This window comes from 'Catharanthus roseus' aster yellows phytoplasma, from assembly GCF_004214875.1.
In the GTDB taxonomy this organism is placed as follows: domain Bacteria; phylum Bacillota_I; class Bacilli_A; order Acholeplasmatales; family Acholeplasmataceae; genus Phytoplasma; species Phytoplasma asteris.
The window spans coordinates 57,672-173,014 of sequence record NZ_CP035949.1; the positions used below are offsets into that span (position 1 = coordinate 57,672).

The following is a 115,343-nucleotide window of genomic DNA, read 5'->3' on the forward strand; positions in this document are numbered from 1 at the left end:
TCATTCTTGCAATAAAGCTAAAACCACAGGTAAAAAGTTTTATCGTTTTGAACAATCCAAATACGCTGATGGTAGTTATTTTGACAATCGCGGTGAAATTTTACCCAAAACTGCCAAAATCAAAAAAATGTTCCAAAACATCACCTTGCCCACGCAAAACGATTGGCACCAACTCAAACAAGATGTTATGCAATTTGGGCTCTACAATTCTCATCGCCTCGCAGTGGCTCCAAACGGCTCAATTGGATACATTATGGGAGCAACTCCTTCTTTGACTCCTGTAAAACAATTAGTAGAGGAACGAACCTATGGCAACTCCAAAACTTACTGTCCAATGCCTGCCTTAAAACAAGCTTCCTTTATGTACACCACTGCTTATAAAATGAACAAATACGACCTCATTGATGTTATTGCCATTGCCCAAAAGCACGTTGATCAAGGTATTTCGTTTGAACTTGGTATTACATCTGATATTACTACGCGTGAATTACAAAAATACTATCTTTATGCTCATCATAAAAAGATAAAAACCCTTTATTACACACGAACCCAAAAGCTAAAAATTGATGAATGTGAGGCTTGTGGTGTTTAAAAACACCCTATAAAACCGAATAAAAAATAATTAATGGAATAAAACTTTCATTAATACACTATATTTATAAATCTCAGGCAAGTTTGATTGCTTCTCGTACTTGGTTTTTTGTGATTTTGTTTTTTCTAAAATAAGGCTATCAAATGGATAGTCTTTTTTTATTCTTAACAAAGATTATTTCTTGCCTCAACCTCTTTTATATCAAAATAAATACCTTCATTATTTTCCAAATTACAATCCCAAATCACAACCCTTTCAATTTTATCCCAATTAATTTATACTGAAAAATTCAAAAACCCTAAAAGAAAAAAGGAGCAAATCAATGAAAACCAAAAATTCACAACCCCACCCAACTTCTAAAAGACCTTTTCAAGGAGCTAACTGGAATGTGTTAGAAGACAAATATACCCATTTTTTTTATGAACAAAATTTAAGCCAATTTTGGCGTCCTGAAGATATCAGTTTGCAAGGTGATCTTGCTGCTTGGAGTGAACTTACCTTAGAAGAAAAAACTGCTTATTCCCGCAATCTTTTAGTTCTTACTTTTTTAGATACTTATCAAGGTGATTTGGGTATGCCTGTTATTGCTCGTTCGTTAGAAGAACATGAACACCAAAAAAAAGCTACCCTTAATTTTATGGGAGCTATGGAAAATGCAGTACATGCTAAAAGTTATTCTAATATTTTTATGAGTTATTTAACTAACAAAGAAATTAATCAACTTTTTTTGTGGGGCAACCAGCAAACAAGCCTTCAAACTATGATGCAAGTAATTGTAAAAGTTTATGAGGCTTTGGAAGACCAAATTTATTTGAAAAAACAATCCTCCTTACAATTTAGTGAATTGGAATTTAAAAAAACTCAGTGGCAAGCTATGGCAGTATCGGTTTTTTTAGAAACTTGGTTGTTTTACAGTGGTTTTTACTATTCTTTATATTTTTATGGTCAAGGTAAATTAATGCAATCAGGAGAAATTATTAATTTAATTATTCGTGATGAAAGTATTCATGGTGTTTATGTGGGGCGTCTTGCAACTGAAATTTATCAACTGTTTGATAAGCCTACCCAACAAACTTTAAAAACATGGTTAGATGATTTGATGCAACAACTCTATCAAACCCAAACTTCCTTAGTTCATGCCATTTATCATAAACTAAATTTAGAAGATGATGTTAATAAATTTGTGCGTTATAATGCCAATAAAGCTTTAATGAATTTGGGATTTGATGCTTTTTTTCCATCCGAAAATGTAAATCCTGTTATCATTAATGGACTTAATACTGAGACTAAAACTATGGATAACTTTTCTATGAAGGGAAATGGTTATCAAAAAATGCGCTCTGAGGCGTTGCAAGATGAAGATTTTTATTTTTAAGACACAATCAACAATAAACAAAAAGACTAGTTTTTAAACTAGCTTTTTTTTGTTTTTAAAAACATTTATTTTTATCATAATTCCTTTCTTTTTATACTAAAATAAGTATTTTTGTGTTGAAACTTTATTTTTAGTGGTAAAATAAAATTAATTCATTGGCGTTTTTTTGGGAAGAAAAAAACATATCAATGAGGGAAAGATTAAAAAGGAGGTTATAAAACATGTTACAAAAAAATAAAACATGTGAATGTACTTAATAATTTGCTGTTTTTTTTGTTTCTTGCGTGTTTTATAATTTTGCAATTTATCATTTCTAACAAAAAATTAATTCATAATTTATTATATTTATTGTTATAAATATTTATCATTATTCTTATCCTTTATTTTGTTGCACTAATCTATACCAAAGAAAATAACTTATTTTATTCCAAATATATAACTTTCAAATCAAACCCAAAACTAAATCATTTTCGCCATAAATTATTTTAGAAAACAAACAACTTATAAATTCTAAAAAAGAGGTATTTAATATGGGTTTTGAACACTTAATTAATCCTTCTAAAAGAGTAAAAAAATATTAAAACCACGTAATCCTGATGACGATATTACTTTTTTAGTACAAGAAAAAATTGAAGAAATTAAAAATCAAAAAAAATTACCAATTAAGTAAAAAAATCAAATTAGTAACTCATAATACTGTTTTTATTAATTTTTTTATTTTATTATGTGTTTTTGTATTTGGTGGCTTATCTGTTTATCTTTTTTTCAAAACCGAATCTAATATTTATAAATATTTAGAATTTATTAAATCTTTAAAATTAAAAATTTATATTATTGATATCTCTGCATTTTGTCAATTTGCTATTGATGATTTATTAAAAGTAAATAATATAGATGCTAAAATAAAACTTTATTTTGGTATCTTAATGGTGCCCTGGGGTTTGATTTTTAGCAATTTCATCATTTCTTGTAGGCATTGGGTTTTATCTTTTCAATCCTTTATTAAAATTTGGGATTTCATTATTTGCTTTAGTTTCAGGTTTTATTTTTATAGGTTTTGTCCCTACTCTCTTGGAATTAAATAATGATCCTTTTTTAAAATCTTTGTCTTTGGTTTTGATAATAATCCCTATTATAGCAACTTCCTTAATTGTTGCTTTTGCCACTTATTTATATAATATTAAAAAAACTCAATTTCGTTTGCAAACCAAAATCCTTTTTATGGTTTCTTTTTTTTGGTACAATATTATTAGCTTTATTTGGTTTGGGTATCAATTTACAAAATCCATGGACTATTTTTTGCTTCTTTATTGTGGTCTTTTTTTAATTTAATTATAGGTATTTTAATGTGGACTATTACTTTAGAAAATCTCGATCTTTTTGTAAAAGAACAAATTCCTAAAAAATATGAATGGTTTATTATATATCTTTTGTTTGGTAGTTTTTTTCAAATTTTTCTTTCTGTTTTTAAAATTTTAACATGCTTTGCATTTTTATTTAAAGAAAAATAACTTTTGCCACTAAAATTAAATATTTTATATTATTAAATATTTATATAAATACACTATAAACATGATATAATAAAAATAATTCATTACGATAATGTATAAAGAAATTATGGACGATTATATTATGTGTTGTGAACTAGATAATTATTTGATATTGATTTATATATTTTTATTAAATTCAATAAAATGGTGGTGTTTTATATGAAAGTAATCAATCTTTTTTAATTAATATTTTAATTATGCTAAATATAAAATACATAATAAAATAAAATTTAAAAAGAGGTTATATTGTTTTTATTAAAAAAACTTTATTTTAAGAAATTACAATTATTTAGTTTTTTATTTTTAATATTATTTTATTCATTTACAAGTTCTAAAGTTATGGCTTTTAATCCTGATGATTATGAACCAGATTATTCTCAAAAACATAATGTACTTGATTGGCGTCATTCCGATGGGCATACTTTTTCAGATAATGCTAGAGTTTTTTATGGTCTTTCAGGAATCAAACCCATTCCTTTTCATTCATATAAAGAATTTGTAAATGCAAATCATTTAATAAAAAATACTGCTTTAATAGCAAGTAATTTTATCCCAATTCCTGGTTTTAAAAAAGTAGTTAGCTTTGGGTTTGATGCTAAAGATGAATTTTTGCCAAGTTCTAAAATTGCTATGTTTAACGATATGCTAGATTATCATTTGAATTAAAATGTAGAACAAGGTTTTTTCTTTTTTGATCTTTCTCAATTAGACGAAATTAAACAAGTAGAACTTACTTTTTTTGATTGTCCTACAGATTCTACCCTTTTAAAAATAGCTAAAGATTTTTTTGAAGGAATAATAGATAACAATTTCGAAGCAACCCCTCAACAAATTGAGAAATTTGGCAAAGATATTGTTAAAACATTGCCACATTCTATAAAAACAGAAATAGTTAAAAAAAGAATTAAAGAATATATTAAGAAAAAGATTAATCAAAAAGTATGACATGCTATTGCTAAAACAACTTTGAAAAAAAGTACTAAAAAAGCAGTAGGTAGTTTTTGGGGCAAAGTATTTTTTCCTGAGGTTTTTGAAGCAGCTGAGGCAGCAGAAAGAAAATACAAATCTTATGCGTATATAAATAAAAAAATTATTTTTGATATAACAAATAATTATTATAAAAAAACAATTCGATTTTCAGTTCATTTTCCTTCTGAAGATGTTATATAAGTTTATGAATTATTTTTAGATAATAACAAAAGATCTTATAGGTTAGTCCAAAAAAGTGAAATTTCTAATTCTTCGCATGTTTTAATTAATATTTTAAAACCTAAACACGGGTTCGGTCCTCAATATTTAAATATTTATTGTGGTAAAAGAACAAACTAAAATTATAAGGAGGATTGATAAATATGAAGTTCTTAGATTTCATTTTTGATAATCCTGAGTATTTTAATAAATTGTTAAAAAAATCTCATAATCATAAAAATCAAAAAATAAATAAATTAATGCAAAAACATGTTTCTAATAAAACTGATAAAATAGTTTCTTATAAGATGGTTTTTATAAAATTTTTTTATCCTTAATTTATTTTGTTTATTATCAGGATTAATTATTTATCAGTTATTAAGCCACTATCACAGTACATTATATTCTTTTTTACAAACCAAAATAACAAATATAAAGGAATTGATTTTATTTTTAATTGGCTTTAAATTAATCATTATTTTGATATGTTGTTTTTATAAATTAAGTCTTTATTATTGGAATTGTTTTTTGCCGATAGCTCTTCATTTGATGGTTGTTATATTAGTAGGTTTTTGTATGCTGCTTTATTTTGCTTTTACCGCTTTTATGGGAAATAATATTTGGACTTCCCCCATTTTATTCAACGTTTAATTCCTTTAGTTCCTTTAATATCTTTGTTAATTACTATTTTGATTTTAGTTTTTATTACTGTTTTATATAAAATAAATAAAATTAAAGTTTATCCTGGATTCATTAAAGTTTTAAAAATATTTTTTCTTATTAGTTTTATTGGTGAAATTATTTGTTTTTCTTTATACTGCTATCATAATTATTTTTCTAACTTCTTTTTTCTTATTATCCTTATATTTTTTATCCTTAATAACTTTTATCATAGGTATTTTAAGATGGGTTTATGTTTTACATCAATTAGATAACTTTGCTAAAAATAAAGTGCTTGCCAAAGAATGTGAATGGATTTTAGTTAATTTTTTATGGCTTTCTAGTATAGAAGTATTTTGTATTATATTTGAACCTTTTATATATGTTATTACTTATTTAGGTAATATAAAAAATGATAAAAGATAAAAATTTAAGTATTTATATTAAATTGGAAAGAGGTATTTAATATTATTATAATTATTTTTTCGTTTATTTAAGGGTAAAAAATAAATTCATTAACTACAAATAAAACATAATTCATAATTATAACCTCAAACTATTTACTTAGTTTGAGGTTTTTATATTTTGCAATAATTATTAAAAAACAAACTTATGTTTTACAATCAATTAATAGTTTAAAGAAATGTTTGAAAGAAACCCAAAAACAAGAACAAAAGGGAAAAAGATTAATTGAAATTCAAATTTTTGAATGGTCTAGATTAGTTGGCAGCATTTCTTATTTGTTTGCTCTTTTTTTATTTTATTATGGTATAAATAAAGAATTAGGTTAATTATATAAAATATTTAATATTGTGTGTTTCTTTCCTTTTTTAATATCTAGTTTATTAATAGATTATAGAACTTTTAATATTTTTTTAATATTTTAGTTAATTTTGTTTATAATATAAAGAACAAAAGAAAAAACCTCACTGAACCCCAAACACTTATAATTAAATATTTTTTAGATATTTTGCTATTTTTATAATTAAAAAATGTTATAATACAAATGTAAAAAACCCTTTTATTTAAAGTGTTAAAAGTTGGTTTTTTATTGGTTGGTCTTTTGATTTTAAAGTATTGTTTTGCGTTTTTCTTTTTGAGTTTTGCAATAATTTAATTTCAACCCATTTAAAAAAACATCCCATTTTTGATTTTTCAAATTATTTTTTCATATTTGTTATTTATTAAAATTGTTTTATAAAAATATTAAAATCTAAAATTTTAAAGAGTTTTGAATCCTTTTTTTGACTTTTGTTATTCCTTTATTTTGATACAATAACTAAAATAATTACAAAACCTATCTTTAATTTTTTATTAAAAAGGAGTTTTTAAATGATAGAAAATTATAATTTTACCTCTAAATCTTTGAAATTTGCTAAAGGTTTTAAAGCTTTTATTGCTCGTGGTAATGTCATTAATTTAGCTGTTGCAGTTGTAATAGGACAACTTTTTGCCAAAATTGTAAGTTCTTTGGTAGCAGATATTATTATGCCTCTTTTTTCTTTGTTGTTTAATTATACTGGGGCTTTAAAAGATTTGCAATTGGAAATTAAAGCTAATACTTATCTTGGTTATGGTAATTTTTTGCAAACTATTTTAGAGTTTTTGTTGCTTTCTTTTATTATTTATACTATTTTAACTTTAATGTCATGGAAAAATCCTTTGCAAAAGGATAAAGTCGATAAGAATATGTTACTTTTACAACAAAGTCTTGATAAAGAAATTGCTTTATTAGAAGAAATTAAAGATATTTTGAAATCAAATAAGTAATTGCAAGTTAGTATTAACAATAAATATTATTTAGTTGTTATTAAAATAATTATAAGGGACTATTTTTAATAGTCTTTTTTTATTACGTTTTATTATTTTTATTTTAATTTATATTTTCACCCTTTTTATCCTTATTTTTAACCATTATTACTTGAAAGAAATTGCAACAAAAAAATTAACCATATAAACAAAGGAATTGTGAGTTTAGACTAATGAAAATTATTTGGAAATATTTATTCAAATACAAAATGTTGCTGTTATTAAATTTAATTGCTGTTTTGTTTGTTTGTTGTAGTGAATTGGGAATTCCTTTTATAATTGGTAAATTTATTATTGATTATAATAAAAATCAAATTGATCCTTTCGCACTTTTAGGGCTTTTAGCTTTATGTGCTTGTTGTGGTTTTATAGGAAATCTAATTCTTAATTATTGTGCTTCCAAAGTATCATCCTTGCTTTTTCAAGATTTAAGCGTCGATATTTTTAAAAAAGTACAAACTTTTTCGCCCACTGAGATGAAACAATTAGGGATTTCTTCTATCCTTAACTATACTACTTTGGATGTTTTTCAAATAATGAATTTCATTTCTGTTTTTTACCGTACTGCTGTTGTGTCTCCTATTATGCTTGTAGTTAGTGTTGTTGCTATTTTTTATGTAGCTTCTTTTTTGCTTTTAGGAATCCTTTTTGTTGCTCCTTTTTTAGTTTTAACCTTATTTATTATTCTTAAAAAATCTTATATTTTATCACAGCAACAACAAAAAAAATTAGATGAATTAAATGTTATTACTCGCGAAAATTTAATTGGGATTAAATCTATTCGTGCTTTTCGCCAAAGTCAATATGAAACTTCTCGTTTTTCTAAAGTAAATCATAAATATAGTTTTTTTTCTATTAAATTATTTAATTTTATGGTTTCTATTGATCCTATCTTTTATTTGTTTTTAAATTGTTCTATTTTGATTAATGTTGGAGTAGGAGTATATTATTTAACTCAAAGTCATCCTGATTTTACTACGGGAAAACTTCTTTCATGTATTGATTATCAATTTCATGTTTTATTTGCTATTTTAGATTTTTTATTACTCTTTATGATGTTTCCTAAAACTTTGGTATCTGTTAGAAGAATTGAAAATGTTTTAAATATTACCCCTAAAATTAAAAATGTTTGTAAACCTTTAAAACCGCAAATGCCTTTTCAAACTTTGTCTTTTGAAAATGTCACTTTTACTTATCCTGATGCTACACAACCCGTGTTAGAAAAGATTAATTTTAGTATGAAACAAGGACAAATTGTAGCTTTTGTAGGTGCTACTGGTTCAGGAAAATCAACCCTAATAGGGCTTATTCCTCGCCTTTATGATGTGTGCGAAGGTGCTATTAAAATTAATGATATTGATATTAAAGAATATGATCTTAATTATTTGCGTAATAAAATTAGTTTTATTTCTCAAAAAAATGTTTTATTTAAAGGAACTATTAGAAGTAATTTAGCTTTTGGCAAACAAAATCCTCAAGAAAATCAAATGACAGAAGCATTGCAACTTGCTCAAGCTTATCAAATTGTACAAAATAAAAATCATAAATTTAATGAAAGAGTAAGTGAATTAGGTACTAATTTTTCAGGGGGTCAAAAACAAAGGCTTTCTATGGCAAGAGGATTTCTTAAAAAACCTGATATCTATATTTTTGATGATTCTTTTTCAGCTCTTGATTATAAAACTGAATATGAAATTAGAAAAGCTTTTTTTGAAATGAAAGATCAAGCCTTAGTGTTAATTGTTGCTCAAAGACTCACTTCTGTTATTAATGCTGATAAAATTATTGTTTTAGAAGAAGGAAAAATGAAAGCTATAGGAACTCATCAAGAATTAATGAAAAATTGTCTTCTTTATCAAGAAATTGCCAAATCCCAAAATTTAGAGGTTGTTGTATGAAAAGAATTTTGAGATATTTAAAACCTTTTAAAAAACAAATTAATTTAGGGCTTTTCTTAATTTTTGTAGCTTCCCTTTTTAATGTTTTTTTGTTTTATTTTGAAGGTAGATTTATTACTGATAAAATTCAAAATTATTATAAAGATAAAAATTCCTTTTCTGTTCCTTTTTTTGGCAATGATATTATGTCTTATATTATCTTTATTTTATGTATTAATTTATTTTTATATTTTGTTGTTGTTATGTGTCGTGTCTTTTTTAATAAAATGTTAATTTCATCTATTCATCAAGGGATGAGAGATTTGCGTCAAGATGTGCAAAAAAAAATTCACCTTTTACCTATTAAATACTTTGATTCTAATACTTTAGGAAATATTATGAGTCGGATGACAAATGATATTGAAGTTATTTCTAATGCCTTGCAACAATCTTTTTCTATTATGTTAGCTGCTTTTTTAATGATTGTAATGATTGTTTTTTTTATGTTTGTTTTACATCTTTTTTTAGGTATTATTGTCTTTATGATGATTCCTTTTTCCTTTTATGCTATTTATAAAGTGTTTACTAAATCACAGAAAATCTTTATTCAAAGGTTTGATGCATCAGGGAATCATCATGGTTTTTTACAAGAAAAATATACTGGATATAAAGAAATTATTTTATATAATCAACAAAATACAGTTATTGAAGAGTTTAGTTATCAAAGTAAGTATTTAGAAAAGTTAGTTTTGAAATCTAATTTTTTGTCTGGATTAACTTCGCCAATTGTATGTTTGTTTACTCATTTTACTTTAATTGCAGTTAGTATGATGGGATTTTTTTTGATTGAAGGACATAATATACCTCTTTTTTTAACTAAATTAGGAGTAGGAGTTATTGGAATAGGACTTTTTAGATGTTTTTTACAATTTGTGTGGCGTTTAGGAAATCCCATTATTGAAATAGGTCATATGTCAGTTTTATTACAATCTGCTAATGCTGCTTCTAGAAGAGTATTTGCTTTTTTAAATGAAATTGAAGAAGCTCCTGAAGTGCTAAAACCTCAAGTTATTGCCAATCCTCAAGGAGAAGTTGTTTTTGAAAATGTCTCTTTTGGTTATAATAAAAGAGATATGTTATTAAGGAATATTAATTTTGTTGCCAAGCCAGGACAAACCATAGCTATTGTAGGTCCTACAGGTTCAGGTAAATCTACTTTAATTAATCTTTTAATGCGTTTTTATGATATTAATGCAGGGTCTATTAAAGTTGATGGAGTTGATATTCGCGAGTTAAAGAAAGATAATTTAAGAACTATTTTTGGAATGGTATTACAAGATACTTGGTTTTTTAAAGATACTATTTGGCAAAATATTAAATATGGTAAACAAGATGCAACTGATGAAGAAATAATACAAGCAGCCAAACAAGCTCAAGTTAATTATTTTATTAATACTAAGCCTAATGGTTATCAGATGCAAATTAATGAAGAAGCAGATAACTTATCACAAGGAGAAAAACAATTAATTACTATTGCAAGGACTATTTTAAGTAATCCTAAAATATTAATTTTGGATGAGGCTACTTCTAATGTAGATACTAGAATTGAAATTTTGTTACAACAAGCCATTCAAAAGTTAATTCAAAATAAAACTGCTTTTGTTATTGCTCATAGATTATCTACTATTGTTAATGCTGATAAGATATTAGTGCTTCATAGAGGGGCTATTATTGAACAAGGAACACATCAAGAATTATTAAATTATAAAGGATTTTATTATAAACTATATCAAAGTCAATTTCAAAAATAAGATATAATATTAATATTAAATATAAAGACCAACTATAAAAATAGTTGGTCTTTTCCTTATTTGTAAGTTATTATTTTATTATTTAAAGATTGTTTATTGTTGTTGTTGGTTTTAGGTGATATGTTATAATAAGAATAATCAATTGCGATAATGTATAAAAAAATTATGGGAGATTATATTTGTGTTGTAAACTGGATAATTATTTGATTGATTTATTTTCAAAACTATAAATTATTATAGAGTGAATATTTTGAGATCATAACCGAATTTAAAAAGGAGTAAAAAAATGAAACAAATTAAATCTTCATATATTATATATACTTTTGTTATAATTATTTTTATTGCCATAATTACTTTTCTTTTTATTCGTGAATATAATAAAAGAAATCAAAAAACAGGTTATCATGATGCAAATGAAATTGCTGATTTTGATCCTTTAGCTAAAATGAGTGGACAAATTCATAAAAATGATAAGGGACAAATATATAAAATAACTTACCCTAAAGGCGGCTATGTTGAATATAATCCAGAAACCAAAAAAGAAAAAAGTTTTAGAAACATATGAGGATTCTCGTATTCCTTCTAATTATATTGAACAACTTTTACTTTTTAATGAAGATGGTAAAATATATAAGATGATTTCAGAAGGAACTATTGATGAAATAGAACCCATAAATCCGCCCTTAACTAACAAAAAAATAATGATTAATAAAAGGATTTTGCGAAATCAAAAAATTATTTTGAATTGCACAAACAATCTCCTTAAGCAAGAAATCCTACGTATAAACAACTCTGATTACCCTGGACTAAATCAAGCCCAAAAAATAACCAATGAAAAAAATCAAATTACACATATTATTTTTCCTAATGGAGCTATTGAGGAATACAACCCCGAAAATAAAATGCTTATCCGAACTGTTTACCACAAAGAAGGTATAACAATTCTTAATAGTTTATTTACAATAAAAGTAGATAAAGAATATAATCATTCCACAAATATACCTAATTGCCAAAAAAATATTTCATTATTATCTTTTGAAGATACAAATTTTTCCTCAAACTCCCAAGATATCACAAAATATGTTGAATCAAAATTAAATAAACAAGAAATAACAAAAACATTTTCAAATGGCAAACCTAATAAAATAATTACTACTTATTATTATAGCGGCAACGAATGTAAAAATGAATACGATGAAAATGAAAAATTAATTTCAAAAACTATGAAATTTGACCCAGATAGAATAATAAAATATTTAGATAATGAAGTAGATCAAGTTAAAATAGAAATAATTTAAAAACAAAGCGAGAAAAAAATGATAAACCTACAGAAACATATCCATATGAAGGAAAATGCCAATATTGCACTCAAATCCTTAAACCTGATGACAAAATTTTATTAATTAAATGAAAAAATATTATATTAAATTTGTGATGTTTTTTAGTAACTTAAAACGTTCCAATAATTCGCCCCCAGTAAAGAATGCATATTTTATCCCCAAAATATTTAATTAGTTTGGGTTTTTTTGCATTCCAACGAAAAACAAAATAAAAATTATTAAAAAATAATTTCAATATTTTTAATTATTTATTGAATTGCAATTTATTAATTTTTTTGCGTAAAAAACGTCAAAAATAATGTCATTATTGAATTTTTTTATTATTTTATTAGTATATTTTTGATAAATATAGGGTTATTATAGAGTTATTTTTAAGATTTAGAGTATTAAATTGTTATTAAATTAATAAAGTTTGAGCTTCAAAAACCCACCCTTATTTTTTTTATGTTATAATAGACATGGTTGTTATAATATTTTATAACAAGAATCTTTAAAATTTATTTAATATTTTTTTAAAAAAAGAAAACACAAAACAATAATAAATTATTTATTATTTCTTTCTAAAAACTTTTTTTCATTTTTAAATTAATTTATTTTTTAATAACAATAATTACAATGATCCCTCTTTTGTTAGTGTTTGCAAAAAATTTATTATGTTTTAAAATATTATTGTTTTAAGAAAGGGTTACTTTTTGTGAAAAAAGCCAAAATTATAAATCAAAAAAAATATCTTTCAAATATTTTTAGGTACTTTTTTTTAATTATAGTAGTTACTTTTTTTTGTAGTACCAATGGATCTAGTTTTAGGAGATCCATCGTTTTTAACTAAATCTATTTGGAAAATATCAGTCCAGAAGGAAGTAAAAGATTCCGACGTTAAAAACTATATTTATGCTTTTCAAATATTTACCTTTATTTTAGGTATTTTATTTATGGGCGTGATTTTTTTATTAAAGCTATCTTTGCAACTGTTTTATTTATTTTAGGTGTTAAGTTGTTTGATAACTTTTGTACCAAAGACCAATTAAAATGGATAGTTACTTTCATTAATAAACAACCTTACGCCTTGAAAGTGTTTTTAAAATACTTTTTAGTTCCTTGTATTTTGAGTTTATGCCAAAGTATAGGAATTACTTTAATTATGAAAAATAATGCTACTATTGGTGGGAATAATGTTATTCAGCTTATTTTAAAAAACAAATTAAAAGTTCCTTTTATCTCTACTTTATTGTTAACAGATGGATTGATTATTTTACTTTGTTTTATTTTGGAATTTTTTCAACCCGAAGTAATAAAACTTACACCAGAAAAAATTTATTTAAAATATCTTAATTCCATTATTACTTTTTTGATGATTATCTTTTTAATTTATAAATTGTCATCTAAAATGCCAATTCCACCAAGTAAGAACAACAAATCTAAGAAAACTAACAAACCTTATAAAGCTAAAATAAAAAAAGTAAAAAAAACGTAATTATAATAAGAATAAAAATGTTAGGTTTAATAATATAGAGTATCAAAATAGAAACATTTTAATTAAACACACACACATGTTAAATCCTAAAGATAGTTTTTTGAATAGATTAGCAAATGTGAGGTATACAGCCAATAAAAGCAATACATGTTTTTCTTTGTGTGCCTTTTTAACATTTGTCCTTATAAGCTCATATTTGTTTGTATATATTTATAATTTGTATTTTAATCCTTGCATTTATCATGACAGACCTTTCTTTTTGGGTTTTGTTTTTGCCCTAGCTATTGCATCTTTGATGGCAGTAGTTAGTTTTCCTTTGTTGTTGGTGCCTAATCACTCATTTATTTTTATTAATTAAACATAAAGATAGTTATTGACCAAAAGTCTATAATTTAAATTTATATTTACATTCCAAAATCTAGAACCAAAACAAAAAGAATCGCCCCATATTTAATATTTTTTTTGCAATTACAACATTAATTATATTCTTTATAATTGTCATCTATATTTAAGTAATGAATCCAATCAATCAGCAATCAATTTTATCATTTTAAAGATTAAATAGTTATTTAATTAATATCATTATCAAATAGAATGTAGTGCTTCTGCATCTAAAATTAAAATATTGCGTAAAGATAAATTAGGTAATAATGTTGCTGTTTTAGATGCTGATTTGATGAATAAAAAATTTGTTATTGTTGAAAATGATAAACAAATATTTAGTAATTAATTATAATATATAAGTTAATATTATAATAAGAAAAGACCTCTATTTTATTATAGAGGTCTTTATTGTTTTAAGGTTGATTGGGGTAGTTTGCTAGTTCTTGTTCTTTTTGTGCAAGGAGTTCTTTGTTGTCGGAAAGGGTGGATTGGATCAAATCTTTCATATCTTTTACAAAAAGTGCGGTTTTGTCGTCTTGATTGATGAGACTTAATGTTTTGAGGTCATCAGGGTCAAATTTGGTACCTTCCATTAAATAACGTGATAAATGGGAAGCTTTGAGGAGCATAACCTAATTTAAAATGTTTTATTATGTCATTGTCAAATCCTCTTTTTTCTAAATAATTGAGGACTTGCTTGTTGTGTTTTAATTGATGGGAATAAAAATCTGCTGCTTCTTGCATGATGTTGTAGAATTTTTGGTATTGATGGGTGCTTTGTTGGGGGAGTTGGCAGCTTCTTCTTTATTTTCTGTGTAAGTTCCTTTATTGGGGGTATAGTTAGGTTTTGTAAGAGGTTGCGGTTTGTATTTGTTCTTCTTGGGGCTCTTTTGTGTTTTTAAATGCTACTGCAACAACTACACAAACAACTCCAGTAGAAATAAAAATAAGTAATAAAATAGTCCATAAAGTATAATTAGGTTGTTTTTTATTTTGATACATTTTTGTCTCCTTTGGGTTTAATAGGGCACAAAAAAATCTCCCTTACCTTTTTTTACTATTTTTTTTTGAGTAAAAAACGTTAAAAAATAATGTAATTATTGATTTTTTTGTTATTTTTTTAATGTATTAAATTTAAATATTTAAATAAATGTTAAAAAAGTAAAAAAAATATTAATTATTTTATTAAATAAGGTATAAAATATAGACGGATGATTATTTTTGGTAATAATTTCAAGATCAAATCACCCTTCAAATATAAATATATATAAAATACATAAAGAAATATAAAAGGAGATTTTCAGTTAAATGAACATCAAAGAAAAAGCATTAGAAATACATGAAAAAAATAAAGGTAAAGTAGGTATTGTAAGTAAAGTAAAAGTACAAAACTTAGATGATTTAGCATTAGCTTATACTCCAGGAGTAGCAGAGCCTTGTTTAAAAATTAAGGAAAATCCTAGTGATGTTTATCGTTATACTATGAAAGGTAATATGGTAGGTGTTGTTACAAATGGGACTGCAGTTTTAGGATTGGGTAATATTGGTCCGAAAGCTTCTTTGCCAGTAATGGAAGGAAAAGCTATTTTGTTTAAGGAATTAGCAGGGATTGATTCTTTTCCTATTTGTATTGATTCTACTGATTCTCAAGAAATAGTAAATATTGTTTCTAAAATTTCAACTGTTTTTGGAGCAATTAATTTAGAAGATATTAAGTCGCCTCAATGTATTGAAGTTGAAGATGCTCTTGAAGCTAAACTTGATATTCCTGTTTTTCATGATGATCAACATGGTACTGCTATTGTAGTTGCTGCAGGAATTCTAAATGCTTTAAAAGTAGTTAAAAAATCTATTGAAGATGTTCAAGTAGTTATTAATGGAGCAGGTTCTGCAGGGATGGCAATTGCTAAAATGTTGTTGTTATTAAAAGTTAACAATATTGTTTTAGTTGATAAAACAGGAGCTTTATATAAAGGAGTAGCCAATCTTAATGAGCCGCAAAAAAAATTAGTTGAAGTAACTAATAAATACCAAGAAAAAGGAACTTTGAAAGAAGTACTTAAAGGAAAAGATATTTTTGTTGGTGTATCTGCTCCTGGTATTGTTACAGCTGAAATGGTATCTACTATGGCAAAAGATGCAATTGTTTTTGCTCTAGCTAATCCAGTACCAGAAATTATGCCAGATGAAGCTAAAAAAGGTGGGGCTAGAATTGTTGCTACTGGGAGATCTGATTTTCCTAATCAAGTAAATAATTGTCTTGCTTTTCCAGGTGTTTTCCGTGGGGCATTAGATGCTAAAGCAACTAAAATTACCGAAGAGATGAAAAAAGCTGCTATTTATGCTCTAAAAAACATCATTAAAGAACAAGATTTAAATGAAAATAATATTTTACCAACTGCCTTTAATAAAGAAGTAGTTAAACAAATTGCTTTGGCAGTTTGTAAAGTAGCTAAAGAAACTGGAGTAGTAAGAAAATGAGTATAGAACAGGAACAAAGTTCCCCAGATAATAAAGAAAATAATAATAAAGATAATAAAGACTCTAAAAAAGTTAATAGTATTTTTGTTCCTCAAAAAACTATTTTAGGGTTTAGTGTACCTCTTTTTTGTTTGATGAGTTTAGTAGTTTTTGTGCAAGTTTTTGTTTTGGGATTTGTAAGTTTTCAAACTACTAAGAAATTTAATCCTGCATTTCATCCATTAATTACCCCTTTATTAATAGCTATGCTTTTAGCTGCTGTTTTACAAAAAATAGGTGCTAAAACTCCCCTCTTAAAAGATATTGGAGGTGGTTCTATTTTATGTATTTTAGTACCTTCTATTTTGTTTACTTATCCTTTTTTTAAAGATGATTCTATCTTTTTTCAAATGCAAAAGTTTATGCAAAGTATTATGAAACATTTAAATGCTGAGTCTATAATAATAAAAGAAACTCAATATACTTATAAAGCTATTGGTTTTGCTAATTTTTTCGTTTCTGCTTTGATTATTGGTAGTTTTTTAAGTATGGATAAAAAGTTATTAAAAAGTTCTTTTAAAAAATTTATTCCTTTAATATTAGTATCTTTGCTTACTGGTGCTTTAGTTGTAGGAACTTTGGGGGCTTTATTAAATCCTATTGGAGGTTTAGAAAATGCCTCTCAAACTTCTAAAGGGGGCTTTTTAGATGCTGTCTTTTATATTTTTGCTCCTTTAGCAAGTGGTGGTATGTCATCTGGAGTTACTCCTTTAAAAAATGCTTATGCTGGGCAGAATCTAGATTGGCAAGAACCTTTTATGTCTCATATGACTCCTGCTTTATTAGTAGGAGGAATCTTTAGTATTTTTGCTTCTGGGATTATTAAGAAATTTTTGAAAACTACTAAATATAGTGGTTATGGTAAATTGGAAGTTAAAGAAACTCCAAAAAATCCAGATAAAAATACTTCTAAATCAGTTCCTGAAAAATTAAGTTATCCTCAAGTAACTACAGGTTTAATTGCTATTTTTACTTTATATTTATTTAGTGTTTTAATAAAGGAATCCTTAATTTTATTATTACCAAATATTAAAAAATACCTACCAGAATATATTGTTTTTTTAGTGTTTGTAGTTGTTTTGATGAAATTATTTAATGTAGTATCTGATTATTATAATAATTGTATTAATCAAGCTTCTAAATTTGTTACTACTAATTTTACATCTGCTTTTTTAGTAATTTTAGGTTCTAGTATTCCAATGGAAGTTATGTTAAAACAATTAAATGTTAAATTTGTCTTTACATGTATAATGTGTGTATTATCAGTTGCTTTAGTAGCAGGGTATTTAGGCAAAAAGTTAGGTTATTATCCAGTAGAATCATCAATTACTGCAGGGCTTTGTACCAATAGTATTGGAGGTGCTGGTAATGTTGCTATTTTATCAGCTTCTGATTTGATGGGATTAATGCCTTTTGCTCAAATAGCTACTCGTATTGGTGGAGCTTTAGTAGTAGTAGTAGCTAGTATTTCTTATCCTTTGTTATATTAATTATATTTTATATATATAAATATGAAAAATATTTATCATAAGTATTTATGATTATTTAATATTATTTTAGTATTTTATTATTAGTTGATTTGATTGAAATTATTGCAATGCAAAATAGCTAACATATTTATATCAAAATTATAAAACATTTTTAACTATTGCGGTGCCCTTCGATTTGTTTATGCTAATAGTTGGGTGCCGTGAGATTTTTAAACACAAAAAACTATATAAAACATTTTGCTAATTTATTTGTATTATAAATATTTAAAAATTAAGTTAAATATGTTTTCTTTATACAAAATTTATTTATAAATGTAGAACAAATTTAATTTACTTTTTAAATGTAGATAAATGTAGAGTTTTTGTAATGTATCTTTTAATTGTAATAATTACTCAAAATAATAACAATTATGTTAATGTATATAAAAACACTTACTAAAAACATTTATCAATAATGTTATAATAATAGTATATAAGAGTTTTTGAAAATCTTATTTTTTTTCCTTAAACATTTACTATTTTTATTTTTTGATATTCAAATAAATGATTTGTCTTTTTCAACCATATTTAATTAAACAAAAATATGAGTTTTTTTACAAAATTACTACAGGAGTAATGTATGTTTCCTTTGTTGGCTAATTTAATTACTGTTTTTAGGATTGTTTTAGTGTTTGTGCTTTTGCCTTTGATGTGTGTAAGTGAAAGTGAGCCTGAATTTGCTAATGTTTTGACTTTTCAAATTATCTTTATAGTGGCTGCTATTACTGATTATTTGGATGGTTATATAGCTAAAAAATATCAACAACAAACTGTTTTTGGTAAGTTTTTTGATCCTATTGCCGATAAATTATTAGTTATTATCACACTTTTTTATATTTGTCAATGTCGTTTGTCTGCTACGCAAGGAACTTTTTTATTTGCAGATACTCAAATGCCTAAAAAATTTTTTACTGCTGTTATTATGATTATAGTGATTAGAGAATTTTTAGTAACAGGAATAAGATTGGTAGCTTCTAATAAAGAAGGAGTTGTTATTAGTGCATCTTTTTGGGGCAAAGCCAAAACCGTTTTTACATTCGTTGCCATCATTTGCCTTTTTTTTGGGTTGTATACTTCTTCTACTTTTGCTTGTGATGCAAATTTAAAAAAATGGTTTGGATATCTAAGTAATATAGGTGATATTTGCCTGCTTGTTTCAGTTGTTTTAACTATTTTTTCTGGTTTTGATTATTTTTTTAAAAATTATAAAATTATTCGTAAAAATTTTGCTCCTGAGTAATTCATTTTTTTGATCCTCACTGTACCCTATTTTTTTAAAACATTTATTGTCTAGTTTTTGGGGTTCAGTGATATCTTTATTTTGTTACTGTTGTTTTTATTATATTTTAAAATCTGTCTTTTATATATGTTTCTAAATTTTTACATTTATCTTTAATAATTATTTTCATCTTACTCTTTTATCTTTATTATTTTACTTACAATATTTAAAAATTATATTTCATCAAAACTAAAATAAAAAACCAAAGGAAAATTATTTATGCAAAATACACAAAACAAAAACGATTTATAAGACACTATTAAGGATATTGAAAAAAAGTTTGGTAAAGGTAGCATTATGCAATTCAACTCCAAAACTCATAAAGGAATTGAATCTATTTCTACTGGTTCTTTGTCGTTGGATATTGCCTTAGAAATTGTTGTTTATGCTAAAGGAAGAATTATTGAAATTTATGGTCCTGAAAGTTCAGGCAAAACTACTTTAACTTTGCATGCCATTTCAGAGGCTCAAAAAAAGGGAGGTAATGTTGCTTTTATTGATACAGAACATGCCTTAGACCCAGGTTATGCAAAGGCCTATTGGAGTAAATCTTGATAAACTTTTAATCTCACAACCTGATTCAGGTGAAAAAACTTTAGATATTGCTTGTAGATTAATTGCAAGTGGCAAAATTAGTCTTTTGGTAGTTGATTCTGTAGTAGCATTAGTTCCTGAGGCAGAATTAGTAGGCAATATGGTTAATATGGCTATGGGTTTGCAAGCACGAATGATGGGGCAAGCCATGCGTAAACAGTCAGGAATCATTAATAAAACTGATACAGTTTTTATCTATATTAATCAACTTAGAGAAAAAACAGGGATGGTTTTTGGTAATCCTGAAGTAACTCCAGGTGGTAAAGCCTTAAAATTTTTTGCTTCTTTGCGTTTAGACATTAAAAGAGCAGAAACCCTTAAACAAGGGTACCAAGTTATAGGGATTCGTTCCAAAGTAAAAGTAGTTAAATCCAAACTTTCATCTCCTCTTAAAACTGCTACTATTGATATTATTTATGGTAAAGGTATTGCTAAAATGATAGAAGTAATTGATTTAACAACTAACCTTAATTTGATTTAAAAAAGTGGTTCTTGGTATAGTTTTAAAGATGAAAAAATTGGTCAAGGAACAGAAAATGTTAAAAAATATTTAACTAATAATCCTAAAATTTATAATCATTTGGTTGCTGAAATTAAAAAAAGATATAATATTAGCAATTAATCTAAATTATTAATTGAAATTAATTGATTTTTTATTTTTATTTTAAATTATGCAAATATAAGAAAAAGCTAGCTTGTTGAAGCTAGCTTTTTTGTTATTATTAAATTATTATTTTGTTAATTTATTAGTTTTTAATCTTTTTTGTTAAGAATTAAAGTTTTGTTTTGGAAACGAATATTAGTTTTGCTTTTCATTTGATTCCAAAAACGACTTGCTACTTCAAAAATAGTTTCGTGAGTTAAGTGTTTGATATTGCCAATATTTTTGCCATAAATTTGGAAATGGTCTTTTAATAATTTTAATAATATTGGAGGATTAATATTGTCTTTTTTGCCTAAATTAATAACTACTTCTATAAAGTTGCTATTTGCTCTTTGGTAAGAGTTATTGCCGTAAGAGTTGTTAGAACTATAAGAACCAAATCTAGATTCGCCACCAAAACGTGATCTGGTAAAAGAATTGTTAGTAGTCATTTTTGGAGGAAGGATGTCAGTGTAATTTCTTTCTTTTGGTAAAAAGTTTTTCAATAATCCTTGGATAATTTGTTCAGAAGAAAAAGTTTCTAATAACTTTTGTGCTAATGGATTTGGAGTAGCGTCTTTGTTGTTTTTTTCAATGATGTTTAATAGCTTTTTTTCTAAATCTTTGGCATTTTGTAATTTTATGCTTTGAACAGAAGGAATATCTAGTAAAGTAATTTTTTCTTTTAAGTAGTATTCTAATTTTTTAAGTTGGCTTACTTTTCTTGGGCTAATTAAACTGTAAGCTAAACCTTTTTTGCCAGCTCTTCCAGTTCTTCCGATACGGTGAACATAAACTTCGTCTTCGTGTGGTAAGTCATAATTAATTACCATTTTGATGTCAGAAATGTCAAGTCCTCTTGCAGCTACATCAGTTGCAATTAAGATTTTGATTTTGCCTTTACGGAAATTATTCATTACATATTGTCTTTGATTTTGTTTTAAATCGCCGTGAACTGCATCAGCTAAAAAGCCTTTGTCTTGAAGGTAGGTTGTAATTTCGTCAACATCTTTTTTAGTGTTTGCAAATAAGATAGCTGAATAATCTTTTTTTAAGTCTAGTAAACGTACTAATAATTTAGCTTTGTCAACTTCTTTTACTAAAAAGTAATTTTGTTCGATTGCATTAACTGCAATGTTTTTAACAGGAACTTGTAGGATTTTAGTGTCTTTTTGGTATTTGCTTGCTATTTTTTTAATAAATGGAGGTAGAGTTGCTGAGAATAAAACAGTTTGTCTTTCTTCTGGAATCTTTTTTAAGATTGTTTCTAAGGCTTCTTGGAATCCCATTTTTAACATTTCATCTGCTTCGTCAAGAGTTAGAATTTTTAGTGCTGAGAGGTCGATTTTACCTCTTTCTAGATGGTCAATTGCACGTCCAGGAGTAGCAATAATTAAATGAGGTTTAGCTTCTAGGGCTCTAAATTGTTTGGTGTAAGATTCACCACCATAAACAACAGCGATTCTTATTTCTTGATAAAATCTTAGTAATTTTTTTAATTCTTCGTATACTTGGAGAGTTAATTCTCTAGTAGGGCATAAAATTAAACTTTGAGTTTTTTGGATTTTTGGTTCAATTTTTTCGATAATGGGAATACCAAAAGCAAAAGTTTTTCCTGTTCCTGTTTGAGCTTGTCCAATTACGTCATGTCCTTTTATAATTTCTGGAATTACTAAGGCCTGAATTGGAGTAGCATCAATAAAATTGAGTTCTTTTAAAGCTTTTTTAGTTTGCTCTAAAATAGGTAATTGTTCGAATAAAGTATTCATAAATTCCTCATCTTTCTTTTTAATTTAAAAATTAAATTATACAGATATAAATATAAAATGTTTGCTAAGTGCACAAAAACACTAAACCCTTTTTATAAGATATTTTTAAACCCTTTATAATTTCAAGTTATTGTTTGGAGTTGCTAAATAATTAATAATCTTGAAAAAAAAGAATCATTTTAAAAACTATCAACTGTTTATTTGCTGTCATTTTTACTTTAAGTAAAAAAAGTTGTAAGACTTAATATTTTTAGTTAAGACCCCAATAAAAAGTATTTTGGTATTTTGCTTTTATAACAATTATGGTTGGAGTAATAATTTTATTTGTGAAATAAAGTTAAATAATTGTTCAAAAGTAAAAAGTTACACTAATTTATAATAGTTTTTTGATTTGTAACATTTAATAATTTTTTACTGCATCTTTAATATTATACTTTATTATACTTGTAAATTAATAAAAAAACAACTATGTTGGAATTAAAAGTGTTCTTTTGTTGCTTTTATTATGTATTTGTTGAAATATTGGAGGTAATAAATAAAAATAAGACTCTCATTTATTGAGAGTCTTATTTAGTATATTTGATTATAAAAGTTTATCTATTTCTTCTTTAGTGATTGTTTCTTGTTCTAATGATAAATTAGTAATTTGATCTAATAAGTCTTTATTTTGTGAAATAATTTCTTTTGCTTTAGTATAACATTTTGCAATAATTTTTTTGATTTCTAAATCTATTGCTGTTTTATAGGAAAACTCAGAATCCTGGCTCACTCCTAAACTACTAATACTATATTTAGTAACCATTAAACGAGCTATTTTTGTTACTTGTCTAAAATCATCATAAGCCCCATTAGAAACTTCATTAAAAATTATTTCTTCAGCTACACGTCCGCCCAAATAAGATTTAATTTGAGCTAGCATTTTTTTATCAGAAGTAAAAAAAGTTTCTTTTTCTGGCATTATTAAATTATAGCCACCAGAAGAGCCTCGAGGAATAATAGTTATTTTTTGTACCTTTTGTGCGTATTTAAGTTTTAATCCAATAACGGCATGTCCTGCTTCATGATAAGCTACCATTTTTCGTTCTTCTTCGTTGTATTTGATTGATTTTTTGGCAGGACCCATCAAAACCGGTCAATTGCTTCTTCTAATTCTTCTAAAGTAATTACATTTTTTTTATTTCTTACAGACAAAATTGAAGCCTCATTTAGAACAGCTCCAAGTTGTGCTCCTGACATGCCTGGAGTTTGTTTAGCAATAGAAGTAAAATCAATGTTAACATCAATTTTTTTATTTCTGGCGTGAACTTGTAAAATTGCTTTTCTTGCTTTTACATCATGAAGACCTACAATAAATTGTCTTTCAAATCTTCCTGGACGAAGTAAGGTAGAATCTAGCATATCAGCTCTATTAGTTGCAGCCACCACAATAATACCTTGTGATTTAGTAAACCCATCCATCTCATTTAATAATTGGTTGAGAGTTTGATCTTTTTCTTGCCCTCCTCTAGAATCATGACCCCTTTTGCCTCCTAAAACATCTATTTCATCAATAAATAAAACACAAGGAGCATTATATTTAGCTTCTTTAAATAATTCTCTTACACGAGAAGCCCAATTCCTACATATCTTTCTACAAATTCAGAACCAGATACTGCATAAAATGGTACTCCTGCTTCTCCTGCAAGAGCTTTTGCAAGTAAGGCTTTGCCAGTACCAAGAGGACCCGATAATAATACTCCTTTAGGAATGCAAACTCCCATAACAGCATATTTTTGGGGTTGTTTTAAAAAATCAATCAATTCTTTCATTTCTTCTTTTTCTTCTTCATTTCCTGCAACATCTTTAAAACTAAATAAAGATTTTTGTGAAGAAGAAATTTTAGACTTAGATTTTAATTTTCCAGAATTTCTACGTAGTCCATGAATAATATAAAATATAAAAATCATAGAATGTAGATATACTATAGGACCAAATAAAACCCTTAATAAATTAGTTTTTTGTAGTATTCAAAAGGGATTTTAATTTTGTTTTCTTCTAAAAAATCTTTCTTTTTGTTAAAAAAACGGTCATCTGTAATTAAATAATAAGTGTCATTTTGTTTTATAATTTCTATTTTATAAATAGGTTCTGAATGAATAAAATCATTTTCTTTTTTGATAAAATTAATTTTACTAATTTCATTGTTTTTTATTTTTTTGTATTTTTATCTGTTATTTTTTCTAAAATAATTAAATTTGCTTTTGATAATTCATTGGATTGTGGATTTACAGAAAAGCTTATATTTGAATCTAAAGCAGTTTGAAGATTTTTTTTATCTTCTTGCGATATATCGCTATTTTCAATGATTTGCAATAAATTTTCTTTTTCAGAAAAATTAATTTGTTTTTTGGTTTTAAGTTTGGTTAATGCTTCTTGCACCATTTTATAGCTTTTTAAATTTTGTATTTCTTCATCAATGTATTCATCTATAGTATTATGACTTATCTTAGTTCCTGAACTTTTAAAAACAACATCACTTAAAAAAACAGGAGCAATTGATAATAAAAGAAATATAAACCAAATGCTACAAAACATAATTACTATAAGTAATGTTTTTTTAGTATTAAATTTTTTCAAAATGTTCATATTATTATTTATCCTTGATTATGTTTTTTTGATTTGGTCTATATCATTAAAAGTTTGAAATAAGATTGAAAAAAATTAGTTTCTAATTTATTAGAAGGGTTTTGATAATTTTTTATTTTTTTAAAATTCATTAACATATTTTCTAAAGTGTTTATAGATTCTTGTTCATTACAATTGTCTATATGGAATCCACTATTAAAACCATTATATGTTTCTTTAAAAGTTGCAAATATATCTAAAATATTATTTGAAGGTAAAGCTTCAGGAACTATATAATAAGGATTAAAAATTGATTCTAAATTATTTAATTTTCCTTTGATTAAATTTATAAATTGCTCTTTGCTCATTGCATTTTGTGTTTGATTTGGGTTGATTGGCTCAGGAATTAATATAATTTCTTTTTTATTATTTTGCAAAAAACTATTTATTTTATCTAATAAAAGTTGGAATTTTAATTTTATTGTGTTTTTATTGAATGCGAATTGAGCTTCTCTTTTGATAGGCAAATTTGAGCAAACATCTTTGAATTCATTACAATCTTTAATTGCGTTAATACTTTTATAAAGGTTTGACAAGAAAACATTATAATGTAAACTTTGATTTGTTAACAATGAGTCAAATAATTCTTTAATGTTTTGTGCTCCTTTTTTAACTTCATCATTATTATCTTGTTCTTTTTCTATTATTTTTTGGGGTGGTGTATTGTTAATTCTAAATGTTTCAAATTAATTAAATCATTAATTAATTTTATTTGTTCTTCTTTGTGGAATAAGTTTGCACAATCAATGTTATTGGTATAAATTGTTTCCCAAGTGGAAGGCATTTCAGCTTTTAAGTCTTCTGTAATTTGTTTATTTTTTATAAAATCCAGGATTAAAAAATTGAGTATTTGATTTTAGGGTTTCTGTTATTTCAAAAGGATTTTATGCATCTGTTAAAGAAAGTGATAAACTTTCAAATAAATCTTTAAGTTTATTAATTAAATTAATTTCTACTTGATTTGGGTAATTTGATTCTTCAGATTGTATTCTTGGATTTGTGTTTTGTGTTTTTGCTTCTTTTATTTGGGGATCGTTTTCAGAAATAAAAATATTAATTTTAGAAATAATATTTTTTATTTTTTGATGTGGTTTGCTAAGTTCTTTATATTTTGTTGTTTGGGGTGTTTTTTGGTTTTGGGTTTCATTTTTATTTAAGTCTTTATTTAAATGTTTGTATGTAAAATAAAAAGCAAAACCAGTTAATAAAGATAATATTAAAATAAATAATATAATTTTAATTTGTTGTTTAGAAAAATTCATATAGTATAAAATAACCTTTCATATTTTTTTTGATTCATAAATTTATTTTTTTAAAATATATTGAAATTTATTCTTATATGACATATTTATTTTCAGGGTCTACAATATTATTTGTTAAATTATAGATAATAAAAGTTCGGATATCATATTTTTTATCCTCTTTAGGGATATTTAATTTTTTCATAAAATTAATAAAATCATTTTGGTTGTATTTAAAATTTAAATAAGGAACTTTTTATTCGTAGCATTTTAAATCTATATCAAAAATGGGCATATTATTATTTTGTGCCCTAGTAAGTCTATCTTTGGCTCTTGTTATAAATTCTTTTGTTCTTTCGGTGTACCATTGGTGCCCTTCTTGCTTTTGTTTTATTTTTTCTTGAGCTTTGATTGCATTTTCTTGGGATTGTAATGTTTTTTCTTGAGTTTGGGAAGTAAATTGAAGTTCATCTTTAAATGTTTCACAAATTAATCTTAACCAATCAAAATTAATTTCTAAATTTTTAGTTATAAAGCGTATATAAGGTGTTTTAGAATATATATTGCTATTTTTCAATATTTTTTTATATCAATATTATTGACTGTGTTTATAAAAGAATATTTTTCATTATAGTAATTATCATTATTGTTACAATTTGTATTTAATAATTCATCAGTGGCATCTGGTTTGCTAGTTTGTATTAATGAATAGTCAGCTTTAGAAATTTGACAACCATATTTTTCTTTAGGTTTTGCATTTTTTTATTCTAAATTATATAAATTATTTTTACCTTCAGTCCAAATGATATAATATGATGGCAAAATTTTACTTAATGTTTCAAAATCTTTTTTTCAAAGAAATTTATTTTTCCATTAATATCTTTTTGAGTGGGATTCATTCCTTCAAAAAAACAATACTCTCTTATGATATTGTTTTATAAATCTGGATAAATTAAATAAAGGGCAACAGTTATTTTATTAATATTATATTTTTTTAATTGGGATGGATTTTGTTTCGGCATTTCGAAATTTATAATTTGTTCTTTTATATTTGGAGGTTTTTCAAAAAAAAGAATTAAATGCAAGTTCATTTTTATTTTCTAATTTTTGATTTTCTTCTTTGATTTTTATTTTGTGTTTTGCGTCCAAATATGTCCAAATAATTATTAAAATAGATAAAAAAGTAATTATGGATATTGTAATAGTAATATTTTTTTATTTAGTTTTTTTCATTTTTTAGTTACCTTTCATTATAAATTTACCTTCTTACCTTTATTTTACTCTTTTTTTTGCGTAAAAATCGCTCAAAAACAGTTAAAAAAGTGAAAAAAAAGATACTTTTTGCCATATTAAAGGAGGTGATTTCAATTATATAATAAAAAAAAAGACTCTCATTTATTGAGAGTCTTATTGATTTGGATTAATTTTTAATATTGTATATTTCTTTTAAAGCATTTTGGTAAGGTTGGATGTCTATTTGACTAAATTTATTTTTAGTTTGTAAATTTTGAAATAAATCGTTATGCCTTGTAATTGCTAAAGTTTGATCTTTTTCTAATTGTTTGTTTTGTTGACTTAATTGTTGTAATGTATCACCAATACGATTAGTTTTATCTTTTATTTTTTGTTTTTCTTGTTCGTTTGCTGCTTCGTATTGTCTTTCTAAAACTTTTACATCTTTATTTATTTTTTTTGTGCTCAATGATATGTCATCAATTTTGCTATTTATTTTTAAAATATTTTCGTATGATTTTTTTTCGTCTTTAGACATGAAAGACATTTGTTGTTGTTGGTATTGTTTGCGTAGTTCTTTTTCTTTTTCTTTTATAGGTAGAATTTGTGGTAGTTCTTTAAGTTCATTATTGGTAATATATTTTAGTCTTTTGTTAAAATTTTCTTGTGAGACTTCTATTTTATTATTTATTTCAGTTTTGTTGTTATTTTGTGATGAGGTTTTTAATAACATCGCATCAGAAGTGAATAATTGAGGTGTTACAAAGAAATAAAAAATTGTAATTCCAATTAAAATTAAAAAGATAGTTGTAATAAGTATATATTTTTTGTTGCGGGTCATTTAGTTTGCTTTCTATTTTAAAAAGTGCTATTGTGTTAATTTTGGTTCTTAATTTTATTTTATCATTTTTTTATTATTTTAATAATTTATTATTTTAAAAGTTTTTTTATATTATAAAGTTTTTCGGGTTGTAAAAAGATGAGTTAATGTTTTAAAATATGGGTTTGTCAGTAATTAAATAAATGTCTGATAATTGTAAATTTAGTATAAAATTTAGTTCTTTGGTGTGTATTTCTAACATTTTTTCTTGAAATTGTTGAGTATAATGGATTTTATCTATTGTGTGTTTTTGATTTTTTTGGATATTTAAATAACTATTATAAATAGAGCCTAATCCTTGTTTTTCAAAAAGTGGAGTTGTAGGATGATTACTATATTTGCTTTTACAATCTTTCCAAGTTTTAGTTAATAAATCATGGAGTATTTCATTTTTTATTAAGTCATAATTGTTTCTTGTTGTCTTTATTAAAATATTAGAATTTATTTGAGGATGATATTTTAGTTCTTTTTCTTTGGATAGTTGTAAATTGAGTTTTTTGGGTTCTTCTTGGTTTATTTCTAATGTTATTTCTTGTTGTATATGTGGATATAGAATTAAACCTAATAACAATATACTTATAATTACTAAGAATAATAAAACTTTAATATTTATTTTCAAATTATTTATTTCCAAATTATTTATTTTCTTTTATATATTGAAGGGACAAGTGTTTCCCCACATTTATATTATAACTATTATTATGTAAAAAGTCATTATATAAACAAAAAAAGACTATCATTTAAGATAATCTTAATATTTTTTAAGTAATTTTTTGTTAGTTTGGTATGGGGGATTGTGTTTAAATTCATTGTTATACCTCCTTTCTTTTATATTTTAGGTATATTGGTTGGTTGGGGGGTGGGTTTTATGCCTAAAATATGTTGGGAGGGTAAAATATTTTGGGTATGTTTTAGTTTTTGAGTAGTTCGTTTATTTTGGATAGTTTGTTTTGGTAGTCGGAAAGGGATTTTGGAGACGATCTATTGTTCTATTAAATTGTGTTTCAAACATTTCAACTGATTTAATTTGCCCATCTAATATACCAATTTCGCGCTCTAAACTTTCAATTTCAATTTTGGATTCGGCAAGTTGTAATTCAATTGCCATTTTTTGTTCGGGGGTTAGGTTTGGTTTGCTTTTTTGTGTTTGTTAGTTTGGTTTTATGTTCTTTTAAATGTGTTGTTTTTTCATCTCTTTGTTGTTGTGGTTTTATTTGGGTGTTTTTTTCTTTTTCAGTTTGATAATTTTTAATTGAATATTGGGTGGTTTTAATACTTGCTTCAATAGTGGTTTTAAAGTTAAGGACCATTTCTAAATCATAAAGTTCTCCTTCGTATTCGTATTTCTTTTCGTTTGTTGTTTGTGGTTGTGATGTGGGTGTAAATGTTTGAGAAGGTAAGTAAGGATTTTGGTTGATTTGACTTCCTGTATAAATTCCTTCGTTATTACTGTAATCAGGTTTGTAAGATTGTGTGGGTTTTGGGGGATGTTGGTGTGTCATCAGGTTTAGTTTTTTGATTAAATAAAACTAAAACTTACCCCCATTTAAGGATGTTTTTTTCTTTTTTATATTATTATTATTAATTATTTATAATCACATTAAAATTAATACAAAATACATAATTATTAATATAAAATTAATAAAAATATAACAAAATGAAAATATAGGGTTGACATTCAACAAAAAAAGTAATACAATATTATTGGCAATCGTTAATGTGAGTGCCAAGAGGTGATGAATATGCTTTCAGATAGAAAAAAATTAATCTTAAAGGCTGTAGTGGAAAACTATTCACAAAAAGGACAACCTGTAGGTTCTAAACTGCTTACCCATTTGCCTTATCTTAAATTTGCAAGTGCTACTATTCGTTATGATATGGTGCAATTGGAAAAAGAAGGGTTTTTACAAAAAAATCATACTTCTAGTGGTAGAGTGCCTTCTTTTAAGGGCTATACTTACTATCTAAACCATTTATTAACACGTGATCATGATGTTGCTTGTATGTTTGAAAGCATTGACAAAGTGATTCAAAAAAAGCGTTTTTGTAAAGGACAAGTAATTAAAGAAGCTCTTAATTTGTTAAATAATTTAACTAATTATACTGCTATGGCAATTGGTTCTGATATTTTTAATAATAGTAAAATTACTAAAATTGATTTTATTCCTTTAAATAGTACTCAAGCTGTTATTTTGATTATTACTGATAAAGGAAATGTACAACATCAAAATATTTCTTTGGATCAAACAAAAGAAATTAGCATTTATGACCTTAAAGATGTAGTGCAAGTAGCAAATGATTTGTTGACAGATAAGTTTTTATCAGAAGCAGCCAATATTATTCAAAGTGATTTTTTTAAACAAACTATTGCTAAATATATTTGTTTTCAAGAACAATTAATTGCTTTGTTTATGGAAGCTTTTAGTAGTTTTGCCTCAGAGAATCTTTATTTTTCGGGGGTTTCTAAAATGCTTGAAAAACCTGAATTAAGTAATCCTGAAATTATTAAAAAATTTATGGGTCTTTTAGAGCGTAAAGAATTATTAAAAATTATGTTAAATCAAGATAGTTTGTCTTTTAAATTTTCTGATGGCTTGCAACTTACCCCTTTAAAAGATTGTATGATTCTTTCTATTCCTTTTGATGTAAATCCTAATGAGAAAGGAAGAATTGCAGTTGTAGGACCTTCGTGGATGAAATATCCTAAAGTTATTCCTATTTTGGAATATTTGGCAGTTCATTTATCTAAATTAAACGATCAAGAATAACAAATAAAAGAATAAATAATACAATAAATAATTGTAAGATAAAATATAAGCAATAATTACAATTACAACAAATAACAAATAATAATTAATAAGTAATAATGAAATAATTTATAATTTATTAAAAAAATAACTAAACAGGCTGCCAAAATACTTGTAAGTAACGTAATAAAAACATAATTATATCAAGAAAAGAGGTTTTAAGATGTTTTTAGAAAAAGACCAAGATAACTTAGATAATTTAGAAACACAAGCAAAAGAATTGCATAAAGATTGTAAAGAATGCAAAAATTGTCAAAAAGAAGAAACTAAAACAACAAATAAAGACAACCAAAAGGAAGATGAAACTGTTAAAAATCAATCAAATAAATCAAATCAAACTAAACAAACAAATACCAAACAACAAAAACATCAATCAAAAGAAAACAGTCATCTGCAAATTACTAAATTACAAACTCAAATTAAAGAATTACAACAACAACTTACCCAACAAAAAAAAGCCTTTGATGAAGAGTTGTTAAAAAATCAAGCAGAATTGATTAACTTTAAGAAAAGAGCCCAAACTCAAAAAGCAAATGAATTAAAATATGCATCAAGTAATTTTATTACCAATTTATTAATGCCCTTGGAACAATTAGAAAAAGTCATTGATATGCCTACACAAAATGAATTGTTGCAAAAATATTTATTAGGATTTAAGTTGTTACAACAACAAATAAAAAAAGTGTTGCAAGATGAAGGAGTAGAAGAAATTGAGGCTCTTAATAAGCCTTTTGATCCCGCTTTGCACCATGCTTTAGAAACAGTGTGCGACCCTAAAAAACCTGATAAAACTAATTTAGCAGTTTTACAAAAAGGTTATTTATATAAAAAAAGAATTTTAAGACCAACATTGGTTAAAGTAAATGAATGGAGTGATAAAAATGACAAAAACGAATAAAATTATAGGTATTGATTTAGGAACAACTAACTCTTGTGTTGCTGTAATGGAAGGTGGCGAGGCAAAAGTTATTCCTAATGCTGAAGGTGGAAGAACAACTCCGTCTGTAGTTTCTTTTAAAGGTGATGAAATTATGGTAGGAGAAATTGCCAAACGTCAAGTAATTACTAATCCTAATACTATTAGTTCTATCAAAAGACACATGGGAGAAGCTAATTATACTGTTAATGTGGGTGGTAAAAAATACACTCCGCAAGAAATTAGTGCAATGATTTTGGCAAATTTGAAAAAAACTGCTGAAGATTATTTAGGAGCTCAAGTAAGTGAGGCAGTAATTACTGTTCCTGCTTATTTTAATGACGCTCAAAGACAAGCTACCAAAGATGCAGGTAAAATTGCAGGCTTAAATGTTAAACGTATTATTAATGAACCAACTGCAGCTGCTCTTTCTTATGGCGTTGACAAAGGTGATAAAGAACAGACCATTTTAGTGTTTGACTTAGGAGGAGGAACTTTTGATGTTTCTATTCTAACTTTGGTTGATGGTACTTTTGAAGTGCTTTCTACTTCTGGAGACAATGCTTTGGGAGGCGATGATTTTGACTTACGTATAGTAGATTTCTTAGTGCAAGAATTCAAAAAAGAAAATAGTGTTGATCTTTCCAAAGATAAAATGGCAATGCAAAGATTAAAAGATGCTGCTGAAAAAGCTAAAAAAGAATTAAGTGGTGTTACTTCTTCACAAATTTCTTTGCCTTTCTTAACAATGAGTGAAGCAGGTCCACTTCATTTAGAATACAATATGACTCGTGCTAAATTCAATGAACTTACTAAAGATTTAATTGATCGTTGTTTGGCTCCTGTAAAACGTGCTTTAAGTGATGCCAAATTAGATATTGAAAAAATTGATCAAGTGCTTTTAGTGGGTGGTTCTACTCGTATTCCTGCAGTACAAGATTTAGTTAAAAATGAATTGAAAAAAACTCCTAATAAGAGTATTAATCCTGATGAAGTAGTTGCTATTGGAGCTGCTATTCAAGGAGGAATTCTATCAGGAGACGTTAAAGATATTTTACTGTTAGACGTAACTCCGCTTTCTTTAGGAATTGAGACTTTGGGTAATGTCTTTACTAAATTAATTGAAAGAAACACTACCATTCCAACTTCCAAAAAACAAGTTTTTTCAACTGCTGCAGATAATCAACCAGCAGTAGATATTCATGTTTTACAAGGAGAACGCCCTTTAGCAGCTGATAATAAAACTTTGGGAAGATTCCAATTAACAGATATTCCACCAGCACCGCGCGGAATTCCTCAAATTGAAGTTACTTTTGACCTTGATGCAAACGGAATTGTATCAGTTAAAGCCAAAGATTTAGGTACTAACAAAGAACAAAAAATTACTATTTCAGGAAGTGGTGCCCTTAAAGAAGAAGAAATTCAAAGAATGATTAGAGAAGCTGAAGAAAATGCTGAGGTAGATCGTGTTAAAAAAGAAAGTATTGATGCGCGTAATGAAGCAGAAAATATGATTTTCCACACTAAAAAATCTTTAGAAGATCTAAAAGCTGACGTTAAACCAGAAGAAAAAGACAAAGTTGAGACTCAAATTAAAGAATTAGAAGAAGCTCTAAAAGGAGACGATACTGCTTTAATTAAAGAAAAAACTGCAAACCTTACTAAAGAATCTCAAGAAATTGCAATGAAAGCTTACCAAAAAGCTCAAGAAAAACAAGCACAAGAAAAAGGTACGCAAGAAAACACTACTGCTAAAAATGAAAAACCTCAAGACGAAGTAGTAGACGCTGATTTTGAAGAACAAAAATAATCAATAATAAAAACAAAACTAAACAAAAACAACCATAAAAACAAACAAAAAATATACAAAAAAATATACAAATACAAAAACAACCACAAAAAACAAACTATAAAGAATAATGAAATCAAAGAAACCCCCCCTTAGTTTTATTATTAGGAGAAGTTAGCTAAAATGACAAAAAAAGATTATTATCATATTTTGGGTCTAGATAAAGACGCAAGTCCTGAGGACATCAAAAAAGCTTATCGTAGTCTTGCTAAAAAATATCATCCTGATATTTCCAAAGAAGCTAACGCCGAGAGCAAATTTAAAGAAATTCAAGAAGCTTATAGTGTTTTAGGAGATGCTTCTAAAAAAAGTAATTATGATCGTTTTGGTGATGCTTCTGATAACGGTTTTTCTGGTTTTGGTGGCGGTGGTTTTGATGGTTTTGATTCTTTTGGAGATTCTTTTTTTAGTTCCTTTGGAGATATTTTTGGTAATCAACAAACTAAAAAAACTTCTTATGATAAAAAAGTAGAAATGACTATAAGTTTTATGGATGCTGTTTTAGGAGCTAACAAAACTATTGAAATTACTGTAGAAGCTGATTGTAGAGTTTGTCATGGTAAAGGAGCAGTTTCCAATCAAGATGTTATTACTTGTAAACGTTGTGGCGGAACTGGACAAATTATTACTGAGCAAAGAACTTTTTTAGGTAATATTCGTTCTCGTCAAGTTTGTCCTAATTGTAGTGGTAAAGGACAAGAAATTAAAAATAAATGTTATGCTTGTCACGGACAAAAACGTCAAAAAGTTAAGCAATCAGCTACCTTTAATATTCCTGCAGGGATTCAAGAAGGAATGTCTTTGCAAGTTCCTGGGAAAGGAAATTTTATTCCTTTAAGTAATAATCAAAAAGCAGGAGATCTATATATTACTTTTAAAGTGCGTCCTCATGAATCTTTTGTAAGACGTGAATATGATATTATTTTAGAAATCTTTATTACTTTTCCAGAAGCTGTTTTAGGAACTAATATTTTGATTCCTACTATTTATGGTGAAGTAGCTTTAAAAATTCCTGCAGGGATTCAATCAGGCAATAAATTAAGAATGAAAAATAAAGGAGTTGCACATCTTAATTCTTCTTATCGTAAAGGTGATCAGTATGTTGTTGTTCATATTAAAACTCCTAACCAATTAAGTTTAGAAGAAAAAAGATTATATCAAAAATTATTAGATTTGCAATATCGTAGTTAATATAAGTAATAATATAAGTAAATAAATATTAATACAAATAATACAATATTAATAGTAAATAATAAAATAATAAAGAGACCAACTTAAAAGTTGGTTTTTTTGTTATGTAGCAATTTAATGTTTAAGTTTTTAGAGTTTTACATAGTTAATTTTAATTGTATTATGATGAATAATAAATTAATATTTTTTAATATAAATGTTGAATTGTAATATAGTTTTTATGTTATATTATAACTAATAGTAGATAAATAGTTTTGTTATTTGCTATTTTATTAATATTTATCATATTAAATTAACTACTCATTAAATATTTGAGTTATAATAAAGGCATAAAGTCTTTTATTATATTTAAGTTAGAGGCTTTAGAACTTTAACAAATTTAATTTGATAATTCAATTTAATAAAGAGGTGAAATAACATGTTTTTATTAGATAATCTTAAAGAAAAAATTAAAGATAATAAAAAATTAAGTTCGGTTGCGGTTTATCGTAGAGTAAACCATAAAAGAGTTATTCAAAAAACTTTATTATGGATTAGTTTAATGCTTTTATTTTTGGCACTTTCTTATGCAGTTGTATGGCATGAATTAGCTTTTTGCCCAAATTTAGGTGAAATAAAAAAACAATTATTTTTAAATATTTGTATCTGCCTGCTATTATAAGTATTATTGCTTTTGTATTTACTTGTTTTTCTTTAAGTATAGCACGATTAACAGCTCCTGTTTGTCTTATTGCTTTGGGGATATTTTTAGGGATGTTTATGGGTTATTTATATGTTCTTTTGAATATATCACATACATTCGATTTGACTAATAAATTACTAATACATAAACATTTATGCCTAACTATGTTGCTTTCGTTTATTTTTATTTTGATGAGTAATTTTGCAATTACTATTTTACTTTATTATAAAAAGTTTAAAAAAACAAAACGACCAAAAATTAATTCATAAATTTGCTTTTGTATTTTTTAATTTCTTTGTAATTACTATGTTTTATGTTGTTTTATTTTATGGGTTGATTTCCTTTGGTTGGCATCAGTTTCGCAATTAAGTCAAATTTCATCCTTATTTGACCCTTATTTTATGTTAGGGCTCCTATTTATAAGTCTATTTATTTCATGGGATTCTGTTTATATTGCAGGAGCTTTAGTTGTCTTTAATTATATTATTGAAAAACAAGTAGATAAAAAATATGAAGCATCTAATGGCTTTTGCTTTATGTCTGTTAGTTTTTTGGCCTCTTATTAAAGCTTTATGGAACTTTTGTAAAAAGGAGGATTAATAATTAATATTATTTATAAATTTAGAACAGGAATTAATTTTTAATTTCTGTTTTTTTGTTTTTATGAAGTATTTATTATTTATAATATTGTAATTAGTCAATTTTGGAATTTGAAATAAAATTTGTTAATTGGGGTTATAATAAAATTCTTTTTATTGTTTGTTTTGGTTTTTTTAATTTATCCTTAAATATTTTATGATAACAAAATCCCCAAACCCTAAAAAACTCAATCAAAAAGCAAGTATTTTAGTTATAATAATTGGGTATAAGTTTTTTATTTTGATACCTTAATTACTTTCAAAAAGGAGAGTTTATAAATGTTTAAATGGTTGAAAAGTAAATTTTTTAAAAATAAAAATAATGATAAATATCAACTAGGTCTTAAAAAAACCAAAGCTAGTTTTCTAGATTTTCAAACTCTTTTGAAACAATCTAACAATATCGAAAAAACCCTATTACAAGCATTAGAAAGTTTGTTAATTCAAGCTGATTTTGGTACTAAAACCACTCTTTTTTTGATGCAAGCTATCAAAGATGAAATTAATCAATTTCAAATTAAAAATCCTCAAAAGCTTCCTTCTGTTGTTGTTTCTAAAATGTTTGATTTGTATCAAAATATGAAAGGTATGAAAGGCATATTAGAAAGTCCGCAAGAACAAGAAAAAGAACAAGAAAAACAAAATCAAGATTCCAATCCAACAAATCCCAAAGACACTTTTCAATCTCAAAATAACTTGCCTCAAATGTATTTGTTTACAGGAGTTAACGGAGTAGGAAAAACAACTACTATTGGAAAAATTGCTGAAGCATTGAAAAAAGAAGGCAAAAAAGTATTATTGATTGCTGCTGATACTTTTCGTGCAGGTGCAGTAGAACAACTCCAAATTTGGGCAAAAAGAGTAGGTGTTGAAGTTTTTTGCAAGCCTCTGCCAGCTCATCCTGCAAGTGTTATTTTTGAAGGCATCGAACTTGCTAAAAGTCAAAATTATGATATTATTTTGTGTGATACTGCTGGAAGATTACAAAACAAAACTAATTTAATGCAAGAATTAGCAAAAATTAATCGTGTTATTTGCAAACATTTGCCCGCCTCCAATTTACAAACTTTTTTAGTTTTGGATGCTACTACAGGGCAAAATGCTATTAATCAAGTTGATTTGTTCAATCAAGCAACTCCACTTTCAGGAGCCATTTTAACCAAGCTTGACGGCACTTCCAAAGGAGGGATTGTTTTTGCAATTAAATATTTATACAATTTGCCCACTAAATATATTGGTGTAGGCGAAAAATCCCAAGATTTAATTACTTTTGATGTTAAAAATTATCTTTTTAATTTATTTGAAGGTTTTTTTACTTCTGAAGATATTTTATAATTGCTAATTATAAAGAAAAAAAACAAATAACAAATAACGAAAAACAAACACAAAAAAACATAAAAATTATTATATCAAAAATAAAGAATTCAAAAATATTTAAAAAACATTGCCCCAACAAAAAATTAAACCCCACAAAAACAAATTTCACAACATCAAAAAGGAGATAAAAATATGAGTATATTAGGTGAAGGCTTACAAAAAGTTATTAACAAAATTAGAGGAAAAAAAATCCTAGAACAACAAGACATTCAAAACATTATGCAAGATATTAAAGTTTCTTTGGTAGAAGCTGATGTTCATTTGCAAGTTATTGATAAGTTTAATGAAATTATTGAAAAAAAGACTTTGAAACAAGAAGTTTTAAAAGGACTGAACCCCAAAGAACATATTATTAAAATCGTAAACGAAACCCTAATTCAAATTTTGGGTTCTACTCGTGCAGATCTTACTTTTAAGCCTAATTGTAATTTGGATACTTTAATGTTAATTGGGTTGCAAGGAAGCGGTAAAACGACTACTGTAGGAAAATTAGCTCTTTGGTTGCGTAAAAAAAATAGTAAAAAAGTTTTACTTGTAGCTTGTGATATTTATCGTCCAGGAGCAGTAGAACAATTAAAAGTTATTGGTAAACAAATCAATATTGATGTTTTTTCTAAACCTGACACTGCTGTTTTAGATATTGTAGATGCAGGATTAAAACATGCTTTGCAAGAAGGATATGATGCAGTAATTATTGATACTGCGGGGCGCCTTGATATTGATGAGACAATGATGCAAGAATTGCAACAAATTAAAGCCAAAGCCAATCCTTCAGAAATTTTGTTAGTTGTGGATTGTCTTTCAGGACAACAATCTGCTAATACTGCTCAGTCGTTTCATAATCAAGTAGGAGTAACTGGAGTTATTTTGACCAAAATGGATGCAGATACTAAAGGAGGAGCTGCTTTATCAGTAAGAGCAATGACAGATCTGCCTTTAAAATTTGTTTCTTCTTCAGAGACAATTGACAGTTTAGAGCCCTTTAATCCTGATAGAATGGCATCTCGTCTTTTAGGAATGGGAGATATTTTAACTTTAATTGAGACAGTTACCGATAAAATTGATCCTCATCAAAGTAAACAAATGATGGAAAAATTATTTGATGATAGTTATAATTATTATGATTTTCAAAAACAATTAAAAACATTAAAAAAAATGGGTTCTTTCAGCAAATTATTAAGTTTTATTCCTGGATTAGGTGGTAAGATGAAACAATTTTCTGCCAGTTTAGGTGATGATGGATTTAATAAATTTGAAGTTTTAATTCAAAGTATGACTAAACAAGAAAAGAAAAATCCTCAATTAATTGCTTTGAGCAGTAGACGTAGACAAAGAATTGCCAAAGGTTCTGGTAATCAATTAAGTGATGTTAACAAGCTAATTACCCTTTTAGAAAAACAAAAAAAATTAGCTAAGCAAATGCAACATTTTGATGATCAAGATCTTGATAAATTACAAAATGATCCGATGGCTTTTTTTCGTGATATGTATGAATAATAAATAATTAAAATTATAAAATCTTTTTATTAAGTATTTTTGTATCCTTTAATATTTTTATAAAATCAACTTTAATTTATCATTAATTAAAACAAAATGAATAATTATTTGTGTTATATTAAATAATAAATAAATTACATTTTTTATTAAAAATTGCTGCATTTTTATAAAATCCAAAAGGAATACAAATATAAACCTATTAACTTAAAAGTAAAGAAAACTTTTTTAAAATTTTTATTGGCACTTTATTATTTATTTTAACAACCACTTTAACAATTTATTTTTCATATAACTTATATCATCAATACAAACAACAAAAATTTAAAGAATATCAAAAACAAATGGAACAATATGATGCCAATAAACCTCTTACTAAATTTAGCGCACATCCTTTAGTATCCCAACGTTGTAAAGAAACAAATGATGATATAGTAAACAATATAAGTTTTGCAAACATAATTGGCATGGAAACTGAAAAAGAAACTTGTAATCGCATTTTAGCAATGGTATCTCATCCTGAATGGTTCCAAAAAGCAGGAAAAATCAATAAACCCAAAAGACTCCTACTACACGGAGTCCCAGGAACAGGTAAAACATTATTAGCAATAGCATTTATGTCACAAGCAAGACAAACCTCCCCTTCCACCGATGCAGGCTGTTTTGAATTTACCCCCTCCGACTTTATCACCAAAACCCGCGAATAAAGAATCGAAATTATAAGAGCGATGTTTGATTTCATTAGAGCTTAATGGCATCTAAACAAAAATAATGGTATGGGAGTAATTTTCATCGATGAATGCGACCAAGTACGAAAAAATCGAACTTATCAACCAAGAAGACCAAAAAATGAAAGACATCTTAAACACCTTCAAAGCCGAAATTACTTCATTAAGAAACCACTGCCCCCACAACCCTGATTCTTTTATTTTCGTAATTGGAGCTACTAATCACTTAGATCAAATAGACGATGCCATCAAATCGCGCCTCAACTACCACATAGAAGTTAAATCCTTAGATACAAATGGTAGAAAAAAATTCTTAGAATTCTTAATTGAAAAAAGAAAAACACCAATCACCTCAACTGCAAAAGAATATTTATTAACAACAATTAATGATGCATTGGAAAAATTAACTGATAAATCCAAAACAGGATAACGCACTATGGAATATCTTTTAGATGATGCAATTATCAATTCTCGCTACGAAACCCAAGGGCAAAGTGACATTAGAATTGAAGACTTAAAAAAATCTTTTAAAGTTATTTATGGATTTGATTTGCCTTAAAGATTTCATTAAAAAACTCATTATAATTAAAATTATAAAATCTTTTTATAAACGCAATAAAATAAAAACCCAAACAAAACCTTGTATTCTAAGAAAGTTTTTACAAACTTTCTTTTTTTAATATTATATTAATTATTTTCCTTTTGTACCTTATAAATAAAACAATCATTATTAACTTATAATCCAATTTTGGCTATTAGCTAAACGATAAAATAAATAGGAGAAACAATGAAACATTTAGTTTTAGTTGATGGCAATTCGCTTTTATTTCGAGCATATCACGCAACTGCAAGCAAATATAAACCCCTTTTGCAAAATAAAAAAGGGATCTACACTAATGCTCTTTTGTCTTTTATTAGAATGTTTGAAAAAATTTTAGAAGAAACGAAAGGTTATATTTTAGTAGCTTTTGATACTCATAAACCTACCAAAAGACACCAATTATACGATGCTTACAAACAAGGAAGACCAGAAACACCTTCTGCATTGATTAGTCAAATTCCTTTGATTAAACAATATTTAGACCTAATCGGCGTTAAATATCATGTCCAAGACGAATACGAAGCCGATGATATTATAGGTACTTTAGCCAAAGAAGCAAGCAATCAAAATAAGACAGTATCTATTTATTCAAGTGATAAGGATTTATTGCAATTAGTAGATGAAAAAATTACTGTTTGTTTGCTTAAAAAAGGATTGCGTGAAATTAAATGCTATACACCTCTTACTTTGTTTGAAGAATACGGTCTTAAAGAATATCAAATGATTGATTATAAAAGTTTAATTGGTGATCCTTCTGATAACATTAAAGGAGTATTGGGAATAGGACCTAAAACTGCTCAAAAGTTATTACAAGAATACGATTCCCTAGATAATTTGATGCAAAATTTAGACAACATTAAACCTATTTTAAAAACCAAAATCCAAAATTCCCAAGCTGATTTAGAACTTAGCAAAATACTTACCGCAATTGACCTTAAAGTTCCCTTGCCCTTTGATTGTATGCAAACAGAAATACAAATACGTTTGGCGCAAAACCTTAAAAATTTTTATGAAGAAATGGATTTTAGACGCTTAGCTATTACCAAATATGCAAGAATTGAAAAAGAACCAAATACCACAAATACAAATGCAAATTATAATAAGGAAGCATCCCCCAAATCCAAAGAAGTGCAAGAAGTAGAAAAAGATAGCAATTTAGAAAATGATAATAATTTAAACCAAACAAATCCAAACAGACCTATCAACAACAACACCACTAAAAATAATGACAATAACGCTCCAAAAGTTCAAGAACAAGGCGCCAACCCACCTCAAAACAATTTTCATTTTCAAATTATCAAAGACCAAAACTCTCTAAATGCTTTTTTGGCTCAAATCCAACCACACCAAATTTGGGCTTGTTTTTTTGAGTTAGAAAAAGAAAATGATTCAAATACTTTTTTGCAAGGAATTGGTTTTTCCAATGAAAATACACATTTTTTTATAGATGCTAATTTGGCTTTTGATAATAATAACTTTTGCAATTATCTAAAAGATGCTAATTTTTATAAAATTGTTTTTCACAATCAAGCAACACAACTTTTTTTAAAAACAAAACATCAAGAACTCAACGGAGTTATCTTTGATTTAGTTTGTGCTTCTTATCTTTTATTTCCTTTGAAAAATCTTGAATTTATTCATATTATAGCCAAAATAGATATTTTGAATAACACAAATTATGTAAGCCAATTATCTCAAAACATTTTTATTTTAGAGCAAAAAGTAGCTTTTAAAGCTTTTTTATTACACGCCATCAAAAATAGCGTTTTGCATCATTTAAAAGCTCAAAACCAATTATTTTTGTTTCAAGAAATAGAACTTCCCTTATCAAATATTTTAGCCCAATTAGAATATGAAACTAATTTAGTACAACAAAAACAAATAATAGAAGCACAGCCAATAGAAAAAAATACGGATGAAAAAATAGAGACACAACAAGAAAAAATACCAAAAACAAATCAAGGGCAAGAACAAGAACAAGAAAAAGATGCAGATCAAAACCAAGACACAAACATAAAGCTCAAAAATAATCAAGAACAAGAACAAGAAACTCACATCAACCAATTAAAATCATTCAAAGATGTTTTTGGGTATCAAAATAGTTGTTTTTTAAATATAATAAACAATAAAAAATCTTATAATTATTTAATTAATGATAATTTTTTTTGCTTTTCGTTAAAAATTTTAGCTACTTTAGGAAATATTCAAAAAATTAAAAATTACTTTAAAATTGAAAACAATCATCTTTTAAATGATGAACAAACCTTACAATTTTTTGTAAATGCGCCCAAATCAGAAATCAAAAAGGACTCTCAAAAACTTTCTGAAACAACGAATTTTGATGTGGATGTGTGGATAAAAGCAATTATCCCTGAATTAAATATTTCTTCGAATTGTGCCCAAGATTTTATCCATCAATATTTAAGTTTGGATGATGAAATTATAAATTATTATCAAAGTTTATTACAACAAATCAAAGAAAAAAAATATGCATTAACTTTATTGAAAAGAAAAGTTTTTTTTGGTAATCAAAAATTAACTCCGAATTTTGATTTAGAAACATTATATGTTTTTTTACAAGAAAATATTTTAGATATGAAAAAAATTGTCATATTGCAATTATTGCGCCATTTAGAACGAAACAATGAAACTGCCAAAATTACTTATTTTGCTTTAAATGATTATTTGCAACAAAACATAGATTTAATTTCTAAACATTTGAATTATTTTTTTATTTTAGATAATGGTAATATTTAATTGGACAAATCTTATTATTTATAATTTATTTATAAAATAGAAATGTTAAATATCCAAACCAATAAAAAAGCAAAAGAAAAAACATAAGAACAATTGCAATCCAAAAACAAAGATAAAAAAGGAGCAAATGCATGCCAGAATTACCTGAAGTCCAAATTATTGTAGATTTTTTAAAAACACAGTTAATAGGAAAAAAAATTATTGCAACTAAGGTATTTTATGAGCCTGCTGTTAAAAATACCAAAGAATTTCAAAAAATTGAACAAACTACCATTTTGGATATTCAAAGAAAAGGTAAATTTTTATTATTTTTTTTAACTCAAGAATTAGTTTTAATAGGGCATTTAAGAATGGAAGGAAAATTATTTATCAAACCTTGCGATGAGCCTAAACACAAATACGAACATTTTGCAATTATTTTGGAGGATAAAAGTTCTTTAAGATATTATGATTTTAGGAAATTTGGTAGATTTGAAGTTAAGAATCAGAACATTTTTTTAACCCAAACTACCTTGCATCAACTAGCCTTAGATCCTTTTGAAATCAATCCAGTTGTTTTGTATCAAAAAATATTAAAGACCAAAAGCGCTTTGAAAAAAGTTTTATTAAATCAAAAAATAATTTCTGGATTAGGCAATATTTATGTTAATGAAGTTTTGTTTTTAGTAAAATTGCATCCTGAAACTAAAGCTTGCGAACTGTCTTTGGAACAAGTGCAAGAAATTGTAACAATTTCCCAAAAAGTACTTACCAAAGCCATTAAACTGGGGGGAACTACTGTAAGTACTTTTGAATCTCAGCCAGGCATTATAGGCTATTTTCAAAACAAATTACAAGTGCATGGCAAAGTTAATAAGCCTTGTATTAACTGTCAAACTAAAATTATCAAAATCAAAGTTGGCGGCAGAGGTACTTATCTTTGTCCTGTTTGTCAAAATCATAATCCTAATAAAGAATTATAATTGATTTATTTTCAACTATAAAATAGATCAATATTTTTAAAAAAGAGGTTTTTATGCTTAGTCATCTAAATTTATTTCAAATTAAAAATTCAGTTTTTTTGTCGCTTGAAGACCATCAAAGCCTAAGTTTGCTTTATCAACCACTAATAGGCACTCATGCGCTTGGTATTTATCATATTTTAGCAACTCTAAAACCTAATATTTTTTATCAACATCAATTTTTATTTGATTTGAGTGCGGTTTCAAAAAATGATTTTTTAGAAGCACAAGAAAAATTAGAAGCTCTTAATTTGCTCCAAACTTTTTGCAATTCCGAAACCCAAGAAAGAATTTATTGGCTTAATTTGCCATGCAGATCTCAAGAGTTTTTTAAAGACCCTCTTTTTAGTAATTTTTTATTAAGTGAAGTGGGAGAGGCTACTTTTTTGAGTTTGCAAAATCATTTTAGTAAAGAAGTTTCCACTAAAAAAAATAATTGGGACGCTTTTCAAGACATTAGTAAAAAATTTGATGATTTGTTTCAAGTGCAAAAAATGGATTTACCAACTGATTTTACTTGTCCCAATAACCAAACAAATTCTTCTCCAAGACAGTTTTTAAATAACGCTTTTGATTATAAATTATTTTTGCAAAAATTGCCCCAACGTTTCAAAAAACCATCTTTAACTTGCAATCAAACAAGTGATTTTATTCAAAAATTAAGCTTAGTTTATAATTTAGATGAAGCTACACTTTCGGAAATATATCAAAAAACTTTTCCAAAGCCCAGCGAAATCGAATTATCCAAATTAAGCCTAGGTGTAAAAAGATATTATCAGATGCATACTCAAAATCAAAATTTGGTTTTTGCGAAAAAAACGCAATATAATGAACAAGATACGATTGCTTTGCTCAAACGTAAAGATTCTACTCAAAGAATTATTATAAATCATTGTCCTAAAAATATGCAAGCCACTGCGGCTGATACTGTTTTTCAATTTATGGAAAGAAACAATTTAGAACCGGGGCTAGTCAATGTGCTTTTAACTTATATTTTGGAACGAAAAGGCTTTGTGCCCTCGGTGGTTTATTTGGAAAAAATCTTAAAATCTTGGGAGCAAAAAGGGATTTTTGATACTGAAACAGCATATGATTTTTATATGGAACAAGAAAAAAACCAATCTCAAACTAAGTTTAGATCTAATTTAAAAAAACCACAAATTTCTCCTAAATGGTTAGAAGATTTTAAAAAGAAAAAACAGTCATAATTTTTTGGATGATTTATTATTACAAGGAATCAATTCAATTTGATAACATTTTACAAAAGCAAAAGAGGTGAAAAATTAATTTATGGAATTTTCAGATATAAAAATAAAAATTAGGAAAATGATTGCACAGTGCGAAGAAACCAAAAATTTAGATATCTCTGATGATGAACTGCCAGTTATTTATCATTATTTGCTCACCAAAGATCAAGAAAATGAATATGGGAATCGCCAAGAAATAAAAACCAATCCTTTAAGAGTTGTTTGGGTTCCTACTGTTAAATCTCAAGCTCTTTATTTTAAGGAACATTGGCAATCGCAAAATGAATTGTTTGATAGTAGCATTAATTTTGATGCTCATTTAGTGAGGCAATTTGTAGTGGATAATGATTCTAAGCAAAAAGCGTTAAAAGAGATGAAACAAATTATTAAACATTTTGAAAAATCTACCAAAGGTTTTTATTTGTCGGGTTCTTTTAATACTGGAAAAACTATTTTTTTGAAAAAAATAGCTTATGAATTAATTCAAAAACAAATTTCTGTTATTTTTCTTTTTATGCCTGATATAACTAGAAAATTTAGAAATTTTTTGTATAATAATACTTTAGAAACAAGGTTGCAACAATTAAAAAATGTTAAGTGTTTGATTTTGGATGACCTAGGTTCAGAAAATATGACACCTTGGTTTCGTGATGAAATTTTGCTTCCTTTGTTGTATGATAGAGCTGAAAAAAAGTTGCCCCTTTTTATTAGTAGTAATTTGCCCTTTAATGAACTGCACAATTATTTATTGCATTTGCATGGAGCTGAAAATGCTAATAGTGAAGTTAAGGTATACAAAATTATTGAAAAAATTCGTATCCTTACTCACTTTTATGATTTTTCCGAAAAACAAGATTCCTAATAAGACAGTTTTAACTTGGTCAAGGATTAAAAATATTCTTTTTTGGAAAAACGTAATAATACAAGCAAATAATTTATAATTTATTTTGGTGGAGATGATGGGAGTCGAACCCATGTACAAAATCACTTTAATTTATATATTCTACATATTTAGTTTATTTTGTAAGTTCGCAATTTATGAAAAAACAAACAAAATCCATAAATTACTAGTCTTTTTGATATTTGCTAAAAGAGCAAAGACAAACCCAATTAGCAAAACTTACCTTATTGCCTTCCTTAAATCGTAAGTTAATTTAAGTGCGGGTTTTGCTTATTTATTTAAGCAAAAGCTAATTGTGAAGAAAAACTGTTTGCAAAATTCATTTGATAAACTGGAGTTTGTCCAGCAAAATCTTGTGTATTTGTTACAGTTTGTTTGTTATTTCCGGTTATTATAACCTCGACGTTTTTACTTGCGTAACCAAGATATGCTATATAAATTTCGTTGACCTTGGCAAATCCAAAACATCCCCATATTTTTATTTTAACTCAAAAAACCTTTTTTAAATCAAGTTATTTTTAGATTTGTTATTTGTGTTTTGGAATGGATCATATTTTGATTAATTTATTCTTTTTGCCTACTCAAAAATTATAACCAATAAATTTAAAATTTTGTAAAAGCGCCAAAGATAAAATTATCTAAATTAAACTAAACTCAAATCAAAATTACACAAGCAAACAAAAAGCTCAATATCAATATATATAACAAAAAAGGGATTTGCATCCCTTCCTTTGTTCGATTATTAATGAAATTATTCGTTAACTACAACAACATCTACAGCTTGAGCTCCGAGGTCGCCTTCTTTAACAGTGAATTCAACCTTGTCGTTTTCATTAAGTGTTTTTCTTCCAAAGACTTCAGTTTGAATAGAACTGTAATGTACGAAAATATCTTTCCCATCAGCTGAAACGATAAATCCGTAGCCTTTGTCTTTAGAAAACCATCTACATGTTCCCTGTTGTTTTTTGTCTTGCATTATTAATAATACTCCTTCTTTTAAATTATTTCGGTTTCATAACCTATTATCTATTATAACTCATTTATTTTTAGAGTCAAACATTTTTACACACTTTTTTTTATTTTTTTTACTTTTTTGACGTTTTTTGGTAAAATTTTCATTTTTTTCGTCAAAAATTTGCATTTTGATATTTTTTTTGATATAATAAAATATGTTAAGCCCTTATAGTTTAACGGCAGAACGTAGCAATGGTAATGCTGAAATACAAGTTCAATTCTTGTTAAGGGCACCAAAACCAAAATTAAGATGATGTGGGCGTCGTATAGTGGTTATTATACGTGCTTGCCAAGCATGAGACGGGGGTTCGATTCCCCTCGCCCGCTCCATACATTATATAATTTAGATGTATTATATTTGTTTATTAAAAAACTTTATTATTTAGCTTTTTTTTCCCCAATAACAGCGTTTAATTGTTAAATTAATATAATATATTATAGATATCATAAAAGTGGGAATAATTTCAGTATAAAATATAAATATAATAAAATATCTTTGCAATTGTTTTTTATTAAAATTATATATAATATAGGCAAGTTATGTAATTTTAGATAACAATAATAAAATGATATTAAATATTTTAAATACATAAGAAAATTGATTTTCAAATGAAACAAATAAACAAACATTTTATCTATATTACTGTAATTATTGTATCTTTTATTATTGTTTTTATATTTCTTAATAACATGAAATCTAATAAGAAAACCCCCTTAATAAAAAGGGGGTTTTTAATATAATATAATGATTTTAATTAAAATAAATAAATTAATGGTGCGGATAGTGAGATTTGAACTCACACAAGATATTTCTTACATGCCCCTCAAGCATGCACGTCTACCGTTCCGTCATATCCGCTTAAAAATGATCTTATAGATCACTTTTGTTATTCTAATGAAACAATGTAAGGAATGTTGTTATTTTGGCTTTCTAAGGTTTCTAATTCAATGTGGTCGTAATTAGTTTCTAAGAAAGTTTCTAGTTTTTCTAATTCTTTTTCATCAGTACATGAAGGATTATAAAAAACAGTTAAAAAGGTTTGATTAGGTTTAATCATTTTTTGGAGTAATGTTTTTAATGCTTGATATTTATCTTTATTAGTAGCTATTATTTTTTCTTCCCAAACAGATAAATATTCTTTTTCTAAAAGAGTTTGATTGGATATGTTTTTAGCATCTTTTTTATTAGCATAGATAATTTTTCCTGTTTGGATGTTTTTGATAGTTTCTTCCATGATAGTTTTGTTTTGTACTAAATCCAATGATTTATCAAAAGCTAAAAGAGCACTGTATCCTTGAGCGATGTTTTTAGTTTGTAAAAGGACAATTTCTTGATTGGTTCCTTGTAATTGTTTTAGTTGGGTTGTAAGCTTTTCTAAAAGAGATGTGTCATTAGGTAGGATAATGATGTTTTGGGAAGTATTTGTTTGAAGAAGTTTTTCAAAAGTAGTAGGGTTAAAATTAGATTGTTTTATAATGTGATTTACTTTAAGGTCAGCAAAGACTTTTTGGCTTTTGGTATCATTTGCAAATGCAATAAAAAAATATTTTTGATCTTTATTTGAGTTAGGTAAGTTTGAAGGTGACTTTGGGTCTGGGGTAGATTCTTGTTGTAGGGTAAATGTGTCGTGTTTTTGATCTAAAATTGATTGATGTTGTTCTTTCATGTTGTCAATTTTGCTTACCTTTAATGTGCCATAAGTTAAGAGTTTTTCTAAAACTTGTCCTGGTTTGTTGGTATGGATATGTATTTTTAGAATTTCTTGGTCTTTAACTAAAACTAAAGAATCTCCTATTTGTAATAAAGCTTGTTTAAGTTGTTTCATATCAAGGTTTTTTTCTTGGGATTCTTTGATTTGAAAAATGTATTCAGTGCAATAAGTATATTTAATATTAACTTGTCCCAACTTTTGTATTTTATCAGGATTTGTGTGTGTTTGGGTATTTTGGTTTACTTGAAGTAGTTTTTGGTCTTGTAAAAATAATAACATTCCTTTAAGGATTTCAACAAAGCCAGCCCCTCCACTATCAACTACTCCTGATTTTTTTAAGACTTCTAATAATTCAGTTGTTTGGGAAAGAGTTTTTTGGGCGTTTTGTAAGAAATTGGATAAAACATCTTCAATAGTACTAAATTGGGATTTAGCTTTGAGAGTTTGTTTAACAGCTTTACGAAAAACAGTTAAAATAGTGCCTTCTTGAGGTTCTATAATAGCTTGGTAAGCTTTTTTGTAGCCTCCTTCAAGTGAATGGATAAAATCATTAATATTTATAGTTTCTTTATTGAGTTTTTGGTAAGTTTGTGCCATTCCTGCAAAAAATTGGGATAAAATAACTCCTGAATTGCCTTTGGCACCCATTAATAATGCTTTTGATAAAACTTGGGATACTTCTACTATGGAACGAGTTTCTAAATTGCTAATTTCTTTAACGCCTGACATCATAGTAATTTTCATATTAGTTCCTGTATCTCTATCTGGTACGGGAAAAACATTTAAATTATCAATGGTTTGGTAGTTGTTTTGTAAATTGATAGCTCCGTTAGTAATCATGTTTTTAAATAATTGTCCGTCAATAAATTGAATAACTTTATCTTTATTCATCTTGGTTGCCTTTCTTCGAAAAAATTTCTTTAATATAATTAGATAATAATAAGGAATGGAATATTTTTTTCTTAATTTAGTATGATTAGGAAAGATTTTTTATTTAAGGTAAATAAAAACCTATTTTAATTATAACATATTTTAATTTTTCTCTTATAAAACAAATAAGTTAAGGGAGCAAAAATTTAGTTTTTTATGACTTATAAGTAAAATTATGAGATTATTGATAGAATTATTTAGTTTGTTATTTGTTTTATTTAAATTTGCTTTATTTTTTTTGAAAGAGATATAATAGAGATAATCAAATAATTATTAATTGTTAAAAAAGTTTTGTTTGTGATAATCAATTCATTAAAATAAAAACTAATTCATTTATAAAGTTTTAGGCAAGTTATAAAAATAGTGATTTATAAATTTGATATAACAATATAATTGTTTGATTTATTAACAACCAACTAACTTTTAAAAATAACAAAATAAAACGAAAGTGAGAAATTATCTTATGGATAATCAAGAAAAAGATCTCAATTTAAATTTTTTGAATAAATCATTTAAAATCGAAACTGCTATTACTTTAATTGCTTTTTCTTTAGTTGCAATAGCTTTAATTTTAGCTTTTAGACCTCAATTTCAACCACAACCAACGAACAACTCCACCTACCATAACACAAACTCCATCTTTATCTGAAAAATCACCTTCAACTCCCAAATGGAGTGTTATAGATGCACTCCATGCGCCAGTTCAATTTGAATTAAACAATTTTAATCCTAACAAAAAATATATGGATGATTTATTTGGAATGAAAGAAGAAAAATTGGCAGCTCAAAAAGTACTAGATTTTGTTACAAATGCCAAAATGTTTGAAGGTAAAGGTAAAATAGATCCTCCCAAAGGAATGTTATTATATGGAGTTCCTGGCACTGGATTTTTTTTTGCTAATTGTTTTATGAAAGATACTCATTTTAAATATGTTGCTAAATGTACTGTTGCTGATTTTGCTCAAAAATATGTAGGAGAAAGTGTAAAGGCAGTACATTCTTTATTTGATAGTGCAAGAAAAATTGCTGATGAACACGGTGGTGCTATCATTTTTGTTGATGAATGTGAAGAGGTTTTTGTTGATCTTACACAAATACGTGAGCATCATAAAGGACAAAGAAGTGAAGCTGTTACGGCTTTCAAAGAAGAATTAACTATCGAAAAAAATAACCTAACTAAGCCCATATTTTTAATTGCAGCTACAAATTATTTAAATAAAATGGATGATGCCATTAAATCAAGATTTACTTACAAAATTGAAGTTAAAACCCTCGAAAAAGAACCACGCAAAGACTTTATGAAATTCTTAGTTAAAAATATCTGTAAAAACCCAATTTCTGATGATGCACTAAATTATCTCACCCAAAATGTTAATGATGCAATTGAAAATGACATTATGAAGTGTTCTAATCTTACCATCGAAACACTTGTTAATGATACTTGTATTAATATGTGTAGAAACAAACAAACACAAATTGAAGTTCAAGACTTAAAAGAAGTTTGTTTATCAGTTTTAGGTTTTATCCCACAATAAAATAATATATATAATAATTTATAAAGCATTACAACAAAGAAATGTTAATAAAAATTAAGTATATTTTTATCTATTTTGCGATATAATAATTTTACATAGTATTTAATACTATTACAATTATAAAAAACAAAATAAGAGATAATTGTATAATTAAAATAAATAATAGCAATTTTTTCAAGTTGGAATTATTTATAATTGCCATATTAGAAAAGAGTTTTTTTACAAAGTGAATAATTTAGAACAACCCAAGCATTTTTTATTGGCTAAGGTGTGCTTGTTGTTATTGGCATTATGGATTTTTATTTTATTATTAGGAAATATAATTACAGTTTGGGCAAATAATCCATTAAAAGAAAATTTAGCTATTAGAATTATAGAAAAAAGAAAATATTTAGAAGAAAGCACGCAAGATAATAAATTAGTTGATTGGCAAAATCCTGATACTTATGATGCAATTTATGATACCAACGGAAATCAAATAGCACAAAGACATTACAAATTAGAAAGCACGCAAGATAATAAATTAGTTGATTGGCAAAATCCTGATACTTGGGATGCTACTTATGATAAAAATGGTAGACAAACATCTAAAAGATATTTTTTAGCTCAAAGCACCGAAAATAATAAATTAGTTAATTACAAACATCATGATACTTGGGATAAAACCTATGATAAAAATGGTAATCAATTATTAGAAAGGCATTATTTGCAAGGAAGTAATGAAAAAGATAAATTAGTGGATTGGAAAAATAATGATACTTGGGATGCTACTTATGATGCAAACCAAAAGCAAACTTCTAAAAGACATTATTTAGAAACAAGTACCGAAAATAATAAAGTAGTTGATTGGCAACATTATGACACTTGGGATGCTACTTATGATAAAAATGGTAGACAAACATCCCAAAGACATTATTTAGAAACAAGTACCGAAAATAATAAAGTAGTTGATTGGCAACATCGTTATACTTGGGGTAAAAGTAGTAATGTAGAACCAATATTGCCTCTTACAAATGTTTTAGTGAATAAAAATACTCAAAAAAATAAAGTTTATTTGCACCACACCAATAATAAAGTAGCTGATGTGGGTGATTTACAATCTCAAACTTATGACACACACATTTACAATATAAAAATATTTGCCTATATATTATTTATTTTGTTGTTGGCTGTTTTTATTATTTCAATTTATCTTTATATAAAAAAAATTGAAAAAAATAATTGATTGAATACCAAATTAGTTTTAATTGTTTCATTTATAAAGGAAAAACCAACTTAAAAGTTGGTTTTTTTAATATTAATTGATTAATATTTGGGGTTAGAACAAATTATATTAAAGTTTTTATTTTTTGGGGTATTGGTCTAAACGTAATTTATTTTTGAATTTATGATGGAAATATGTGATAAAAATAGCTAAAAAAATGAAAAAACTTAAGATAAATAGCCAATAATCTTTTTGGCTGGGAAAAGCAATAATGTCGTTCCAATAAGTATTGATGGTTTTTTGGGTGGTTTGGTCGTATTTGTAAACTTCATCGTTACCTTTGATTTCTATTTGGGGAATTCCTGGAAAAGTTTCTAATCCAACATAAGGAGAATTATATTTAGTAAAAGCTAAATTGTTTTTGTAATTTTCTTTTTGTCTTAAAAAATTGATGAACTTATAAGCTAGGGTTTTTTTGCTTCCTTTAGGCATTACCAAAGCATCAACCCAAACATTGGTTCCTTCTGTAGGTGAAAAATAATCTAGATTATTATTTTGTTCTTTTAAAAAATTAGCATCTCCTGAATAAGCAATAACTATATCATAGTATTCGTTATTTTTATTTTTCATGCGGTCCATTAATTGGTCGTTTATAAAAGCTAAGTTAGGTTTTTGTTCTTTTAGTTCTAAGAGCCATTTTTTGGCTTCATTTAATTCATCTGGGGAAGGGTTTGCAATTTTTCCTTCAGTACCTTTTAGACCTACCATTAAACCGTCGCGAGCGTTATTGCATAAAGCTACTTTTAAATTGGTGTCTTTTAAATATTTAAAACCTTTATTTTGATCTTTGAGTTCATTAATTTGGTCTTGAGTTATTTTGTTTTTATTATAAAGAATAACTACTTTTCCCCAAAAATAAGGAACGGCGTAATTGTTAAATTCAGAAGGGAGTTTGTCTTGGAGGTCTTTGTTTAATTCATAATAATGTTTATCATCTTTTATTAATTCACCATCATCTATTGTTTCTAACATTTTGCTTTGTCTTAATTGATCAATTGCATATTCACTTAAAATAGCTAGATCATATTGGTTTTTACTTTTAATTTTGGTAACTGCAAGTTCGTTAGAAGAAAAAAGAACTTGTTTAACTTTGATGTGAGTTTCTTTTTCAAACTTTTCAATAATGCTAGGTTCTAAGTATTCGCCCCAATTAAATAATGTTAATGTTTGTTCTTCTTGGTGTTGGGGAAGTATATTTTTGTTTTTAAGATTAAGAATAATAAGAATAACAAAAGTTGTTGTTAAAACGAAAAGCAATGTTGTTGCTACAGTTTTAATTGTCTTTTTCATTTGGTATTAAATTCGTTTTCATTGGTGTTTGTCTTTGTGCTTGTTTTTGTTTTAGTGGTTGTGGTTTTGTTTGTAGTTATTGTTGTAGCTCCATTTTTACTTTCATTTTCATTGTTATTTACCTCTGCTTCTATTTTGGAATTTTTCCTTTGGTTTTGTTTTTGGTTGTTGTATTTGATGAAATTAAGGATAATTTTAGAACTAGCAATAATAATTAAAATAGTAGATAAAGCATTTACAGTTGGGTTAATAGTTCCTTTGAGGCTGTAGATATAAGCAGAAATATTTTGGCATTCAGAACCACCTACAAAATAAGAAATCATAAAGTCATCAAAAGAAAGACTAAAAGCAAGAGTGGCTCCTAAAAGCATAGCTCCTTTAAGTTGAGGTAGTATTACTTTGGTTAAAGCTTTGAGTGGGGTTGCTCCTAAATCATAGGCTGCTTCTAAAGAATGAGGGTCAAGATTTATTACTTTAGGATAGACAGTAATAACTACAAAAGGAGTGCAAAAAGATATGTGGGCTAAAAGCATTTTCCAAAAACCAGATTCCAAACCCATAAAACCAAAGACAACAAATAATGCTAAAGCAGTAATAATTTCAGGAATAACAATAGAAAAATTACTTACATTAAGAACAATGTTGCGCCATTTTTTGTTAAGACTTTGAGCAAGACTAATAGCTGCAAAAGTACCTAAAAAAGTAGAAATTAAAGTAGTTAGGCAAGCAATGTATAAAGTTATTTTGATAGCAGTTTTAACTGTTTGGTCAGTCCAAAGTTTAGAATACCATTGAAAACTAAAACCTTGCCAATTAACTAAAGATGCAATTCTGCCTTCGCTTTTGTTAAAAGAAAAAATAATTAAAGATAAAATAGGAATATAAATAAAACTTAACACTAAAATGATATATAAGGTGTTAGTAATGGTTTTTTTGGGTTTTTTTGGGATTTTGGTAGAAGCAGTTTGGGGGGGGTTTGCCCCAGATAATTTAATTGACATCTTTGCTTTCTCCTAAACTTAATTTTTTAAACATTTGAAAAATCAAAAACATTGTTAAAGAAAGATGAATAGCAATTGCACAAGCTTGTTTGATTTCGCCACTTAATAAAGCTTTGTTTTCGATTAATTCAGCAATAGTAATTTGGGTAGTTGCTCCGAGATAACGTGGAGCTACAATATTAGTTGCTGTTTGTAAAAAGACAAGACAAATGCCTGCAAGTACTCCTGAAAGTGATAAGGGCCAAATAATTTTTTGCAATATTTGCCATTCGTTTGCTCCTAGATCTTTGGAGGCTTGAATAAGTTGGGGATTTATTTTGATAATTGCAGTGTAGATAGGCAAAAACATAAATGGTAAAAATAAATAAATAAGTCCTACAATCATAGCAAAATTAGTTTCTAAAAGATTGATATTAAAAGTTTTTTGTAATAAATGAAATATTTGGACTAATGCTTGAGTTTTGATAATCATATTAATCCACATAGTGCCATTGATGATAATGACAAGAAAACTTTGCCATTTCATTTTGAGGCGAGAAATCATATAGGCTAGAGGATAGACAATGATAAAGACACAAAAAGTAACAATAATAGAAATTGCAATTGATCTAGCAAGGACGTATAAAAATGATTGATTGGATAAAAATTCTTGATGGTGTTGTAAAGTAAAACGGGTTGCAAAAAATGCGTTTTGTTGGTTAGTATCTTGAAAAGAATCAAATAAAATAAAACCCATAGGTAAAATAATTAATCCTAATAAAATAATATAATAAGGCGAAATTAATAGTCTGTATAGTTTTTGATTGTCCTTGCAAGTGTAGGTTTTTTTCATTACCAAATCTCCATTACATGAATATCTTCAGGATTAAAAGTAATATCTACTTGTTTGTTTAATTCAACATGGTCAGTAGTATGAATAGTGTAGGTTCTTTGGGCAGTTTTAACATCAATTTCCCAGTGAACGCCTTTAAAAATAATTGATTGTACTATACCTGTAATTAAGCCTTTTCCTTGGGAGACAATATCAATGTCTTCGGGACGAATAACAATATCTACATTTTCTTCTTTGCGAAAACCCTTATCTACACAATTAAAAGTTTGATTGTCAAAATGAACTAAAAAATCATCTTTCATCACTCCTTTAATTAAGTTGGATTCTCCTACAAATTGAGCTACAAAACGATTAGCAGGTTCGTTGTAAATATCTTCAGGACTTCCTATTTGTTGAATTTCGCCATGATTCATGACAACTACTTTATCGCTCATAGTAAATGCTTCTTCTTGGTCATGAGTGACAAATAAAAAAGTAATTCCTGAGTTTTTTTGGATTTCTTTAAGTTCGTATTGCATTTCTTGTTTTAATTTTAAATCTAGATTAGATAAAGGCTCATCAAGTAATAAAACTTGGGGTTTGTTAATTAAAGCTCTTGCAATTGCTACTCGTTGTTGTTGTCCGCCTGATAATTGTTCAATGGTTCTTTTTTCAAGTCCTTGTAAACCCATAATTTTAAGGTATTTTAATACTTCTTTTTGGATTTGTTCTTCTTGCTCTTTCTTGTTTATTTTTTTGCATTTAAGAGCAGTTTGTTTTGCTTCAAAATCTTTGGTTAAAGTTTCAATTTGATTGTTAAAGTTATGTGTAATTTGGGTAGTTTTTTCTTGTGTTAAATCTTTGGTTAATTCTTGATGAAAAGTTTTTGATAAATTGGCTTTGTTAGTTTGATAATGATTTTTATTAAGAGCTAAATTAGCTTTAATCTTGGAGTTAAAATCTTTTAAACGTAAGCCAAAAGCTACATTTTCAAAGACATTTAAATGAGGGAATAAAGCGTATTTTTGAAAAACAGTATTAATTGGTCTTTTGTGAGCAGCTACATTTAAAATGCTTTTTTCTTGAAATAAAACCTCTCCGCTACTAGGGTTTTCAAAACCGCCTAAAATACGTAAAATAGTAGTTTTTCCACAACCTGAAGGACCTAATAAAGTGACAAATTCATTTTGTTTAATTTCTAAATTTATGCCTCTTAAAATTAATTGATTGTCAAATACTTTGGTTAAATCTTTTAAAATAATTAATGTTTTCATGGTTTGATACCTATCTTTTTTGGAGAAATAAAGTTAATAATTATAATTATAATCGTAATTGCAATTGTAATTTGTAATTAAGTTTATAATTTATAAGTTTAAGTTGTAAATTGTTGTTTAATTAGCAATTATCAAATATAAAAAAATAGTCGATAAACTAAATGCAATAAGTTAGTCAATAAAATAATTATAAAGCAAAATAATCAATTTATAACAAAATAAAAAAGGAGTAATTAAAATTACAACAATAAACAATCAAAAAGGAACAAAATCTCTTAATATTTCAAATTTATTTATTGCTAATTTTAGCTTATCATAAAATTAATAAATTGCAATCATAAAGAGTGCTTTTTTTGCTTATATTGTTATAATATCTATAAATTTTTGTTAAAATAAATGTGTTAAGAAAATTATAGTAAAATGATTTTTTGCAAATATTGATTCAAATAATTAAAAATTGTTGGATAAATGCTTATAAAGATTCTTATTATGTTTATTTTTTGGTATTTGTCAATTTGTTTATTTTCATTAAAATTTTATGTTGGATTTTTTTTATCATTTCAAATTAATTTACTAAAAAAATGCACTAAAAAAATGCACTAAAAAAATAAACCCAATTAAACTAACTAATTAATATATAAAAATATAAAGGAAGGTATATTATGAAATGGGAACCGCAAAGATTTGAATATCCTGAACCAGATAATCAACCGCAAAATCCGCCAAATTATCCAATTCCGCCCAAAAAACCTAAAAATTATTTTGCAATTGCTACTAATGTAAGTGCTATTATTGTAAATATTATGGTGATTTTCTTTATGTTTATTTTAATTAAAGGATCTGAAAATCTTTCTAAGACTATGGGAAAAGACACCCAAGAAGATACTATGTGGGCACAAGAAAAAGAATACAGACCCAAAGGCAATCTTAATATTGATAGCTTTTATGGATATGATGAAGTCAAAGATGAGTTAAGAGAATATATTTCAGCAGTAAATGATGATGCAAATGAAATGAACCCTTTGCCTCGTAAAGATTTACCAAGAGGAGTTTTATTGTACGGTCCTCCAGGAACAGGAAAAACTTATTTAGCTAAATGTTTAGTGGGTTCTGTTAAAGATAAAGCTCCTTTTTTTGTTACTACTGGCTCTGATTTTGTCGAAAAATATATAGGAGTTGGAGCATCTCGTGTAAGAGAATTGTTTAAAGTAGCTCAAGAAACTGCCAAACAACGTGGACAGAGTTATTATTTTATCTTTATTGATGAAATTGATGCTATTGGAGCTGAAAGAAGCAAAGAAAAAAGCGCTCAAGAACATTCAGGTACTCTTAATGCTTTGTTAACTCAACTTGATGGAGTAGATTCAGATGAAAAAACTCCGCAAGCTATTGTTATTGGAGCAACTAATCGTAAAGATTTTTTAGATGATGCCTTAATTAGAGAAGGGCGTTTAGGGAAGCACATTTATTTAGGCACTCCAGATTTAAAAACAACCCAAGCCTTACTTATAGCTTTTATGAAACGCGAAAACATTGAAAAAACAAATTATCCTTCAGATGATGAATTAAAACAAGTGGCAAAAACTTTGCACGGATCTAAATTTACTCCTGCAGATATTAATTCTTTAGTGAAAGAAGCTAAAAAGATAGCCTCCAAAGATACTAATTCCCCAAACAAAATTACACCTTTGCATATCTATGATGCTATGGATTTAATTTTAATGGGTCCTGAATTAAAACAAAGTATCTCTAAAGCAGATAAAAAAAGAGTTATTAATCATGAATTAGGACATGCCATAGTAGCTCATGCTCTAGGGTTTAATGTGCATCGTGTAACTTCTAAACCAAGAGGACAAGCAGCAGGATATACTATCTTTTTTTCTGCTAGTAATGAAGGCGAACAAGCCGATCAACTTTTAACTAAACAAGATTTATTAAAACAAATGATTACTGCTTTGGCAGGACGTGCAGCTGAAGAAGCATTTGAAACAAGTGTTAGTTTTGGTTGTTGTGATGATTTGCAAAAGGTGCGCACTATTGCTACTAAAATGGTAAAAGAGTTTGGAATGTCATTAGGTTCGGAAAGTATGGATTTTAGTTTGGATAATGATACTCAAACTAAAGAAATTAATGCAATTATTCAAGCTAGTTATAATGCAGCTAAAGAAATTATTGAAAAATATAAAGAAGATCCAAATGATAAAGATAACAAAACTCCTAATTTACAATGGAAAAATTTAAGTGAAAAACTTGCTACACAAAATTTAGGAAAAGATGCTTTTGTTGCTGAAGAAAGTAAATATTTTTATACAACAACAATTTCAATTGATGAAGTTCAAGAAACACAATCAAATAATAAAAAAGAATACAAAATAAAATTAGAAGATAAAAAATTTACTCAAAGACCTGAAGAAACTCCAACTCCACAACCAACTTCCCCTAGTGATAATAATCAATAATTACATTACAAAAAACAAATCTTTTATATACTTTTTACAATTTAATACCCTAATAAACCTGTCTTAATTGATGGGTTTTTTATTTTGTTTACTTTATATTTTTTATTTTTTTATATCCCTTAAAACTGCATAATTAATTAATATTTGCAAAAAGACAAAAATTATTGTATAATATCTAGTAATAAATACTTTGATGATTTTTATAAATAACAATAATCATTTATTTTAAAAACAATTTCAAAAATATTTATCTTTTTTGATACATTTATCATAATTATGACAACAAAACCCCCAACAATCGCTTATATGATATTAAAAAGCTTTAGGGAGCAATAAATTGTGTAAAAACATTAAATTCAAAATCTTTTTATCAATGATTAATTATCGATTATACGGTCTTATAAATTAATTATTAGATAATTATATAAATTCTTTGTTTAGTAAGTAATTATTTATAATTATGATACTATTTTAATAAAGCCCAAAAGCCATTTATCAATTGGCTATTTTTATAACATTTATTTATAATATCAATTTATTTTATTTAATTTTTTTATTTTAATGTTGATTTTCATTATTTGCATTTTTTTACTTATTTTGGGAAAGCTAAATATTTATTCATTTATTATTTCATTTCACAATCTTTTTTATATTTACAAATGTTTTATTTTTAATTTATTAGATTTTTAATTATTTTTTATATTTTTTCCTAACTTACTTTTTTGTTCATTTTTCCAATTTTTCATTTTGCCTATTTTAGTTTTATTTTAAAAACTATTTAACAAAACCATTTATTTGTTGTCGTTGTTATGCTATTTTTTTTATCTATAAATAAATACCAACCCAAAAACACAAGAAAAAAAGAAAACCAACATAGCAATATAGCAAAAAGAAAATTATTAATAGTTATTTAAAATGATTTTATATTTAAAAATATAAAGATATTTTCAAAACATAAAAAAACATATAAAAAAAATATAAAACCGTATAAAAGGAGATAATTAACTTGACTTATGATTAGCGATATTAGTGATATTTGTATTAATTTTTTTAATAAGGTAAAATTTTTTTTGTCGAAAGTAAAGCAATATTTAATTAAAAATAAGGTATTTTGGCATTTTAATTATTTTTTGGTAGCTGTTTGTATTTTTTTTTTATTGTGGTTGCATATTAAAGTTTTTGCTAAGAAACATTCCAATCCTAATGCTCTTAAAGGAGGTATTTTTGTAGGAATGGGTCCTGTTTGTTTGCAATCTGATGAGGATGCTTCGGTTTCAGATAGTCATCTTACTTTAGAAGATGAACGTTTAACTGGATTTGAAGTTTTGTTATTGAAAGAAATTGCCAAACAACAAGGTAAAGAATTAGAATTAACAATTAATACTTTTGCAGGATTATTAGGCGATATTGAAACAGGTAAAGCCGATATAACTGCTTCATGTCTTGCTATTACTGAGGATAGAAAAGCCAAAGTTGATTTTAGTATTGCATATAATGTTCCTATGAATGGATTTGTAGTAAGAAGGGACAATAAAGATTTTGAATCTAATCTTTTTGCACACAACGCAAGAGTCAAAGATAAAGATTTATTTGCTCACTTAGACAATTTATATGAAAATGCCAAAAAGGAAGGCAAAGAAAAATCATTTACTTTTATAGCTGTTACTGCTAGTGCTACTGATACAGATTTTTTAGATAAAGGTTATATTAAAAAATTATTAAACAATAGAGATATTATCAAAAAAGAAACTTCTTCAGATAATATTGGACCTAATTTAGAATTTATTAGAAATAATAAAGCAGATATTTTTGTAGTTGATGATGTAATAGCACATTATAATACTGAAGGAGACAAAGATTTAAAGTATTTTATTCTTGATTCAACTGATCCTCAATTGCAATCAGGTCCTAATGGTGTAGGAGTTGTTGTTAAAAAAGGTGATACCAAAAGACAAAAAGAAGTTAATGATGCTTTGAGGAAAATATTTAATTTAGAATATGTAAAAGACAAAGATGGAAAAGATACAGATGTTATTGAAGATCTTAAATATATTCTTACAAGATTGCATGAATTAAAGAAAGAGAAAAGAACAAAGGACCAAGAAACTAGATACAAAGATTTAAAAGGCAAAAATACAAGAAAACCAGAAGAAGAAAAAAAATTTATTACTTTATTTAAAGTTTTAGATAAATTTATTCTTGGAAATCTACAAAAAATTGATGAAGCCCAAGAAAGATTTGATGCATTAAAAGAGATTAAATTAGAATTTGATACTTTGGAAAAATGTTTAGACGGCAAAAGACAAGAAATAAAAGAAGAACACGACCAATTAAAAAATAAAAAGGCATATAATTCTAAAACTCAAAAAAACAATCAAAACTTAAACCAAAGAACCCAAGAAGAAGAACAAAAATTTAGAGTTTTAAAAAAATGTGCCTTTGCTTTTGAAGATGATACAGAAAAAGAAAAAACCATAGCCGCACACATTTCATTAAAAAAACAATTTGAAGAAATAAAATTAGAATTTGATACTTTGGAACAATGTTTAGATAAAGACCAAACCAAATTACAAAATGTTAAAGATAGATACACAAAATTACAAGAAAAAAACACAAGAACCCAAGAAGAAGAAAAAGAATTTAATAATTTAGAAACAACTACAAGAAGTAGCAACGAACAAGACAATACAAAAGAAACAAGCGAAATAATTCGTTTAGAAAAAAAACTTAATAGCATTAGAGACAAATTAAAAGAATTTGAAGATAGAGTTTATAATGCTACTTATAAAATGAGAAATATTAAAAATTTAGGTTTGTGGCAAAAAATGTGTTATAATTTCCCATCTTATAAAAAAGGGTTATATAATACCTTATTAATTAGTATTGATGGTTTATTAATAGGTTTTTTATTAGCTTTATTTTTAGTAGGCACAAAGACTAAAGTAACAAATACAAGAACCAATAACACTTTTGTAAAAGCATGTTATAAAATGATTTCTAAATGTGTTGATACTTATATTTGGTTATTAAAAGGAGTGCCAATTGCAGCTCAAGCAATGTTAGTATGGTTTTCTACTAGTTTGTGGTGGCCTAGTAAAGGCCTTATGCCTGATTTATTTCCTGATGGATTCCCCCAAATTAACCAAATAAATGCTGCATTATTTGTAATTACCCTTAATGCTGGTGCAAGTCTTACTATGATTTTAATGCAAAATATTAAATTTGTTGATAAAGGACAAATTGAGGCTGCTTTTTCTTTGGGAATGACTCAAAGACAAACTTTTTACAATATTATTTTTCCGCAAGCATTAAAAAAATCAGTTCCTTTTGTTATAACTCAATTTATTACCAATATTAAAGATTGTACCTTTTTTGCTTTTATTGGGCTTGTTGAAATGGGCTGGATTGCTAACCGAAATATGGGAATTACTGCTGATGTCATAACTCCTTTTGTCCTTCTTTCCATAATTTATTTGGTTTTAATTCAGTGTAATAATACTTTGGCTAAATATTTAGAAAAAAAATTAAACCCTTCTTTTAGACCTGTGACTAGTGTTTAAATTTTTAAATGATGATAAAATAATTATAAATTAAATATAATATTTAATAATATTAAAATTACAAGTTGCAAAACAAATATTCTTATCATTACAAAATTGAGATTTTTGTCAATTTTCAAAAAATAGACCCGCTTTTTAGTGGGTCTTCATTATTTGAGTCAAAATTGTAACAAATAAACAAATAGTAATTACGCACTTTATTGACGTTTTTACTACATAAATAATTTCTTTTGTCAACTTTAAGGCAAAAATGCGTTTTTAAAAATTATTTTTTTAGTATAATATAGGTATATTAGATAATATTTAGTATTTTGATTGGGTGTTTAAATTTTTAAATCAAAAATAATGATTCAAATCAAAAGCAATAATTCAGCTTATTTTAAAAACCAAATTAATACTAACAATAATATTAAAATTAACTTGTAAAAAATTTATAATCTAGATTTTAATATCAAATCTAAATCTAAAACTAAATATTTGCAAAAAATTTATTTTTTACAACCCGCCTCAAAATCAATTTCTTTGGCAAAAAAAATATAAGCCAAGTTTAAAAATTATAAATAATTCAAAAAACTGTTTACCCCAAAGTCAATTATTTTTTCAATTATTTATGATTTTGAAAATTATTAAAAATATTTATCAATAAAAAATTGCTTTTGGAGATTTTCATATCCAATAAAAAATGCAATATTTGAAAAAACCAAAGAAAACTGAAAAAATATTTTTTGTTAATAATTTAAAATTATTATCAAATTGCCCAAAACCATTAATAATCCACCTAATATTTTTTATTATATTTCTTTTCTTTTTCCTTTCTGGATAATATTTTAATTATTCAAAATTTGATTTTGACTCTTATAAAATACTTTTAACCTAATAAATAACATTTTTGCTACAATAAAATACAAGCAAGTTTCCTAAAAATTTTCGTGCATTTGTTGCAAGTCTTTTATTGCATTTAATTTATTGAATTGCAATTGCTGTTTGATTTTTATTTTGGGCATTTTGCAAGTCTTTTATTGATAAATTAAATAAATGCAGCATTATCGTATCCCAATCCCGCTTTTGCAAAAACATCTAAATTGACAAAACGAAAAAATATTTACTAAATAATTCAACAATGCCAACAATAACCAAAAACCAAACCTAAATATATTTTTCAATGCTCAATTCCGGATTTGCAATCCCAATTCAATCCCAATTTTTATTTTTTTAATTTTTAATTTTCAAAACATTTCAAGAAATTATTTTCATCTTTAATTATGAATAATTTCCAAATTACAAACTGGAGGTTCCAAGTGAATGACATTAAATTTTTTGCTTTAGGAGGACTGGGCGAAAGTGGAAAAAATTTTTACGTCTTGCAAATTAACGAATCTTATTTTTTACTTGATGCTGGACTAAAATATCCCAATACCGCTCTTTATGGCATCGATTCTATGATTGCTGATTATTACAAATTACAAGATATCAAAGACAAGATTAAAGGCGTTTTTTTATCATCAGCTTTTGAAACCAATTTGGGTGCCTTGCCTTACTTGATGAAAGATTTTGATATCCCTGTTTATGCTTCTTATTTTACGATGCAAGTTCTAAAAGCGCATTTTCAAAGTCATAAAATTAATTACCGCAATTTTAATCTACAAATCGTTAAAAGCGATGAAAGACTTATTTTTGATGATGTGGCAGTGGCTTTTTTTGCTACATCGCAATTGATTCCTGAAACATTGGGAATGGTTTTTCAAACTAAACGAGGTAGCATCGTTTACTCTGGCGACCTTAAATTATTGCATTCTAAAAATAAATTTTTTCAAACTAATTTTACAAGATTAGCTCAATTAGCACAACCCAAAGTACTTGCCTTTTTGCCTTCTTGTCGTGGGGCTTTTAGCACATCTTCGCATAATAATGATGCATCGAGTTTTGAGCACAAATTGAATAACTATTTTAGCAATCACTTGCTTAAATCCGAAGGAATTATTGTTATTCCTTCTTTGATGCCTGATTTGTTAAAAATTCAATCCATAGTGGATTTGGCATGTAGACTTAATTTTAAAATAACTTTTTTAGGTAGAAAAAGTGAAAAAATTATTGATATTGCTTTGAAAAAAGGTTTTTTAAAAGTGCCTTCCTTCAATTTAGTGGAATTAAAAACACTAGAAGACTCCAAAAAACATCCAAAATTAGTTGTCTTTGTGCTAGGTAAACATTTTGAATCTTTGTTTCATTTGCAAAAAATGTGTCAAAAAACAGACACTTTAATTCATTTAACGCCCCAAGATTTAGTGTTGTTAATGTCCAAAGAAATGGCAGGAATTGCCAAAATGCAATCTCAAACCCTAGATCTTTTGTCACGCCACAATATTCAAGCCCATGTTTTGGTAAAAGACTTAGACGCTTGTTCCAATGATTATGAAAAAACCCTCAAATTGATGCTTAATTTTTTAAAACCTCAATACATTATTCCTGTTATGGGTGAATATCGTCATCAATATCAAGTGCAAAAAATTGCCCAAAGTTTAGGATTCAAACTCAACCAAACTTTCTTGTTAGAAAATGGCAGTATTTGGCATTGTGACCCACAAAAAGATGCCTTTGCCGAATCTAATACTGGCGTTCTTACAGAAATTTTAATTGATGGTACTCCCGTTATTGGTGGGCAAGATTTTATTATGAAAGACCGTGAACTTTTAGCAGCGGATGGAGTTGTAATTGTTGTTGCCAATGTTAATGCTAAACACAAAAAAATAGTAGGTGCTCCACAATTAGTAAGTAAAGGCTTTTTGGCAGATTCTGAAACTAGTTATATTTTTCCTAAGTTAAAAGCTATTTTTGATGAAAAAAGTGAAATTTTTTTGAAAAAAAAGTATCTTAAATGGAATGATTTCAAAAAAAATATTAGAGAATCATTAGTTAAATTTTTATTCAAAGAAACTAAAAAAAGACCTATTGTTATTCCTATTTTCATTAGTGTTAAAAGTGAATAAAACGAATAATAAATACAAATAAATAAGATACAAAATAATAAGAAAGTTGTTAAAAAACAATAATTCAATATAAAAAAGTTAATTTATTGTTGTTGTGCCTTCCTTTTGTTTTTTTGTTCTTTTGTTTTTCCAATTTAACCAATCTGACAATTTATTTTTGTATTTTTCATTTTTGCACTACTTCACCCCAAATAAACCCTAATTACAACCAACTAACATCTATTTTTAATACCAATTTCTTTTGATATTTTAATTATATTCCAAATTATTTTTCATTACCAAAAACCTTTATATGGCAAATAATTGGCATCCCTAAAGCAAATTAAAGGAGAATGATGTGAAAATAAAAGTTGCAACCACTTCTACTAGTTGTCTCGATTATTACTCGCATTCTTGTGATATTGACATTTTTAGAATCAAAATTTTAATCGACGATCAAGAATATATTGATGGTAAAACCATGAAATACGATCAATTTTATCAAATGTTTAAAAACAACCCTGATTTTATGCCTAAAACTTCGCAAGTATCAGTTGGCGAAATGGTAGTTTATTTTGAAAAGTTAGCTTTACAAGGTTATCAAAAAGTTTTTGTAACTACGCTATCTTCTGCTTTAAGCGGCACTTATAATGCTATTATTCAAGCAGGAAAAATGGTATCAGATAAAATTGAGGTACACTGTTATGACACTAAAACTGTCTGTTTTTGTGAAGGTTTTTTTGCCCTAGAAGCTTATCGTTTATTTGCAGAAGGCAAATCCCTAGAACAAGTTGTTAAGCATTTAGATTTCATTAAAGAAAATAATACCATTTTTTTTATGACCAAAAAGCTTACACAATTAATTAAAAATGGACGTTTAGTAGGAGTAAAAAGTTTTTTGGGGCGCCTTTTGAGAATAAATCCCATTTTGCAAGTTCAACAAGATGGCAAAATTGCCTTAATTAAAAAGACTTTAAGTTCCCACAAAGCACTTTTAGCCATAACTTCTAAAATCAAAGAATATACCCAAAATCATGATTATCAAATCCATTTAATTTTTACAGGGCACCCTGAATTAAAAAACGAGTTTCAACAAGTTTTAGAAACCCAATTAGGCTTAAAAAATTTAGTACAAATCCCTTTAACTCCTGTTGTTGGGTGTCATGTAGGAGACAGCGCTATTGGAGTAGGGATTATTAGAAAACCTAAATTTCAAAAATAGTACCATTTTCCATTATTATAGTTTTTGCAAAATTGAAAAATAGTATAAATATTAATTCTTGCTCCTTAATTCTTGCAAAATGTATTTTTTGGATTCCTGCACGACTGTATTTCTAAACCAAAATATCGCAATAATACATATTTTGGAAATATTTGTCATAAAACAATTTTATTATTTGACTTTTTGGCTAAATGTTGGTATAATAATTATTGGTTAAAATTAAAAAAACTTTTGAATAACTTATTTTATTTTGATGCCACTTTAAGAGATTATTTTTATTTGTGCTTTATGATTTATTCCAAGGTATAAATAAAAAATATTAGGCCCGTTGGAGAAACGGTTAACTCACATGCCTTTCACGCATGCATTCACGGGTTCAAATCCCGTACGGGTCACCAATTTGATAAAAAAGCACCCATAGCTCAATTGGATAGAGCATCTGACTACGGATCAGAAGGCTAGGGGTTCAAATCCTCTTGGGTGTGCCATTAAAACATCATAAATGAAATTAACGGGAAGTAGCTTAGCTTGGTATAGCGCCTGGTTTGGGACCAGGAGGTCGCGGGTTCAAATCCTGCCTTCCCGACCATTCCTTAATTAACTATTTATGTGGGCGTCGTATAATGGCCATTACCTTAGCCTTCCAAGCTAAAGACGTGGGTTCGATTCCCATCGCCCGCTCCATTTATTATTCCCCATAATAAATATAAAATAAAACTATAAACTAAAAAGTTAAACCGCTTATTGATGAGATAAGCGGTTTAACTTTTATTATATATTAACACAACAAAAAAAGCTGCAACAAATTGTTACAACTTTTCTTTCAAACTATTAAATTATTTTTTTAGTCTTAAAAAAATCATACATGCGGTCTTCATCAATATGAGGGCTTACAAAATTAGCAATATTTTTTAAATCTTCTATTTTGGTATTTCCCATAGTAATTGCCACATCAGCTAATTTAAGCATTTCAAAGTCGTTGGGACCGTCTCCCATACAAATTAATTGATGATCGGGATAAAGATCCTTAATTTGCTTAATTCCGTATGATTTGTCTATTTTTTGATACATTATATCAACAAAACCACTATCCCAAAAGTAAGCTTTTAATTGGGGCATATTTTTTAAAAATTGTTGTATCTTTTCTTTATCGTTTTCTTTTTCATGTAATAATACCATTTGATAAACTTTTTGTTGCTCAAAAAAAGCATCATTTAGAACTAGTTTTTGTTCCCCTTTAAAACTGCTAATATTGTTGAGTGTTTGGTCGTTTTGTAAATTTATGGCAAAAATTTTGTCCAAGGTAAAAAGAGTTAAAGCAATTCCATTTGTAGCAGCTGCTTTTTTTACTTGCATAACATCTTTTTGTTCAAAACAAACCTCATTAAGGACTTTTTCTTCTTGCGTCTTTTTTGCTTGCATTGTAAGAGCGCCGTTGCACAAAACCAAATATTTAAATAAAGGTCTTAATTCTTTTAAAACTCCTAATCTAGCATAACTTCTGCCTGTAGCAATTCCTAAAACTACATTAGTATCTTGTGAAAGCTCTTTGATTAACGCTTTTGTCTGAGGCAAAATAGCTTTATTTTTATTACTTCTTAAAGTGCCGTCAATATCAAAAAAAATTAGTTTTTTCATAAACTTTATTACCTATTTTCTTTATGAATATAATTTATAATGTCTTTTTTGCTAAAAATATCAATTTTATACAATAATTAATTACAATTATTGCTTATATTATACTATAATATAGGTAGTAATAATCGTTAAAATAGGAAATCTTAACAGTTTTTTATTGATTTTAATGAGATTTAAAGGAGAATAATTTTTATGAATAATTTAGACCCAAAGATTAATAACTATAATTCCGATGTTTCTTTCTTTGCTTTGGGAGGGCTTGGCGAAGTTGGGAAAAACATGTATGTTTTTGAAATTCACAAGCAAATTTTTATTGTAGATTCAGGGATTTTGTTTTCAGATGATTTTTTGTTAGGAGTCAATTACGTCATCCCCGATTATGATTATTTATTGAAAAACGAATCGCGTATTGTAGGGCTTTTTGTTACTCACGGACATGAAGATCATATTGGAGGCATTCCTTATTTGCTTAAAAAAGTGCGTATTCCTAAAATTTTTGTCTCAGGGATTGCATATTATTTGTTAGAACATAAATTAGCAGAGCATAAAGAAATTGGCGCCCTGCCCAAAATAGAAAAATACAGCCATGATACCAAATATGAATTTAGTCATCAAGTAAATGTGTCTTTCATCAGACTTAACCACTCTATTCCTGACACTTTTGGGATCGTTTTTAACACCAAATACGGCAATATTTTTTATACTGGGGATTTTAAAATTGATTATACTCCAGTAGGTCCAGAAGCGCAATATGATAAATTAATCAAAATTAAACAAGAAGGCGTTTTGTGCCTTCTTTCTGATTCTACTAATGCCGAGCAATCTGGGTTGGTCCAATCCGAAAGTACTATTGGGGCTTCCATTAATGAACTTTTTGTAAATATTGCAGACCGCATCATTATTGTTACTTTTGCTTCTAATTTTTACCGCATCAAACAAATTGTAGAAGCTGCTATTCAGACTAAAAGAAAAGTTGCAGTGTTTGGGCGCAGCATGGAAAAAGCTTTGGAAATTGGCAAAAAACATGGCTATCTTAACATTCCTGAAGGAACCCTTGTCACAAGTAATAACATTCACAAATATCGCGATATTATCTTGCTTTGCACCGGCTCACAAGGAGAGCCCTTAGCAGCTTTAAGCAGAATTGCTAACAACACTCACAGACAAATTAAGTTAAGTCCCAAAGATACTATCATTTTTTCTTCTTCTCCCATTCCTGGCAACCAAGAAAACATTAATAAAATCTTTGATTTACTTTTCAAAAAAAATGTCAACGTCATCACTCACGGACCTTTAATTAACACTCACGTATCAGGACACGGTAACCAAAATGACCTGAAATTGATGCTTTCGCTTACCAAGCCTAAATATTTTATTCCAGTTCACGGCGAACATCGCATGTTAATTGCACACAAAAATTTAGCTCTAGAATGTGGCATTCCAGAAAGTAATATTTTTATTTTGGAAAACGGACAAATGGTAAACTTAGCTCCTGAAAAAGCTGCCATTACCGAAAAAATGAATGTAGGCAACGTCTTTATCGATGCTTCTGGAATAGACGATGTGGGCAATGCCATCCTAAAAGAACGTCGTAGTCTGAGTGAAAAAGGCTTATTTTCTGTTGTTATGAGTATTGATTTAAAAAGAAAAAAAGTCCTTAATTTGCCCACAATTGTTTCTCGTGGCTTTATTTATATGAAAGATAATCAAGAAATGATTAAACAAATTTCTTATGATATTAAAAATAGTATTGAAACTGCTATTAAAAAAGATGAAGTGCAAAAAGAGACTTTAAACAAAATTATCGTTGATTATCTTGCCTCTAAAATATACGGAATTACTTTAAGAAATCCAATTATTATTCCTATTATTTTGACATTTTAAAAGTAGTTTATAGCATTTTTTCATTATTTTCTTATTTCCATTATTTTAAAAAACCATTTTCAAAACTATTTGATTTTTTACAATGATATCTTTTTTTTGCAAATAGTGCACCAAATTTATTTTATTATTTATCAAATTATTTTTTTATTCCAAATTTATTTCGATTTTTATATTAACACCGTTTTTAATATTAAAATTTTTTATTGAACCACAATAAATAACTTTTTTAAAAAATAAAACGGTCTTTTTTTTTAAATATTGTGGGACCATTTTAATAACTTTTTACCCTTTTTATTCTTTTTTCTTTTCTTGCATTGATTTTCCTTTTGTTTTTCCTTTTAGGATATGCAGATGTTGCATTAAAAAAACATTTTGCCTTTGGATTTGCCTTAGGATTATAAATATTTTTCAAAATTAAACCATTATTTAACTAAAAATAAAAAACCTTCTACATTTTATAACTCAAATTAATTATAATTTAAAATTTTTAATAGCACTATTACATTTTAAAAATAAAATATAATATTTTTAATATATGAATATCGCATTTTTGCACGCCAAAAATTCATTCATTAATTTATTTTATCAAAGGAGAATTACATAAATAATGAAGAGCAATATTTTTGTTGCAAAAAGTCTCTTATCATTTGAAAAGTTTCTTTTATCATAAACAAACTCAAGTTTAAAAACAATATTTGCCCCTTTCCATTTATAAATTGGCTATTTATAAAAGATGTAATTAAAAAAAATAAACTAAGTTGCAAGACTTTCAAAAAGCAATTTTAATCAAAAATAATTTTGCAAAAATGATTTTCAATTCAAAGTTAGAATGTTTTTCAAATATTCTATTTTTTTTATATAAATTGCAAATATTAGCTTGTTATTTTATCTTTTTTCAGTTTATTGTGATATATAATAAAAGAAGTGATGACAAATTTTGGTCTTTTTTGCAAAACCAAAGACAACAAAAACTGCCAAAATGCAAGAAATATTAAGGAGGTATTAAGTGATGTCAAATTATAGTTTCAAATTGAACAACAATCAAGTAGCAACAATTAAAAAATTCTACTACAAACAATTAAAATTATCACCTAATAAAACGGTTGCTTTTGTTATAGATGAATCTTTGGCTAAAATAACAGTTTATAATAACGGAACTTTGTTAGTGCAAGGAAAAAATACCTTATCTATCGTTGCTTTTATTAAAAAAATATTGCAAATGAAAACAGTTAGCGATAATAGCGAAACAAAAGAAGTTAGCCATTCATCAGTCAAACAAGTCCCAACGTTAAAAACTAAAAGCAATGCAGGGACAAATGCATTTTTGCCACTTTATAACAAAAAAACTTATTATCTTCCATCCATTGGTTCTGATGAAGTAGGTACAGGAGATGTTTTTGGTCCTGTTATTGTTTGTTGTGTTTACTTGACTGCTAAAAATATTGTTTTTTTGCAAAAATTAGGAACTATTGCCGAATCCAAAAAAATCCCAGATGAAAAAATAATGCAGCTAGCTCCTTTAATTATGAAAGAAGTTATTTATTCTGTTAAAATAATGATGCCTTTAGAATACAATCAAACAATCAAACAATGTAATCTCAACAAAATTAAGGCTTTAATGCATAACGAAGCAATTAAGCAAACCGTTTTAAAAGTTTCTCCAAATGTTCCTGTCATTTTGGATCAGTTTTGTTTTCCTAAAAATTATTTTAATTATTTGCAAGACCAAAAAGCCCAAAATGAGATTTATACAAAGATTATTTTTGAAACTAAGGCTGATAGTTCTTATTTTAGTGTTGCTGTGGCTTCTGTTATTGCTAGATATCTTTTTTTAATACAAATAGCAAAACTTTCTAAGCAAATTAATTCCAAATTGCAATTAGGAGCAGGCAAATTGGTAGATTTGCAAATTGATTTGATAGTAAAACAACACGGATTAGAGATTTTGCCTCAAATTGCTAAGTGTAATTTTAAAAATATTGTGCGCAAAATGGAATAAATTTATAATATTGGTGCTTAATTGCAAGTTTATTTATCCAAAAACACATTTAAAGGAGTTTTTATGTCAACTATTTTTACTAAAATTATCAAAAAACAAGTTCCTGGTTATCTACTTTATGAGGATAATTTAGTAGTTGCTTTTTTAGATATTACCCAAGCGACCAAAGGACACACTTTGGTGGTTCCTAAACAAGAATATCGTGATATTTTGATGATGCCCGAAGATGTTTTTGTCCATTTGTTTAAAGTAGTACATCAAATAAGCAAAGTATTAATGGATGTTTTTCAAGCTCAGGGAATCAATTTATTAAATAATAATGGCAAAGTAGCAGGGCAGACTGTTTTTCATTATCATGTGCATTTGATTCCTCGTTTTGATGAAAAAGAAATTAATTTGGTTTTTAAAAATAATGCTTCTTTGATGTTTCCTCAAGATTATGAAAAAGTTCAAAAAGCTATTTTAGCGCATTTGAATAAATAAAAAATATATTGTTAAGGAAACATAAAATAAATATATTGCTGTCTTGCTTTTTTTGATGATAAAACCTTTACAAAATATTTATATGGGTTTTTATCGGTCTTTTCTAACTGTTTCATTTATTTAGACAACTTAATATTTTAATATAACATTTAAGACCAGCTTAATCGTTGGTCTTTTTTGTTTATAAAATGGCACAATTATTAATTTATAATAAAAAAACCAAACTATTAAAATAGTTTGGTTTAATCATAGATATGTAATTGGAAGCAAAATTAGCTTTTGCGAGTTACTTTTAAGAAATGATAAAAAAATTTGTCAAATAAATGATATTCTTCTAAAATTTGAAAATCGTTTTTTAATAGCCATTCTTGAAGATAATCTTGATTGCTTTGTGATCCTAATATAAAATGTTTGCTTTTATCAGGACTTTTTTCAAGTATTTTAGTAATAGCATAAGTTCCCATACCACAAATTAGGGCAAGATCAAAATCTTGGCAAATGTTTTGGAATCCGTCACTTAAACAAAAAGTAACTGGATAGTAAGCAAGGTTTTTTTGGGCTTGAAATAAAGGTTTTAATCTTATATCTGCTGCAATTGCTTGTTTGATATAGCCTTGTTGAAAAGCCTTTTTGAGTACTAAACCATGATCTGTTCCGATGTCTACAACGGTGTCATAATTTTTAGTAAGAGATGCAATAAAAAGGATTCGTTTCATTTTATTTGTGGTTGTGGTACAAACTTTTTAATTTGCTTTGTTTAGCTGGAGTTCTGAGTCGTCTTAGAGCTTTGGATTCAATTTGGCGGATTCTTTCTCTAGTAACTCCAAATAAAGTGCCTACTTCTTCTAAAGTGTGGGTTTTGCCATCTAAAAGACCATAGCGCATTTTTAATACTTTTTCCTCGCGGTCAGTTAAGGTATTTTCTAGGACTTCATCTAAAAGCTTTTGAGTTACTTCTTTCATCATGTATTCGTGGGGGGATAAAATGTTGGGATCTGAGATAAAATCCCCCAAAGAAGTTTCGTCTTCTTCGTTTTCTCTTGCGGGAGCTTCCAAAGAGATGGGTTTTTTTTCAATATATTGGATGCTGCGAATTTTTTCAGCAGAAATATTCATTTTGTCGGCTAACTCTTCAACTGTAGGTTTTTTCTTAAGTTTTTGAGTTAATTTGCGAGTGCAAAGTGCCATTTTATTAATAGTTTCTACGATGTGGACAGGAATTCGGATAGTTCTTGCTTGATCGGCAATCGCTCTTGTAATGGCTTGTCTAATCCACCAAGTGGCATAGGTAGAAAATTTAAATCCTTTTTGATAATCGAATTTATCTACTGCACGCATTAAGCCCATGTTGCCTTCTTGGATTAAATCAAGAAACAAAATGCCTCTTCCAATATATCGTTTGGCAATGGAAACTACTAATCTATAATTGGATTCTACCAAAATATCTTTGGCGCGCCTTGCTTGTTCGATTTGGTCATGTGCTTCTTGGAGTTGTTCTTCGGATAATTCAATTTCTTTGGTTTTGTGCTTGGCAAGCTTTTGTTTGGCTTGTTTCCCTAAAAAAACTAAAATGGATTTTTTTTGTTCTTCTGCTAGCGAAAGCAAAGGGATTTGACCAATTTCTTTTAAATACATGCGAACTGAGTCATCCATTTTAATATCAGAATGGATTTTAGAAATTTCTTCTTTAGAAATTTTTTCATCTTCGTCTTCTTCTAATTCTATGAGTTTTTCATCTGATATTAAGTCCTCTTCAGAAATGTCAAAATCTTGGATGTCTTCTTCTGAGTCTTGTGTGTTGTCTTCATCTTTGTTGTCATCTGTGTTTTCTAAGTTTGCATTTATTAATTCGGAATCAAGGTCAGTAAAATCATCATTGGTGGTGTTTGTTTGGGGGTGCGTATCATTTTGATTGGGGTTTTCATTTAGAGATGGAGCTGCTTGTGTTTCGCAAGAAATAATTTGAATCCCTTGTTCTTTTAGGTTTTGTGCTATTTGTTGATATGGTATTTTTATGTTTTGATTTTGCAAAAAAGACATAATTAATTGAGATGTTAGTTTTTGTTCGCTTCCAGCTTGCTCATTTAAAGTTTTGATTATGTTATCGAATTCCATTTATTAACTCCCTTTTTTCTTTTTTTAATTAAAATTTGGCTATGAACTTGTTTTGATTTTGGTTTTTTGGATGATTTGTTTTTAACAAAATATATCATTTACTAATTCGCCTAATTGTTGTTGTAATTGTCTTCTTTCTTTTTTGAGTTTGTCTTTCTTTTTTTGTAATTTGTTTTTTTCAGTGTTATCTATTGGAAGTAATTTATCATTTAACTCATTTATTTTTTGTTGTTTGTGTTCTATTTTGTCGCGGATTTCTAATTCTTTTATATAATTGTTAAATATTTTGCCTTCTTTATCTTGTAAAAGAGGGCGCTTTTCCATTTTAAAAAAATGATGTTTTTCGATAGATGTCAATAAATCATCAATATTTTCTTTAAATGTGGTGTTTTTGATTTCTTCCCAAGGGATACAAGTTTGTTTAGGATTTTTCTTGTAATAATTTTTAATATAGTTTAGCAGACAACTGCATTGCAAGTCATCAAAACCGGGGGTTTTTTTGATGGTGGCAAATGTTTTGGGGTTTTGGGTTTTGAAAAAAGCAGCATTTAAAAGCAATTCTATGATGATTTCTATTTTAATGTCAAATTTGGTTACATTTAATTGTTGTTTGGTGTGAGCAATGTAAGGAGGTTTTGGGGCTTTGTTAATGGAGACTTGAGAATTAAGGTTAACTGTTAGTTGATATGTTTTTTGTAAGTATTCTTGATAAAGCATTTTGATTTCAAAACTTGAGGATTGGAATAGTTCTTGTAATTCTTTTTTGGTTTTGGCTTGGTTGTAAGAATCCATTTGTTGGCAAATCAAATCCACTTTCAAAGCTAAAAAATCCTTTAAATTATCAGTTATAAGGTGTTGGTATTTTTCGGGTCCTTCAGTTTTGATGTATTCATCGGGGTCTAGATTATTGGGAAAATCTACTATTTGGACTTTGAAGTGGTTTTTTTGGAGAAAGGTTCCAATTTCTAAAGTAGCGGTTTTTCCTGCTTTGTCGCCGTCATAGGCAATAATTATTTTGTCGGTGAGTTTTTTTAATAGTTTGGCATGATCCAAAGTAAGGTTGGTTCCCATGGTAGCAACTACGTTTTTGAATTGGGCTTTGAAAGATGCCATAACATCAAAAAAACCTTCATGCAAAATGACTGTTTGTTTTTTTCTGATTTCAGCTTGGGCTTCGTAGTATTGATACAAAGTTTCGCCTTTTTTGAAAATTATTGTTTCGGGACTGTTGAGATATTTAGGCATTTGATCATCTAGACTGCGGCTGGAAAAAGCAACAATTTGGCCTGATTTGTTAGTAATGGGAAAAATGAGTCGGTTTTTGAAAAAATCATAAAAGTTGCCGGTTTTTTCGTCTTGATTGATGAGACTTAATTTTTTGAGGTCATCAGGGTCAAATTTGGTACCTTCCATTAAATAACGTGATAAATGGGAAGCTTTGGGAGCATAACCTAATTTAAAATGTTTTATTATGTCATTGTCAAAGCCTCTTTTTTCTAAATAATTGAGGACTTGCTTGTTGTGTTTTAATTGATGGGAATAAAAATCTGCTGCTTCTTGCATGATGTTGTAGAATTTTTGGTATTGATGGGTGCTTTGTTGGGGCAGGGAAGTAACAATGCCCAAGCGGGTTGCCAGTTCAAAAATGGCTTGATTTAAAGGGATGTTTTTGATGCTTTTGTAAAAAAAAACAGGATTACCGCCTTTTTTACAAGACATACAAACTCCTATATTTCTTTCAGGAGACACAGAAAAAGAAGGCGTTTTTTCATCGTGAAAAGGGCACAACCCCATGTAATTTTTGCCTGATTTTTTTAATTGTACAAATTCTTGAACTAAATCAAGGATAGGCATTTTTTCATTGATTTGATCAATTAATTGTTTGTTATCTTGCATTTTGATCCGTTATTTTAAAATAATTTTTTCTTGGATGTATTGTTTGGCTTCTGCTAGTAAAAAGGTTTGTTGTTGGGCGGTGTCACGGTTTCTTAAAGTCACTGTGTTGTGGGTAAGGGTTTGGTCGTCTACAGTGAGACAAAAAGGAGTACCAATCATATCTTGTCTGCGGTATCTTTTTCCAATACTTTGGGTCTCATCGTAACAAACATCAAAATGTTTGGCTAAATACTGGTGGATTTCTTGGGCTTTGGCGCTGTGTGTGTTTTTGATTAATGGTAAAACAGCTACTTTGTAAGGTGCTAAAAAAGGGTGAAAAGTAAGGATTTTCCTTGTTTCGTTGGAGGTGCTTTCTTCGTGGTAATTGTTAATTAGAAAAGCAAAAAATAGTCTTTCTATTCCTAAAGAAGGTTCGATAACGTAGGGTAAAATTTTTTGTTTGGTAGTTTCGTCAAAATAAGTAAGATCTTTTTTGGAGTGTTGTTGGTGGGTTTTCAAGTCGAAGTTTGTTCTGGAAGCAATCCCCCAAAGTTCATCAAAACCCCAAGGAAATTTGAATAAAATATCGCAAGTTTGTTGTGAATAATGGCTGAGGTTTTCTTTTTTGTGATCTTTAAATGTTAAATTTTGTGGGTTCATACCCAAAGCAATTAAAAAATCATACATTAAGTTTTTCCAGTGGTTAAACCAATGGGCTTCGGTGCCTGGTTGGCAAAAAAATTCTAGTTCCATTTGTTCAAATTCACAAGTACGGAAAATAAAGTTGCCAGGTGTCACTTCATTGCGGAATACTTTTCCAATTTGGCAGACTCCAAAGGGAAGTTTTTTTCTGGTAGTTTTTAAAATGTTTTTAAATTGGATAAAAATTCCTTGTGCTGTTTCAGGTCTTAAATATAGAGGTTTGGAGTTTTCCAAAATGACTCCTTGATGGGTTTTAAAAAGCATGTTAAAAGGTCTGATGGGTGTCCAGTTGGAAGTTCCTAAGACTTGGTTTTTGACTAAATAGTCATGCATTTGTTCGTAGGACCAACCGCTAATATCTAACTTTGGATTGTGGCTTTCGATGAGTTTATCAGCACGAAATCTCTTGTTGGTGTCTTGGTTTTCGGTAAGGGGATCCGAAAAAGAATCCAGATGACCTGAGGCTTTCCATACGGTAGAATTAAGTAAAATGGATCCATCTAACAAAACATTATTAGGTTGTTCTTGGACAAATTTTTGAAACCAAGCTTTTTTAATGTTGTTTTTTAATAAACTGCCTAAAGGACCATAATCCCAACTATTGGCAAGTCCTCCATAAATTTCACTGCCTGCAAATACAAATCCTGTTTGTTTGGCTAATGAAATAACTTTGTCTAAATGTTGCATCCCAAAGCTCCTTTTTGTTGTTGGTGTTGATGTTTTGATTTTTGCGTTGTTTTTTTTGATTTTGTTTTTTTGAGTTTTTTCAATTATAATTATTTAATATCCAAAGCGACTTAATAAATCTTTTTGGTTGCGCCAATTAGGATACACCTTGACCCATAAATTAATGTGAGTTTTGATTTGCAAATGGCAATTGAGGTCTTGGCGAACATGTGTTCCTATTTGTTTGAGTTTGGAACCTGCCTTGCCAATTAAGATTTGTTTTTGAGAGCTTCTTTCTACCAAAATCAAGCCCCAAATTTCTAATAAATGGTCTTTTTGTTCCATTTTTTCAATTATTACAGCTGAGGCGTGAGGGATTTCTTCGTGGACATAATAAAGGACTTTTTCGCGGATTATTTCTGCTATCCAAAGTTCTTTTTTTTGATCAGTAATCATGTCTTGCGGATAGTAAGCGACCCCTGGTTTGATATTTTGATAGATATTTTCTTTTAAAAAAGTGGTGTTTTTGGCTTTGATAGCAGAAAGTGGGATTACTGTTTGAAAAGAAAAATGGTTTAAATAGCTTAAAATAATAGCATCAATTTGGCTTTTGCTCTTTAAACGGTCAATTTTGTTGATGACTAAAAAAACTGGTTTTTTGGTTTGGAAAATCATTTTTAACAAAGTTTCTTCTTTGGGATGATAAAAGGAATCTGTTAAAAAGAGAATTAAATCAACGTCTTTGATGCTTTGAAAAGCGATGTTGTTCATTTTTTGGTTCAATAAATATTTATATTGGTTAATTCCTGGGGTGTCTACAAAAATATATTGGGCGTTAGGTTCGTGGCAAATGCCAATAATTTTGTGGCGTGTTGTTTGGGGTTTTGCGCTTGTGATGGCAACTTTTTGTTGGGTTAATGCGTTTAGAAGAGTTGATTTGCCGACGTTTGGGCGTCCCAAAATAGCAATAAAACCAGATTTAAAATCCATGTAAGTCCTCAATTTCTTAGTTATTTTTTTGTTTTTCTTTTTCCTTGTTGGTGTTTGTGCGGGTGTTTTTATTTTGGTTTGTTTCTTTTTGTTTGGTTTTTATGGGATTTGGGGCTGCTGCTTTATGTGGTTTTGTCTAAATTTAGACCTACGTTTTGTAAAATTTTTTCTTGTAAAGCAAGCATTATTTGAAACTCTTCTTCAGTGCGGTGTTGATAACCCTTAAGATGCAAAAAACCATGCACTGCTAAAAAAGCAATTTCGCGTTCTAAACTGTGCTTGGCTTTTTGTGCTTGGACTTGGGCTTTGGAAAAAGAAATAAAAACATCGCCTAAAGAATTGTCTTCTAAGCCTGCAAAAAAAGTTAAATCATTAGGAAAAGACAAAACATCTGTGGGATAATTTTTTTGGCGATAAAAGGAATTAAGTTCTTGAATTTTTTCGTTGGTAACAAAAATGAGATGCATTAATTTTTTTTCTTTGATGGGTAAAAACATTTTAATTAATAAAGATTTAAAAGGTGTGATGCAAAAAGAAGTTTGATTGTGGATTTTAATGATCATTTAGCATTTCCTATTTGGGGTTTGGGTGGTGGTTGTAGTTTTGGTTGCAATTGAGTTGTTTTTTTGGTAATTTTTAATAATGAGATTATTTTTTGATGATTTGAGCGAACATTTGAACGAATAAAACAAAAAGACATTTGCAAAAAAACTTAAGCAAATATAAGAAAATATAAAATAAAAAAAGCAACTTATTTCAAGTAGCTTTTAATTGATTAAAACATTAACGCTTTTTACTACGCATATTTTTTTGGCGATTTTTCTTTTGTACGCTTGGTTTAATATAATGTTCTTTGCGACGCGCTTCTGCTAAGACACCAGATTTAGAAACTTCTCTTTTAAAACGACGTAGCGTTTCTTCGATAGTTTCTCCTTTACGAAAAACAGTTTTTGGCATTAATATCTCCTTTCCGTAATCTCAAATTAAAAATTAGCAATACTACTTATATTGTATCTCTTTTTTTGTTGTTTGTCAATAAGAAAAAGCAAAAAAATAATTAAATATTTTTGTAAGTGGTTTTGTCTTTTGTTTATGGTCGTTTTTTATGGTGAAATTTGTCATAAATACGGTTAAATGAAATGCAATAGTAATAATGTATTTTTATATTTATATAAATGAGTAATTTTAAATTTGAAGTTGTTTTTGTAATTGTTTAGTTTTTAAGTATAATTGAAAAAAATGACTGCACTGTTCAAGCATGTTTGTGATAAAATTCGGGTCTTCTTTGACTTCGATATTTTTGTTGGTTTGGTCGTTTTGATAGACTAAAAAGTAAGCTTTAATTGATTGAGAACAATAAATTTGGGCTTGGAGTTGGGCATAATAGATATTAGGGATTTTTCCTTCATTTAAAAAGGATTGCCAAGTATAAGAGGCAAAAGAAATGGGGCATTTGATTTCTAAGAGGCTTTGGGATTGGGCGTCCCATCCATCCAAAGAAGCAGACATGAAATCTTTGACAAAGACTTTTGGTTCGAATTGCATTTTTTGTGTTTGGTTGAAAAAATTTCTTGCTTGGGGTTCCAAAATTCGTCCGCGTTTCATTGCTTCGTTGTCTTCGATTGGAGTGCCAAAAACTTTTCTTTTTAATAATTGCTCTTTGGTTTCAAATGGATTTAAGCCCATGATAGCTGCTACTTCGGAAGCATTAATGTATTTTTTGCGATGATTATGCCAAGCTAAGGTATTTTGTTCTAATTGCATATGGCATCAACTATTGTTGGCACCAAAAGGAAAGTCCAAAAAAAGCCATGGTTAAAACAGTAAGAAAGCAGTTTAAGAAGAATTGTTCGCCTTTGATTTTGCGTCCTTGTTTTTGTTCGGAAAAAGAATTTCCCAAAGAAAAACTGTCGTTGTTATCTACTAAAAATAAAGTACTTAAAACGATAAAAGTACAAATAGTTACAAAAAAAACGGTATAATTCATAAAAATCTCCTTTGATTTTAGTAATTTGATTTTGTTGTTTTGTTGTTTTTAAATTTCTAATCGATTTAATAAAATAATGATTGATGATTCATTTTTTTGATAAATGTTTAAAATTTACTTACTCTTTTATTTTAGCAAGAAAAGCAGTTGTATTTTCAAATATTTTTATATTTTTGGAATTTATAAAGCGTACTTGGATTAAATCTTGCATGATGGCTTCCACTACGCCCAAGCCGAGAGTTTTGTGTTTGACTTTGTCTCCTTTTTGAAAAAAGCCATTTTCATTAGTGCAAGATACTTGGTTTGATTGGTTTGGTTGAAATAAATGTGGGGAAAAATAATTTGGTCTTGGGGTTTCTTTTGGGAAAAAGCCCATTTCTTGTAAAAAGCGTGAAGGTTGACTGTCTATTTGTTTGCCATATGAAACTCTTTGATAAGCCCCAGTTAAAAATAACTTTTCTTCGGCTCTTGTAATTGCTACATAAGCTAGACGTCTTGATTCTTCTAAATCGCTTTTTTCTTTTTGGTTGCAATCAAAAAAAATATCTTCAAAAGCAGCTATAAAAACCACTCTAAATTCTAAACCTTTGACTTTGTGAATAGTAGAAAGTTTAACGCGATCGTTTTTGCTTGGGGTTTTGGGGTCTTGTTCGGTTTGTTCGTTAATTTCGCTATACAAAGATATTTGATCTAAAAGTTGGGTTAGTTTTTCAAAAATGTTTCCTTCCAAATTTTTTTCTGCTTGCATAAAAACTGATTTTAATTCTTCGATGTAATGTAAAGCAGGCTCAGAATCTTTTATTGATTGCATTTTGTAAGTTTCATCTTTTTTGTGACAATACTTAATTTTTTCATCAATATGAGTAATTATATCACTAAGACAGTCAAAAGAATCATTAATTAGTTCTTGGCGTAAAGCTGTAATTAATTTTTGGAATTCGTTTAGTTTAGTTTTGGTATTTGGTTGAATTGGAGTTTGGTCTAGGTAGTTAAGGGCGTCAAAAAGAGCTAAGTTTTTTTCTTGGGCAAGTTGTTCTAGATGTGCAAGTGAAGTTGTTCCAATTCCTCTTTTAGGGGTGTTAATGATGCGTTTGAAATCAAAATCTTGTGAGGGATTTGCAATAACATTGAGATAAGCTAAAAAATCTTTGACTACTTTGCTTTTGTAAAATGAAATACCTCCAAAAACTTGATAAGGAATGCTGTTTGCTAAGAATTTTTCTTCCAAAGGGCGTCCCAAAATGTTAGTACGATATAAAATAGTAAAATCTTGATAGCTGCAAATACCTTGTAAAACAAGGTTTTGGATGGTTTTTGTGATGTAGTCTGTCTCTTCTTTATAATCTGAAAAAAACTTGTAAATAACAGGTTCGCCTCCGCTTTTAGTGCTTTTGAGATTTTTTTTAAAAGGATGGTCTTCGTTGTGTTTAATCAAAAGGTTGGCTTTGTCTAGGATGTTTTTAGAAGAACGGTAATTTTGTTCCAAAAAAGCTACTTGAGGACTAAATTTATTTAAGAACAATTGGCTGTTTTCAAATCTGGCTCCTCGAAAAGAATAAATGTTTTGGTCAGGGTCTCCTACTACAAAAATATTTTGGTGGTTTTGGGCTAAAAGAGTCAAAATTTGGTATTGTAAAAAATCAGTATCTTGGAATTCATCAACTAATAAATATTGGAATTTTTGTTGATAAAAATCCCTTACATCGGCATTTTCTTGGAGCAGTTGGTGCGTATATAAAATAAGGTCATCAAAATCAACTAAATTATTGTTTTGCAAAAAAATTTGATATTTAGCTTTGATTGGCATTTCGAATTCGTATCTGTTTTCACGTTGCAAATTGTGTTCTTTTTGGGTTGCGTGTTGCAAAGTGTCTTTGTTTTGTGGTTCGTGTTTTCTTTTGATAGCAGAAATGTTTTTTCTTAATTCGCTAATTTTTATTCTTTTGGGGTCGATATTCATTTCTTTTAAAATTTCTTTGATGATTTTTTTGCAGTCGTTGTCATCTAAAATTTTAAAATTGGTGCGATATGAAAATGGTAAAAAGGGGATAAATTTTCTCAAAATTTGGTTTCCCAAAGAGTGAAAAGTGCAAATAGTAATGCCTTTGGTTTTTTCTTGACCAATCATTTTGGCAAGTTTTTCTTGCATTTGTTTGGCAGCTTTGTTGGTGAAAGTAAGGGCTAAAATTTGGTTGCTTGGTAAGTTTTTTTGTTCGATTAAATAAGCAATTTTAGCAGTTAAAGTGGTGGTTTTACCAGTGCCTGCTCCTGCTGCTAGATAAAAAGATTTAGCATTACTTGTGACTGCTGCAAGTTGGGGTTTATTTAATTTTTCTAAAAAATTGGTTTTATTGGAAAACATTTTTATACCTTTTATTTCGTTGTTTATCCTTTTTGTTTTGTGGTTTTTTTTCTGGGAGTGTTTTTTGGTTGGGTGATTTGATGGGATTTATTAGTTTTTATTTTTTTAGTAGAACAAATTTATTTTTGAGGATTTGATTTTAAGCTTACTACTTCATTGAAATTAAGTTCTTGCGTTTTTCCATTTGTGTCTTTTGTGATTTTGTCTGCTGCAAAATAACCTTGTCTTAGAAATTGAAAATGGTTTTTGCAATAACAGCTTTTTTGTAAACTTGATTCTACAAAACCTTTTTTGATATGCCAGGATTTATCGTTGAAATTGCCATTTGTGCAAAGTAGTGGAGCAAAAAAATTAAAAGTTGCTTTGCAAGCAGTCTTTGCTTCTACAAAATGAATAGTTCCGTTTGGTTTTCTATCTTTAAAGCCGCTGCCGCTTTTGGTTTGGGGGTCGTATGTTGCAAGAATTTCTGTTATTTCTCCTTTGTTGTTTTTGACAACATCGTAAGCTTTAACAAAATAAGCATGAAATAATCTTACTTCTTCGCCCAAAGTTAATCTTTTATAATTTTTATCTGGTTTTTGGAGTGCAAAATCGTCTTTTTCAATGTAGAGATGACGGGAAAAATAAATTTCTCTTTCTTGGGTTTGTTCTTTTCCTTTTGTTTGTTCTTGATTTTGTTCTGGGGTTTTTCCTTGGGTTTTTCCTTGGTTTTTTCCTTGGGTTTGATATGTGTTGCAACATTTACAAGTATGAAAATTATTAGTCCAAGGAGCTTTGAGAGTTTCTATTTGGTTTTCAGGAAAGTTAGTAATAGTAAGTTTGAGGGGGTTTATAACTGCCATGCGAGGCAAGGATTTTCCTTTAAGGTCATCTCTTACAAAAGATTCTAACATTTCTTGTTTAACTTGTGAATTTACTTTGGATAAGCCTGTTTCAAGGACAAAATTTTTGATAGCTTCAGGAGTGTAGCCTTTTTTGCGGATGCCTGATAAAGTTGGCATTCTAGGGTCATCCCAACCTGTTACTAAGTTTTTTTCTACCAAATTATTAAGATGTCTTTTGCTCATCAAAGTTTGGGTAAGATTAAGTCTTCCAAATTCAATTTGGCGTGGAGTATGTTTGGCTTTTGTTTCTTTGATTATCCAATCATATAAAGGTCTGTGGTCTTCGAATTCCAAAGAACACAAAGAATGTGTGATGTTTTCAAAGGAATCTTCCAATGGATGAGCGTAATCATAGGTAGGGAAAATATGCCAATGTTTTTGTTTTAAAGTAAAAGCAGAAAAAATACGGTACAAAATAGGGTCTCTCAAATTAAGGTTAGGGTTTTGCATATCAATTTTGGCACGCAAAACTTTGCTACCTTCTACAAATTTTCCTTTTTTCATTTGTTCAAATAGCAAGATATTTTCTTCAATACTACGATTGCGATAAGGGGAATTGGTACCTTTTTGGGTTAAATTACCGCGACTTTGGGCAATTTGTTCAGCGGTTTGGTCATCAACATAGGCTTTTCCTTGTTTGATTAAAAAAAGTGCCATTTGATACATTTGAGGGAAATAATCTGAGGCAAAAGTGATTTTGTAAGGAGTGTATCCGAGCCATTTGATGTCATTGAGGATGGCATTAACATAAATTTGTTTTTCTTTGGAAGGGTTGGTGTCATCATAACGTAAAAGGGTTTTGCCTTCAAAAAAATGTGCCAATTCAAAATTAATAATGATGGCTCTGGCGTGTCCTAAATGTAAAAAACCATTGGGTTCGGGCGGGAAACGTGTAATGATTTGGCTGCATTTTCCGCTTTGGAGGTCTTTTTGAATGATGGTTTTGATGAAATTTGATTGTTTTTGCATTTTATAAGTCCTTTTTCTTTTTATTTGGTTTATTTGGGGTTTGGGCTTTTTGGGTGGTTTTGTTTGTGAAAAAATTTGTTTGGGAATATTAGTTTTAGTCTCCAATTTTTATTAGTTAATTTATGTATTTTATTTATGATTAGAAATATAATTTAGGATTTTGAAAAAATAGACTTCTAAATATCGCTGTCAATATCATATCCTTCATATATTTTAATCAAAACACTCTATTATATTATACTAGCATTTTGAAAATATTTTTCATTTTAACAGTTGGAAGTTGGTGAAAGTGGGTTAGGGTTTATATTAAATTTAGATTTGCATTAAGCATATATCAATTTACAAAAAAAGACATTCATTTAATGAATGTCTTTTGTATTTTAAAAAAATGGAGAATAAAAGCAAGAAAAAGTAAGGAATAAATTATATAATTATAATAAATAATAATATTCTTGTTTTTCTTTTTGAAGTTGGCGTATTTCTATGGAAATATTTTCAATATCATTTAATAATTTAGATAAATTATTGAAAAAAACATTTATTTGTTTTTGCTCTTTTAAAGCGGGTAATTTAAAAGTTAGTTGATAAAAAACATTTTTATCAATTTCGGATATTACCCCTTGTTTTCCAATAACCTTTAATTTTTTATGAACTTGAGAATTTTTTAAAAAATTCAATATAAAATTAGCATCAAACCCCTCTTTAACTTCAAAAACTGAATAAATATTAGAAATCAATACTGGTTTATTATAAATATTATAAGCAATTGATTTATGTTTTAAGAAATCTCTGTTGTTCATAACAATATTGTTGGGATATGCTATTCTATAATTTTTTTAATGTTTTTTTTAAATTGTTTGTTATTATCTCTTAAAATCAAACCTTTTTTACAATCTAGACTACAAATATCATAAAGGAAGCTATCTTTATTTGTTTTTGTTATTTCTTGTATTATATCTTTAATTGCTATTTCTTTTCTTTCTTTAGAATTTTCGAAAAATAATTCAATCTCTTTTTCTATTTGTTGTATTTTTTGAGATAAATTATTTTTTTTAGTTTCTAATAATTCTATTTCTCTTTTGAAAATCGCAATATTTTTTATATTTACCTCTTTGTTTTCTTGTAAATGATTTGAACAATATAAGTTTGTGGTTAAAACATAATTATTTTTTCTAATTTGCTCTATATTTGCTATTGACATTTTGTCATTTTTTTTATTTTGTGACACCATTTCCATTATATCTTTAATATTTTTTTGCCTAATTGTCTTAGAGAAATACCACTTTTAATTCTTTCATGCATTTCTGATGCATCAATAAAACGAATTTGATGTTTTTGATTTTCTACATATTTTTGTATAATTAAAATATAAGTAATGGTTGTTTCAGATACATAAGGGAAAATATTTAGGGGTAATTGTATAATTGTATCGATATATTGATTTTCTATTAAAAATTTTCTAAATTCTATTACTCCAGGTGTAGAAGCGCATAAAACTCCAGATGGTAAAATAACACCTAAAGTGCCATCTGCTTCTAAGAGATGTAACATATGCATTAGAAAAGCTAGTCCTCCTCTTTTTTTAGGAATTGATTTGCCTTTTAAATAAAATCTGTCGCAATTTTCTTTATTTTTTTCTTTATTATTGGTATACCATGGAGCGCCAAAAGGAGGATTAGCGATGATAATGTTGTATTTTTGTTCTAAATGGCTTTGATGTGGGAATAATAAAGTATCCCCATTTTCAATCTTTAAATTATAATAAGGTATATCATTTTTGTATTTTTGACCGCTAAAATCTTTATTATTATTTATATGATTTATAATTTTTAAAAGTAAAGATCCGCTACCACAACAAGGATCATATATTTTTGTAATATTTTTATTTTTTGTTTTATGACAAATGATTTGTGATAAAAGTTCAGAAACAGAGGGTGGTGTAAAAAATTCTCCAGATTTTTGTTTTTTAGTAATGTTATCGCTAACAAATGTTTCAATTAAATACATATAAATTTCACCCATTGCATCTTCACAAAATTCATTACCTGAAAAAATATTGTCGATGCCTGTAATAAGGTTTTTTAATTTTGTATTTTTTTCTTCCTCGTTGCCTAATTTGGATTTTTCGGTTAAATCAAAATTTTCAAATAATCCTTTAAAACAATGTGACTCAATAGATTTTAAAGCTTTATCTATTGCAACAAAACTAAAATTATCTTAATTAATAGAATTATTTAAATTAGCTCATAAATACTGAGGTTCAATGTGAAATCCACAAAAACCTTTTATATTGTTTTTAAATCTTGATTGTTCATTCGAATCCCATTTATCCCATGCTTGTTTATATTTCTCCAAGGATCCCAATATTGTATTTTTACAAATATCTTTTTCAAATTTTATAGATAAATAACGGAAACTTAAAAGAGGTAAAATATAATCTTTAAAAATAGTTGTATCCTCAGAATTTCTTAAAGTGTTATTAATCAAATTCCATAATTTTTGTTTACAAATTTGAACATTTTGATTTTTGTCATTTTTCATATTATAATTTTCCTTAATTTTGTCATTTTTGGATATCTTTATAATTACTACACCAATCTTTAATGAAATTATAAATTTCATCTCTTAATTTAAATGTATAAAGATAAGGCAAAACTTCGCTCTTTTGCCCTTTATTTTTATCCATATATTCTTTTTTATTTGGTTTTCATTTTTGGTGATATGTCCTCTTAGAATAAAATCTTTAAAACCCAGATCATTTTTTTATAATCAAAATAAGCATTAATTAATTTTTCCAAATCTTTACTATTTTCAAAACAAAATTCTTTGCTTTTTACCTCTATTTCTCTTTTGCTTTCTTGTTCTTTAATTAAATCTTTAACAAAATTCTTCCACAAATTAGATAAAATATTTCTTATAGCCCCCCTTGTTGAGCATTTTGTGTTATTGTAGAAAAAATTTTATCATCTTCAATTTTATTTAAAAAAAATTCTTGCTGTTCTTTAGTCACATCATTATTATTTTCGTCCAAAATATTTTTTATTTCTTTATTAAAATTTTTGTTTTGTTGTGATAAAATGCTTTTATGTATTTTTTGTTCAGTTTTTTCAAATGATGATATTAATTTGTTTATATAATCTAAATTAATAAATGCGCTACCAACGTGTTTTATTTCATCTTTTGGATTCGACGTGTTTTGTGGTGTTCCTGATTTAATTTTATCTCTTTTGTTTTTATAATCTAAGAACTTTTCCTTGTCTATTTCATTTTTAAAATATTTTTCTTCAAACTCTGTTTTTATCCTAATAATATTTCTTATTTTAGAATATTTATCAAAAATATCTATGAATTTTTTTTCTTTTTCTGTATAACCCATAATATTTTTTTCAATATATTTTACATTAGGAGCTAATTTTCTTATTTGTTTTAAGTAATCTTTATATTCTAGTTTTAATTCTTCATAACTTTTTTCTTTTTGATTGTGTGTTCTGGATCAAATAAACCCATTGCTTCATTAAATAATAAAGCTTGGTCGTTGTCCTTTTTCTTCGTTTGAAAACAATAAATATTACCGTATTTTTTGCTTTTATCATGTTTTTTAATTGTTCTAGAAAATGCTTGGATTAAATTATGGTATTTCAACTCTTTGTCTAAGTATAAGGTATTTAATAGAGGAGAATCAAAACCAGTTAAAAACATGTTGACTACCAAAAGTAAATCTATTTTTTGATTTTTATTATCAGTTTTCATTTTTTCTAATATTTGTTCATGATATCTTTTTTCATTAACAAAAGGCGTTTTATCATCTACAAATTGATTTTTTGTTTTTTTGCTAAAATTTTTATAAAAATCACTTTTATTGATTTAAAAGCCTCCCTTTTATCGTCATTTTTTTCATTTTCAGAGTTAAAATGTTCAGAACAAATAGCTGCTATTTTTAAATCATGTTCATTTTCCTTGTTTTTAAATATGTTATAATATTCTATTAAATCATCAATATTAGAAACAGCAAATAAGGCATTATATTTTTTATTTTGTGTTAAATCATGATAAGAATTTAGAATCTTTTTTACTACTTCTTCTTTACAAGTTGAATTATTTTTTGTTTTTCTATAATATTCCACATTATAATCAATAACAAATTTATCTTTTAGAGCATTGGAAAAACGATATTCATGTATACATTTATTAAAAAGTTCTTTTGTTGTTTTAGCATTTTTAATAAGTTTATTTTTTTCGAAAATAGGCGTCCCTGTAAACCCAAAAAAATAAGATCCATAAAAATATTTAATCATATTTTCATGCATTTCTCCTTGTTGCGGTCTATGGCATTCATCTATGATAAAAAACATTTTTTCATTTTTATATTTTTTTAAAAAATCTTCATTTTTATATTTGTTTATTAATGAATGTATTTTTTTAAAGTCGTTGCAATTATTTTTCCACTAGCATTGTTTTTATTTTGCATTATTTCTTTAAGATTTTCTACCTTTAATATTTCTTGAGTTGAATCTTTTTCAAAACTATTAAATTCTTGAAGAGTTTGCGAATCTAGTTCTATGCGGTCAACTATAAAAAAACAATAATATTTTTTTGAGTTTCATTAATGGATATAATTTTTTTCAAATAACGACAAAGTAAAAAAGCAGTTAAAGTTTTACCTGAACCTGTGGTATGCCAAATATGACTATTTTTTTTTTTAATGTTATTTGTAACATTTAAAGGACTTTCTTGAGTTATTTCTTATTTTTGTGAATTCAACAATTTTTTTATAGCTTGAAATTGATGAGGTTTAGCAACCATTAATTTTTGATTTTTTTCATGATGCACCAAAAAGAAAAATAGAAACAATGCTAAATGGCAACGTTGTAAAAATTGTGGAATAAATTCCATGACTTCATTTCTTTTATTATTGTTTTCATCACTCCATTCAAAACGGAATTTATTTAATTCCTTGCTTTTTCCTGCGTCTTGATTTGAAAAATATTGAGTATCGGTTCCATTTGGAATTATAAAAAGTTATATACATTTAAATAAACCTTGTTGTTTTAATTTAGGGAAATAGTCTTCTACTTGTTTAAAAACTTTGCCAAGCCCTTTATCCAAACTTCTTTTTTTAATTTTATTAATACCAGCGGTATGCCATTAATTAATATTACTATAACTATATCATACTAAGCTGATTTTGACTCGTTTTTATATGAATTTTGAGCAGGAACTTTTTGTGCTACTTGAAAAATATTTTTACACCAATTTTCTTTATTAAAAAAATTAAAATAAAAATAGTCTTTTTTGTCTTTTTTTGGAATTTTTATTTCTTTTCTTAAATATTTATAAATGTCGATAACATCCATTTTTTCATTGGTAAGAAATTAACTATTAATTGTAGAAAACCAGTATTCATTCAGCTCCTCCTTCCCCTTCTCTTGAAAAGAAGTGTCAGTAACATACCTACTGTTATATTCTATAAATTGTCTTTTAAAATTATCCTCTAATTTTTCTTGTGTTTTGATGCTAACTTCTGCATAACCCATTTTTTTAATTTGTTAATAATGCTTTTTCTTAATATCGCCTCTTCCTTTTTATTTTTTTGTTTTTTATTATTTAAACACATATTTGTTAATTCTCCACTCTCATTAACTATTTTAGAAAATATTTAAAATGAAAAAAAATAATTAGATAATTTGTCTTTTGTATATTAGGTCGTTGATTTATATTTAATATTTAAACGTCGCTTGATAAACTTTGCTTGATAAACATTAACTATATTTTATCAAAAAAAAACAACAATATAATTCGTTATTTTAACAACTTTTTATGTCTTTTTGGCTTTTATTTTTTATTTATGGGTGGGAATTAATTTTATTTTAAAACGATTATAAATTATTATTTTGATATTTTTTGGGTTATAATAAAGTCATAAGCAATTTAGTTTATTTTAGATTATTATTTATTATGTTAATTATTTTATTTATAGACAAATAGCTTTTATAATTTTAATCAGTTATCGAGTATATTGTTTTTAGCAAAACCAAAGAAATAGAAAAAATATATACTCAAAATTGTGAAAAATATTTTGTTCAAAACAATGGCGATATAGAAAATAAAAATGGCGACAAAGTATTTTTCAGAAAATGCGAGACAATAGAAAAAATAAACCGCAAAAATGGGCAAATAGAATTTTATAAAAAGAATTGCAAAATGAATAAAAAAGAATTGAAAGATGGAACTTTTATTTATTATGACGCAAAGGGAAAAAAATACAAAAATAATAAATGTAAAGTTAATTCAATCTAATCGTATTCTAACCATAGAATAGATCAATATTTTTAATTACAATAAACAAATAATTCATTTGCAAATTTGCAAAATAAACTTCTATTTTCATCTAATAATATGTTATAATATTTAGGAGATTTTTTTGTATATAAAAAATTATTTATGTTCTAATTTATCTAGATGTATTGTTGTGGTTTGGTAATAATTTAATCAAAGGAGTTTTTAGTGTCTTATTTAGTTTTATACAGAAAATACAGACCACAAACTTTTGCAGATGTTGTCGGTCAAGAAATTATTATCCAAACTTTAAAAAATGCCATCAGATACCAAAAAATTAATCATTGTTATCTTTTTAGCGGCAACAAAGGTACTGGAAAAACTACTTTAGCCAAAATTTTTGCCAAAGCCATTAATTGCTTGTTGCCCAATCAAGGAGATGTGTGTTGTTCTTGTCATTATTGCCAAAACTTTACCAAAGCAAACACAGACATCACAGAAATTGATGGCGCTTCTTATAATGGGGTTGACGAAATCAGAGAATTACAGGATAAAGCCCAATACAAAGCTCACACAGGCAAATACAAAGTCTATATTATTGACGAAGTTCACGTCCTTACGCCAAACGCTTTTAACGCTTTGTTAAAAATTTTAGAAGAACCGCCCGAACATGTAATTTTCATCTTGATTACTACCGAAATTTATAAAATCCCTGACACCATTTTTTCGCGCGCCCAAAGTTTTTCCTTTGAAAATTTGAACCTCAAAAACATCACTGCACAATTAACCAAAATTGCTGCTTTGGAAAATATGTTTATCACTGAAGATGCCATCAAAAGCATTGCTTGCCATTCGGAAGGTGGAATGCGAAACGCCCTTAGTTTGTTAGATCAGGTAAGCGCTTATCAAAATAATTTGATTACTTCAGAAGATGTTGCAAATATTAAAGGTACGGTGTCTGCCAGCATTATCAAAAAATTGTTCCAAAATCTACTAAAAAAAGAAGCGATCAAAGCATTGCAACTTTTGCACAAAGCAATTGATTCAGGCAAAAACATCGACCTTTTAATTTTAGATTTAATTGATGCTATCAAAGATTATTTAATTTGGAATGCCAAAAATAAAAAAGATTCCAAAACATCGCCACTTTCCCAAGACCAAAAAATATTATTGCTTGAAGAAACAAACCACATTGATCATTTTTTAAGAATCTTAATTAAATTACAACAAGACCTCAAAAAAAGCGATCAAAAAAAATCTTTGGTAGAAATTGCCTTTTTGCAAATATGCTCTCTACATTCTTTTCAATTTCAAGCCAATTTACAAGAAACCCAACAATTTGTAACAAATAAAACAAATATTTACAATAATGAGCAACCATCACTTGCATTGGATGAAACAAATGCCAAAGAAAATTATGAACCAACAAAGCTTACCCAAAACAATACAGAAAAAAAAACCTTTGACAAAACAGAAAAAATCAAACCAACTAAACTTGCGTCAATAGCAAACAAAAAACCACCAAAATCACCAAAAACAGAATATCTGCATCCAGTCCAAGATTTACAGTCTCAAAATAATTTTTCACAAAAAAAACCTAACAATTCTACTACCTCCGAATTGACTCAACAAAATAACTTGCCTTCCCAAAACTCACAAGAAACCAAATCCCCAACAAAAAAACCCCCTTATTTTTCCAATTCTTCTCTTTGTGGTTTGATATCATTTGCAATTAATATTTTATCTAATCAAGACGAGCCAACCAAAAACACAATAACAAATTTTTGGACAAATTTAAAAAATCGCTATTCTACTCACAGTTATTATAAAAGTGTAGCCGAAATTTTGGATAGAGGAAAAATAGTTGCTTTGAGTCAATCCCAACAAATGATTTTAGTTTTTGAAGATGAAGATGCCTTTGAACTTGTTTTACAAAAAAACATCAAACAAAAAGCTTTAGAAATTTTGAATAACGACACTTTTGCAATTACAGACTACATTGCTTTTTTAAAACAAGATTGGCAAGCCTTAGAAACTTTTTACAACAAAAATCATCCTCATCCAAACCAGGCATCAATTGCAAAATTCACATCTACTTGCAATTTTGATCTTGACTTATATCAAATCAAAGCGACCCAACCAACCAAGCCTGCCATTATCCAACTAGCTTATGATTTTTTTGGTAAAGATATAGTAGAAATAATTAACTAGGAGCAAAAAATTATGAAAACACAATCTAATATGTTTGAAAAATTAAAAAAAATGCAAGAAGCAATTGAAAACGCCCAACAACAATTAGAATTACAAGAATTTATTGGCAAAGCAGGGGATGTAGAAATTGTTTTACAAGGCACCAAACAAGTCGTAGATGTTATTATTTCTCAAATTCACAGCAAAGCAATTCTCCAAGAAAGCATTTTGTTGGCTTTTAATGCTGCTTTAAAAAAGTTAGAAAGAAAATCCAAAGAACTCATGCAAAAAGCATCTGGATATTTGATAGAATTCTAAAATTTTTACCCCCCATATTTTGCATTTCTTTATTTTATTTAGCCCTTTTTTTCCTTTCCTTTCTTTTTATTTTATCACTTATCATTATTTCCCAAATCCCAAACATTATTACATTAAAAGGAGGTATTTTATGAAAAAAACCAAAACTCCAAAATCACTTTTGGAAACTGCTTATGACATTATGAAAAAACATAAAAATCCTATCCCAGTCTATGATTTATTAAAACAAACATTGCAAAAACATCAAATCCCAAATAACAACCCCAATGTAGCTAATCAGCTTTATTTAGACATCGCTTTGAGCGGAAAATTTGTTTTTTGTGAAGACAATCAATTAATTATTAAAGAAAATAATAAACTTTTTTGGGATAAAGATTTTTTTGAAAAAACTCAAATTTCAAACGACGAACCTCTAGACGAAGATACCAATTTACAAGAATTAGATTTTGAGGATTTCCTTTCTGACAAAGACACTGTCCAAACTGACCCTTTACAAGATGATTTGCTTGATTTAGAAGACGAACCTTCAGAAGAACAAAACAAAGACGATGACAAAATTGAAGATGATATTGTTTTAGAAGACAAAGATGATTATGAAGATCCATTAGAAGAAGAATGCGAACATCTTTATGAAAAATAATTACCACTTTACAATTTGCATTTACAAAAAACCAATCAATAATTATCAAGTTTTTTAAGTTCATTAATATCCTTTATTCTTGATGGATAAGGGATTTTTCCTTTTTTATTTCCCCCCCAACTCTAAACAACCAAAAATGGTTTAAGAAAAAACATTAGTAAAACGAGGTTAAATAATATGTTTTTAGGTTTTTACAATTATACAACTTATTTAACTTACCTAAATTTAATGAGTGGTTTTTGTGGCATTGGCTTTGGTGCTTGCGGCAAATACACTTCTGCTTTAATCTGCCTATTAATATCAGGCGTTTGTGATATGTTTGATGGTGTGGTAAGCCGAACCAAAAAAAATCGCAGTCATACAGAAAAAAGCTATGGCATTCAAATTGATTCTTTAGCCGATATAATAAGCTTTGGCGTCCTTCCTATTTTTATTAACTATTCTTTGAGTTTCAAAGGTGAAACTTCAAACCTAAAAGAAGAATTTTGGCTATTTGCACTTGTTTGGCTAGTTTGGGGCTTTTATCTTTTGGCAGCCTTAATTAGACTTGCTTATTATAATGTTTTAGCTGAAACCCAAAAATACGACTCTCAAAGCCCTTCTTATTTTACAGGTTTGCCCGTAACTGCAGCTGCTATTTTATTTCCTTTTTTATTTTTAGCTAAGTTTATTTGCAAAACTTGGGATTTCAAAAGTTTAGGATTTATCGAACAAAGACCTACTTTTTTTTGGTTTCATTTTGCCTGCATGTTACTTTTAACTTTTTTATTTCTTTGTAAAAAAATCCATTTCCCCAAGCCAAAAGCCAAAACTACAATAACAATTATTTTATTATTAGCACTAAATTTTATCCTATTTATGTTGCTTAAAATCTTATTAAAATATTTATTACCAATGGCAATTACAAAGTGAGCGATTTACAATATGAAAATAGTTAATTTAGAAGGAAAAATTATTTGTCAAGACCCAGCAAGTCGCCTGCAAAAATTTTTATACACAAACTTAGAAAAAAACTTTTGGAAAAGATGCCTTCTCAAAATTTTGATCACTAAACCTATTTCTTGGTTAGTTAATCTGTATTTTTATTCTCCTTGGTCACGCCAATACGCTTTGAAAATCATCGAACAACACCAAATTGATTTAAACTTATTTGAAAAACAAAAATTTAGTTCTTATAATGATTTTTTTACAAGAAAATACAAAGAACTTGCTATTCCTCAAGACAACTTTGCTTTTATCAGTCCTTGTGAATCCAAATTAAGCATTTATCCTATCACCAAAAAAGCACTCTATTGCATCAAAGAAACCAATTACAGTTTAGTTGATTTGTTGCAAAATCCCACATTAGCTCAAGAATACGAGGAAGGCTATTTGCTTATTTTCCGCTTAGAACCCCATGATTATCACCGTTATCTTTTTGTAGACGAAGGTTTTTTTCAAATGCTTCCTTGCAAAATCAAAGGAAAATTACATACAGTAAATCCCATTGCCTTTGAAAGTTTTGATGTTTTTAAAACAAACACTCGCGAATATAGTATCTTACAAACCAAAAATTTTGGTAAAATAGTTCAAATAGAAGTAGGAGCCACATTGGTAGGAAAAATCCAAAATCATCCTTTGCAAACGTTTTCAAAAGGTCAAGAAAAAGGCTATTTTGATACAGGAGGTTCAACTATTATTATCTTAGTTAAAAAAAATATAGTTTCATTTGATCCTCGTATTTTAGAACACACCCAAAAAAGATATGAAACCCAAATCCCTATTTTAACTGTTATTGGTAAAAAAATAACTCCTACAAAGCCCCATCCAATCACTTATAAATCCTTCTCTGAACCCATTACACACCAACCAAAATCAAATCAAAACTCCAATTGCACCACACAAGCCAATCATAAAGAAAGCGAAGTACAAAAACTTGAATAATAAAGATTTAAAAACCAAATTTATTTTTATTACTGGAGGAGTCGTTTCAAGCCTAGGGAAAGGAATCACTGCTGCTTCTATTGGACAAATTTTAAAAAATAGAGGTCTTAAAGTAAGTATTCAAAAACTAGATCCTTATATTAATATTGATCCTGGAACAATGAGCCCTTATCAACACGGTGAGGTCTTTGTCACTGATGATGGCGCTGAAACTGATCTTGATTTGGGTCATTATGAAAGATTTTTAGATGAAAACATGAGCAAAAAGTCAAATGTCACTGCAGGGCAAATTTATCAAAGTGTGATCAATAAAGAACGCGAAGGCAAATACTTAGGTAAAACCGTTCAAGTTATTCCACACATCACTGAAGAAATCAAACAAAAACTAATTGATGCTGCTCTTTTTCACAAATCAGATGTTGTTATTGTAGAAATTGGAGGCACCGTAGGAGACATTGAATCATCGCCTTTTTTAGAAGCCATCAGACAAGTGCGCTTTGATTTTGGTTATCACAATGTTTTGTATCTTCATACCACTTTAGTTCCTTATTTAAAAAAAGCTCAAGAAATCAAAACAAAACCTACCCAACACAGCGTTAAAGAATTACGTGCTTTAGGAATACAACCTCAAATTTTGGTCTTACGTAGTGAAGTTCCTATCAACCAAGAAACCAAAAATAAAATTGCTGCTTTATGTGACATCAATCCACAAGCTATTTTTGAAGCCTTAGATGTTGATATTTTATATCAAATGATTCTTAACTTGCATCATCAAGGAATCGATGATTTTATTTTACAACATTTAAAACTTACTAATTTTTCAAACGCCGATTTGAAATCCTGGCAACAACTAATTACACGCATCCAAAATTTAGAAAAAAAAGTAGTCATTGCTCTAGTGGGTAAATACATTGTTTTACATGATGCTTATTTATCAATCATAGAAGCTCTTAAACATGCTTCTTATCAATATAATTGTAAATTGGAAATTAAATGGATAGATGCTGAAAAAGTAACGCCAGACAACATTTCTTCTTTACTTGAAGACTATGATGGTATTTTAGTTCCTTATGGTTTTGGCAATCGCGCTATTGAAGGCAAAATTTTAGCCATTAATTATGCAAGAACTAACAATATTCCTTTCTTTGGGATTTGTCTAGGTATGCAGTTAGCAGTTATTGAATATGCCCGCAATGTGCTACATTTACAAGGTGCCAATTCTTTGGAAGTTGACGAAAAGACGCCGCATCCTGTAATTACTAAAAAAATAGTTGACAGCAATTTAGGAGGAACCCTGCGATTAGGTTCTTATCCGTGCCATCTTAAAGCCAACACCAAAAGTAAAGCTATTTATAATCAAGAAATAATTTATGAAAGACATCGTCATCGTTTTGAGATGAATCCTCATTATGTTGCTTTATTTGAAAAAAATAATGATTTTGTTGTTTCTGGAATAAATCAAGAACAAAAGCTTTGTGAAATTGTTGAGTTAAAAAGCCATCCTTGGTTTATTGCAGTACAATTTCATCCTGAGTTTTTGTCAAGACCATTAAAACCACATCCTTTATTTAAAGGGTTTGTTGAAGCGTCTTTATTAAATCAAAAAAATAAATAATTTATAAATGAAAAAAACTACCTTAAAAAGGTAGTTTTTTTGTTATATGTATAATAAAAACACCCTTAATAAGGGTGTTTTTAATTGGTTAAATTATTAACTTTTTCTTGGAGGTTTTTGGCATTATCGTTTTTAAATAATTTTTTTATATTTGAAAAAATTGTATCATCTGCTTTATTATCGTTTTTTTTTAAATAATCATAAGCATCGTCTTTTGTTTTAACAATTTTTTCGTATAGGTCTTTTACTACTTCGTATTCGTTGCTAGTTGATTCTTTATAATATTCAATTACGTGTTTATTTACTGCTTCTAAATTAGTTTTAATGCTGGCAAGTTTGGAATTAACATTGCCTTTATTTTCTTCTTTTGTTAACTTTTCAACTGAATTATACAAATTTTGAGCTGCTTGTTTTGCCCAAACTTTTTTAGGAGAAAGCCAGTTAACAGGATTAAAAGAAATATAAAAACCTAAACCTAAATAAAGAGTAACAGTAATAAAAATAATTCCAGTAATGATTTTTCCTCGTTTAGTTGCTAAAAATTTCATCTTTTTAATTCCCTTACTAGTTATTTTTCATAAATAAAATAATTGAAATACTAAAAAAATAATTACATAAGTAATTATAACACATAAAAAGAGTAAGCTTGACTTTTTGTTTGCCAAACTGAGTGTTATTTTATTTTTTTAAAAAGTTTTGCTAAGGCTTTGTCTGCTTTTTCATCGGGTATAACTGTCAAAAATTTCTTTTTGCCAAGCAAAGTGTTGATGTAAAAAACAGAGGTTTTTTTAACACAAAGAGCTTCTTCAATTGTGTTTTTAATTTCTTCATGGCTAAATTCTTGGTCTTGATACCAATTTCTAACTAAGTCTAATTCGTTAGATGTAAGAGTTTGTCCTTTGTTGTGTTCTAAATATTCAATAGTTTGTTGGATTAAGGTAAGTTGGTTTTGGCGTTTGGATTCGCGAATTTGGTCTTGATAGATTTTTTCTAGCTTGGCAAAAGTGGGGTGTAGTGAAAAAACTTCAATAATTTTATGGTTTTTAGTTTCTTGGGAAAGGTCAAAAAAAACCTTTGACATTAATTGTTCTAAAATATGTTCTACTTCTTTTTTAGTGATTCCTGCTTTTTTGGCTAAGGCGTTGGACGAAAAGACGCGTTTTTTGGAAAAATCTAGTAAGAATAGCAAAATAGTTAGTTCAGGGTAGGTTAATCCTAATTTTTGGTATTCTTGAATTAACATTTTTTCTACTTGTAAAAAACCATCTTCGTAAAGTTTTTGAAACATAACCATATTATTATTGAAGCTCCTTTTCTTTGCCGCCTTTGTTGTTGAGTAGGTCTTTGGGTTTGGCAACTTTCGATAATGCTTGTTGGGCTGCTTTTTGCTCAGCGGCTTTTTTAGTGCTGCCTTCACCTGTTCCTAAAAGATTTTTTTCTAAATAAACTTCTGCTACAAAATTTTTAGAATGAGCAGGTCCTTGCTCTTGAACTATTTTATATTGGATAGTTTTTTTTTCTGACTGAACTATTTCTTGTAATTGAGTTTTAAAATCAATAATATAGATAGTTTTGGCTAAGTGAGGTAAGACAATATTATGAAAAACTTTTTTGGCTGTCAAATATCCTAAATCAAGATAAATAGCACCAAATAAGGCTTCAAAAGTATCTGCCATAATACTTTTAGCATTAAAATCTTTGTTTTTTTCGCCTTTGCCTAAAAGAAGATAATTTTGCAATTCAATGTTTTGAGCATAGATGGTAAGTGACCTTTCACACACCGCTTGAGCTCTTTTTTTAGTCATAATGCCTTCATCTTCTTTGGATTGGGAATAAAGATAGTCAGCCATAAGTAAGCCTACGATGGCATCTCCTAAAAATTCAAGTCTTTCGTTGTCTTCTTGGGGTGGGTTTTGTTCGTTAGAATAAGAGCTGTGGGTAAGAGCTTGTTTGTAAAGGGAAAGGTTTTGGGGAGTGATATTGAGGGTTTGAAAAAGAGTTTGGATGTTTTTCATAGGGATTGGCTTTCTTTGGTGGTTTCAGAAGTTTTGGGAGTTTCAGAAGTTTTGGGAGCTGTGTTTGTTGTTGATGCTTGTTTACTTTGGGTTTCTTTGTTTTTTGCACTTTCTAAGGAATGAGCAATTTTTTGATTTACTTGGGCTTTAATTAGTTTTTGAGCTTGTAAAATAGCTTGGCAAAAAGCGTAAGCTTGGGAAGAGCCGTGAGCTTTAATGACAATTTTGTTAAGTCCTAAAAGCATAGCTCCTCCAATTTGGCGTGGGTCTAGTTGGTTTTTTAATTGTTGTAGTGGTTTTTGAAATAAAGTTTTAGTGGCTATTTTTTTGATAAGATTTTTAGTAAGGATAGTTTTTAAGTTGTTCATGAAATTAAGCATTGTGCCTTCATAAGTTTTTAAGGCGATGTTGGCAGTAAATCCATCACTTAATAAAATGTCTGCTGAAGTAGTAAGAAGGTTTTGAGGTTCTTCGTTACCGCCAAAATTAAGATTTGAGTCTTGGGCTAAAAGTTGGTAAGTTTCAAGTTCTAAAGCTCTTCCTTTGGTAGGCTCTGTTCCGATGTTAAGTAGTTTTATTTGGGGATTTGGAATTTCTAAAATTTCTTTGGCAATAATTGTGGCATAATTTGCAAAAGTGTGCAAATGCTGGGGTTTTAGTTCGGTGTTAGCGCCTGCATCTAACAAAATTCTTGTGCGATTATCAAAGGAATTAAATATAGGGGCAATGGCAATTCTTTGCATTAAAGGCATTTTTTTAAGAATAAGATGACTTGCTAAGACCAAAATTTGGGTAGCGCCTGCCGAAACTACTCCTTGAACCTCATCTTGTTTGGCTGCTTCAAGCGCTAAAAATAAAGAAGCGTTGGGAGTGGCTTTTAATTGGTCTCTTATATTTTTATCGTCTGATCTTAAAAAATAAGGGGTGTGTTTAATAGTAATTTGGTTGTTGCCAAAAAAAGGAGTTTTTTCAAGAAGTGGAGTTATTAATTTTTGATTGCCATATAAAACGACGTGAAGTTCTTTATTTTTATTTAAGGCAAGCAAGGTTCCTTTGACAATTTCTAATGGGGCAAAATCGCCTCCCATGGCATCTATTGCTATTTTAATCATAAAAAAGCTCCTTTCTTTTGTGTATTGTTTTTGAAATTTGATTTTGTTTTTTAGATTAAATTGTTTTGTTGGTAAATAAAACGTTTGAGGTTTTTTAAGTTTGGGGTTCATTAAAAAGTATTTTATTTTTACCAAATCGAAATATAGAGGCAAAAAATAAAAATAGGGCTAAATCATAATTTGATTGTTTCTTTTGTGAAGTGTTGAAAAATTATAATCCATCATAATAAATTACTTTGATAATAATTATCTTCTAGCCTTTTTTTGAGTTAAAATTTCAAAGCATTTGCAATTAAAAGAAATTTCAGAAAAAGCATTATCAAAATAATTTTCAAGTTGCAATTAATAAGTCTTGGCAAAAATGTGGCAAAAATAAAAAAAATAAAGAGGCAAATAATGATATCAAAAGATTGGTTGACAAATAATTATAGAAACAAAAAGATAATTTAGAACAAATTAATGATAAATTTATTACAAATATTTTTTTATCAAAATAAAATTTATAATAATTTGCTATAATAGTAAATGAAATGTTAAATAAAAAAACTACATTAAACAGTTCAATATTATTTTATCATATTAGGAGATAATTTCATTATTTTAAGTTTTTAAGTAATGAATTAAATTTGAAAAGTAACGATTTTATCAACAAAAAATTGTAAAAGGAAGTGTTAGAAAATGGAATTCATGCAACAAGCAATCGTTAAAAATTTTTATTTAGAAGTAAAAGTTAGATATTTAAAACAAAATGGTAGTTCAAAAAGACAATGGTTTGCTACTAATGTTTGTGTAGGAACTGATAATTGTAAACAAAAATATGATGAAGTTCTTATTAATTTTACTCATATTGACGCTGATAATCCTGAGTTTTTTTTGCAACCAGGACAAGTTATTAAAGTGTTAGAAGGAAAAGTTAAGCAAAGTAAATGTGTTACTGTTTCTGAAGTTTGGTTAGATGTAGATAGTTTTCGCCAAACTGATGAAGAAGAAAAAAGCAAAATCAACTTCGCATAAGCGGAGTTGATTTTTTTATTATATAAGGGATGTTTTTTGGGTGTGATTTTGAATTATTTTATATTTCAAATATTTTTGTGATATGCCAAAAAGATTAAAAAGAATTTTTATTTAAAAACAACTTAGCTACATTATTGCTTGTTTGAGTAGCAACACATTGCAAAGAAATATTTCTTAATTGAGCAATTTTTTGGGCAATTAATTTGATATGATAAGGCTCATTGGTTTCATTTTGAAACGGATAAGGAGTTAAATAAGGACAATCAGTTTCTAATAAAATTTTATCTAGGGGAATAGTTTTTGCAATTTCGTGGGCAACTTTGGCATGAGGATAAGTAACAACTCCTCCAATTCCAATGTAAAAACCTAGTTCCAAAGCTTTTTTGGCTTCTTCTAAACTAAAAACTAAACAATGAAAAACTCCTCTAACTTGATTGCGATAAGGTAGTAAAAGTTGATAAATTTCTTCAAAAGATTTGCGTGCATGAATAATAATAGGTAAGTTATATTGGATAGCAATTTTAACTTGGGCTTGAAAAAACTTTTTTTGGACAGCTAAATTATCTTGTCTTTGATGAAGATCAAGGCCAATTTCTCCTATAGCAACTGTTTGCGGATGATTGAGGTATTTGATGATGCTTTCGGGAGTTTCTTGGGAAAAATCAGAACAAGGATGAATCCCAAAAGCTACCATTACTTCTTTATATTTATTAGCGATTTCATATGCTTTTTGGTTAGTTTTTTCATCCATGCCTATAACAATCATTTTTTTGACGTCATTATTCCAAGCTTTTTGAAAAACATCATCTAATTTATTTTTATATGTTTTAAGATTGAGATGAGCGTGAGTGTCTATTAACATTTTAATGTATTCCTTTTTTTTGATTTTAAGGGGTTGGAAAATGGTTATTTTGTTGTTATTTATAAGTTTTAAAAAATGGTAAATATAAAAGATTAAAGAAGTGATTTTAGATTTGTTAATTTCATAGGGTAAATTATTTTGCAAGGTTAAAAGTAATAATAATTTATAATTAGATACATAAGAAAGCAAAACAAAAATTTATTTAATAAATGTTGGGCTTTTAATCTTTATTTTTCTTATTCTTTTTTTTGTTTTTCATAATAAAAAATACTAATAGCAAATAAATTATGTTTTTTGATAGTTTTGATAAAATCTTTTTCAAAATAAGCAAAACCTAACCATTTAAAAAATTTAACATATAAAAACCATAAAACACTATATGAATATAAAGTAAAATAGATATAAAAACAAATAAAATAAGTTAAAGAAATATAAAATAAAAATTTTGCCAATTTTTCTTTTTTTAATTCCACACTAAAAAATAGTGCTAAAATCATTAGTATAAAAGCTAAAACAAAAGAGCAACAAACTATTTTAGTTTTTTCTCTTTATAATTAAAACCTATATTGCCATCATACATGCATGCTTTAAAATCTGGCCTAATAGATTCACCAAAATCAATATTTTGAAGTGTCCCCCCCTTGTTAGGGTCTTTATTAAACAAATTCTTTACCTTGTGATCATATTTAAATCCAATATAAAAAGGAATGCCAGAAAGAGTCAAAAATGGCAACAAATAAATAAAAGGTAAACTTAATGCTCAATGTTTATCTGGGATTGTAAATATTTTGGCTTTTTCGAGAAAAGCTATGGTAAAATCTTCAAATAATAAGATAAAAAATAAAACTTTTCTAATGTTATATTTAGTAATCATTTATCATCTTCTTTTATTCAAAAATATTTGAGGATTTAATATTTAATGTTGTGCTTTATCTTTATTTTAGTTTTGTTGTTTTATTTCGCTTCGTTTTCTTTTTCTTTTTTGGGTTTTCATAATTGCATCACCCATTTAAGGAAAAAGAACCTATTAAAGGTTCTTTTTTTGTTAAAAGATCAAATAATAATTATGCATGAATTGGTTTATCAACAGCTCCTAAAAGAGCTTCAAAAGTAAGTTCTGATAAGGTAGGATGAGGATGAATTGCTTGAGATAGTTCGTAAGCAGTTCCTTCAAGTTCCATTCCTACAGCCATTTCACTAATTAATTCAGTAGCATTGTAAGCATAAATATGCATTCCTAAAATTTCTAAATGTTTTTTGCAAACAATTAATTTAGCAAAACCTTCTTTTTCGCCATCAGCTAAAGATTTGCCAACAGCTCCCAGAGATATTTTAGAAACTTTATAATCCATTTGTTTTTCTTTGGCTTGTTGTTCGGTCATGCCAATAGAAGCAATTTCAGGAAAACCATAAATACAAGCAGGAACACGGTCATAATTAATGGGATGTGCTTTTTGTTCTAAAGCTAAAGCGTGAGTCACAGCTACAATACCTTCATGACTTGCCACGTGAGCTAACATGTGTTTGCCGTTTACATCACCAATAGCATATACTCCAGGAATTGAAGTTTGACAAAAATTATCAGTTTGGACGCTATTGCGGTTGAGGGCTAAATTTAATTTTTCTAAGCCTGCAAGATTGGCTTTGGTGCCTACAGCCATTAAAATAACATCCGAAGTAATTGTTTTGGCATTGCCTTTTTGAGTGTAGGTAGTTTGATTGTCATTAATTTTAGTTACTTCTACTTGAGTCAAAATTTGGATGCCGTCTGCTTGAAGTTTTTTAGTGTATGCAACAACAACGTCCCTATCCATACCATTTAGAATAGTGTCTTGTCTTTCTAAAATAGTCACTTCGCTACCAAAAGAATTAAAAATAGTTGCAAATTCTACTCCAATAACACCGCCTCCTATAATAGTAACTTTGGAAGGATAGCTTTCTAGTTGTAGTAATTCTTTACTAGTTTTAAGAATGCCTTTTTGATAAGCTTCTTGGGCACCTGGAATAGGAGGAACAAAAGCGGTACTGCCTGTTGCAATAATTAATTTTTGGGTGTGCAATAAGTTAGTGTCTACTTGTACTTCGCAAGGAGAAAGAACACTTGCAAAACCATGGTAAAAATCAATTTTATTTTTTTTCAGGAGAAAAGATATACCTGTAGTAAGTTGAGCAACAATTTTATTTTTGCGTGATAAAATGGAGGACCAATCAAAAGAAACGCCGTTTTGTACTTTAATTCCAAAATCATCACAACGTTTGATATCTTTATACATTTTGGCACTTTTTAAATAAGCTTTGGTAGGAATGCAGCCATAATTAAGACAAATACCACCTAATTTATGTTTTTCTACTAAAGCAACTTTAGCACCCATTTGAGCAGCTTTAATGGCAGCAACGTATCCACCAGGACCTCCACCAATCACTAAAACATCATAATTTTTCATAATTTGCCCTTGGTCTTTCTGTTAGGATAAAAGCAATAAAGTAGGAGTATTTAGCAATTCTTTAACGCGCTTTAAAAATCTACCGCCATCAGCACCATCAATAATACGGTGGTCAATTGCTAAGGAAAGAGGAAGCATGTCTGCAATTACAATTTGACTGTTTTCAACTACAGGTTTTTTGGTGATTTTTCCTACTCCTAAAATAGCTAATTCAGGGTAATTGATAACTGGAGTGCCGTAAGTAATATCGATAGAACCAAAATTAGTGATAGTAAAAGTTCCGTTTTGAATCTGATTTAATTCTACTTTTCTTTCGGTAGTGGCTTTGGCTACTTGTTGTAATTGTTGTGCCATTTCTAAAAGAGTTAATTTGTTAGCATCTTTGATGTTAGGAACGATTAGACCGTCTTTGGTATCAACTGCTACTCCTAAATTAATGAATTTTTTGTAAGTAACTTCTTCTTTAACGTCATCATAACTAGCGTTAAATACTGGGAATTCTTGTAAGGCAATCGCTACTGCTTTCATGATAAAAGCCATAAAAGTTAATTTGATTCCTTGGGATTGTGCTTGATCTTTGGCTTGTTTGCGTAGTGTTACTAAAGCAGTAATGTTTACTTCGTCCATTAGAGTAGTTTCTGGGATTTTTCCTTTGGAAATAACCATTTTTTGGGCGATGGCTTTTCTGAGGCGAGAAATTTTTACTACTTCTGTTTCTTGGCTAGATGTGGCAAAAGTTGTGGTGGGGGTTGGTTGTTCTTGGACAAAAGGGGTTGTTGGTTGTGGTGTTTGTGGTTGTGGTTGAGTTTGTAAAGGGTTAGTTGCGTTTTGTACATCTACTTTTAAGATTTTTCCATTTACACCTGTTCCTTTAATGGTTGAAAGGTCAAGTCCTAGTTCTTTGGCTAGACTTTTTACTAATGGAGTAGCAAGTACTTTTTGAGGTGGTAAAGAGGTTTGTGCGGATGTTTGTGCTTGTTGGGTGTCGTTTTTTTCTGTAGCAGCAGTTTCATTAGGGTTTTGAGAAGAAAACTTTTTAACATCTGCATCAGTGTCACCTGGTTCTTGGATTAAAACGATAGTATCTCCTACGCAAATAACTTCACCTTCATTAAGGTCTCTTTTTAAGATTTTTCCTGCTACAGGAGAAGTTAGTTCAACGTCTAATTTGTCAGTTTCAACTTTAACTAAAACATCACCTTCTTTTACTTGGTCGCCCACTTTAAAAAACCATCTTGTAATTGTACCTTCATGAATGCCTTCTCCGACATCAGCAAATTTAAATTCAAACATATTTTTATCTCCTTGATTATAATGCAGTTTAGTTTGGTTGGGGTTTTGTTGTTTGGTTTTTTTAGTTTTTAATTTTTATTTTGGTATGTGTTTTGGTTGGTGGTTATGGTTGTGATTGTGGTTTTTAGTTTTATTTAGATATTTTGAGTTTTTAATTTGATTTGGAAGTAGTTTTAATGTGTTGTTTTTCAGGACAAAAGAAAAGGGTTAGTTTGCCTTTATATTTTTATCTCCTTATATCTTTTTGTTATCTTATTCGCAAACCACTTTTTTAATAGCATCAGCTATTTTTTCAGGGCTTAAAAACTGATAATGTTCTGCTTTGGCTAAAGGCATTGTGATATCATTTCCAGTAACTCTGGCAGGAGCTGCATCTAGGTATAAGAAAGCTTGTTCGTTAACTAAAGCCATTAATTCTCCTGCAGGTCCGTAAGTTTTACATGCTTCATGAACTACTAAAAAGCGTCCAGTTTTTTTAACAGATGTAATTACAGTTTCTCTGTCAATAGGATTAATAGTTCTTAAATCAATTAGCTCTACGGAAACATTAGGATCAAGTTGTTTAAGGGCTAATAGTGTTTCTGGTACCATTGCTCCCCAAGCTACAACTGTAATGTCTGTGCCTTCTTGAACGACTTTGGCTTTACCGATTTGGACTTCGTAATCTGTTTCGGGAACTTCTTGACGGAAACCACGATAAATTCTTTTAGGTTCCATGTAGACTACTGGATCAGGGTCGTTAATAGCAGCCATTAATAAACCTTTAGCGTCGTAAGGATTAGATGGAATAACTACTTTAAGACCAGGAACAGAGCCTAAAATTACTTCTAATGATTCGGAGTGATGTTCTAAGGATTTTACCCCCCCCCCAACTGGGACTCTTACTACCATAGGTACTGTGTAATTACCACGACTACGGTTACGCAAACGGGCTGCGTGGGCAAATAGGTCTTCTAGTCCTACAAAAATAAAACCATCAAATTGGATTTCTGCAACTGGTCGCATGCCGTTAATGGCAAGTCCGATAGCACTTCCGATAATAGAAGATTCAGCAATAGGGGCATTAAAAACGCGAGTTTCTCCGTGTTTATCTTGCAGGCCTTTAGTTACGCGAAAAACACCGCCTAATTTTCCTACATCTTGTCCAAAAAGAACTACTCGAGGATCTTTTGCTAACTTGCTATCTAAAGTTTGATTAATTGCATCTAGTAATGTCATTGAAGCCATTATTATTTACCTTCCTTTGTGTTGAAAAAAGCTTTGCATTCTTCGTATTGTTCTTCTAATTGAGGAGTCATTTTTTCATAAGTGTATACAAAAATATCTTTAATATCAATGTTGTTGCCTGTTTGTTCTACTTTTTGGTGTGCTAAAACAACTTCTTCTTGGGCTTCTTTTTCAAATTGTTCTACTTGTTTTTGAGTTAGATAACCTTTATTCATCAAGTATTTTTGAAAACGTACAATTGGGTCTTTTTTGCGCCACTCTAATTCTTCTTCTTTGCTACGGTAAACAGAAGCATTATCATTAGTGGAGTGTGCTTCTAGACGATAAGAAACATTTTCAATTAAAGTAGGTCCGTTTCCTTTGCGCGCTTCGTTAAAGGCTTCTTGGGCTGCTACATAAACAGCTAAAATGTCGTTGCCGTCTACTTGCATGCCAGGAATTCCACAAGCATAACATTTTTGAGCTAAAGTTTTAGCTTTGGATACTTTGTTACGAGGATTAGAAATAGAATACTGGTTATTTTGAATAAATACTACTAATGGTACTCCAAAAACAGCAGCATAGTTAAGACCTGCATTAAACTCTTCGTGTGCAGTTCCTCCGTCTCCAATAGTTGCAATAGTTACTTCTTTTTTATTTTGCATTTTGCTTGCTAAGGCAAGTCCTGCTCCTAAATTAACACTAGATCCAATAATAATGTTAGCTGGTAAAATACGCAACTTAGGGTCTAGTTGAGAGCCTTTTTCATTGCCATACCAGTAAAGATAAAATTGTACTAAAGAAACTCCACGGTAAAGAAAAATTCCTGCATCACGATAATAAGGTGATACCCAATCTTGGGGTTCTAAGGCAGCAGCGATACCTACTTGAGATGCTTCTTGCCCTGAGTTAAGTAAATAGTTTCCCATACGTCCTTGGCGTTGATATTTTAAGGCTGCTAAATCAGCTTGTCTACCTAAAACCATTGTTTTATACATTTTTAATAAAACATCTTTAGATAATTTTGGTTCTAATTCAGGTTGAACAAGGTTGCCATTTTCGTCAAGTATTTGGAATTGTTTACCTTTTAGGGGGTCGTACACATTCGTTAACATTGTAATACTCCTTATTTTATTTATATTAGTTTGTTTTTGATTAAATGTATTATATCTTTATTATGTTACTAAATATAATTAATTTAGTGTTATTTGATAATATACATCTACACTTAAATTGTACTTGAAATTAAGACAAATGATGAAACAAAATAATGAAAATTGCAAGTTTAAGAGATAAAAAAAATACCATATATTATAATATATGGTATTTCAATTAATATTTATTTATTGTTGATTATGTCAACTGGTTTTTTGTTAGACCATTTATAAATAATGAAAGATATAAATAGTAGAGTCATGAAAAAGACATAACTAAATGATAATAAATTAAATAAAAGGACTCTTACAAAAGGATTGAAAGCTAAATATGGTGATGTAAACCATAATAAAATGACTTTATTTTTCGAATTTACTAAAGAATTAAAGAAAACCATAATGTCATTTTCACTTTCAAAATTGGGCAACGGTTTCATATCGAAAGATGAAAATAATATAGATGAATCTTTAAACCAAAGTGAAATAGTTAATGATAATACAAAAATTAAAACCATTTCGAATAAAGCAAAAAAGAATGCTTCAACTAAAAAGATTTTACCAACATTAACACCATTAGAACCTAAAGCTCTTAGAATACCCATTTTTTTATTTTGAAGTTTGGCACTCATAGAAAAATAAAGCATAATCATAGCACCTGGAACAAATAAAATCCAAAACCAGAACATAGGGCTACTTATAATTTGAATAATTTTAAAAGCTATTTGCACAACACCCAAAACAAAAAAATATAATTCTCCATATCCTTTATATCCTTTAAATAATTCATACATTTGATATATTTTATCACAGATTCCAAACCATTTATAACTCAAAAATGTAAAAGCAAAAAACATAAAAATAAAAGATGCAATAGCAGTTACTAAAACAGCCAATGCCAAGAAAAACTTTTTATTTTTAAAACTCTTTAAAGCAGCCTTAGCAACAAACGAAAAAGGCAAACAACTAGGAAAAGATACAAAATCAGTATCTTGTTGTAATACTTTAGTCTCATCAGTTTTATCAAAGTTTTCTAAAGCAGGATTTTTAGTTAAGTTAGTTAAGTTTGCAATCATTTCAGCTGTAAGAACTTGGCCTTCTTTAAATACTTGTTTTTTATCTTTGCTTTTTTTAGTAGTGTCTTTTTTTCTTGTCATATCTGATACGACTTTACCATCTTTACATTCTAAAATACGATCAGCATATTTATAAGCACTTTCGCTATCATGAGATACAATAACTACTAATTTTTCTTTACTTAAATTTTGAAGTAAATCAAAAACTTGGGTTCCTGTTTCTGAATCTAGATTTCCTGTAGGCTCATCAGCAAAGACCATTTTAGGATTTTTCACCAAAGCACGAACAATAGCAACACGTTGTTTTTGTCCTCCTGAAAGTTCATTAACTCTTCTATTTAGGAATGAAACACCCAATCCTACTTGATTCATTAAATTATTAATTAAGGCAACATCTGGTTTTTTATTTTGTAATTGTAATGCTAAGACAATATTTTCAAATACATTCATATCTTCTATTAAGTTGAATTCTTGGAAAATAAAACCAATCATTCCATTACGATAATTATCTAAATATTTTTGATTAAAAGTTGTAATAGGAACTTTGCATACTTCAACTACGCCGCCGTTTGCAACATCAATGCCTGTTAAAACATTTAATAAAGTAGATTTACCAGAACCTGATTTACCTAAGATAAAAACCATACCTTTATCAGGTAATTTTAAAGAAACGTCTTGTAAGGCCATCGTCATATTACCGCGTTTAGTAACGTAATTTTTGCTTAAATGGTTGACATTAAACATTTTTAAATACTCCTTTAGTTGTTTTGTTGTTTTATTGATTAAAAAAATTTATAATTATACAAATGTAAAAAGGCAAAAAGATTAAAAAGGGTAAAAAAACTAATTTAACTACCCTATTATTTTACCACAATTATTATATTTGTATATACACTTAAAAAGCAATATTTTTTTATCTATTTTTATCTAATTTCAATATGAAAGTGTTTAATCAAATTAGAAGTAATTTTTTCCATACAATGTTCTACATCTTGTTTTTCTAAGTTTTTATCTAAGTTATTGAAAAAAAGTCTAAGGGCAAGAGAATGTTTTTCTTTGGTTGTAGGTATTTGATAAACATCAAATAATTCACATTTGATTAAATCAAAAGGGGTAGTTTGTTTAATGGTTTGTTCGATTTGATAAAAGGAATATTTGGTATCTACTAAAAAGGCTAAATCACGAATAACAGTAGGAAATTTAGGAATTGGTTGGAAGGTAAACGTTTTTGTAGTGTTAAGAATTTCATCCGTTAAAAAAAGTTCACAAAGAAAACTTTCTTTTAAGTGGTATTTGGTATTAAGTTGGGGATGTGTTTTTCCGATAACTCCTATTATTTGATTGTTAAATAACAAATCGGCTTGCATTCCTGGATGAAAATTACTATGTTGTTGTGTTTTTTGATAAGTAAGGGTAATGCCTAGAAAAGCACTAATTTTTTCAAGGATGCCTTTGGTAACAAAAAAAGAACTTGAAACATCTTGTTTGTGCCACAAGGAATTTAAGAAATGACCACTCAAAGCAAAAGCAAGACTTAATGTTTCTTGGTTGGGAAAATAAGTTTTTCCAATTTCAAAAAAAGCAGTATCAAAAGTTTGTCGTTTGTGCTGATAGCTTAAAACTTCTACTAAACTACTTAGCAAACTTTGTCTTAAAATCATTTTGTCTTGTGACAAAGGATTCATTATTTTGATAAAGGGTTTTTGAGGAGTAAAAGCTTCAAACATCTCAGAGCTAATTAAACTGTAAGTAATAGTTTCATAAAATCCTAAATTAACTAAGAGTTTGCGCAATTCTCTAATATTTTTTTGTTTTAAGGTTAATTTTCCTTGAGTAGGGATTTGAATTGTTTGGGGAGGTAATTTATGGCAACCATAAAGTCTAGTTAAATCAGAAATGATATCTTCTTTAATTTTGACATCATAACGACGTAAAGGAGCTTGGAGGTTTAATTGTTCGTTTTTGTTCTGTGGTCCTAAATGTTTGGATGTATGTATCTGATAATCTAGGTTTAATAACCAATTTTTGATTTGAGTAGGGCACAAAGAAACGCCAATTTTTCTTGTAACGAAATCAAGATTCAAAGAAATAGTAGGATTGGTACGGTTTTTTTGTTTTGTAATTACAGGTTGGTAAGTAATTTTGGCATCTGCTAAAGTGACTAAAAGTTGGCATGCTTTTTGAAAAGCTAAAGGAATAAGACTTTGGTCAATGCCTCTTTCAAAACGTAGGGAACTTTCAGTTTTAGTTTTGAGTTTTTGACAAGTTTGGGCAATAGTTTGGGGCGAAAAATAAGCAGCTTCAAGAATAATTTTAGTAGTTGTAGGTTTAATGCTACTTTCTAAAAGTCCTACAATACCAGCTAGAGCAATGGCTTTTTTGCCATCTGTAATAACTAAATCATTTTCATCTAAAACAAAATCATTTTGGTTAAGAGTTGTAATATTTTCTTGTGGTAACGCTTTTCTAACTTTGATTTGTTTGATGTTTTCAGAATCAAAAGCGTGTAGGGGAATACCGTATTCGATTAAAATTAAATTAGTGATGTCAACAACATTGTTGATTGGGTTGATGCCTGATTGTAAGAGGACGTTTCGCAACCATAAAGGAGAAGGTTTGATTTTGATGTTTTCCAGGATACAAGCGTTGTATTCATAACAACTGTCGTTTTCAATTTGGACTTTTAAAGGAGATTGAGGCAAGTTTGCAAAAAAATCGGGGTTTAATTGGGGGAGCGTTTTTGGGGTTGTTTGGTCTTCGCTGTTTTTTGTTTTGTAGTTGGTTGCTTTTGTTTCTTGATTGTTATTGGAACTTTGAGAAGACAAAACTGCTTTGAGATCTTTGGCAAAACCTAGGTGAGATAAAAGGTCACCACGATTGGGTGTAAGCCCTAATTCTAAGATAAAACAATCAAGTCCTAAAGGAATTAAAGCATTACTTCCCAAAGCAATTTGGTCGTTGGGGTCATCAAAAAGATAAATCCCTTCTTGTTCTTGGGGAGTTAAAAATTTGGTACTAATTCCCAATTCTTCCAAAGCACAAAGCATTCCTTCTGAAAAAACTCCATAAATTTTTTTGTTTTTAAGGGTGGCGTTGATTCCTTCCAAAAAAGAACCTTCTGAAGCTACAATAACTTTTTTGCCATTTTGTAAATTAGAAGCTCCACAAACAATTTTGACTACTTTTGTGCCGGTGTTAACTTCTACTAAATTTAATTTTTGGGAACCTTTAATTTTTTGAAAGTTAAGAATTTGCCCCACCACTAAATTAGTGTTTTTGGATAGGGGGAAAAAATTTTGCACTTCGGTAATATAATTGTTAGTTAAGGCAGAAATATTTTGGGAAAGGGGTTGGGAAAAATGGTTTTTTAAAATATTTTCAATAATTTTCATTGTTGGAGGTGTTCCTTGTAAATTGTTTTAAAAAGCGAATATCATTAGTATAAAAATGTCTAATATTGTCAATTTGATATTTAATCATAGCAATTCTTTCAATACCTATTCCAAAGGCAAAACCTTGATATTTTTCAGGGTCATAATTAGCGTTTTTAAGAACTTGGGGATGCACTAAACCAGCTCCTAAAATTTCTAAATATTCTTTGGTGCCATCTTTTTTGGTAATTACTAAATCAACTTCAATGCTAGGTTCGGTAAAGGGAAAATAAGACGGTCTTAAATGAATTTCTTGGGAAGTGCCAAATAATTCTTTGGTAATGAGTAAAAGAGTTTCTTTGAGATGGGAAAAATTAATGTTTTTGTCAATGACAAGTCCTTCGAGTTGCATAAATTGATGGCTATGAGTGGAGTCATCATCATCTTTGCGGTAAACTTTTCCAGGAGAAATAATTTTGAGGGGTCCTCCTTGGCGAGCTTTCATTTCTTTGACTTGGACGTTGGAAGTGTGGGTGCGTAAAAGTTTTTGGGGGTCAATATAAAAAGAGTCTTGCATTGCTCTTGCGGGGTGGCCTTTGCCCATGTTGAGCATTTCAAAATTATAAAAATCAGTTTCAATTTCG

General features: G+C 27.8%; 106 protein-coding genes, 7 tRNA genes, 1 other RNA gene and 3 pseudogenes (2 of these 117 cut by a window edge). 55 read left to right on the top strand and 62 right to left on the bottom strand.

Annotated elements, in window-relative coordinates:
* Together nrdE and nrdF are read left to right on the top strand one after the other, a co-directional pair.
* Positions 1–592: the 3' portion of a class 1b ribonucleoside-diphosphate reductase subunit alpha gene (nrdE, locus tag EXT02_RS00260; RefSeq protein ID WP_130427316.1), read on the top strand. 1,952 nt of this gene lie to the left of the window's left edge; 592 of the gene's 2,544 nt are visible here — the last part of the coding sequence; its start codon lies beyond the left edge, outside the window; its stop codon occupies positions 590–592.
* 322 nt (positions 593–914) lie between these two features.
* Entirely contained in the window at positions 915–1,967 is a 1,053-nt protein-coding gene (nrdF, locus tag EXT02_RS00265; protein WP_130427318.1) for a class 1b ribonucleoside-diphosphate reductase subunit beta, read from the top strand.
* Between the two features lie 983 nt (positions 1,968–2,950).
* Here the strand turns inward: nrdF and EXT02_RS00270 are convergent.
* Positions 2,951–3,133, bottom strand: coding sequence for a hypothetical protein (locus EXT02_RS00270; RefSeq protein ID WP_130427320.1), 183 nt, complete (start codon positions 3,131–3,133; stop codon positions 2,951–2,953).
* Between the two features lie 723 nt (positions 3,134–3,856).
* Here EXT02_RS00270 and EXT02_RS00275 point away from each other — a divergent pair.
* The 11 genes and pseudogenes from EXT02_RS00275 to EXT02_RS00320 all read left to right on the top strand — a co-directional run bounded on the left by EXT02_RS00275 (position 3,857) and on the right by EXT02_RS00320 (position 14,034).
* Positions 3,857–4,183 carry a hypothetical protein gene (locus EXT02_RS00275; protein ID WP_130427322.1) on the top strand — a complete coding sequence of 109 codons (327 nt, stop codon included), beginning with the start codon at positions 3,857–3,859 and terminating at the stop codon, positions 4,181–4,183.
* 300 nt (positions 4,184–4,483) lie between these two features.
* Positions 4,484–4,687: a hypothetical protein gene (locus tag EXT02_RS00280; protein ID WP_130427324.1), complete on the top strand. Its 204-nt coding sequence runs from the start codon at positions 4,484–4,486 to the stop codon at positions 4,685–4,687.
* Between the two features lie 810 nt (positions 4,688–5,497).
* Entirely contained in the window at positions 5,498–5,791 is a 294-nt protein-coding gene (locus tag EXT02_RS00285; RefSeq protein ID WP_130427326.1) for a hypothetical protein, read from the top strand.
* A gap of 221 nt (positions 5,792–6,012) precedes the next feature.
* Positions 6,013–6,156, top strand: a complete 144-nt coding sequence (locus EXT02_RS02885) for a hypothetical protein (RefSeq protein WP_165383228.1) — start codon at positions 6,013–6,015, stop codon at positions 6,154–6,156.
* Positions 6,157–6,697: 541 nt separating this feature from the next.
* Positions 6,698–7,135, top strand: coding sequence for a large conductance mechanosensitive channel protein MscL (gene mscL / locus EXT02_RS00290; RefSeq protein ID WP_205737033.1), 438 nt, complete (start codon positions 6,698–6,700; stop codon positions 7,133–7,135).
* 212 nt (positions 7,136–7,347) lie between these two features.
* Positions 7,348–9,072, top strand: coding sequence for an ABC transporter ATP-binding protein (locus tag EXT02_RS00295; RefSeq protein WP_130427328.1), 1,725 nt, complete (start codon positions 7,348–7,350; stop codon positions 9,070–9,072).
* The gene (locus EXT02_RS00300; protein ID WP_130427330.1) at positions 9,069–10,862 is read left to right on the top strand and encodes an ABC transporter ATP-binding protein; all 1,794 of its coding nucleotides are present in this window, start codon (positions 9,069–9,071) and stop codon (positions 10,860–10,862) included. The genes EXT02_RS00295 and EXT02_RS00300 overlap by 4 nt, the downstream gene beginning before the upstream one ends.
* 286 nt (positions 10,863–11,148) lie before the next feature.
* Complete coding sequence (locus EXT02_RS00305; RefSeq protein ID WP_130427332.1) at positions 11,149–11,427, top strand: hypothetical protein; 279 nt, start codon at positions 11,149–11,151, stop codon at positions 11,425–11,427.
* A complete protein-coding gene (locus EXT02_RS00310) occupies positions 11,378–12,160 on the top strand; it encodes a hypothetical protein (protein WP_130427334.1) in 783 nt (260 codons plus the stop codon). The genes EXT02_RS00305 and EXT02_RS00310 overlap by 50 nt, the downstream gene beginning before the upstream one ends.
* A 940-nt stretch (positions 12,161–13,100) precedes the next feature.
* Positions 13,101–13,676, top strand: a pseudogene (locus tag EXT02_RS00315) (YitT family protein); the annotation flags it as partial.
* Between the two features lie 76 nt (positions 13,677–13,752).
* Positions 13,753–14,034 carry a hypothetical protein gene (locus EXT02_RS00320; RefSeq protein ID WP_165383229.1) on the top strand — a complete coding sequence of 94 codons (282 nt, stop codon included), beginning with the start codon at positions 13,753–13,755 and terminating at the stop codon, positions 14,032–14,034.
* 439 nt (positions 14,035–14,473) lie between these two features.
* Here the strand turns inward: EXT02_RS00320 and EXT02_RS03015 are convergent, their stop codons facing one another.
* The 3 genes from EXT02_RS03015 to EXT02_RS02890 form a co-directional block, all read right to left on the bottom strand.
* A complete protein-coding gene (locus tag EXT02_RS03015; RefSeq protein WP_240682819.1) occupies positions 14,474–14,689 on the bottom strand; it encodes a hypothetical protein in 216 nt (71 codons plus the stop codon).
* Complete coding sequence (locus tag EXT02_RS03020) at positions 14,634–14,804, bottom strand: hypothetical protein (protein ID WP_240682820.1); 171 nt, start codon at positions 14,802–14,804, stop codon at positions 14,634–14,636. Before EXT02_RS03020 ends, EXT02_RS03015 begins: the two co-directional genes overlap by 56 nt.
* Positions 14,805–14,900: 96 nt before the next feature.
* Entirely contained in the window at positions 14,901–15,062 is a 162-nt protein-coding gene (locus EXT02_RS02890) for a hypothetical protein (RefSeq protein WP_165383230.1), read from the bottom strand.
* A gap of 306 nt (positions 15,063–15,368) precedes the next feature.
* Here EXT02_RS02890 and EXT02_RS00335 point away from each other — a divergent pair, with 306 nt between their 5' ends.
* The 4 genes and pseudogenes from EXT02_RS00335 (at position 15,369) to recA (ending at position 20,604) form a co-directional block, all read left to right on the top strand.
* Positions 15,369–16,541 (top strand): NAD(P)-dependent malic enzyme, encoded by a 1,173-nt coding sequence (locus tag EXT02_RS00335; RefSeq protein ID WP_130427340.1) that lies wholly within the window; start codon positions 15,369–15,371, stop codon positions 16,539–16,541.
* Positions 16,538–18,070, top strand: a complete 1,533-nt coding sequence (locus EXT02_RS00340; protein WP_205737035.1) for a 2-hydroxycarboxylate transporter family protein — start codon at positions 16,538–16,540, stop codon at positions 18,068–18,070. Before EXT02_RS00335 ends, EXT02_RS00340 begins: the two co-directional genes overlap by 4 nt.
* 619 nt (positions 18,071–18,689) lie before the next feature.
* A complete protein-coding gene (gene pgsA / locus EXT02_RS00345; protein ID WP_130427342.1) occupies positions 18,690–19,349 on the top strand; it encodes a CDP-diacylglycerol--glycerol-3-phosphate 3-phosphatidyltransferase in 660 nt (219 codons plus the stop codon).
* A 297-nt stretch (positions 19,350–19,646) separates the two neighbouring features.
* Positions 19,647–20,604 (top strand): annotated as a pseudogene (gene recA / locus EXT02_RS03185) (recombinase RecA).
* A gap of 131 nt (positions 20,605–20,735) precedes the next feature.
* Here recA and EXT02_RS00355 read toward each other — a convergent pair.
* From EXT02_RS00355 to EXT02_RS00395, 13 genes and pseudogenes are all read right to left on the bottom strand, one after another.
* Complete coding sequence (locus EXT02_RS00355; protein ID WP_069028044.1) at positions 20,736–22,394, bottom strand: DEAD/DEAH box helicase; 1,659 nt, start codon at positions 22,392–22,394, stop codon at positions 20,736–20,738.
* Between the two features lie 583 nt (positions 22,395–22,977).
* Entirely contained in the window at positions 22,978–23,517 is a 540-nt protein-coding gene (locus tag EXT02_RS03025) for a hypothetical protein (protein WP_240682821.1), read from the bottom strand.
* Entirely contained in the window at positions 23,517–23,792 is a 276-nt protein-coding gene (locus tag EXT02_RS03190; protein WP_425304922.1) for a hypothetical protein, read from the bottom strand. The genes EXT02_RS03025 and EXT02_RS03190 overlap by 1 nt, the downstream gene beginning before the upstream one ends.
* Before the next feature lie 3 nt (positions 23,793–23,795).
* Positions 23,796–24,340 (bottom strand): annotated as a pseudogene (locus EXT02_RS03195) (AAA family ATPase); the annotation flags it as partial.
* A 241-nt stretch (positions 24,341–24,581) separates the two neighbouring features.
* On the bottom strand, positions 24,582–25,019 hold the full coding sequence (locus EXT02_RS00365; protein WP_130427344.1) for a hypothetical protein: 438 nt from the start codon (positions 25,017–25,019) through the stop codon (positions 24,582–24,584).
* Positions 25,020–25,057: 38 nt separating this feature from the next.
* Positions 25,058–25,594, bottom strand: coding sequence for a hypothetical protein (locus EXT02_RS00370; RefSeq protein WP_130427346.1), 537 nt, complete (start codon positions 25,592–25,594; stop codon positions 25,058–25,060).
* A gap of 107 nt (positions 25,595–25,701) precedes the next feature.
* Positions 25,702–25,842, bottom strand: a complete 141-nt coding sequence (locus EXT02_RS02895; protein WP_165383231.1) for a hypothetical protein — start codon at positions 25,840–25,842, stop codon at positions 25,702–25,704.
* Positions 25,843–25,942: 100 nt separating this feature from the next.
* Positions 25,943–26,320 (bottom strand): hypothetical protein, encoded by a 378-nt coding sequence (locus EXT02_RS00375; protein ID WP_130427348.1) that lies wholly within the window; start codon positions 26,318–26,320, stop codon positions 25,943–25,945.
* A gap of 235 nt (positions 26,321–26,555) precedes the next feature.
* Complete coding sequence (locus EXT02_RS00380; RefSeq protein ID WP_130427350.1) at positions 26,556–26,876, bottom strand: hypothetical protein; 321 nt, start codon at positions 26,874–26,876, stop codon at positions 26,556–26,558.
* An 843-nt stretch (positions 26,877–27,719) separates the two neighbouring features.
* The gene (locus EXT02_RS00385; RefSeq protein ID WP_130427352.1) at positions 27,720–28,373 is read right to left on the bottom strand and encodes a hypothetical protein; all 654 of its coding nucleotides are present in this window, start codon (positions 28,371–28,373) and stop codon (positions 27,720–27,722) included.
* Positions 28,374–28,524: 151 nt separating this feature from the next.
* On the bottom strand, positions 28,525–29,031 hold the full coding sequence (locus tag EXT02_RS00390) for a hypothetical protein (protein ID WP_130427354.1): 507 nt from the start codon (positions 29,029–29,031) through the stop codon (positions 28,525–28,527).
* A gap of 312 nt (positions 29,032–29,343) precedes the next feature.
* Entirely contained in the window at positions 29,344–29,520 is a 177-nt protein-coding gene (locus EXT02_RS02900; protein ID WP_165383232.1) for a hypothetical protein, read from the bottom strand.
* The gene (locus EXT02_RS00395; protein WP_130427356.1) at positions 29,510–29,914 is read right to left on the bottom strand and encodes a hypothetical protein; all 405 of its coding nucleotides are present in this window, start codon (positions 29,912–29,914) and stop codon (positions 29,510–29,512) included. The genes EXT02_RS02900 and EXT02_RS00395 overlap by 11 nt, the downstream gene beginning before the upstream one ends.
* Positions 29,915–30,145: 231 nt before the next feature.
* Here EXT02_RS00395 and hrcA point away from each other — a divergent pair, with 231 nt between their 5' ends.
* From hrcA to EXT02_RS00460, 15 genes are all read left to right on the top strand, one after another.
* Positions 30,146–31,180, top strand: coding sequence for a heat-inducible transcriptional repressor HrcA (gene hrcA / locus EXT02_RS00400; RefSeq protein ID WP_130427358.1), 1,035 nt, complete (start codon positions 30,146–30,148; stop codon positions 31,178–31,180).
* 202 nt (positions 31,181–31,382) lie between these two features.
* Positions 31,383–32,117, top strand: coding sequence for a nucleotide exchange factor GrpE (locus tag EXT02_RS00405; protein ID WP_130427360.1), 735 nt, complete (start codon positions 31,383–31,385; stop codon positions 32,115–32,117).
* Entirely contained in the window at positions 32,101–33,945 is a 1,845-nt protein-coding gene (gene dnaK, locus EXT02_RS00410) for a molecular chaperone DnaK (protein ID WP_130427362.1), read from the top strand. The genes EXT02_RS00405 and dnaK overlap by 17 nt, the downstream gene beginning before the upstream one ends.
* 162 nt (positions 33,946–34,107) lie before the next feature.
* Positions 34,108–35,175, top strand: coding sequence for a molecular chaperone DnaJ (gene dnaJ / locus EXT02_RS00415; protein ID WP_130427364.1), 1,068 nt, complete (start codon positions 34,108–34,110; stop codon positions 35,173–35,175).
* A gap of 418 nt (positions 35,176–35,593) precedes the next feature.
* The gene (locus EXT02_RS00420; RefSeq protein WP_130427366.1) at positions 35,594–35,836 is read left to right on the top strand and encodes a hypothetical protein; all 243 of its coding nucleotides are present in this window, start codon (positions 35,594–35,596) and stop codon (positions 35,834–35,836) included.
* Positions 35,837–36,258: 422 nt separating this feature from the next.
* Positions 36,259–36,423 (top strand): hypothetical protein, encoded by a 165-nt coding sequence (locus EXT02_RS02905; RefSeq protein ID WP_165383233.1) that lies wholly within the window; start codon positions 36,259–36,261, stop codon positions 36,421–36,423.
* Positions 36,424–36,774: 351 nt separating this feature from the next.
* On the top strand, positions 36,775–37,830 hold the full coding sequence (gene ftsY / locus EXT02_RS00425; RefSeq protein ID WP_130427368.1) for a signal recognition particle-docking protein FtsY: 1,056 nt from the start codon (positions 36,775–36,777) through the stop codon (positions 37,828–37,830).
* 174 nt (positions 37,831–38,004) lie between these two features.
* Positions 38,005–39,369 carry a signal recognition particle protein gene (ffh, locus tag EXT02_RS00430; RefSeq protein ID WP_130427370.1) on the top strand — a complete coding sequence of 455 codons (1,365 nt, stop codon included), beginning with the start codon at positions 38,005–38,007 and terminating at the stop codon, positions 39,367–39,369.
* A gap of 341 nt (positions 39,370–39,710) precedes the next feature.
* Positions 39,711–40,073 (top strand): AAA family ATPase, encoded by a 363-nt coding sequence (locus EXT02_RS00435; protein ID WP_130427372.1) that lies wholly within the window; start codon positions 39,711–39,713, stop codon positions 40,071–40,073.
* Between the two features lie 88 nt (positions 40,074–40,161).
* Positions 40,162–40,524 (top strand): AAA family ATPase, encoded by a 363-nt coding sequence (locus EXT02_RS00440; RefSeq protein ID WP_130427374.1) that lies wholly within the window; start codon positions 40,162–40,164, stop codon positions 40,522–40,524.
* Positions 40,525–40,530: 6 nt separating this feature from the next.
* On the top strand, positions 40,531–40,653 hold the full coding sequence (locus EXT02_RS03130) for a hypothetical protein (protein WP_276318979.1): 123 nt from the start codon (positions 40,531–40,533) through the stop codon (positions 40,651–40,653).
* Between the two features lie 228 nt (positions 40,654–40,881).
* Positions 40,882–43,452, top strand: coding sequence for a 5'-3' exonuclease H3TH domain-containing protein (locus tag EXT02_RS03040; protein WP_240682822.1), 2,571 nt, complete (start codon positions 40,882–40,884; stop codon positions 43,450–43,452).
* A gap of 131 nt (positions 43,453–43,583) precedes the next feature.
* Positions 43,584–44,414, top strand: coding sequence for a DNA-formamidopyrimidine glycosylase (gene mutM, locus EXT02_RS00450; protein WP_130427376.1), 831 nt, complete (start codon positions 43,584–43,586; stop codon positions 44,412–44,414).
* A gap of 53 nt (positions 44,415–44,467) precedes the next feature.
* Entirely contained in the window at positions 44,468–45,661 is a 1,194-nt protein-coding gene (locus EXT02_RS00455; RefSeq protein WP_130427378.1) for a DnaD domain protein, read from the top strand.
* Between the two features lie 82 nt (positions 45,662–45,743).
* Complete coding sequence (locus EXT02_RS00460; RefSeq protein WP_130427380.1) at positions 45,744–46,562, top strand: ATP-binding protein; 819 nt, start codon at positions 45,744–45,746, stop codon at positions 46,560–46,562.
* 86 nt (positions 46,563–46,648) lie between these two features.
* Here the strand turns inward: EXT02_RS00460 and ssrA are convergent.
* Positions 46,649–47,073, bottom strand: a transfer-messenger RNA (tmRNA) gene (gene ssrA, locus EXT02_RS00465).
* A 279-nt stretch (positions 47,074–47,352) separates the two neighbouring features.
* Positions 47,353–47,577 (bottom strand): cold-shock protein, encoded by a 225-nt coding sequence (locus EXT02_RS00470; protein ID WP_069028065.1) that lies wholly within the window; start codon positions 47,575–47,577, stop codon positions 47,353–47,355.
* Positions 47,578–47,777: 200 nt separating this feature from the next.
* Between EXT02_RS00470 and EXT02_RS00475 the strand changes: the two genes are divergently transcribed.
* Both EXT02_RS00475 and EXT02_RS00480 read left to right on the top strand, forming a co-directional pair.
* Positions 47,778–47,851 (top strand) — tRNA-Thr (locus EXT02_RS00475).
* Between the two features lie 19 nt (positions 47,852–47,870).
* Positions 47,871–47,945: transfer RNA gene (locus tag EXT02_RS00480), tRNA-Gly, on the top strand.
* Between the two features lie 443 nt (positions 47,946–48,388).
* Here the strand turns inward: EXT02_RS00480 and EXT02_RS00485 are convergent.
* Together EXT02_RS00485 and EXT02_RS00490 are read right to left on the bottom strand one after the other, a co-directional pair.
* Positions 48,389–48,474 (bottom strand) — tRNA-Leu (locus EXT02_RS00485).
* Between the two features lie 28 nt (positions 48,475–48,502).
* A complete protein-coding gene (locus tag EXT02_RS00490) occupies positions 48,503–50,218 on the bottom strand; it encodes a DAK2 domain-containing protein (RefSeq protein ID WP_130427382.1) in 1,716 nt (571 codons plus the stop codon).
* 502 nt (positions 50,219–50,720) lie between these two features.
* Between EXT02_RS00490 and EXT02_RS00495 the strand changes: the two genes are divergently transcribed.
* The 3 genes from EXT02_RS00495 (at position 50,721) to EXT02_RS00505 (ending at position 53,017) form a co-directional block, all read left to right on the top strand.
* A complete protein-coding gene (locus EXT02_RS00495) occupies positions 50,721–50,906 on the top strand; it encodes a hypothetical protein (RefSeq protein WP_130427384.1) in 186 nt (61 codons plus the stop codon).
* Between the two features lie 94 nt (positions 50,907–51,000).
* Positions 51,001–51,792 (top strand): ATP-binding protein, encoded by a 792-nt coding sequence (locus EXT02_RS00500; protein WP_130427386.1) that lies wholly within the window; start codon positions 51,001–51,003, stop codon positions 51,790–51,792.
* Positions 51,793–52,018: 226 nt separating this feature from the next.
* Positions 52,019–53,017: a hypothetical protein gene (locus tag EXT02_RS00505; protein ID WP_130427388.1), complete on the top strand. Its 999-nt coding sequence runs from the start codon at positions 52,019–52,021 to the stop codon at positions 53,015–53,017.
* Between the two features lie 117 nt (positions 53,018–53,134).
* On the opposite strand, the gene EXT02_RS00510 is transcribed toward EXT02_RS00505, so the two are convergent.
* Genes EXT02_RS00510 through EXT02_RS00525 form a run of 4 tightly spaced genes read right to left on the bottom strand, consistent with a single transcriptional unit; the run spans position 53,135 to position 57,432 of the window.
* On the bottom strand, positions 53,135–54,346 hold the full coding sequence (locus EXT02_RS00510; protein WP_130427390.1) for an ABC transporter substrate-binding protein: 1,212 nt from the start codon (positions 54,344–54,346) through the stop codon (positions 53,135–53,137).
* A complete protein-coding gene (locus EXT02_RS00515) occupies positions 54,343–55,347 on the bottom strand; it encodes an ABC transporter permease (RefSeq protein WP_130427392.1) in 1,005 nt (334 codons plus the stop codon). The genes EXT02_RS00510 and EXT02_RS00515 overlap by 4 nt, the downstream gene beginning before the upstream one ends.
* Positions 55,337–56,185 carry an ABC transporter permease gene (locus tag EXT02_RS00520; protein ID WP_130427394.1) on the bottom strand — a complete coding sequence of 283 codons (849 nt, stop codon included), beginning with the start codon at positions 56,183–56,185 and terminating at the stop codon, positions 55,337–55,339. Before EXT02_RS00520 ends, EXT02_RS00515 begins: the two co-directional genes overlap by 11 nt.
* Positions 56,179–57,432 carry an ABC transporter ATP-binding protein gene (locus EXT02_RS00525; protein ID WP_130427396.1) on the bottom strand — a complete coding sequence of 418 codons (1,254 nt, stop codon included), beginning with the start codon at positions 57,430–57,432 and terminating at the stop codon, positions 56,179–56,181. The genes EXT02_RS00520 and EXT02_RS00525 overlap by 7 nt, the downstream gene beginning before the upstream one ends.
* A gap of 662 nt (positions 57,433–58,094) precedes the next feature.
* Here EXT02_RS00525 and EXT02_RS00530 point away from each other — a divergent pair.
* The 8 genes from EXT02_RS00530 (at position 58,095) to EXT02_RS00565 (ending at position 68,323) form a co-directional block, all read left to right on the top strand.
* Positions 58,095–59,891: an AAA family ATPase gene (locus EXT02_RS00530; protein WP_130427398.1), complete on the top strand. Its 1,797-nt coding sequence runs from the start codon at positions 58,095–58,097 to the stop codon at positions 59,889–59,891.
* A gap of 1,070 nt (positions 59,892–60,961) precedes the next feature.
* Positions 60,962–63,451 carry an ABC transporter substrate-binding protein/permease gene (locus EXT02_RS00535; RefSeq protein ID WP_165383234.1) on the top strand — a complete coding sequence of 830 codons (2,490 nt, stop codon included), beginning with the start codon at positions 60,962–60,964 and terminating at the stop codon, positions 63,449–63,451.
* Positions 63,452–64,749: 1,298 nt separating this feature from the next.
* A complete protein-coding gene (locus EXT02_RS00540) occupies positions 64,750–66,438 on the top strand; it encodes a ribonuclease J (protein WP_240682823.1) in 1,689 nt (562 codons plus the stop codon).
* A gap of 337 nt (positions 66,439–66,775) precedes the next feature.
* Complete coding sequence (locus EXT02_RS00545) at positions 66,776–67,639, top strand: DegV family protein (protein ID WP_034172012.1); 864 nt, start codon at positions 66,776–66,778, stop codon at positions 67,637–67,639.
* A 322-nt stretch (positions 67,640–67,961) separates the two neighbouring features.
* Positions 67,962–68,037, top strand: a tRNA-Glu gene (locus EXT02_RS00550).
* A 13-nt stretch (positions 68,038–68,050) separates the two neighbouring features.
* Positions 68,051–68,127, top strand: a tRNA-Arg gene (locus tag EXT02_RS00555).
* Between the two features lie 24 nt (positions 68,128–68,151).
* A tRNA-Pro gene (locus tag EXT02_RS00560) sits at positions 68,152–68,228 on the top strand.
* 20 nt (positions 68,229–68,248) lie between these two features.
* A tRNA-Gly gene (locus EXT02_RS00565) sits at positions 68,249–68,323 on the top strand.
* A 147-nt stretch (positions 68,324–68,470) separates the two neighbouring features.
* On the opposite strand, the gene EXT02_RS00570 is transcribed toward EXT02_RS00565, so the two are convergent.
* Entirely contained in the window at positions 68,471–69,277 is an 807-nt protein-coding gene (locus tag EXT02_RS00570) for an HAD-IIB family hydrolase (RefSeq protein WP_130427404.1), read from the bottom strand.
* A gap of 192 nt (positions 69,278–69,469) precedes the next feature.
* Between EXT02_RS00570 and EXT02_RS00575 the strand changes: the two genes are divergently transcribed.
* The 3 genes from EXT02_RS00575 (at position 69,470) to EXT02_RS00585 (ending at position 73,643) form a co-directional block, all read left to right on the top strand.
* A complete protein-coding gene (locus EXT02_RS00575; RefSeq protein WP_130427406.1) occupies positions 69,470–71,161 on the top strand; it encodes a ribonuclease J in 1,692 nt (563 codons plus the stop codon).
* A gap of 1,009 nt (positions 71,162–72,170) precedes the next feature.
* Positions 72,171–73,160, top strand: a complete 990-nt coding sequence (gene rnhC / locus EXT02_RS00580; protein WP_240682824.1) for a ribonuclease HIII — start codon at positions 72,171–72,173, stop codon at positions 73,158–73,160.
* Between the two features lie 63 nt (positions 73,161–73,223).
* Complete coding sequence (locus EXT02_RS00585) at positions 73,224–73,643, top strand: HIT family protein (RefSeq protein WP_130427410.1); 420 nt, start codon at positions 73,224–73,226, stop codon at positions 73,641–73,643.
* Between the two features lie 272 nt (positions 73,644–73,915).
* Here EXT02_RS00585 and EXT02_RS00590 read toward each other — a convergent pair whose 3' ends face one another.
* The 23 genes from EXT02_RS00590 to EXT02_RS02910 form a co-directional block, all read right to left on the bottom strand.
* The gene (locus EXT02_RS00590; RefSeq protein ID WP_130427412.1) at positions 73,916–74,359 is read right to left on the bottom strand and encodes a class I SAM-dependent methyltransferase; all 444 of its coding nucleotides are present in this window, start codon (positions 74,357–74,359) and stop codon (positions 73,916–73,918) included.
* Between the two features lies 1 nt (position 74,360).
* A complete protein-coding gene (gene rpoD / locus EXT02_RS00595) occupies positions 74,361–75,758 on the bottom strand; it encodes an RNA polymerase sigma factor RpoD (RefSeq protein ID WP_130427415.1) in 1,398 nt (465 codons plus the stop codon).
* A gap of 81 nt (positions 75,759–75,839) precedes the next feature.
* The gene (gene dnaG, locus EXT02_RS00600; RefSeq protein WP_130427417.1) at positions 75,840–77,654 is read right to left on the bottom strand and encodes a DNA primase; all 1,815 of its coding nucleotides are present in this window, start codon (positions 77,652–77,654) and stop codon (positions 75,840–75,842) included.
* Positions 77,655–77,663: 9 nt separating this feature from the next.
* Positions 77,664–79,022, bottom strand: coding sequence for a glycine--tRNA ligase (locus EXT02_RS00605; RefSeq protein WP_130427419.1), 1,359 nt, complete (start codon positions 79,020–79,022; stop codon positions 77,664–77,666).
* A gap of 93 nt (positions 79,023–79,115) precedes the next feature.
* Entirely contained in the window at positions 79,116–79,991 is an 876-nt protein-coding gene (era, locus tag EXT02_RS00610) for a GTPase Era (RefSeq protein ID WP_240682825.1), read from the bottom strand.
* Positions 79,992–80,113: 122 nt separating this feature from the next.
* Positions 80,114–80,554 (bottom strand): rRNA maturation RNase YbeY, encoded by a 441-nt coding sequence (ybeY, locus tag EXT02_RS00615; protein WP_083985305.1) that lies wholly within the window; start codon positions 80,552–80,554, stop codon positions 80,114–80,116.
* Positions 80,555–80,774: 220 nt separating this feature from the next.
* Positions 80,775–80,948 (bottom strand): 30S ribosomal protein S21, encoded by a 174-nt coding sequence (gene rpsU, locus EXT02_RS00620; RefSeq protein WP_011160972.1) that lies wholly within the window; start codon positions 80,946–80,948, stop codon positions 80,775–80,777.
* Between the two features lie 228 nt (positions 80,949–81,176).
* Entirely contained in the window at positions 81,177–81,755 is a 579-nt protein-coding gene (locus EXT02_RS00625) for a YqaJ viral recombinase family protein (RefSeq protein WP_071345685.1), read from the bottom strand.
* Positions 81,756–81,765: 10 nt separating this feature from the next.
* Entirely contained in the window at positions 81,766–81,978 is a 213-nt protein-coding gene (locus EXT02_RS00630) for a hypothetical protein (protein WP_130427423.1), read from the bottom strand.
* A 118-nt stretch (positions 81,979–82,096) separates the two neighbouring features.
* The gene (locus EXT02_RS00635; RefSeq protein WP_130427425.1) at positions 82,097–84,340 is read right to left on the bottom strand and encodes an ATP-dependent helicase; all 2,244 of its coding nucleotides are present in this window, start codon (positions 84,338–84,340) and stop codon (positions 82,097–82,099) included.
* Between the two features lie 119 nt (positions 84,341–84,459).
* Positions 84,460–86,193: a glutamine--tRNA ligase gene (gene glnS / locus EXT02_RS00640; protein WP_130427426.1), complete on the bottom strand. Its 1,734-nt coding sequence runs from the start codon at positions 86,191–86,193 to the stop codon at positions 84,460–84,462.
* 431 nt (positions 86,194–86,624) lie between these two features.
* Positions 86,625–86,993: a restriction endonuclease subunit S gene (locus EXT02_RS00645; RefSeq protein WP_130427427.1), complete on the bottom strand. Its 369-nt coding sequence runs from the start codon at positions 86,991–86,993 to the stop codon at positions 86,625–86,627.
* Between the two features lie 20 nt (positions 86,994–87,013).
* Positions 87,014–87,394: a hypothetical protein gene (locus EXT02_RS00650; RefSeq protein WP_130427428.1), complete on the bottom strand. Its 381-nt coding sequence runs from the start codon at positions 87,392–87,394 to the stop codon at positions 87,014–87,016.
* 35 nt (positions 87,395–87,429) lie between these two features.
* On the bottom strand, positions 87,430–88,215 hold the full coding sequence (locus tag EXT02_RS00655; protein WP_130427430.1) for an HsdM family class I SAM-dependent methyltransferase: 786 nt from the start codon (positions 88,213–88,215) through the stop codon (positions 87,430–87,432).
* 222 nt (positions 88,216–88,437) lie between these two features.
* Entirely contained in the window at positions 88,438–88,734 is a 297-nt protein-coding gene (locus EXT02_RS00660; RefSeq protein WP_165383235.1) for a type I restriction-modification system subunit M N-terminal domain-containing protein, read from the bottom strand.
* A 22-nt stretch (positions 88,735–88,756) separates the two neighbouring features.
* Positions 88,757–88,879, bottom strand: coding sequence for a hypothetical protein (locus tag EXT02_RS03135; RefSeq protein WP_276318980.1), 123 nt, complete (start codon positions 88,877–88,879; stop codon positions 88,757–88,759).
* A 228-nt stretch (positions 88,880–89,107) separates the two neighbouring features.
* A complete protein-coding gene (locus EXT02_RS00665; RefSeq protein WP_240682831.1) occupies positions 89,108–89,614 on the bottom strand; it encodes a type I restriction endonuclease subunit R, EcoR124 family in 507 nt (168 codons plus the stop codon).
* A gap of 29 nt (positions 89,615–89,643) precedes the next feature.
* Positions 89,644–90,057 (bottom strand): type I restriction enzyme subunit R domain-containing protein, encoded by a 414-nt coding sequence (locus tag EXT02_RS00670; protein WP_425304921.1) that lies wholly within the window; start codon positions 90,055–90,057, stop codon positions 89,644–89,646.
* On the bottom strand, positions 90,000–90,608 hold the full coding sequence (locus tag EXT02_RS00675; protein ID WP_130427438.1) for a type I restriction enzyme subunit R domain-containing protein: 609 nt from the start codon (positions 90,606–90,608) through the stop codon (positions 90,000–90,002). The genes EXT02_RS00670 and EXT02_RS00675 overlap by 58 nt, the downstream gene beginning before the upstream one ends.
* On the bottom strand, positions 90,596–90,766 hold the full coding sequence (locus tag EXT02_RS03200; protein ID WP_130428009.1) for a hypothetical protein: 171 nt from the start codon (positions 90,764–90,766) through the stop codon (positions 90,596–90,598). The genes EXT02_RS00675 and EXT02_RS03200 overlap by 13 nt, the downstream gene beginning before the upstream one ends.
* Positions 90,763–90,933, bottom strand: a complete 171-nt coding sequence (locus tag EXT02_RS03205) for a DEAD/DEAH box helicase family protein (protein WP_130428011.1) — start codon at positions 90,931–90,933, stop codon at positions 90,763–90,765. The genes EXT02_RS03200 and EXT02_RS03205 overlap by 4 nt, the downstream gene beginning before the upstream one ends.
* A gap of 434 nt (positions 90,934–91,367) precedes the next feature.
* On the bottom strand, positions 91,368–91,547 hold the full coding sequence (locus EXT02_RS00690) for a hypothetical protein (RefSeq protein ID WP_130427440.1): 180 nt from the start codon (positions 91,545–91,547) through the stop codon (positions 91,368–91,370).
* A gap of 18 nt (positions 91,548–91,565) precedes the next feature.
* Positions 91,566–91,727, bottom strand: a complete 162-nt coding sequence (locus EXT02_RS02910; protein ID WP_165383236.1) for a hypothetical protein — start codon at positions 91,725–91,727, stop codon at positions 91,566–91,568.
* 970 nt (positions 91,728–92,697) lie between these two features.
* Between EXT02_RS02910 and dnaX the strand changes: the two genes are divergently transcribed.
* The 6 genes from dnaX to EXT02_RS00720 all read left to right on the top strand — a co-directional run bounded on the left by dnaX (position 92,698) and on the right by EXT02_RS00720 (position 99,155).
* The gene (dnaX, locus tag EXT02_RS00695; RefSeq protein WP_130427442.1) at positions 92,698–94,680 is read left to right on the top strand and encodes a DNA polymerase III subunit gamma/tau; all 1,983 of its coding nucleotides are present in this window, start codon (positions 92,698–92,700) and stop codon (positions 94,678–94,680) included.
* Positions 94,681–94,692: 12 nt separating this feature from the next.
* Positions 94,693–94,977 carry a YbaB/EbfC family nucleoid-associated protein gene (locus tag EXT02_RS00700; RefSeq protein ID WP_130427444.1) on the top strand — a complete coding sequence of 95 codons (285 nt, stop codon included), beginning with the start codon at positions 94,693–94,695 and terminating at the stop codon, positions 94,975–94,977.
* 130 nt (positions 94,978–95,107) lie between these two features.
* Positions 95,108–95,617: a DNA-directed RNA polymerase subunit delta gene (rpoE, locus tag EXT02_RS00705; RefSeq protein ID WP_130427446.1), complete on the top strand. Its 510-nt coding sequence runs from the start codon at positions 95,108–95,110 to the stop codon at positions 95,615–95,617.
* A 177-nt stretch (positions 95,618–95,794) separates the two neighbouring features.
* Positions 95,795–96,529 carry a CDP-alcohol phosphatidyltransferase family protein gene (locus EXT02_RS00710; RefSeq protein WP_130427448.1) on the top strand — a complete coding sequence of 245 codons (735 nt, stop codon included), beginning with the start codon at positions 95,795–95,797 and terminating at the stop codon, positions 96,527–96,529.
* A 12-nt stretch (positions 96,530–96,541) separates the two neighbouring features.
* Complete coding sequence (locus EXT02_RS00715) at positions 96,542–97,540, top strand: phosphatidylserine decarboxylase (RefSeq protein WP_130427450.1); 999 nt, start codon at positions 96,542–96,544, stop codon at positions 97,538–97,540.
* A complete protein-coding gene (locus EXT02_RS00720) occupies positions 97,533–99,155 on the top strand; it encodes a CTP synthase (RefSeq protein ID WP_130427452.1) in 1,623 nt (540 codons plus the stop codon). The genes EXT02_RS00715 and EXT02_RS00720 overlap by 8 nt, the downstream gene beginning before the upstream one ends.
* 80 nt (positions 99,156–99,235) lie before the next feature.
* Here EXT02_RS00720 and EXT02_RS00725 read toward each other — a convergent pair whose 3' ends face one another.
* From EXT02_RS00725 to plsX, 4 genes are all read right to left on the bottom strand, one after another.
* Positions 99,236–99,703: a hypothetical protein gene (locus EXT02_RS00725; protein ID WP_130427454.1), complete on the bottom strand. Its 468-nt coding sequence runs from the start codon at positions 99,701–99,703 to the stop codon at positions 99,236–99,238.
* 125 nt (positions 99,704–99,828) lie between these two features.
* Positions 99,829–100,449 carry a DnaD domain protein gene (locus tag EXT02_RS00730; RefSeq protein WP_180365501.1) on the bottom strand — a complete coding sequence of 207 codons (621 nt, stop codon included), beginning with the start codon at positions 100,447–100,449 and terminating at the stop codon, positions 99,829–99,831.
* Between the two features lie 4 nt (positions 100,450–100,453).
* Positions 100,454–101,170 carry a ribonuclease III gene (gene rnc / locus EXT02_RS00735; RefSeq protein WP_130427456.1) on the bottom strand — a complete coding sequence of 239 codons (717 nt, stop codon included), beginning with the start codon at positions 101,168–101,170 and terminating at the stop codon, positions 100,454–100,456.
* Entirely contained in the window at positions 101,167–102,282 is a 1,116-nt protein-coding gene (gene plsX, locus EXT02_RS00740) for a phosphate acyltransferase PlsX (protein ID WP_130427458.1), read from the bottom strand. The genes rnc and plsX overlap by 4 nt, the downstream gene beginning before the upstream one ends.
* 678 nt (positions 102,283–102,960) lie before the next feature.
* Between plsX and EXT02_RS00745 the strand changes: the two genes are divergently transcribed.
* Positions 102,961–103,296, top strand: a complete 336-nt coding sequence (locus EXT02_RS00745; protein ID WP_130427460.1) for a hypothetical protein — start codon at positions 102,961–102,963, stop codon at positions 103,294–103,296.
* A 94-nt stretch (positions 103,297–103,390) separates the two neighbouring features.
* Here the strand turns inward: EXT02_RS00745 and EXT02_RS00750 are convergent, their stop codons facing one another.
* The 9 genes from EXT02_RS00750 to pheS form a co-directional block, all read right to left on the bottom strand.
* Positions 103,391–104,158: a TatD family hydrolase gene (locus EXT02_RS00750; protein WP_130427462.1), complete on the bottom strand. Its 768-nt coding sequence runs from the start codon at positions 104,156–104,158 to the stop codon at positions 103,391–103,393.
* A gap of 236 nt (positions 104,159–104,394) precedes the next feature.
* Complete coding sequence (locus tag EXT02_RS00755; RefSeq protein WP_130427464.1) at positions 104,395–104,610, bottom strand: hypothetical protein; 216 nt, start codon at positions 104,608–104,610, stop codon at positions 104,395–104,397.
* A 612-nt stretch (positions 104,611–105,222) separates the two neighbouring features.
* A complete protein-coding gene (gene lpdA, locus EXT02_RS00760) occupies positions 105,223–106,602 on the bottom strand; it encodes a dihydrolipoyl dehydrogenase (RefSeq protein ID WP_130427466.1) in 1,380 nt (459 codons plus the stop codon).
* A gap of 21 nt (positions 106,603–106,623) precedes the next feature.
* Positions 106,624–107,895, bottom strand: coding sequence for a dihydrolipoamide acetyltransferase family protein (locus tag EXT02_RS00765; protein ID WP_130427468.1), 1,272 nt, complete (start codon positions 107,893–107,895; stop codon positions 106,624–106,626).
* Between the two features lie 252 nt (positions 107,896–108,147).
* A complete protein-coding gene (locus EXT02_RS00770; RefSeq protein ID WP_011160950.1) occupies positions 108,148–109,122 on the bottom strand; it encodes an alpha-ketoacid dehydrogenase subunit beta in 975 nt (324 codons plus the stop codon).
* A gap of 2 nt (positions 109,123–109,124) precedes the next feature.
* Positions 109,125–110,216, bottom strand: coding sequence for a pyruvate dehydrogenase (acetyl-transferring) E1 component subunit alpha (pdhA, locus tag EXT02_RS00775; RefSeq protein WP_130427470.1), 1,092 nt, complete (start codon positions 110,214–110,216; stop codon positions 109,125–109,127).
* Positions 110,217–110,440: 224 nt separating this feature from the next.
* Entirely contained in the window at positions 110,441–112,072 is a 1,632-nt protein-coding gene (locus EXT02_RS00780; RefSeq protein WP_130427472.1) for an ABC transporter ATP-binding protein, read from the bottom strand.
* A gap of 179 nt (positions 112,073–112,251) precedes the next feature.
* The gene (pheT, locus tag EXT02_RS00785) at positions 112,252–114,720 is read right to left on the bottom strand and encodes a phenylalanine--tRNA ligase subunit beta (protein ID WP_130427474.1); all 2,469 of its coding nucleotides are present in this window, start codon (positions 114,718–114,720) and stop codon (positions 112,252–112,254) included.
* Positions 114,707–115,343: the 3' portion of a phenylalanine--tRNA ligase subunit alpha gene (gene pheS / locus EXT02_RS00790; protein ID WP_130427476.1), read on the bottom strand. It continues 398 nt past the right edge of the window; 637 of the gene's 1,035 nt are visible here — the last part of the coding sequence; its start codon lies off the right edge, out of view; it ends in the stop codon at positions 114,707–114,709. The genes pheT and pheS overlap by 14 nt, the downstream gene beginning before the upstream one ends.

What these genes read in the sequence shown, in the direction of transcription:
- nrdF (WP_130427318.1), top strand. Translation starts at nt 915, where the DNA reads ATGAAAACCAAAAATTCACAACCCCACCCAACTTCTAAAAGACCTTTT.
- EXT02_RS00275 (WP_130427322.1), top strand. Translation starts at nt 3,857, where the DNA reads ATGGCTTTTAATCCTGATGATTATGAACCAGATTATTCTCAAAAACAT.
- mscL (WP_205737033.1), top strand. Translation starts at nt 6,698, where the DNA reads ATGATAGAAAATTATAATTTTACCTCTAAATCTTTGAAATTTGCTAAA.
- EXT02_RS00295 (WP_130427328.1), top strand. Translation starts at nt 7,348, where the DNA reads ATGAAAATTATTTGGAAATATTTATTCAAATACAAAATGTTGCTGTTA.
- EXT02_RS00300 (WP_130427330.1), top strand. Translation starts at nt 9,069, where the DNA reads ATGAAAAGAATTTTGAGATATTTAAAACCTTTTAAAAAACAAATTAAT.
- EXT02_RS00305 (WP_130427332.1), top strand. Translation starts at nt 11,149, where the DNA reads ATGAAACAAATTAAATCTTCATATATTATATATACTTTTGTTATAATT.
- EXT02_RS00320 (WP_165383229.1), top strand. Translation starts at nt 13,753, where the DNA reads ATGTTAAATCCTAAAGATAGTTTTTTGAATAGATTAGCAAATGTGAGG.
- EXT02_RS03015 (WP_240682819.1), bottom strand. Translation starts at nt 14,689, where the DNA reads ATGCTCCTCAAAGCTTCCCATTTATCACGTTATTTAATGGAAGGTACC.
- EXT02_RS03020 (WP_240682820.1), bottom strand. Translation starts at nt 14,804, where the DNA reads ATGCAAGAAGCAGCAGATTTTTATTCCCATCAATTAAAACACAACAAG.
- EXT02_RS02890 (WP_165383230.1), bottom strand. Translation starts at nt 15,062, where the DNA reads ATGTATCAAAATAAAAAACAACCTAATTATACTTTATGGACTATTTTA.
- EXT02_RS00335 (WP_130427340.1), top strand. Translation starts at nt 15,369, where the DNA reads ATGAACATCAAAGAAAAAGCATTAGAAATACATGAAAAAAATAAAGGT.
- EXT02_RS00340 (WP_205737035.1), top strand. Translation starts at nt 16,538, where the DNA reads ATGAGTATAGAACAGGAACAAAGTTCCCCAGATAATAAAGAAAATAAT.
- pgsA (WP_130427342.1), top strand. Translation starts at nt 18,690, where the DNA reads ATGTTTCCTTTGTTGGCTAATTTAATTACTGTTTTTAGGATTGTTTTA.
- EXT02_RS00355 (WP_069028044.1), bottom strand. Translation starts at nt 22,394, where the DNA reads ATGAATACTTTATTCGAACAATTACCTATTTTAGAGCAAACTAAAAAA.
- EXT02_RS03025 (WP_240682821.1), bottom strand. Translation starts at nt 23,517, where the DNA reads ATGGGTCCTGCCAAAAAATCAATCAAATACAACGAAGAAGAACGAAAA.
- EXT02_RS03190 (WP_425304922.1), bottom strand. Translation starts at nt 23,792, where the DNA reads ATGCTAGATTCTACCTTACTTCGTCCAGGAAGATTTGAAAGACAATTT.
- EXT02_RS00365 (WP_130427344.1), bottom strand. Translation starts at nt 25,019, where the DNA reads ATGAACATTTTGAAAAAATTTAATACTAAAAAAACATTACTTATAGTA.
- EXT02_RS02895 (WP_165383231.1), bottom strand. Translation starts at nt 25,842, where the DNA reads ATGCCTTCCACTTGGGAAACAATTTATACCAATAACATTGATTGTGCA.
- EXT02_RS00375 (WP_130427348.1), bottom strand. Translation starts at nt 26,320, where the DNA reads ATGAATTTTTCTAAACAACAAATTAAAATTATATTATTTATTTTAATA.
- EXT02_RS00385 (WP_130427352.1), bottom strand. Translation starts at nt 28,373, where the DNA reads ATGACCCGCAACAAAAAATATATACTTATTACAACTATCTTTTTAATT.
- EXT02_RS02900 (WP_165383232.1), bottom strand. Translation starts at nt 29,520, where the DNA reads ATGGCAATTGAATTACAACTTGCCGAATCCAAAATTGAAATTGAAAGT.
- EXT02_RS00395 (WP_130427356.1), bottom strand. Translation starts at nt 29,914, where the DNA reads ATGACACACCAACATCCCCCAAAACCCACACAATCTTACAAACCTGAT.
- EXT02_RS00405 (WP_130427360.1), top strand. Translation starts at nt 31,383, where the DNA reads ATGTTTTTAGAAAAAGACCAAGATAACTTAGATAATTTAGAAACACAA.
- dnaK (WP_130427362.1), top strand. Translation starts at nt 32,101, where the DNA reads ATGACAAAAACGAATAAAATTATAGGTATTGATTTAGGAACAACTAAC.
- dnaJ (WP_130427364.1), top strand. Translation starts at nt 34,108, where the DNA reads ATGACAAAAAAAGATTATTATCATATTTTGGGTCTAGATAAAGACGCA.
- EXT02_RS00420 (WP_130427366.1), top strand. Translation starts at nt 35,594, where the DNA reads ATGTTTTTATTAGATAATCTTAAAGAAAAAATTAAAGATAATAAAAAA.
- EXT02_RS02905 (WP_165383233.1), top strand. Translation starts at nt 36,259, where the DNA reads ATGTTAGGGCTCCTATTTATAAGTCTATTTATTTCATGGGATTCTGTT.
- ftsY (WP_130427368.1), top strand. Translation starts at nt 36,775, where the DNA reads ATGTTTAAATGGTTGAAAAGTAAATTTTTTAAAAATAAAAATAATGAT.
- ffh (WP_130427370.1), top strand. Translation starts at nt 38,005, where the DNA reads ATGAGTATATTAGGTGAAGGCTTACAAAAAGTTATTAACAAAATTAGA.
- EXT02_RS00435 (WP_130427372.1), top strand. Translation starts at nt 39,711, where the DNA reads ATGGAACAATATGATGCCAATAAACCTCTTACTAAATTTAGCGCACAT.
- EXT02_RS00440 (WP_130427374.1), top strand. Translation starts at nt 40,162, where the DNA reads ATGAATGCGACCAAGTACGAAAAAATCGAACTTATCAACCAAGAAGAC.
- EXT02_RS03130 (WP_276318979.1), top strand. Translation starts at nt 40,531, where the DNA reads ATGGAATATCTTTTAGATGATGCAATTATCAATTCTCGCTACGAAACC.
- EXT02_RS03040 (WP_240682822.1), top strand. Translation starts at nt 40,882, where the DNA reads ATGAAACATTTAGTTTTAGTTGATGGCAATTCGCTTTTATTTCGAGCA.
- mutM (WP_130427376.1), top strand. Translation starts at nt 43,584, where the DNA reads ATGCCAGAATTACCTGAAGTCCAAATTATTGTAGATTTTTTAAAAACA.
- EXT02_RS00455 (WP_130427378.1), top strand. Translation starts at nt 44,468, where the DNA reads ATGCTTAGTCATCTAAATTTATTTCAAATTAAAAATTCAGTTTTTTTG.
- EXT02_RS00460 (WP_130427380.1), top strand. Translation starts at nt 45,744, where the DNA reads ATGGAATTTTCAGATATAAAAATAAAAATTAGGAAAATGATTGCACAG.
- EXT02_RS00470 (WP_069028065.1), bottom strand. Translation starts at nt 47,577, where the DNA reads ATGCAAGACAAAAAACAACAGGGAACATGTAGATGGTTTTCTAAAGAC.
- EXT02_RS00490 (WP_130427382.1), bottom strand. Translation starts at nt 50,218, where the DNA reads ATGAATAAAGATAAAGTTATTCAATTTATTGACGGACAATTATTTAAA.
- EXT02_RS00495 (WP_130427384.1), top strand. Translation starts at nt 50,721, where the DNA reads ATGGATAATCAAGAAAAAGATCTCAATTTAAATTTTTTGAATAAATCA.
- EXT02_RS00500 (WP_130427386.1), top strand. Translation starts at nt 51,001, where the DNA reads ATGGATGATTTATTTGGAATGAAAGAAGAAAAATTGGCAGCTCAAAAA.
- EXT02_RS00510 (WP_130427390.1), bottom strand. Translation starts at nt 54,346, where the DNA reads ATGAAAAAGACAATTAAAACTGTAGCAACAACATTGCTTTTCGTTTTA.
- EXT02_RS00515 (WP_130427392.1), bottom strand. Translation starts at nt 55,347, where the DNA reads ATGTCAATTAAATTATCTGGGGCAAACCCCCCCCAAACTGCTTCTACC.
- EXT02_RS00525 (WP_130427396.1), bottom strand. Translation starts at nt 57,432, where the DNA reads ATGAAAACATTAATTATTTTAAAAGATTTAACCAAAGTATTTGACAAT.
- EXT02_RS00530 (WP_130427398.1), top strand. Translation starts at nt 58,095, where the DNA reads ATGAAATGGGAACCGCAAAGATTTGAATATCCTGAACCAGATAATCAA.
- EXT02_RS00570 (WP_130427404.1), bottom strand. Translation starts at nt 69,277, where the DNA reads ATGAAAAAACTAATTTTTTTTGATATTGACGGCACTTTAAGAAGTAAT.
- EXT02_RS00575 (WP_130427406.1), top strand. Translation starts at nt 69,470, where the DNA reads ATGAATAATTTAGACCCAAAGATTAATAACTATAATTCCGATGTTTCT.
- rnhC (WP_240682824.1), top strand. Translation starts at nt 72,171, where the DNA reads ATGTCAAATTATAGTTTCAAATTGAACAACAATCAAGTAGCAACAATT.
- EXT02_RS00585 (WP_130427410.1), top strand. Translation starts at nt 73,224, where the DNA reads ATGTCAACTATTTTTACTAAAATTATCAAAAAACAAGTTCCTGGTTAT.
- EXT02_RS00590 (WP_130427412.1), bottom strand. Translation starts at nt 74,359, where the DNA reads ATGAAACGAATCCTTTTTATTGCATCTCTTACTAAAAATTATGACACC.
- rpoD (WP_130427415.1), bottom strand. Translation starts at nt 75,758, where the DNA reads ATGGAATTCGATAACATAATCAAAACTTTAAATGAGCAAGCTGGAAGC.
- dnaG (WP_130427417.1), bottom strand. Translation starts at nt 77,654, where the DNA reads ATGCAAGATAACAAACAATTAATTGATCAAATCAATGAAAAAATGCCT.
- EXT02_RS00605 (WP_130427419.1), bottom strand. Translation starts at nt 79,022, where the DNA reads ATGCAACATTTAGACAAAGTTATTTCATTAGCCAAACAAACAGGATTT.
- era (WP_240682825.1), bottom strand. Translation starts at nt 79,991, where the DNA reads ATGGATTTTAAATCTGGTTTTATTGCTATTTTGGGACGCCCAAACGTC.
- ybeY (WP_083985305.1), bottom strand. Translation starts at nt 80,554, where the DNA reads ATGATCATTAAAATCCACAATCAAACTTCTTTTTGCATCACACCTTTT.
- rpsU (WP_011160972.1), bottom strand. Translation starts at nt 80,948, where the DNA reads ATGCCAAAAACTGTTTTTCGTAAAGGAGAAACTATCGAAGAAACGCTA.
- EXT02_RS00625 (WP_071345685.1), bottom strand. Translation starts at nt 81,755, where the DNA reads ATGCAATTAGAACAAAATACCTTAGCTTGGCATAATCATCGCAAAAAA.
- EXT02_RS00630 (WP_130427423.1), bottom strand. Translation starts at nt 81,978, where the DNA reads ATGAATTATACCGTTTTTTTTGTAACTATTTGTACTTTTATCGTTTTA.
- EXT02_RS00635 (WP_130427425.1), bottom strand. Translation starts at nt 84,340, where the DNA reads ATGTTTTCCAATAAAACCAATTTTTTAGAAAAATTAAATAAACCCCAA.
- glnS (WP_130427426.1), bottom strand. Translation starts at nt 86,193, where the DNA reads ATGCAAAAACAATCAAATTTCATCAAAACCATCATTCAAAAAGACCTC.
- EXT02_RS00645 (WP_130427427.1), bottom strand. Translation starts at nt 86,993, where the DNA reads ATGAACAACAGAGATTTCTTAAAACATAAATCAATTGCTTATAATATT.
- EXT02_RS00650 (WP_130427428.1), bottom strand. Translation starts at nt 87,394, where the DNA reads ATGTCAATAGCAAATATAGAGCAAATTAGAAAAAATAATTATGTTTTA.
- EXT02_RS00655 (WP_130427430.1), bottom strand. Translation starts at nt 88,215, where the DNA reads ATGGGTGAAATTTATATGTATTTAATTGAAACATTTGTTAGCGATAAC.
- EXT02_RS00660 (WP_165383235.1), bottom strand. Translation starts at nt 88,734, where the DNA reads ATGAAAAATGACAAAAATCAAAATGTTCAAATTTGTAAACAAAAATTA.
- EXT02_RS03135 (WP_276318980.1), bottom strand. Translation starts at nt 88,879, where the DNA reads ATGGATAAAAATAAAGGGCAAAAGAGCGAAGTTTTGCCTTATCTTTAT.
- EXT02_RS00690 (WP_130427440.1), bottom strand. Translation starts at nt 91,547, where the DNA reads ATGGATGTTATCGACATTTATAAATATTTAAGAAAAGAAATAAAAATT.
- EXT02_RS02910 (WP_165383236.1), bottom strand. Translation starts at nt 91,727, where the DNA reads ATGGGTTATGCAGAAGTTAGCATCAAAACACAAGAAAAATTAGAGGAT.
- EXT02_RS00700 (WP_130427444.1), top strand. Translation starts at nt 94,693, where the DNA reads ATGAAAACACAATCTAATATGTTTGAAAAATTAAAAAAAATGCAAGAA.
- rpoE (WP_130427446.1), top strand. Translation starts at nt 95,108, where the DNA reads ATGAAAAAAACCAAAACTCCAAAATCACTTTTGGAAACTGCTTATGAC.
- EXT02_RS00710 (WP_130427448.1), top strand. Translation starts at nt 95,795, where the DNA reads ATGTTTTTAGGTTTTTACAATTATACAACTTATTTAACTTACCTAAAT.
- EXT02_RS00715 (WP_130427450.1), top strand. Translation starts at nt 96,542, where the DNA reads ATGAAAATAGTTAATTTAGAAGGAAAAATTATTTGTCAAGACCCAGCA.
- EXT02_RS00725 (WP_130427454.1), bottom strand. Translation starts at nt 99,703, where the DNA reads ATGAAATTTTTAGCAACTAAACGAGGAAAAATCATTACTGGAATTATT.
- EXT02_RS00730 (WP_180365501.1), bottom strand. Translation starts at nt 100,449, where the DNA reads ATGGTTATGTTTCAAAAACTTTACGAAGATGGTTTTTTACAAGTAGAA.
- rnc (WP_130427456.1), bottom strand. Translation starts at nt 101,170, where the DNA reads ATGAAAAACATCCAAACTCTTTTTCAAACCCTCAATATCACTCCCCAA.
- plsX (WP_130427458.1), bottom strand. Translation starts at nt 102,282, where the DNA reads ATGATTAAAATAGCAATAGATGCCATGGGAGGCGATTTTGCCCCATTA.
- EXT02_RS00745 (WP_130427460.1), top strand. Translation starts at nt 102,961, where the DNA reads ATGGAATTCATGCAACAAGCAATCGTTAAAAATTTTTATTTAGAAGTA.
- EXT02_RS00750 (WP_130427462.1), bottom strand. Translation starts at nt 104,158, where the DNA reads ATGTTAATAGACACTCACGCTCATCTCAATCTTAAAACATATAAAAAT.
- lpdA (WP_130427466.1), bottom strand. Translation starts at nt 106,602, where the DNA reads ATGAAAAATTATGATGTTTTAGTGATTGGTGGAGGTCCTGGTGGATAC.
- EXT02_RS00765 (WP_130427468.1), bottom strand. Translation starts at nt 107,895, where the DNA reads ATGTTTGAATTTAAATTTGCTGATGTCGGAGAAGGCATTCATGAAGGT.
- EXT02_RS00770 (WP_011160950.1), bottom strand. Translation starts at nt 109,122, where the DNA reads ATGGCTTCAATGACATTACTAGATGCAATTAATCAAACTTTAGATAGC.
- pdhA (WP_130427470.1), bottom strand. Translation starts at nt 110,216, where the DNA reads ATGTTAACGAATGTGTACGACCCCCTAAAAGGTAAACAATTCCAAATA.
- EXT02_RS00780 (WP_130427472.1), bottom strand. Translation starts at nt 112,072, where the DNA reads ATGTTTAATGTCAACCATTTAAGCAAAAATTACGTTACTAAACGCGGT.
- pheT (WP_130427474.1), bottom strand. Translation starts at nt 114,720, where the DNA reads ATGAAAATTATTGAAAATATTTTAAAAAACCATTTTTCCCAACCCCTT.